We start from the raw sequence: 112,332 nt of genomic DNA, 5'->3' as shown, positions 1-112,332 counted from the left end.
GGCGTGGCTCGCGCAGGGCGTCCACGTCGTCACCGCGTGCAAGCTGGGGCAGGGCACGTCATTGCAGCGCTGGCGCGAGATCCGCAGCGCCTGCCGCGAGGGCGGCACCCGCTACGGCGACAGCGCCACCGTCGGCGCCGGTTTGCCGCTGTTGCGTTCGCTGCGCGAACTGCAGGAAGGAGGCGACCGCATCCACGCCATCGCCGGCGTGTTGTCGGGGTCGCTGGCGTGGCTGTTCAACCATTACGACGGCATGCGGCCATTCTCCGCACTGGTGCGGCAGGCCCGCGATGCGGGCTACACCGAGCCGGACCCGCGCGACGATCTGTCCGGCGAGGACGTGCGCCGCAAGCTGGTGATCCTCGCGCGCGCGGCCGGCGTCGAGCTGGAGCCGCACGAGGTCGAGGTGGCCTCGCTCGTTCCGCCGGAACTGGCGACGGCGGGTCCGGATGCGGTCGATGCCGCGTTGCCCGCGCTGGACGCCGCACTGCGGCAGCGCTTCGCCGCCGCGTACAGGAGCGGCGCGAAACTGCGCTTCATCGCACGCCTGGAAAGCGACGCAAACGGATCGCCGCGCGCGCGGGTCGGACTGGAGGCGCTGCCGGAAGACCACGCGCTCGCCGGCGGTGCGGGCACCGACAACAAGGTCGCGATCTGGTCGGATCGCTACCGCGGCCAGCCGCTGGTGATCCAGGGCCCCGGCGCGGGTGCGGAAGTCACGGCCGCCGGCCTGCTCGACGACGCGTTGCGGATCGTTCGCGGGAGTTGAGCGGCTCGTGCGGGATCACGACGCGCCGGACCCCGGTGCCGTTGGATCAGGCCACCGCCGGCGCGGCGAAGAACGTCTCGATCGACTGCGGCCGACCGAACAGGTAGCCCTGCGCGTAGTCCACCTGCATTTCCTGCAGGAGGCGATGCTCGGCTTCGGTCTCGACCTGCTCGGCGATAGTGCTCTTGCCGATCACGTGCGCGATGTCGCCGATCGAGCGCACCACCGCCTGCGAGAGCTGCGAACCCTCCAGGCCGCGGATGAAGCTGCCGTCGATCTTGATGTAGTCCACGTCGAGATCGCTGAGGTAACCGAACGAGCAGAAGCCGGTGCCGAAGTCGTCCAGGGCGAAGCGGCAGCCCAGGTCGCGCATCTGGCCGATGAAGCGCTGCGCGCGCTGGCGATCGCGCACGACGCTCGTTTCGGTGATTTCCAGACACAGGTTTTCGGCCGGAAAACTGCTGCGGCGCAGGCGTGCGGCCAGGTAGTCGGCGAAGTGCTCGTCGGTGAGCGTGGCCCCACTGAGGTTGATGCCGCAGCTGGCGACGCGCTTGGCGGCCTGCGGGTTGCGTTCGAGCCAGCGCAGGGCCGCGTCGATGACATAGCGGTCGATGCGCGGGCCCATGCGGAAGCGTTCCGCGGCGGAAATGAATTCGGCGGGCACGTGGATGCGGCCGCCGGGTTCCTGCCACCGCAGCAGGACCTCGAAATGGACGCCTTCGCCATTGGCCTGGTGCGTCGGCACGATCGGCTGGACGTAAAGCAGGAACTGCTCGCGCTCGAGCACTTCGCGGATGCGCAGCGCCGAGCGCATCACCGCGCTGTGCGCCTGGGCCTCGTCGCTGCTCGGATAGGAGACATGGAAGCGGTTGCCGCCGAGTTCCTTGGCCGCGAAGCATGCGGCGTCGGCGTGCGAGAACAGCGTGTCGTAGTCGCGCCCGTCGACCTGCGGCGTCGCCGACACCAGGCCGATGCTCGCGGTGGTGGTCAGCACCTGGTCGCCCCAGGGCACGCGCATCGCCTCGATCTCGTTGAGCAGGCGCCGCGCTTCCACGATCGCACCGGCTTCCGCACGCGGCAGCAGGATCGCGAACTCGTCGCCGCCGGTGCGCGACACCAGCGCTTCGTCGCCGACGGCCGCCGCGATCGCGCCGCCGATCGCGTGGATCATGTCGTCACCGGCGACGTGACTGGTGCTGTCGTTGATGATCTTGAGGTTGTCCAGATCGAGGTACAGCAGCGTCGCAGGGACCTCGGTGGTCGCCAGGCGCTTGCGCGCTTCCTCCTCGAAGGCGGTGCGGTTGAGCAGGCCGGTGAGGGTGTCGCGGGTGGCGCGCTGGTACAGGGCGTACGACGTCGTGCGCTGCTCGAGTCCGGCCAGGGCCATCATCACCGGGATCACGGCGACCAGGCACAGGAGCAGCAGCAGGACAGCGGTTTCCAGCAGCGTGCGCGGCGCGGTGAAGCCGCCCAGGCCCATGCCCGTGGCGGCGCCGAGGTAGATCACGGTGATGCCGGTCGACGCCGCGGTCCACACCGGCGAGAAGCGCAGGGCCGACCACAGCAGCAGCACCAGCGGCAGGCTGATCAGGCCCAGCACGTAGATGCCGCGGCCGCCGAGCGAGTGGATGGCGATGAAGCTGGTCGCCAGCAGTGCGATCCAGAAGATGCGCTCGCGCAGCGTCGCGGGCTCGTGGAACGGCGACAGCTTGTGCACCGGGTTGCGCGTCGTGGTGCACAACAGGATGGTGGGAGCCGCCACGGCGATGCCGAGCATGTCGCCGAGCGTCCAGCGCACGAAGGCTTCGGGAATCTGGGCCGCATCCAGGCGTCCGGTCTGCTGCAGGGCGAAGATGCCGAACGCGGCGCTCAGCAAGCTTTGCAGCACGCCGCCGCCGAGCAGGCGCATGCCGTCCTCGATACGCAGGTGCAGGGCGCGGCCACGCAGGACGTACCACGCCGCGATCGCGGTCGCCGCGGTCTTGCCGGCGACGGCCAGCACCATGTAGAGCGCACTCGGCGCGCTGAGTGCGGTGAACAGCAGGGAGGAGACCAGGACCACGGCGGTCCAGCGCAGGCCATAACGCACGGCGACGGCGAAGCCGATGCCAGCGCTCGGCCACAGCATGGAGGTGCCGCCGGGACCGCTCAGGTAACGCGATGCGAGCACCGCGCTGGCGAAACAGAGCGCAGTCCATAGCAGGAAGCGTTGAATGTCCCGGGCCTTACCTTGCATGGCTCCAGTCTACAGGGCATTGCCGGACGCGTGGCCCGGCCGGTCCGATGCCGCGTCCGTTCCTCGGCCGCGCGCGCAGCGGCCGGCGGGCATGGATTCCATGGCTCAGCACTCGATGACGTTGACGGCCAGCCCGCCGCGCGAGGTTTCCTTGTACTTGTCCTGCATGTCGCGACCGGTGTCGCGCATGGTCTTGATGACCTTGTCGAGCGACACCTTGTGCTTGCCGTCGCCGCGCATGGCCATGCGCGAGGCGTTGATCGCCTTCACCGAGCCCATCGCGTTGCGCTCGATGCAGGGGATCTGCACCAGGCCGCCGATGGGATCGCAGGTGAGGCCGAGGTTGTGCTCCATGCCGATCTCGGCCGCGTTCTCGATCTGGCCGGGCGTGCCGCCGATTGCGGCGGTCAGGCCGGCCGCGGCCATCGAGCAGGCCACGCCGACTTCGCCCTGGCAGCCGACTTCGGCGCCGCTGATCGACGCGTTTTCCTTGTAGAGGATGCCGACCGCCGCCGCGGTGAGCAGGAAATCGAAGATGCCCTGCTCGTTGGCGCCGGGGCAGAAGCGATCGTAGTAGTGCAGCACCGCCGGGATGATGCCAGCTGCGCCATTGGTCGGCGCGGTGACGACGCGCCCGCCGGCGGCGTTCTCCTCGTTGACGGCCAGCGCGTAGAGGTTGACCCAGTCGAGCACGGTGAGCGGATCGCGCATCGCCGCCTCGGGTCGCGCCGACAGTTCGTTGTGCAGCGACGGCGCGCGCCGCGCGACGTGCAGGCCGCCCGGCAGCGTGCCTTCCTCGCGGATGCCGCGCGTCACGCAGTTCTGCATCGCCTGCCAGATCTCGCGCAGGCCGTCGCGGATCTCCGTTCCCGAGCGCCAGGCGTGTTCGTTGGCGAACATCAGCTGGGCGATGGTCAGGCCGTGCGTCTCGCATTGCCGCAGCAGCTCGGCGCCGCTGTGGAACGGGTAGGGCAACTCGGTGGTGTCGGCGACGATGCGGTCCTCCGCTGCCTCGTCCTGGTTGACGACGAAGCCACCGCCGACGGAGTAGTAATCGCGGGTCGCCAGCACTTCGCCGCCGGCGTCGTACGCGGTGAAGCGCATGCCGTTGGTGTGGAAGGGCAGCTTCTGCCGCTTGTTCATGATCAGATCGTTCTTCTCGTCGAAGGCGATCTCGTGCCGGCCCAGCAGCCGGATCTTCCTTTCGCCGCGGATCCGTGCCAGCGCGTCCGGAATGACGTCCGGATCGATCAGGTTGGGCATGTGCCCTTCCAGGCCCATCAGTACGGCCTTGTCGGTGCCGTGCCCGCGACCGGTGAGCGCGAGCGAGCCGAACACTTCCGCGCGTACGCGCGCCGTGCGTTCGAGGTTGCCGTTTTCCGCGAGCCACTTCTGCGCGAAGCGGCAGGCGGCGCGCATGGGACCGACGGTGTGCGAGGAACTCGGACCCACGCCGATCTTGAAGAGGTCGAAGGTGCTGACGGCCATGGGGATTCCGGATCGGGAGGGACGCGCCGGACGGCTGCGTGAATGGCCCTATTCTATGCCTCCTGCGCAAGTGCGCCCCTTGCGCATTCACACAATCCGCTGCCGTATCGAAAGCCCATGACGCCGCTCGTCCTGTTCCAGCGCGATGACTGCCATCTGTGCGACCTCGCCCTGGAGGTGCTGGCGCAGGCGCGCACGCCCGAATTCGACAGCGTGTTCATCGATGGCGACGAGGCGCTGGAAGCGCGTTACGGCACGCGCGTGCCGGTGCTGTGCGATGCGGCCACCGGCAACGAACTGGAGTGGCCCTTCGATGCGGAACAGCTGCGGGCGTGGCTCGCGGCGGGTTCCCGGAGCGATGCGCGCTCCGGGGCCTAGCGTGCGGATATCGGCGGGCGCCGTTACTTGCGGGCAGCGGTGGCCGCCTTCGGCACGAAGAACACCTTGGTGCTGACCGCGATCTCGTTGGGGATCAGCGAGGTATCGGCCCAGTCGCCTTCGCCCACGCCGAAGTCCAGGCGCTTCACCGTCGCCTTGCCGGCGAGCACCGGCTTCGCGCCCGGTGTCCAGGTGAAAGTCAGCGTGACCGGCCGGCTGACCCCGTGCAGGCTCAGCGTGCCGTCGGCCGCGTAGGAGTTGCCGCCGAGCGCGCGGAACCTCGTCGCGGTGTAGCGCGCCTGCGGGAACTTCGCCGAGTCGAAGAAGGAGCTGCCGCGCATCTCGCCGTCGTAGTCGCTGTTGCCGGTGCTGGCGGTGGCAAGCGGAATGGTGACGTCGAGCTTCGCTGCGGACAGTTGCGCCGGGTCGAAGGAGAAGCTCGTGACGAAACCGGGGAAGCGGCCGGTGAACGCTTCGCCCTGGTAGGTGCCCGCGAACGCGAGGACGGACCCGGGGGCCTGCGCGTAATCGGCGGCGGCGGCAACGACGGGCGCCGCAAGCAGGGCGGCGAGCAGCAGGGATTTAGACGACATCGCGATGTTCCTCGGCGACAGGGGGAAGGGGGGAGGCAGGCGTAGCGGACGTCGCGCCGGGTGCGCGCAGCCAGCCGCGCGGCAGCATCCGGGCCAGCGTGGCGTCGTGCTGGAAGAGGTGGTGGTAGAGCGCGGCCGCGGCATGCATCAGGGCGAGCGCGATCAGCGTCCAGAACAGGAATTCGTGCACCTGCACGGCGGTGTCGTGCAGCGATTCGCTCTTGGCCGCGATCGACGGCAGGTTGAACAGGTTGAACCAGCGCAGCGGGAAACCCGCCGCCGAATTGAGCAGCCAGCCGCTGAGCGGCATGGCGAACACCAGCACGTACAGGGCCGCATGGGTCAGCGATGCGATGCGCTCCTGCCAGTGCGGCGTGCCCTCCACGGGCCGCGGCGCGCCGGCATAGAGGCGCCATAGCAGGCGCAGCGTCATCAGCGCCAGCACGGTGAGGCCGAACGATTTGTGCAGCAGGTAGACCTGGATCTTGTCCGGGCTGTTGCGCATTTCGGTCATGACCAGGCCGACCGTGCCCAGGCCCAGGATCATCAGCACGATCAGCCAGTGCAGCAGCTGGCTCACGGCGCCCCAGCGGTCGGTGGTGTTCTTCCAGAGCATGTCGGGTCTCGTCGGTGGTCGGGCGATTACTGAGAGGGCGGCGGAGGCAGTTCGGATTCGCGCTCCGGCGGAATTTCTTCTTCGGCCGGTTCGGCAGGGAGAGGCGCGTCCTCGGCCGGCGTCGCGTCGGCTTCGGGCAGTTCCTCCGCTCTCGTCGCATCCGGCGGGGTATCGGCGGCCGGTTCTTCGCGCCCCCGGCTGCGCACCGCCTCGGCTTCGATCAGCAACCGGACCTCGTCGCCGATCACGCCGGGCCAGGCGGTGATCCCGAAGGCCTTGCGGCTCAGCGTGGCCGTCGCGGAAAACCCCGCGGTGCGGTGGAACGGCGGCAGCGGATGCCGCTTGAGCGCATTGAACGCGACATCCAGGCACACCGGTCCGGTCACGCCGCGCAACGTCAGGTCGCCGCAGACCCGCGCATGGTCGCCGTCCACGCCCTCCACCTGGCGGGAAACGAAGCGGGCTTCGGGATGATGCTTGCCGTCGAGCAGGTTCGAGGCCAGCACGGCCGTGTTCCACTTCGCATCGCCCAGGTCCAGGCGGGTGACCGGGACGGTAACGTCGAGCTGTGCGGTGCGCCAGTCGTCGCGGTCGAAACGGAGCGTGCCGGTACTGCCCGAGATCGCACCCATCGCATGCGAAAAGCCGGCGTGGCTGACCAGGAAGACGACGCGGGTGTGGACCGGGTCGATCGCGTAGTTGTCCGGTCCCGCGGCCCTCACCGCGCCCGCGGACAGGGCCGTGGTGAGCAGTGCGGTGCCGGCCAGCAAACGACGGAAGCGATGCGCCATGGTGTTCTCGCTGAATGCGCGGTCCCGGGACCATCGATTCTAGGGCCGTCCATACCAACGGGTGCCTAACCCGCCGGAGCGCTTGCAGTCCGCCGTGGCTTGGTCGAGCCTAGCGGCGGGGAATCCTGGGGGGAGACTCGCATGGCAAGAGCCAGGAAGGCGCTGGCGGCGCTCGCGAACGCGTGCCGTTCGCGCTGCGTCCGATCTGCAGGGATGTGGTGTGTGGCCGTGCTTGCGGCGTGCTTCGCGACGATGGCGCAGGCGGGTTTTCCGGAAACACCGCGATTGCGCCAGTTCACCGTCGTCGATGGCCTGCCGTCCAACCACATCAACGGCATGGCCGAAGACCGTTCGGGCTACCTGTGGATCGCCACCAGCGACGGCCTGGTGCGCTACGACGGCGTCGACTTCCGCACCTGGCGCGTCGAACAGGGGCTGCACGACAACTTCGTCTGGTCCGTGCATGTCGATGCGCGCAATCGCGTGTGGTTCGGCACGCACCAGGGCGGCCTGGGCGTGATCGATCCGCAGCGGCGCGGATTCCGCTATTACGACCGCCGCAACACGCCGGCGATGGCGAGCGACGACGTGTGGGCGGTGACATCGACGCCGGACGGCGCGGTCTGGTTCGGCACCGCGGATGCCGGGCTGTACCGCATCGACGCGGACGGCAGCCAGGTCGCGCGTTTCATGCCGCGGGCGAACGATCCGCGCAGCCTGCCGCACGTGAGCGTCGTGCGGCTCGTCGTCGCCCCGGACGGCACGCTGTGGGTCGGTACGCAGGGCGGTGTCGCGCGCTGGACCGGCCGGGATTTCGAGCGCGTGCCGGCCGAGGCGCTGAATTCGCCCGTGGTCAGCGGACTGACGATGGAGCGCGACGGCACGCTGTGGATCGGCACGCCCGAAGGCGTCAGCGTGCGTCGCCGGGACGGCACGTATGCGAAGTCGCCGTGGTCGCAGCGCGCCGGCGAGGGCAAGGTACTGCACGTGCTCGCGCACGATCGCAGCGGGCTGTCGTGGCTGGACGTGCCGGCCGGCCTCGGCATGAACGGCAACGGCCGCATCGAATCCGTGCCGCTGTACAGCACCACGGCCAACGGCCCGGTGCGACCGTCGTGGGTCGGCGCGCACGAGGACCGCGAGGGCGGTCTGTGGTTCCTCAGCTACAACAACGGCCTGTGGTACCTGCCGGCGAACTGGCGGCGCTTCCCGGTGTTGTCGCGCCGCGCCGATGCGACCGATTCGATCGCCAACGCGCATGTGCGCGGCATCGCAGCGTCCGCCGACGGCAGCATGTGGCTGGTGGGAAGCGGCGGCGCCCTCGACCGGCTCGATCCGGAGACCGGCGCCGTGGTCCACGTCGCGCGCGACGCCGGCAACGGCTACGTGCTCGCCGGCGTGCTGGAGGACCGGAAGGGTCGCGTGTGGACGAGTTCGCAACTCGGCATCGCGCGCATCGATCCGCGCACCGGCGAGACCGTGCGCTGGAACAGCAGCGATGCCGTCGATGCCGCGCTGTTCGGCGAAGCGCGTTTCGCGCAGACCGACGACGGCACCGTGTGGATCGCCACCGACCGCGACGTGCAACTGCGCGACGAGGACGGCCACGTGCAGCAGTCGCTGCGTGCGGGCCAGGGCGGCCTGCCGGCCGACGTCTACATCGAACAGATCGGTCGCGGCCCGGATGGCGCGGTGTGGCTGGCCACGTCCGGCGGTCTGCTGATGTGGAACGCGGGCGCGCGGCGTTTCGAACCCGTGCCGGGTGCGGAGCGCCGGCACGTCTACGGATTTGCGATCGGCGAAGGCGAACGCGTGTGGCTCGCGCGCTTCGGTGGCGTCGAGGCGCAACACTGGGACGGCGCCGCGTTGCGTCTCGAAACTACCGTCGACACCCGCAACGGCTTTCCCGCGCTCGAACCCGCCGGCCTGGTCGTGGATCTCACCGGGCGCATCTGGCTGACAAGCGCGCGCGGCCTGATCCGCGTCGATCCCGCCGATCGCTTGGTGCGCATCTTCGGCGTGCGCGACGGTCTGCCCGGGCAGGAATTCGAGGAAGCGCCGGTGGTGCGTCCCGGCGATGGACGCATCCTCGCCGGTCTCAGCGAAGGTCTGGTCATCTTCGATCCGGCGGTGGTCAAGGGCCGCGGTCCGACGCCCACGCTGGTCGTCGAATCCGTCGATGTCGTGCGCGGGGACCGGCGGATGTCGCTGGAACCCGACGGCGTGCGGATTGCGCACGACGACCGCGACGTGCGCTTCGTCGCGCGGCTGCTCTCGTTCAACGACGCGCGCAACCACGTCTACCGGTTCCGGCTGGATGGCTACGACACGGACTGGGTGGAGACCGGCAGTTCCGGCGAGCGCGTCTTCTCGCGCCTGAAGCCGGGCCGTTACCGCCTGGAAGTGCAGGCCCGCGCCGCGGACAACCTGTGGTCGCCGGTGCAGGCGATCCATTTCGAGGTATTGCCGCCGTGGTGGCGCAGCGCCTGGGCAACCGCGCTGTTCTGTCTCGCAGGCGCTGCGCTGACCTGGCTGGTGGCGGCGCTGTACCGGCAGAAACTCAGGCGTCGCCACTCCTGGCAGCTCGCACAGCAGAAGCGCGAGCTAGCCGAGCAGGCCTCCCACGCCAAGACGCGGTTCCTCGCCACGCTCGGCCACGAAGTGCGCACGCCGATGACCGGCGTGCTGGGCATGAGCGAACTGTTGCTGGGCACCTCACTGAACCCGCAGCAGCGCGGTTACGTCGGCGCGATCCGTGGTGCGGGCGAACACCTGCTGCGGCTGGTGAACGATGCGCTGGACCTGGCGCGCATCGAATCGGGCAAGCTGGAACTGGCCGACGAGGCCTTCGACCTGCACGCGCTGATGGAGGAACTCGCGGCCCTGGTGGCACCGCTGGCGAAGCAGCGCGGCCTCGCGTTCGCGATGTCGATCGCGCCGGACACGCCGCGGCACCTGCGCGGCGACGTGGCGCGCGTGCGCCAGATCCTGCTCAACCTGCTCGGCAATGCGGTGAAATTCACCGAGCACGGTCGCGTCACGCTGGGCGTGTCGAAGCAGGCACCGGACGGAATGTGCTTCGAAGTCGCCGATACCGGCCCCGGCCTCAACGCTGAGCAGAAATCGCGCCTGTTCCGCCGCTTCGAACAGGCCGAAGGCGCACGCACCAGCGCGCGCTACGGTGGCAGCGGACTGGGGCTGGCGATCAGCCAGGAACTTGCCGCGGCGATGGGCGGCCGCATCGACATCGACAGCGCGCCCGGCGAAGGCACGCGCTTCAGCGTGCGCCTGCCGCTGCCGGCGGCGGTGTTGCCGGCGATCATCCGCGAGGAGGAGAGCGCCCAGCCCTCGTCGCCCGGCAGCCTGTCGTTGCTGCTGGTCGAGGACGATCCCACGGTCGCCGACGTGCTGGTCGGGATGCTGCGCCTGCTGGGCCATCACGTCGTGCACGTGCCGCACGGACTGTCGGCGCTGGCCGCCGTCGCCACCACACCATTCGATGCGGCCCTGCTCGACCTCGACCTGCCCGGCATGGACGGTCTGGCGCTGGCGCGGCAGTTGCGCATCCAGGGCTTCGCGGCGCCGCTGGCCGCAGTGACCGCGCGCGCCGATGTCGGGGCCGAGCCGGAAGCCGTGGACGCCGGCTTCGACCGCTTCATCCGCAAACCGATGACGCTGAAGATGCTCGCGGCGCTGCTGCAGGAGCTGGTCCCGCCGGGATCGCGTGGCGCAGCCTATGGCGATGCGGAGGCGCGCATCATCGACGAAGCCGGCGCCTGAGGCCGCGGTGGCATCGCGCCACCGCGGCGGGGTCGCACCGGCTCAGCGCTTGCTGAGGGTGTGCACGGCTTCGACGAGCGAGGCGACATGCTCGGGCTGCATGTCCGGCGACAACCCGTGGCCGAGGTTGAAGACGTGGCCCTCGCGCGAGCCGTTGCCGTCGCGGTAGCTGTCGAGGGCGCGACCGACTTCGCGGCGGATTGCGTCGGGCTGCGCGTACAGCGTGACCGGATCGAGATTGCCCTGCAGCGCGACCTTGCCGCCGGCGCGGCGCGCGGCGTCGCCCAGTTCGATCGTCCAGTCCACGCCCACGGCTTCGGCGCCGCTGGCCGCGAGTTCTTCGACGTAGGGCGCGTTGCCCTTGCCGAACAGGATCAGCGGTGCACGCTCGATGCCTTGCCCGCGCGGCAGTTCCCGCGCGATGCGCTGCAGGTAGCGCAGCGAGAACTCGCGGTACATCGACGGCGACAGCACGCCGCCCCAGGTGTCGAACACCTGCAGCGCCTGCGCGCCGGCCTGGTGCTGTGCGGAGAGGTAGGCGATCACCGCGTCGGTGGCGACGTCGAGCAGTTTGTGCATCGCCGCCGGATCGTTGAGCGCGAGCGACTTCACCTTCGAATAGTTGTCGCTGCCGCCGCCTTCGACCATGTAGCAGGCGAGCGTCCACGGCGAACCGGAGAAGCCGATCAGCGGCACCGAACCATCGAGCTCGCGACGGATCGTGCGCACCGCGTCCATCACGTAGCGCAGGTCGGTTTCCATGTCCGGCACACCCAGACGCGCGATGTCGGCGGTCGAGCGGATCGGGCGTTCGAACTTCGGACCTTCGCCTTCCGCGAAGTACAGGCCCAGGCCCATCGCGTCGGGCACGGTGAGGATGTCGGAGAACAGGATCGCCGCGTCGAGCGGGAAGCGGCGCAGCGGTTGCAGCGTGACTTCGCATGCGAGGTCGGGGTTCTTCGCCATCGCCAGGAAACTACCGGCCTGCGCGCGCGTGACGCGGTATTCGGGCAGGTAGCGGCCGGCCTGGCGCATCAGCCAGACGGGCGTGCAGTCGACGGGTTCGCGGCGAAGGGCGCGGAGGAAGCGGTCGTTCTTGAGGGGGGAGGACAAGTTCGGATTCCTTGCGGGTGGTTTTTCGAGCCGTTCGTCCTGCGTAGTGCCGCAGGCGCGGAGTCGAAGGAAATGCAGCGCGTGACGTCGCGAGAGTCCTTCGACTTCGGCGCTGCGCGCCTACGCTTCCTTCGACTTCGGCGCTTCGCGCCTACGCTCAGGACGAACGGTTGTCGGGTCGGCGGCGTTCACTTCGGCGCTTCCACGCCTTGCGCGAACATCAACTGGAAGCCGCGCTTGAGCTGCTGGTCGCGCGCATGCTCGAGCGCCGCCAACGCGGCCGCCTGGTCGAGGAAGACTTCGCGACGCACCGTGCTGCGGCCGCCGATCTGCCCGGTCTCGCGCAGCAGTTCCCAGCCGCCGAGCAGGTCGGGTTGCAGCATCAGCTGCACGAAGCGTGGCGCTTCGTGGCCCTGGGGACGTTGTTGCAGGAGCAGGCGCATGGGACGCGCATTGTACCGGCACGCATGGCCCGCCCGGCGCCGGGTACGCTGGCGTCAGGCGCCGGCCGCGGCGTCGAACACGGCACGGACCGCTTCCTCGCCGACGCCCGACACGACGTGCGCCGACCCGGGTCGCTCCCACAGGACGAAGCGCAGGCCGTGGGCATCGGCCTTCTTGTCCAGGCGCATCCGGGCGATCAGCGCGCGCGCATCGAGACCGCCCGGCAGCCGGGTCGGCAGGCCGAAGCGCAGCAACAGGTCCTGCAGCCGGTCGCCGTGATCGGCCGGCGCCAGGTCCAGCAGCGTCGACAGCCGAGCGGCCAGCACCATGCCGATCGCGACGGCCTCGCCGTGGTTGAGCGCATCGCGGCCCACGCCCGCATAGCCCTGCTCGGCCTCGATCGCATGGCCGAAGGTGTGACCGAAATTGAGCAGGGCGCGCTGCCCGTGCTCGTAGGGATCGCGCGCGACCACGTCCGCCTTGAATTCGCAGCAACGGGCGATGGCCTCGGCCAGCGCGGCGTCGTCGCGCGCGAGCAGGGCATCGGCGTGCGCTTCCAGCCATACCAGGAAATGCGCATCGAAGAGGGCGCCGTACTTCACCACCTCGGCCAGGCCCGCGCGCAGTTCGCGATCGGGCAGGGTGCGCAGCACCGTGGTGTCGGCGATCACTGCGCGCGGCGGGTGGAAGGCGCCCACCAGGTTCTTGCCCTGCGGCAGGTCGACCGCGGTCTTGCCGCCGACCGAGGAGTCGACCATCGCCAGGAGTGTCGTCGGCACCTGCACGCAGTCTATGCCGCGCATCCAGCAGGCCGCTGCGAATCCGGCCAGGTCGCCCACGACGCCGCCGCCCAGCGCGAGCACCGTGGCGTCGCGCGTGGCGCCGAGCGCCGCCAGCGCATCGAGACATTCGGCGAAGCGGGCGAGGGTCTTCTCCTGTTCCCCTGCCGGCATCACCCAGCGGGACAACGTCAGTTGCGGCTTGGCGGCATGCAGGAGCGCGGCTGCGCGTTCCGCGTACAGCGGCGCGACATGGCTGTCGCTGACGATGAGCGCGTGGCGGCCGCGCAGCACCGTGGCGAGTCGCTTCACGTTGTCCGGATGGGCCGCGTCGAGCAGGCCCGGGCCGATGGTGATGGCGTACGGCACGTCGCCGGCGACGTCGACGGTGCGGTGCGTCGGGTGATGCAGGAGGTTCATGCGGCGGCTCCGGTGCGCTGCCAGTGCTGCGCCAGCCGTGCGGCCAGTTGCAGCGCAGCGGCCTGTGCGTCCAGATCGCCGGGGGCGTAGGTCAGGTCGGCGACTTCGGCGTACAGCGGCGTGCGGGCGTCGGCGAGTTCGCGCAGCACGCGCTCGCGGTCCGGGCGCGCCAGCAGCGGGCGCGACCGGTCGCCGGCCAGGCGGCGCAGTTGCTGGTCGACCTCCGCCTGCAGGTGCACGACGAAGCCGCGCTGGCGCAGCAGCGCGCGGTTGCCGGCATCGAGCACGCAGCCGCCCCCGGTCGCCAGGACCAGGCCGTCGCGGCGCAGCAGGGCGGCGAGCATCGCGCGCTCGCGGGCACGGAAGCCGGCTTCGCCTTCGCGCTCGAACAGTTGCGCGACCGTCGCCCCGGCGTCGCGTTCGATCTCGTGGTCGGCGTCCACCAGCGGCAGGCCGAGCAATCCGGCCAGGTGGCGGCCGACCGAAGTCTTTCCGGCTCCCATCGGGCCCACGAGGATCAGGTTGCTGGCGGGGTTCATCCCGGGATTCTAGCCGTCGGCTTAACAGGCCGCGGCGTAGCGTCGCGCTTTCGTCATTGCCGCTTCGCATTTGCTCGCCGGCCCGACCGGCCTAATCGGAGAAGTCGCCATGTCCGTCGCCAAGATCATCGAGCTCAATGCCGCCTCCAAGACCAGCATGGAGGACGCGGTGAGGGCCGGGCTGAAGAAGTGCGCCGAGTCGGTAAAGAACATCAAGGGCGCGTGGGTCAACGAGATCAAGGTCGTCACCGACGACAACGGCACCGTGGTCGAATGGCGCGTCAACCTGCGGGTGACCTTCGTGGTGGAGTGAGCGGAGCGCGCGCACGCGGGTGACAGCCCCGGCAGCGCCCGCGACAATGGCCGCATGACTGCCCATCCCCTGTACGCGGAAGCCCTCGCCACCTTCGACCAGCTCTTCGACGAGGCCCTGGCGGCGGGCGAGCCCGATCGCACCGCCATGATCGTGGCGACAGCCGGACTAGACGCCCGGCCGTCGGCGCGCACCGTGTTGCTGAAAGCCCACGATGCGCGCGGCTTCGTGTTCTACACGCACCTGGACGGGCGCAAGGGCCGCGAGCTGCAGGCCAATCCGCATGCCGCGCTGCTGTTCCACTGGCCGCGGGTGCGCAACGGCGTGCAGGTGCGCATCGAGGGTGGCGTGGAAATCGTCGCCGACGCGGAAGCGGACGCGTACTTCGCCACGCGTCCGCGCGGCAGCCAGCTCGGTGCCTGGGCGTCGAAGCAGTCGGAGACACTGGACTCCCGCGAGACGTTCGAACAGCGCCTGGCCAAGGCAGAAGCCGAGTTCGAAGGTCGCGACGTGCCGCGCCCGCCGCGCTGGGGCGGTTTGCGAATCAAGCCGGAGAAGGTCGAATTCTGGTTCGGCGCCGACTTCCGCCTGCACGAGCGCTGGCTGTACGAACGCAACCGCGCCGGCGACTGGACCAAGCGGATGCTGTATCCGTGAGCCGCGGTCCGCAGCGCATCGTCTGCCTCACCGAGGAACCCACCGAAGTCCTGTACGCGCTCGGCGAGCAGCAACGCATCGTCGGCATCAGCGGCTTCACGGTGCGCCCGGCCACCGCGCGCCGCGAGAAGCCCAAGGTCAGCGCGTTCACCTCGGCGAAGATCGGCGAAATCCTGAAACTGCGGCCCGACTTCGTCATCGGCTTCTCCGACATCCAGGCCGACATCGCCGCCGAACTGATCCGGCACGGCGTGGAGGTGTGGATCAGCAATCACCGCAGCGTCGACGGCATCCTCGACTACGTGCGCCGCCTGGGCGCGCTGGTCGGTGCCGGCGATCGCGCCCAGGCGTATGCGGACACGCTGCAGCAGGGACTGGCCGCGATCGAACGCGAAGCCGCGCGGTTGCCGCGTCGCCCGCGGGTGTATTTCGAGGAGTGGGACGAACCCTTGATCACCGGCATCCGCTGGGTGGCAGAACTCGTCCGCATCGCCGGCGGCGACGACATCTTTCCCGAGCGCGCCGCGGAACCGCTGGCGAAGCAGCGCATCCTCGAGGATCCGCATGAGGTCGTGCGTCGCGCGCCGGACATCATCTTCGGTTCGTGGTGCGGCAAGCGGTTCCGGCCGGAAAAGGTCGCGGCGCGCGAAGGGTGGGCCTCGATCCCCGCGGTCCGCGACGGCGAACTGCACGAGATCAAGTCGCCCGTCATCCTCCAGCCCGGTCCCGCGGCACTGACCGATGGCATGCGCGAGATGGCCGAACGCATTCGCCGATGGGCGGAGAAGGCGTAATCCGGCTGGACATCCTCCGTGATCGCGCTGTCCCCGACGGCGGCTATTGCCGGTAGAACTCGCGGCTGAACTGCAGCGGCGTGGCCGTCCCGCCTTCGGGGACAACCATCAGCTCGAAGCGCAGCGTATCGGGCAGGTCGGTGTCCAGGGTGCCGATGTAGTCGAGCAGCTCTGCGCCGGAACCCGACGTCGGATCGCCGCTGCGCAGTTCGCGCAGGGCGATCGCCTGGCGCTGCCCGCTCAGGTTGGTGGCCGTGGCGGTGATCTTCGCCGGCACGGCGACTTCCTGCCCGGCCTCGCCCCGGCGCACGCCGACCAGCAGCAGGACGGTCCTGTCGCCGCGGGCGATGCCGTAGCGATCGGCCACCGCGGCGGCGAGCGTCGAAGTCGGCACGGCGGTCGCACGGATGGTGAGGTCGCCGCTGCGGGCGACGGCCTCTTCGGGCGCGGCGGTCGCGGGCCGCGGTGCATTCCCGCCGCCGCAGGCGGACAGGGCCAGGGCGAGCAACAGCACGAAGGCAAGGCGGCGCATGGCGCTACTCCCGTCAGTCGTTGGCGGCGGACAGCTGGCGTCCGCGTTCGGTCGCGGCGCGGATCGCGCGCGAAACCAGTTCGCGGAATCCGCCGGCTTCGAACGTCTCGATCGCCGCCTGGGTGGTGCCGCCGGGCGAGGTCACGCGGCGGCGCAGTTCGGACGGCATTTCGTCGTTCTCGAGCAGCATGCGCGCCGCACCGAGGATGGTCTGCTGGACCAGCGTGCGCGCGGCCTCGCCCGACAGGCCCTCGGCCTCGCCGGCGGCCTGCATGGCCTCCGCCAGCAGGAACACGTAGGCCGGCCCGCTGCCCGACACGGCGGTCACCGCGTCCATCAGGGCTTCGTCCTCGATCCACACGTTCCGGCCCGCGGCTTCCAGCAGATCCGCGGCGCGCGTGCGCTGTGCCGCGTCCACCCGGTCGTTGGCGAACAGGCCGGTCACGCCTGCGCCCAGGAGCGAGGGCGTATTGGGCATTGCCCGCACCACGGCGATGTCGCCGCCGAGCCAGCGCTCGAGCTGGGCGGCGGTGATGCCGGCGGCGATCGACACCACCAGCGGCCGCGTCGCCCGGGCCACAGGCGCGAGGGCCTCGCACACTTCGCGCATCACCTGCGGTTTCACCGCAAGGACCCACGTAGTCGCATCGGCCGTTGCCGTCGCGTTGTCGGTGAAGCTGTGGATGCCGAAATCGCGGGCCAGTGCATCGCGCAACCCGGCGACCGGCTCCGCAACGCGAATGGCCGAGGCGGAGACGCCACGGGCGACCAGCCCGCCGATCAGGCTGCGGGCCATGTTGCCGCCGCCGATGAAGGCAACCGTGCCGGAGGCGAAGGAGTGCGATGGAGTCGACACGGGTGAACCGTTCAGTGGAGGGCGTGGCATCGTAGCCCGGGCGCCGTGGCGCGCGAAGTCCGCGCATTGCCGGAGCGGATGAATCGCGGCTTCAACCCTTGTGCGGTCGCGCCCCGAACAGGGCCGTGCCCACCCGCACCATCGTCGCGCCTTCGGCGATGGCGACTTCGAGATCGTCGCTCATGCCCATCGACAGGGTATCGATCTCGCGATGGCGCGCGGCGAGCGTGTCGAACAGTTGCCGCGCGCTGCGGAACGCCGGCCGGCGCGCCTCGACGTCGTCATGCGGGGTCGGAATCACCATCAGGCCGCGCAGGCGCAGGCGGGGCAACGCGACGATCGCGTCGGCGAGCGCCGCGACCTGGTCGGGACGGCAGCCATGCTTGCTGGCCTCGTCATCGATGTTCACCTGCACGAGGGCATCGAGTGGCGCCTGTTCAGGCGGGCGGTGCCGGTCCAGCGCCCGCGCAAGACGTTCGGAGTCGACGGTCTGGATCCAGTCGAAGGTCCGGGCGGCTTCCCTGGCCTTGTTCGACTGCAGGTGGCCGATCAGGTGCCACTCCAGCCCCAGCGGCTGCAACGCGGCGTGCTTGAGCATGGCTTCCTGTACGTAGTTCTCGCCGAAGGCGCGCTGGCCCTGGCCTGCCAGTTCGGCAATCGCATCGGCCGGCTGGGTTTTGCCGACTGCCAGCAGTCGCGGCACTGGCCGTCCGGCGGCGCGGGCCGCGTTTTCTATCCGGTGTAGGGTGTCGTGCAGGGCGTGCGTGAGCACGTTCGCAGTTCTCGCTCGGGGCCCGAAAAGGGGCTGGTTTTACGGCAGGGGGAGGGGGCTATACTGCCTCGCGGGGTATAACCGTTCCAGCATTCCGCCGGTACGTTGCAACAACCCATTCCGTTGGCTGTGCAGGGGAGCACGCATGGATATCGCCGAACTACTGGCGTTCTCGGTCAAGAACAAGGCTTCCGACCTGCACCTGTCGGCCGGCCTCCCGCCGATGATCCGCGTGGACGGCGACGTCCGCCGCATCAACATTCCCGCGCTGGACCACAAGCAGGTCCACGCGCTCGTCTACGACATCATGTCGGACAAGCAGCGGCGCGATTACGAAGAATTCCTCGAGGTCGACTTCTCGTTCGAGATCCCGGGCCTGGCGCGCTTCCGCGTCAATGCGTTCAACCAGAACCGCGGCGCCGGTGCGGTGTTCCGTACCATTCCGTCCGAAGTCCTGACGCTGGACGACCTGGGCTGCCCGCGCATCTTCCGCGAACTGATCGACCAGCCGCAGGGCCTGATCCTGGTGACCGGCCCGACCGGTTCGGGCAAGTCGACCACGCTGGCGGCGATGCTCGACCACATCAACAAGAACGAATACGCGCACATCCTCTCGGTCGAGGACCCGATCGAATTCGTCCACACCTCGCAGAAGTGCCTGATCAACCAGCGCGAGGTGCACCGCGACACGCACGGCTTCAACGAAGCGCTGCGCTCGGCGCTGCGCGAAGACCCCGACTACATCCTGGTCGGCGAATTGCGCGACCTGGAAACCATCCGCCTGGCGCTGACTGCCGCGGAAACCGGCCACCTGGTGTTCGCCACGCTGCACACCTCGTCCGCCGCCAAGACGGTCGACCGCATCATCGACGTGTTCCCGGCCGGCGAAAAGCCGATGGTCCGCTCGATGCTGTCCGAGTCGCTGCGCGCGGTGATCTCGCAGGCGCTGCTGAAGAAGGTCGGCGGCGGCCGTACCGCGGCCTGGGAAATCATGGTGGGCATCCCCGCCATCCGTAACCTGATCCGCGAGGACAAGGTCGCGCAGATGTACTCGGCGATCCAGACCGGCCAGCAGTACGGAATGATGACCCTCGACCAGCACCTGCAGGACCTGGTCAAGCGCGGCCTGATCCTGAAGCCGCAGGCGCGCATGTATGCGAAGGACAAGCGGTTGTTCGATTAAGGCCGGGAATCGGGAATCGGGAATCGGGAATCGGCAATAGTTAACAGCAGGAGAGCCGGAAGTCGGAAATATCGCGAATCGGAATCCGTTAGCCCCAGAGCTCGTGCTTTGCTCCTAACGATTCCCGATTGCCGAATCCCGATTCCCGGGCTCCGCAGGAGCCCAAACATGAGCACCATCGACTTCACCTCCTTCCTCAAGCTGATGGCGCACCAGAAGGCGTCGGACCTGTTCATCACGGCCGGCATGCCGCCTTCGATGAAAGTCCACGGCAAGATCTCGCCCATCACGCAGAACCCGCTCACGCCGCAGCAGAGCCGCGACCTCGTCCTCAACGTGATGACGCCGCAGCAGCGCGAGGAGTTCGAAAAGACCCACGAGTGCAACTTCGCGATCGGCGTGACCGGCGTGGGCCGCTTCCGTGTCTCGTGCTTCTACCAGCGCAACCAGGTCGGCATGGTGCTGCGCCGCATCGAGACCAAGATCCCGACCGTCGAAGAGCTGAACCTGCCGGCGATCATCAAGACACTGGCGATGACCAAGCGCGGCATCATCATCTTCGTCGGCGCGACCGGTACCGGTAAGTCGACCTCGCTTGCGGCGATGATCGGCTACCGCAACATGAATTCGACCGGCCACATCATCACCATCGAGGACCCGATCGAATTCGTGCACAAGCACGAAGGCTGCATCGTCACCCAGCGCGAGGTCGGCATCGACACCGACAGCTGGGATGCGGCGCTGAAGAACACCCTGCGCCAGGCGCCCGACGTGATCATGATCGGCGAGGTGCGCACCCGCGAAGGCATGGACCACGCGATCGCTTTCGCGGAAACCGGCCACCTGGTGCTGTGCACCCTGCACGCGAACAACGCCAACCAGGCGATGGATCGCATCATCAACTTCTTCCCGGAAGACCGTCGCCAGCAACTGCTGATGGACCTCTCGCTCAACCTCAAGGGCGTGGTCGCGCAGCAGCTGATCCCGACGCCGGACGGCAAGGGCCGCCGCGTGGCGATGGAAATCCTGCTCGGCACCCCGCTGGTGCAGGACTACATCCGCGACGGCGAGATCCACAAGCTCAAGGAAGTGATGAAGGAATCCGTGCAGCTGGGCATGAAGACCTTCGATCAGAGCCTGTTCGAGCTGTACCAGGCCGGCGAGATCTCGTACGAGGACGCGCTGCGCTACGCCGACTCGCAGAACGAAGTGCGCCTGCGCATCAAGCTCGCGCAGGGCGGCGACGCCAAGACCCTCTCCCAGGGACTGGACGGCGTCGAAGTGGCGGAAGTGCGCTAGGCGATCGACGACGCCGGAAGGAACGGAAAGCCGGGCCCCGCCCGGCTTTTTGTTGCCTGCAACTTGTCGCCGGGAGCGAGGTAAGGCCCACCCATCCGGAGCCTCGAGCCATCGCGCGATGTAGCAACTGCCGCTGCCAAGCGCTCAGGTCGTCGGCCGTCCGGGCGGCTCGGACAGGAGCCCCCGTTCCCGCAGGATGGCATTGATGCGATTGACGACATATTCGTCGTCGTCCGCGCCGGTCACCGACAGGATCGTGTCGGCGTAGCCGTTGCAGTAGGCGACCAGTTCGTCGAATCGTGTGAGCAGGTCCTGTTCGAAGCCGTCGATCAGGGCATCGAGCTCATCGCGTCGCTTGAAAGCGAATTTCCCCGCGCTGGAAACGCCCATGTGCACCTCCCTGTATCGCGGCTGCCCTGAATCCTCCCGGAAAGTCGCGCCGCCTGCGTTAAGAGAACGTCACGGCGCCTCCGGCACCACCAGACGCGCCTCGTCGGCCAGGACCGCCGCCAGATCCCGTGCGTCGAAGGGGGCATGCACCTTGGCGTCGTTGTCGAAATAGCAGTAGACGTCGCGAAACCCCCGCCTGCGCGGCTGCAGATCGCTGGCCTTGCGCGCGTCCCGCGGTTCGCCGCCCGCGGACCAGGCGCGGACCCGACCCGCCCACTTTTCCAGCGCCGCGGACGTGTATCCGCTGACGTACAGTTCCCTGTCGCCGTGCAGTCGGATGTAGACGAAATCGGCGGTGACGTCTTCGAGCAGCGGCCAGCGGCCGGCGGTGTCGGCAATGACCAGGGCGATGCGGTGGCGACGCAGCAGCCGGATGAAGGCCGGATCGCGGAAGCTCTCATGGCGTATTTCGACGGCGTGACGCAGGTGGCGATTGCGCTGCCGCGGCAGGGCGGTGCGTCCGCGCATGCGCGAGCGTTCCCGGCGTCGCGCCAATGCAAGCGCCGCATCCGTGTCCTTCGGCAGGGCGGCGAAGAACGGCTCCAGGCGTTCCTCGTCGAAGCGGAAGTTGGGTGGAAACTGCCACAGGATCGGTCCCAGTTTCGCGCCCAGCGACAGCACGCCGGACGCCAGGAAGTTGGCGAGCGCCGGCTCGAACCCGCGCAACCGCAGCAGGTGCGTGATGTAGCGCGGTCCCTTGACCGCGAACACGAAGTCGTCGGGCGTCTGCTCGCGCCATGTCCGCCAGCTGTCGGGCGATTGCAGCGAATAGAACGAGCCGTTGATTTCAATGCTGGGAAATGCACGCGACGCGTATTCCAGCTCGCGGCGCTGGGCCAGCCCGCGGGGATAGAACACGCCGCGCCACGGCGCGTAGCGCCAGCCGGAAATGCCGATGCGGATGGCCACGCGGAATGGTCGGCGGCGGGTCAGTGGCGCTTGAAGTACTGCACTTCGCGCTCGTGCTTCTCGGCGGCTGCGCGCGTCTGGAACGTGCCGAGGTTGCGGCGCTTGCCGGTCCTGGGATCCTTTTTGCGCGAGTAGAGGCGATAGCCGCCGGACGGGAGCTTGCGGATCACGATGCGTCTCCGGACGGGAAGACCATCAACGCACGCGTACGGTGACCGCCGCGTGCAAGCCGCCTGCTCAGCCGGCGCGTGCGCGCCGCCAGGGCGGATCCAGTGCGGCGATCACGGCGAACACCGGGCAATCCGGACGATGCGTGCCGGCGAGATATCCCAGGCTCATCAGGAATTCGTTGGTGATTTCGCCGCCGGTGAAACGGAAGGTCTTCCTGAAGAGCTTCACCCAATCCGCCTTGTCGCGCACGGCCGCACCATCGGCGACGTGCGCATCGAGCCACGCGGCGAAGCTGCCGTGCGACGCACGCAGTTGCTGGATCACCCGCGCGTTGTGGATGGCCGCGTCGATCTTCAGACGGTTGCGGATGATGCCGGCATCGGCCAGCAGCCGCTCGCGATCGCGCTCGCCGTAGGCGGCGACCTTGTCGACGTCGAAGCCGTCGTAGGCGCGGCGGAATCCGTCGCGCTTGCGCAGCATCGTCTCCCAGCTCAGTCCCGCCTGATTGATCTCGAGGATCAGGCGCTCGAACAGCACCGCTTCGTCGCGGCTCGGGAAGCCGTATTCGGTGTCGTGGTAGGGGCCATGCAGCGGATGGCCCCGCGCGAAGTCGCAGTAACCCGACATCAGCGGGTCGCGGGCGTGGCGTACTGCGTCAGGCCGAGCACGTCCAAGCCCTGTTCGAAGCGGATGTCCACGGGGATCTTCGCTTCCTTCAGCTTCGCCAGGTCGGCGGCGAGCTCCGGCTTGATCACGCCCAGCGTATCGGTCATGCGCTTGGCCTCGGCATAGTCGCCGTCGCCCTGCACCGTGAGGAGTTTGCCGCTGAGCGAATTCATCGCGGCGCGCATCTTGTCGAAGTCGACGCGGTAGCGGCCATTCGCATCGCGGCTGAAGGCGCCCGCGTCGGCGAAATAGTTGAAGCGCAGCATGTTGGCCTTGCCGTGCGCGTCGGCGGCGCCGAAGCGCACCGAACGCAGGATGCCGGCGAGGAAGGTGACGTAGTTGTCCATCAGCTTCGCCTTGTCCAGTTCGCCCTTTTCGGCGAGCGCGTCGATCATGTACAGGCCGAGGATGTCCGCCTTGCCTTCCTCGAAGCTGGATGCGTAATCCTTCAGCGCCTCGTCGACCGTGCCCTTGCCGTCGATCGTCTTCTTGATCCCCAGGCCATGGGCCACTTCATGGAACATCACGTCCTCGAAGAAGGCGTCAAAGGTGACGTGCGGGAGCTGGTCTTCGGCGATCAGCTGCTTCGCGATCGGCACGAGGATGGCGTCGAACTTCGCCCGCATGACGTTTTCCAGTTGCAGGCGTCGCGTGCCCTTGGCCAGCTGCACCTCCTCGTCATTGGGAAGGTTGATGGCGATCGTCTTCGCACCGACGTTGGCGTCGCCGGCGTAGTACACGGCCTCGTACGCGTTCAGATCGGCCTTCGCGCCGGGCTTTTCCGCCTTGTATTTCGCATCGACCGGCAGTCCGCGCTGCAGTGCGGGCAGGTAGCCGGCGTAGCGGGCGAGCTTCTTGCTCCATTCGGCGTCCTTGATGAGCACCAGGCCTTCGTATGCGGCCTTGTAACCGAACAACTGGTCCTCGTAGGTCTCGATCGGACCGATCACGATGTCGACCGGATTGGTCTTCATGTCCATCCAGGCCATGTCGCTCGGGCGGAAGTCGTCGCTCAACAGGGCGTCGGCGCGCATGCGCAGGTAGTCGGCGAAGCTCTGATCGCCGCTGAGCTCGGCCGCTTCGCGCAGCAGCGCTGCGGTGCGTTCCAGTTCGGCCTTGTATTCGACGTGGTACGGCACCGTGACCAGCTTGCCCGTCGCGTCGCGGCGCAGCAGCGTGTAGTTGGAGGTCTTGTCGGGCAATGCGGCGGCCTCGAATTCCTCCTTGGTCATGCCGACCGGATAGAAGGCGGCGCCCGGCGGACGCGGCTTGATGCCGGGGATGAGGGGCGTGTCTTCGTTCAGGCGATCCCAGGGGCCGAAATTGAGGGTCACCAGTTCGCGCGTGGCTTCGTCCGGCGCCTGGGCGAGCAGGGCGGCGCGGTCGCCGCCCCAGTTCTGCTTCCAGGCGAGCTCGTTCATGAGGTCCGCCGCCTGGATCAGTTTGGCGACCATGCGCTGCGTGCGTTCGTCGAGATGCGAGAGATCGGCCTTGAGCGGCACCGTCGCATAATCGCCGGCATGGGCCTGCGCATACGATCCGGTGGCCGGCGCGGCGGGCGCGGACGGTTCCTGCGGCGCTGAAGGCTTGCAGGCGGACAAGGCCAGTGCGGCGAGGCAGCCGAGGACGAGCGGGCGGAGATCCGGTGCGGTCATGGCGATGTCATTCGAAGGGAAAGCCGCCATCGTACGCCCTGCGCGGTCCCGCCCGTCAGCTGGCACGCAGGGGCCCGCGCGCTAGAATGCGGGCATGCCCGTGATGCCCGAGCCCCTGACGAACCAGTTGCTGATCGCATTGCCGGCGCTGGCGGAAACGAATTTCTCGCGCAGCGTTGCGCTGATCTGCCAGCACGACGACGACGGCGCGATGGGGATCGTGGTCAACCGGCGTTCCGAATACACGCTGGGCGAAGTGCTCGGCCAGATGGGCGTCGAGGGCGGTACCGAATCGCTGCGCTCGCAGCCTGTGCTCGCCGGCGGCCCGGTGCATCCCGAGCGGGGCTTCGTGCTGCACGATGGCGGCCCGCGTTGGGATTCCACACTGGCGATCACCGACAGCCTGTTCCTGACGACCTCGCGCGACATCCTCGAAGCGATGGCGCGCGGCGACGGGCCCGACAACGCGATCGTTGCGCTGGGCTGTGCGGGATGGGGATCGGGCCAGCTCGAGCACGAACTCACCGAGAACGACTGGCTGACCGCGCCCGCCGATGCCGAACTGCTGTTCGCGCTGCCGCTGGAAGCGCGCTGGGAAGCCGCGGCCGGCCGCATCGGCGTCGACTTCGCGCATCTCGCCGATTATTCCGGGCACGCATGAGCATCCGCAGCGATGGCACCGTGCTCGGCTTCGACGTCGGTGCACGTCGGATCGGTGTCGCCGTGGGCAGCGCCTTCGGCTCGGGCGCGCGTGCGCTGGCCGTGATCGACGTGCACGCGCATGGCCCGGACTGGCCGTCGATCGAGCGCCTGTGCCGCGAGTGGCGGCCGGACGGCTTCATCGTCGGCGATCCGATGACGCTCGAAGGCGGCGATCAGCCGGCGCGCGTGCGCGCGCACCGTTTCGCCCGCGAACTGGTGGCGCGCTTCAAGCTGCCGGTCCTGCTCGTCGACGAGCGCGCCAGTTCGATCGAGGCGGCGCAGCGTTTCGCCAGCGAGCGGGCCGAAGGCCGCAAGCGACGTCGCGATGCCGAAGCGCTCGATGCGGTCGCGGCGGCGGTCATTGTCGAACGCTGGCTGGCCGCGCCGCAGGACGCGACGGAAATTTCCGCTGGTTGATCCGCCATTCCCGACTTCCCCATTACACCAAGCACCGATGAAGCATCTGCTCACGCTGGACAAGCTGCCGCGCGCCGACCTGGAAACCCTGCTCGATCGCGCGCAGGCCTTCGCCGACGGCGCGCAGGCGCCGCAGGCGCTGTCCGGCATCGCGGTGTGCACGCTGTTCTTCGAGCCCTCGACGCGCACGCGCTTGAGCTTCCAGCTGGCAGCGCAGCGCCTGGGGGCGCACGTGCTCGGCTTCGACGCGTCGACGTCGTCGGCGACCAAGGGCGAGACCGACCTCGACACGTTCAGGACGATCGAAGCCATGGGCGTGCGCGGCTTCGTGGTGCGCCACAAGGTCGACGGCGCGGTGGAGGCGCTGGCGGAAGCGGCAAAGCCCGGCGTCGCCTTGCTCAATGCCGGCGATGGCCGCAGTGCGCATCCCACCCAGGGATTGTTGGACATGCTGACGCTGCGTCAGGCCAAGGGGCGTGACTTCTCGAAGCTGAAAGTGCTGATCGTCGGCGACGTGAAGCATTCGCGTGTCGCGCGTTCCGACCTGCATGCATTGCGTACGCTCGGTGCGGGTGAGATCCGGGTGTGCGGACCGCAGTCGCTGCTACCGGACGACGGCACGTTGCAGGGCTGCACGGTGACGCAGGACTTCGATGCGGCGCTGGACGGCGTCGACGCGGTGATGATGCTGCGCATCCAGCGCGAGCGGATGGAGGACGGCCTGATCGCCTCGCTCGACGAGTATCACCGCGATTACGGTCTCACCGCTGCGCGCCTGCGTCGTGCCGCCCCCGATGCCGTGGTCATGCATCCGGGGCCGATGAACCGCGGCGTGGAAATCACCGACGAAGTCGCCGACGGACCGCAGTCGCTGGTGCTGCGCCAGGTCGCCAATGGCGTGAGCGTGCGCATGGCGGCACTCGAGGCCTTGCTGGCACGTTAGGCGAGCAAGGCTGCACGGCCAAATGCAGCAGCGGATCTGTCGGTTGGGCTACGGCACTGCGCCGCGCTGCGGGCGGCGCTGCGCAAACAGCCAGGGCCACAACTCCGGCGTCGCATACGCCGGGTCCCAGGCGTTGTGGTTCGCGTCGGGAAACTCGGTGTAGCGCACGTCGGCTCCGGCGGCTTTCAGCGCGGCGTAGGTGCGACGGTCGTCGTCGGGCGGCACGAGGTCGTCCTTCGCGCCGTGGAAGATCCAGACCGGAACGTGCCGAAGGTTTTTCGCCAACGTCGCGTAAGGATCGGCCGAGCCCGCCAGCGGCGTGACGAACAACTGGCGTTCGTCGCGCGGCGGCACCAGTCCGCCGCAGATCGGCACGAGCGCCGCGAAACGATGCGGCTGCAGCATGGCCAGTTCCCAGGTGCCGTAGCCGCCCATCGACAGACCGGTCAGGTAGGTGCGGTCGCGGTCGCCGTGGAATTCCTCGGTCGCCTGATCGAGTGCGGCCAGCGCCAGTGCGGCGGCGTCGCCGTTCCAGTCGTGATCGTCCGGCGCCTGCGGAAACACCACGATCGCCGGGAAGTCGGCGCGGTGCGCGAGTACGTGCGGTCCCAGCCCGACGCGGACCGGCTTTTCGCCGTCGCTGCCGCGTTCGCCGGTGCCGTGCAGGAAGAGGATGACCGGCGGCGAGGGACCGGCGGCGGAAGGCGCTGGAACGAACACCTGGTAGCGGTGCGTCGCGCCTTCGACGACGAGTTCGCGCTGGACGAATGTACCCATGGCCGGTTCCGTCACTGGTGTCGCGCAGGCGCCTGCCAGCAGGGCGGTGCAGGCCAGGAACATCCGCAGAACGCGCATGGGAAGGCCTCCTTCAGCGCAACAGGATCAACGTCGCCAGACCGAGGAAGCTCAGGAAGCCCATCACGTCGGTCACCGTGGTCAGGATCACACCGCCGGCCAGCGCCGGATCGAAGCCCATGCGCTTGAGCGTGACCGGCACGAGTACGCCCGCCAATGCGGCCATGAGCAGATTGATCGTCAGTGCGCTCGCGATCACCACGGCCAGCGGCCACTCGCGGAACCATAGAAAGACGATCGCACCGAGAATCAGCCCCAGCGCGAGGCCGTTGAGCAGCGCGACGCGGATTTCCTTCCAGATCAGCACCTGCACGTTGGTCGCGCCGAGTTGACCCAGCGCAAGGCCGCGCACGCACAGCGCTAGCACCTGCGTGCCGGCATTGCCGCCCATGCCCGCAACGATGGGCATCAACACGGCCAGCGCGACGATGTGCGCGATGGTGCCCTGGAACAGGCCCACCACCGACGCCGCGAGGAAGGCCGTGCCCAGGTTGATGCCCAGCCATACCAGGCGGCGCTTGGTGGCGCGCGGCACCGGCGAGAACAGGTCCTCGTCCTCGTTCAGGCCCGCAGCGCCGAGGGCCTGGTGCTCGGCCTGCTCGCGGATGATGTCGACGACGTCGTCGATGGTGATGCGGCCGAGCAGGATGTTGTTGTCGTCGACGACCGGCGCGGAGATCCAGTCGTGGTCGGAGAACTGGCGCGCGACTTCGTCGGCGGATTCCTCCACGCCGATCGCGGGTTGCTCGTCGTCGATCAGCTGGTTGATCGGCGTGTTCGGCTCGTGCGTGAGCAGTGCCTGCAACGCGATGCGGCCGAGGTACTGGTGGCGACGGCTGACGACGTACAGGTGGTCGGTGTGCTCGGGGAGCTCGCCGCGCAGGCGCAGATAGCGCAGCACGACGTCGACGGTGGTGTCGGCACGCACCGTCACCACGTCCGGGTTCATCAGGCGGCCGGCGGTGTCCTCGTCGTAGGACAGCACCTGTTCCAGGCGCTCGCGGTTCTCGCGGTCCATCGACTTGAGCACTTCGTCGATGACCGTGTCGGGCAGGTCTTCGACGAGATCCGCGAGATCGTCGATGTCGAGGTCCTCGACCGCGGCGACGATTTCCTCAGGATCCATTTCGGCCAGGAGGCTCTCGCGCACGTCCTCGCCGACGTGGACCAGCACCTCGCCGTCGTCTTCGGCATCGACCAAGCCCCAGACCACGGTGCGCTTGGCCGGCGGCAGCGATTCGAGGAGGTTGCCGATCTCGGCCGGCGAGAGCGTGTTGACCAGCCGGCGCACCGGGCCGAGGCGGCCGGAATCGAGTGCGTCCGAAAGCAGGCGCAGCTGGCGCGCGGTCTTGTCGTGGCGGACGGCTTCGGCCATGCGTACTTCCAATGGCGAGGTCGGGCCACGAGGGCGCGACGCAGTGTGCTGATCAGAGCGGGGCGTTCATGTGCGCATTATGACGGCGCCGGCCGGTGCTGCCCACCCCGGGCCGCATCGTCCGGTGGGCGACGGCTCAGGCGGTCGCGTGCGATGCCACCCAGGCTTCGATCCCGGCCCGGTCGCGCGCGCGCATCAGCAGCGGCAGGCGCTTGCGCAGCGCACCCAGGTCGCAACCGCGGATGACGCGCCGCAGTTCCAGCAGCGTGTTCGGATGCAGGCTGAATTCGGTGAGACCCAGCGCCAGCAGCAACGGCGCATACAACGGGTCGCCGGCCATTTCGCCGCAGACCGCGACCGGCTTCTGTCGCATGCGCGACAGCCGGATCACGTCGCGCAGCAGCCGCAGCACGGCCGGGTGCAAGGGGGTGTACAGGTCGGCCAGCGCTTCGTTGTTGCGATCGACGGCCAGCAGGTACTGCACCAGGTCGTTGGTGCCGATCGAAAGGAAATCGATGCTGCCGATGAAGCCGGGCAGGGCCAGTGCGGCCGCGGGCACTTCGATCATCGCGCCCAGCGGCACGTGATCGGCGATCTCGTGTCCCTGCGTGCGCAGGTCGCGGGCGATACGCTTGAGCTGAGCGCGGATTTCGCGGACCTCCTCGCGCGAACTCACCATCGGGATGAGGATGCGCAACGGCCCGTAGCCCGACGCGCGCAGCAACGCGCGCAGTTGCGTTTCCAGCAGCGAGGTGCGGGCCAGCGAGAGGCGCACCCCACGCAGGCCCAGCGCCGGGTTGGGTTCGTCGCGCAGGGCCAGGCCCGTGCGGTCGGCCTTGTCGGCGCCGAGGTCCAGCGTGCGGATGGTGACCGGTCGCCCGCTCATCCCCAGCACCACGTCGCGATAGGCGCGGAATTGTTCTTCCTCGTCGGGCAGTTCGTGGCGCTGCAGGAACAGGAACTCGGTGCGGTACAGGCCGATGCCCGTGGCGCCCAGCGCGTGCGCTTCGGCCACGTCTTCGCGCGATTCCGCGTTGGCGTAAAGATTGATGTCCACGCCGTCGAGCGTCCGGGTTGGCTCACGCCGCAGCCGGTGCAGTTCCTTGCGTTCGCGGATGTATTCGCGCTCGCGCGCGCGGTGCGCACGCAGGTCCTGCGGGCCGGGTTCGACCACCACCTGGCCGCTGCCGCCGTCCACGACCAGCGCATCGCCGTCGTTGATCTTGAGCAGGGCGCCGGGCACGCCGACCACGAGCGGCAGGTGCAGGCTGCGCGCGAGGATGGCGCTGTGCGACAGCGAGCTGCCTGCGGCGGTGACGATCGCGACGACGCCCTGTGCCTGCAGCTGCGCCAGTTCGGCCGGTGCGACGTTGTCGGTGATCAGGATCTCGCCGGCCACGCCTTCGGTGCCGTTCTCGCGGCTGTGCAGCGCGGCATGGATGCGGCCGACGACCTGGTCGATGTCGTCGATGCGGCTGCGCAGGTACGGATCGTCCATGCCGGCGAACACCGACGCGATGCGGTCGCGTTGCAGTCGCAGTGCGTAGTCGGCGGTGTAGCGGCCGGTGCGGATCAGGGAATCCAGACCCTGCAGCAGTTCCGGATCGTCGAGCAGCAGCGCATGCAGGTCGAGGAATTCGCCGATCTCGTGCGCGAGCGCACCGTGCAGGCGCTGGCGCAGGAGGTGCATTTCGGCGCGGACCGAGTCGATCGCGCGCTGCAGGCGCGAGCGCTCCGCCTCGACCTGCGATTCGGGGATGTGCTCCTCGGCGACCTCCAGCGCGTGTGGCAGACGCACGCGGGCACGGCCCAGCGCGCTGCCGCGCGATGCGCCCAGGCCCTTGAATTCCTGCCGCATGCCGCGCCGATCCTCAGGCGTCTTCGTCGAAGCGGCGTTCGAACAGCGCGCACACGGCGTCGGCCGTAGCGGCTTCGTCATCGCCCTCGCAGCGCAACCTGACCTGGGTGCCTTGCCCTGCGGCGAGCAGCATCACGCCCATGATGCTCTTGGCGTTCACCTCGCGCCCCTTGGCCATGAGCGTGGTGGTGCTCCGGTAACCCGACAGCAACTGCACGAGCTTGGCGGTGGCGCGTGCGTGCAGGCCCAGGCGATTGCTGACGGTGAGTTCGCGTTCGATCATCGTCTCAGGCCCTATCCCATGTTTCGTCTTTCATTCCCGCTTGCGCGTCCTTCCCGCCGGTCCGTGTTCCGTCATGCCTCGTCGATGATCACGCCGTTGCGCGCGCCGGCAGCGGCCACGGCGGGAAGCTCGTCCAGATCCTGTTCGGCGTAGTTCATCACCCGCAGCAGCATCGGCAGGCTCAGGGCGGACACGCGGTGCACGGGTGTTCCGAGCCTGGCGACCTTGGCCGCGAGGTTGCTGGGCGTTGCGCCGTACAGGTCGGTCAGCACCAGTACGCCTTGCCCTCCGTCAACGCGCCGTAGTGCGGCGCTGGCGAGGGGCAGCAGCGCATCCGGGTCCCCGTCGAACGGCACCTCCAGCACCTCGGTGGCGAGGGGCAGGGTGCGCAACAGGCGCGTCGCCACGGCCAGGACGGCCGAGCCGATGCCTTCGTGAGTGATGAGCAGGACGCCGACGGACATGCCCTGCAACTTAACAGAGCCGGGTTACGGTCAGGAAGCGCCCGGATGGACGGCAGCGTCCCGGGGACGGAGCGACCGTCAGTCGAGTTCGCGGTGGTGCACGGCGACTTCCTCCCAGCCCTGCTGCCGCGCATGCTCGGCCAGCCGTTCGGCCAGGTAGACGGAACGATGCCGGCCGCCGGTGCAGCCGAAGGCGACCGTGACATAGCTGCGCGTGCCTTCCGACTTGAGCTTGGGCAACCAGGTGTCCAGAAAGGCGGATACCTGCGCGACGAACAGCGCGACGTCCGGATCCGCTTCCAGGTACTCGCGCACGCCCGCGTCGCGGCCGGACAGCGGACGCAGGCTGGGATCCCAATGCGGATTCGGCAACGCGCGCGCATCGAGGACGAAGTCGGCATCGCTCGGCACGCCGCGGCGATACGCGAACGACTCGAACAGCAGCGAAACCGTTGCGTCGCCACCGATGCCGAATTCGGTGATCACGTGACGACGCAGCTTGTGCACGTTCATGTCGCTGGTGTCGACGATCACGTCCGCGACCTGGCGCAGCGGACGCAGTGCCTGGCGCTCAAGTGCGATGGCATCGACCAGCGGCAATCCCAGCGTGCTCAGGGGATGCCGGCGGCGCGTGTCGGCGTAGCGCTTCAGCAGCACCTCGTCGCTCGCGTCGAAGAACACGAGCTTGGGATCCAGCCCCAGTGCGCCCACGGCCGAGAGCCATTCGGGCAGGCTGGAGAGGTCGCGCCGGTTGCGCACGTCGATGCCGACGGCGAGCTTGCCCGGCGAGCTGACGTCGCCGGTGACGCTCCTCACGAACTGCGGCAGCAGTTCGGCCGGCAGGTTGTCCACGCAGTAGAAATCCAGGTCCTCGAACGTGTTCAGCGCCACCGACTTGCCCGAACCGGACATGCCGCTGACGATGATGAGGGTGGGTGTGGTCGGGGTGTTCACGGCGGCTCGTCGCGGTTTTCTGGGTTTCGGCGCGCTTATTCGGCGCGTTCCAGGAAGTGGCTGTGGCGCGCCATGAAGGCGGCCGCCGGGTCGACGCCTTTCGCGCGCAGGATGTGCGTGCGGGTGGCGGCTTCGGTCAGTACGGCGAGGTTGCGGCCGGGCATGACGGGCAGCGTGATGATGGGCACGTCGAGATCGAGCACGCGGCGCGAGCCCAGGTCGCCGGTGAGGCGCTCGAGGCCGCCGGGCTGCGGTTCCAGCGCCGGTTTGGTGAGATGCACGATCAGGCGCAGGTACTTGTTCTTCTTCACCGACGTGTCGCCGAACATCTGGCGCACGTTGAGCACGCCCAGGCCGCGGACTTCCAGCAGGTCCTGCAGCAGGTCGGGACAGGTGCCGTCGAGCACGTCCGGTGCGATCTGGGTGAATTCAGGCGCGTCGTCGGCGACCAGGCGATGGCCGCGCGTGACCAGTTCGAGCGCGAGCTCGCTCTTGCCTGCGCCCGACTCGCCGGTGATCAGCACGCCAATGGAATAGATCTCCATGAACACGCCGTGCAGCGTCACGCGCGGCGCGAGCTTGCGCGCGAGGTGGTACTGCAGGTGGTTGAGCAGTTCGTGCCCGCGCCGCGGCGATACCCACAGCGGGGTGTCGCTTTCCTCGGCAAGGCGACGCAGGTCTTCCGGGCAGGTCTGGTTCTTGCTGATGACCAGCGCCAGCGGCTTGAAGTCGATCATCTTGACGATCGTGTCCCAGCGCTGGCGCGAATCGAGGGCGTCGAGCCAGGCGAGTTCCTCGCTGCCGAGGATCTGCACCTTGTTCGGATAGATCGTGTTGAGGTAGCCGGCCAGCGACGGGCGGCGCGCCACGGTGTCGACGGCTTCGAGCACGCGCTGGCCGCCGACGCGTTCGCCCGCGAGCCAGCGCAGGCCCAGTTTCTCGCGTTGTTGTTCGAAAAGCTGCGCTGCGCTGATGCTCAGGTTCATGCCGCCGCTCCGCGTCTCCCCGGCCAATGGTAACTGGCTGGGGCGATCGATGCGGAAGCCGCAAAACAGACGGGGGACGGTTTGCTCCGTCCCCCGTACTCGATGCTGGCGAAAACGACCGGCGCGTCCCTGGGGACGTTTCGCCCGATCGGTTACGCGAAGTCGCCGTTCCTGGCGAGGCTTTCGCCACGATGGTGATCGACGATCTTTTCCTTGTGCTTCATCAGCAGGCGATCGAGCTTGTCGGCAAGCAGGTCGATCGCCGCGTACATGTCGATCGCGGCAGCGTCCGCATGCAGCACGCGGCCGGAGAACGTAACCGTCGCCTCGGCCTTGTGATCGGGCTTGTCCAGGCTGAGCTGGGTGCGTACGTCGAACGGCTGGTCGAAGTGCCGCTTCAGTCGCGACAGCTTGGTTTCGACGTAATCCCGCAGCGCATTGGTGACCTCGATCTGCTGGCCATAGGTTTCGATACGCATTCTTGACCTCCTTACGTCACTGGCTACGGGTGACCCCATTCAACGCCTCTTTCGCGCCGATGGCAATGCAACGTAAGGGTGGGAAAAAGAAGGTCGAAGGATTCCGTTAGCCCGCCAAAATAGGCATGCCCGGACGCGTGTTCAAGCTTGTCGTTGCCGGGCCGACCGGCGGCGGGACGAATCGTGAAACCGGTCCCGGATCGCGCGCGTGCCGCCTAGATGCGGACGCGATCCTGCGAGGACGGGATGCTCATGGCTTCGCGGTACTTGGCGACCGTTCGTCGGGCGACCGGGACGCCGGTGGCCTTGAGTGTCTCGGCCAGGCGGGCATCGGAAAGCGGCTTGCGCGGATTTTCCGCTTCGATCAGCTGGCGGATCATGGCCTGGATCGCGGTGCTGGACGCCTCGCCACCGGTCCCCGTCTCGATGCCGGAGGCGAAGAACGAACGCAGCGGAATGGTGCCGCGCGGCGTGCGCGCGTACTTGCGCGCGACGGCACGCGAGACGGTGGATTCGTGCAGACCGATTTCGGCGGCCACTTCGCGCAGGGTCAACGGACGCAGGGCGCTGTCGCCGAATTCCAGGAACGCGGCCTGCTGCCGCAGCAGGCAACGCATCACCTTCAGCAGGGTTTCGCCGCGCGCTTCCAGGCTCTTGAGCAGCCAGCGGGCTTCCTGCAGGTGGCCGCGCAGGTAGTGCGCGTCGGATGCGCTGGCCCGGCGGATCATGCTTTCGTAGCCGCGATGGATGTTGATCCGCGGACGCATGCTGTCGGCGAGCGACACGCGCCACAGCCCGTGCTGTCGCCAGATCACCACGTCGGGTGCGACGTAGGTATCGCTGGTGATGCCGCCGACCTGCAGGCCCGGCTTGGGATCCAGCGAGCGCAGCAACTGCACCGCGGTTTCGACTTCGCCGACTTCCAGCTTGAGTTCGGCGGCGATGCCGGCGGCGCCGACCTTGGGCAGCCGCTCCAGTGGACCGTTGGCAAGCTGATGGGCCAGGGCTTTGCCCGGCGTGTCGTCGGGCAGGGTCGACAGCTGCAGGCGCAGGCATTCGCCCAGCGTGCGCGCGCCAACGCCAACCGGATCGAACCGCTGCACCTGGTGCAGGACGGTGAGGATCTCGTCCTGTTGCGCGTGGAACTCGGAGCCCAGGGTTTCCGCGATCGAGTCCAGGGATTCGCGCAGGTACCCGTCGTCTTCGATCGCCTCGATGAGGGTCACCGCGATGATGCGATCGCGCGGCGACAGCGGGCTCAGGTGAAGCTGCCAGAGCAGGTGGTCCTGCAACGTTTCGGCCTCGGCGACCTGTTCCGCGCCGGGCGCATCGTCGTCGGCGTCGGCCGGTCCCGTGCGTTCGTACCAGGCTTCGCCGTCGCCCGGGCCCCAATCCATTTCGCCGGGCGCGAGGGTTTCGGTTTCGTAGCTTTCCTCGGTCGCCGATCCGTCGTGGACGCCATCGGCGTGGTCGCCGCCATCGCCCGCAGCGACGGCCGATTCCGTCCAGTCGAGCAGCGGATTGCTTTCCACTGCCTCGGCAATTTCCACCTCGAGTTCGGCCGCCGACAACTGCAGCAGGCGGATGGCCTGCCGCAATTGCGGGGTCATCACCAGCTGCTGTCCGAGTGTTGCCTGAAGGCGGGGCTTCATAAGGTATTCAAACGGGATCTGACGGGACCGACGGCCGGTCCGTCAGGAAGCCACGTCATCATGCACATGACGGGGGAGGGCGTCGATCCTGCCTGTTCAGCGCTGCGGCGTGGGGCACTGCATTTCCGGAACCGCTGTCACACGCGGACCGGTTACAGGCGGAACGTGTCGCCCAGGTAGACGCGGCGGACGTCCGGATTCGACAGCAATGCGTCGGGCGATCCCTGGGCGAGGACCGCGCCTTCGTTGAGGATGTAGGCGCGGTCGCAAATGCCGAGGGTTTCGCGGACGTTGTGGTCGGTGATCAGCACGCCGATGCCGCGGTTCTTGAGGTGGCGGACGATGCGCTGGATCTCGCCGACCGAAATCGGATCCACGCCGGCGAAGGGTTCGTCGAGCAGCATCAGGCGCGGCTTGGCCGCCAGGGCCCGGGCGATCTCCACGCGGCGACGTTCGCCGCCGGACAGGCTGGCGCCGATCTGGTCGGCGACATGGGCGATCTGCAACTCGTCCATCAGGCTGGCGAGTTCCTTCTCTATGCCGGCCTTGTCGAGGTCTTCGCGCAGTTCGAGCACCAGCCGGATGTTGTCGGCCACGCTGAGCTTGCGGAACACCGAGGGCTCCTGCGGCAGATAGCCGACGCCGTGCTTGGCGCGCGCGTACATCGGATCGCCGGTGATGTCCTTGCCGTCCAGGACGATCTGTCCTGCGTCGGCGGGAACCAGGCCGACGATCATGTAGAAGCAGGTGGTCTTGCCCGCGCCGTTGGGCCCGAGCAGGCCCACGACTTCACCGGCATCCAGGGTGAGGGCGAAATCGCGGACGACTTCCCGGGAGCGATAGGCCTTGCGCAGGCCCTTGGCCGCCAGCATCAGTTGGTCCCCTTCTTGGGAGCCGGCTTGGTCGGCGCCGGATCCGGTGCGGACTGGCGCGGCTGGATGGTCATCCTGACGCGGCCGCTGCCGTCCGAGCTGCTGTTCACCATCCCGGTCTTCATGTTGTAGACCACCCGCGGACCCGACAGGCTGCCGCGCGGCTGCTGGATGTTGACCTTGTCGGTGAAGACCACGACTTCGCTGGTGAGGTCGTAATCGACCTTGCCCGCCGTGGCACTCATCGGGGTGCCGTCGTCGAGCTGCTGGCGGAGCTTCACCGGGCTGCCGGTAAGCACGGCGCGCACCGGCTCGCCGCCGCGCGTGGTGATCGTGGCCGACGCGGCTTCGATTTCCAGCGAGCCCTGGGTAATGGTCACGCCGTTGGACAGCACCGTCGGGTGGCGGTCGTCGAGCGCGCCGCTGGTGTTGCCGGCTTCGATGTTCATCAGCTGGGCGCGATCGGCCGTCCTGGCCCACGACGCAGGCGATACCAGTCCAGCGGCCAGGACGGCCGCCACGAGGACGGGCTGGAACGGCTTAGCGTGCGGTGCGGGCATATTGGTAATGAACCTCGGACTTGAACGAGTACCGCTTGCTGGCCAGATCCAGCTCCAGACCGCGGCCGCTGAGTATAGAACCCGGGCGATTGATCACGACCCGCGATGGCGAGCGGGCGCGCCGGGCATCCGGGTAAACATTCAGTTGGTTGGTGACCAGCGTCGTCGGTGGGCCGGTCTCGCCGGAACTGATGCCCTTCACATCGCCACGCAGGCGCAACTCGTTGCCATCGGCACTCACCCAGCCGTTCTGCGCGCGGACTTCCCAGGCATCGTTGCCCGCGCCCTCGCCGGGTGGAATGAGAAACAGCGGCGTGGCCACATCCATCGTCTTCTGCCGGGGGTCGCGGGCCAGCCGCGGCGCGCGCAGGGTGAACGACTCCTTGCCCTGCGCGTTCAGCGCGGTCAGTTCGAAACCGATCAGGACGTAATCCGATCGCGCGGTGGGGCCGGTGGCGGCGAGTTCGCGGCTGCGCTGGTTCCAGACCGACCAGCCGCTCACGAGGGCACCGATCAGCAGCAGCGTGGTGACGATCGCGCGCCAGTTCATGCCTTGCCCTCGATGCGCTCGCCTTCGAGTCGGGTGACTTCCTCGAGCAGGGTTTCGGCGCGGCCCTGGGCCGCCAGCAACAGGTCGCAGAATTCGCGTGCCGCGCCATGCCCGGCGCGCGCGGTGGTGCGCCAGTGCACGCGTTCGCGCACCCACGCGTGCGCATTCGCCGGCGCGACCGAAAATCCGACCTGCGACATCACGCGCAGGTCGGGCAGGTCGTCGCCCATGAACGCGACTTCGTCCAATCCGACGCCGATGCGCGACGCGATGCCGCGCACGCACGCAAGCTTGTCCTGCACGCCGGTATGCGCCTCCAGCCCGAGTTCGGCGGCGCGCTGTTCGGCGATCGCACTGGGGCGGGCGGTGACGAAGGCGACCGCGATGCCCGACTTGCGCAGCAGCACCAGGCCCTGGCCGTCGTGCACGTGGAACGCCTTGAGTTCGACGCCCTCGCTGTCGAAGAACAGCCGGCCGTCGGTGAGCGTGCCGTCGACGTCGAAGCACGCCAGCCGCACGCGCGCCGCGCGGTTGCGGATATCGGCAGGGTAGTCGTTGAGATGGCTGTAAGGCATGGCGCCCGGTCGGAGGGTCGAGGACAACGGCAGGTTGGGGACAGCGGCAGTGCGTTGGCCGCGGCGTGGCGCGGCGCGATCCGTCGGCTCTTAGACCACCCGGGCCCGCAACAGGTCATGAATGTTGAGGGCGCCGACCACGCGGCGATTGGCATCGATCACCAGCAGGCCGCCGATCTTGTGGGTTTCCATCAGCTGCGCGGCTTCGACGGCGAGCGCGTCCGAGCCGATGGTCTTGGGCGAGCGGGTCATCACGTCGGCGATGCGCGTGGTGCGCACGTCCACGCGGTGGTCGTCCAGCGCGCGACGCAGGTCGCCGTCGGTGAACAGCCCCAGCAATCGGCCGCCGGCGTCGACGATCGCGGTCATGCCCAGGCGCTTGCGGCTCATCTCGACCAGCGCCTCGCTCAGTGTGGCGTCGGCATCCACGCGCGGCACGTCGTCGCCGGCGTGCATCACGTCGGCGATGTGCAGCAGCAGACGGCGGCCGAGCGCGCCGGCGGGATGCGAGCGGGCGAAGTCGTCCGCGGTGAAGCCGCGCGCCTCCAGCAAGGCCACCGCCAGCGCATCGCCCATGGCCAGCGAGGCGGTGGTGCTCGATGTCGGCGCCAGGTCGAGCGGGCAGGCTTCGGCCGGCACGCTGACGTCGAGGTGGACGTCGGCTTCGCGCGCGAGCGAGGAGTTCGCGCGGCCCGTCATCGCGATCAGCCGGTTGCCCTGGCGACGCAGGACCGGGAGCAGCAGCAGGATTTCGTCGCTTTCGCCGGAATAGGAGAGGGCCAGGACGACATCGGCGTCGGTGATCATGCCCAGGTCGCCATGCGCGGCTTCGCCCGGGTGCACGTAGAAGGCCGGGGTTCCGGTCGAGGCCAGCGTGGCCGCGATCTTGCGTGCGATATGGCCGGACTTGCCCATGCCGGTGCACACCACTCGGCCGCGGGTTTCCAGCATCAGCCGGCAGGCGGCGCTGAAGTCGCCGTCCAGGCGTGCGGCGACGGCCGTCAGGGCGTCGGCTTCGATGGCGAACACCCGGCGGCCGCTGTCGGCAAGGGCCGGGGCGGACGGATCGGGCGCGGGGGAGGTGGGCGAGGTCGCCATTTCGGACATTGCCATTTAAGGCCGGGGGGCTTTCCGCTAGGCTAATCCGTTCATTTTATGCGCAAAGCGCCGCGCGATGCCCGCCGGCCCGCCGCGTGCCTCCGGAACCCACCGACTTGAACGCAGACACCATCCGCCAACTGATCGAACAGGGCCTCCCCGGCGCCCGCGCCGACGTGCGCGGCGACGACGGCGTCCACTTCGAGGCCACCGTCGTCGCCGAAGCCTTTCGCGGCAAGCTCCCGCTGGCGCGCCATCGCATGGTCTACGCGACGCTGGGCGACCGCATGGGCGGCGAGATCCACGCCCTCGCGCTGAAGACCGTCACACCGGACGAGGCGGCCTGAGATGGACAAGATCGTGGTCGAAGGCGGCCTGCCGCTGAACGGCGAGGTCCGGATTTCCGGCGCCAAGAACGCCGTGTTGCCGATCCTGTGCGCCACGCTGCTCGCCGACGAGCCGGTCGAGATCAGCAATGTCCCGCATCTGCACGACGTGGTGACCACGGCCAAGCTGCTTGCCGGGCTGGGCGCGGGCATCACCATCGACCAGGGCACCATCGGACGCGGCAGCGAGAGCGGCGTGATCGTCGATCCGCGCAGCGTCAACAGCCATGTCGCCCCGTACGAACTGGTGAAGACGATGCGTGCCTCGGTGCTCGTGCTGGGTCCGCTGCTGGCGCGCTACGGCCATGCCGAGGTTTCGCTGCCGGGCGGCTGCGCGATCGGCTCGCGCCCGGTCGACCTGCACATCAAGGGCCTGCAGGCACTGGGTGCCGAGATCAGCGTCGATCACGGCTTCATCAAGGCGAGTGCACAGCGGCTCAAGGGCGCTCGCCACGTGTTCGAAATGGTCAGCGTCGGCGCCACCGAGAACGTGCTGATGGCCGCGGCGCTCGCGCAGGGCACGACGGTGCTCGAGAACGCGGCGATGGAACCGGAGATCGTCGACCTGGCCGAGTGCCTCAAGGCCATGGGCGCGAAGATCGAAGGCGCCGGCACCGGCCGCATCGTCATCGAGGGCGTGGAGCGGTTGCATGGCGGCAAGCATTCGGTGGTCGCCGACCGCATCGAAACCGGAACCTTCCTCGTCGCCGCGGCGATGACCGGCGGGCGCGTGACCGCACGCCGGGCGCGCCCCGACACGCTCGACGCCGTGCTCGACAAGCTGACCGAGGCCGGCGCGGACATCGTCGTCGATGGCGACCGGATCACCCTGGACATGCACGGCCGGCGCCCCAAGGCGGTGAACATCACCACGGCGCCGCATCCGGCGTTCCCGACCGACATGCAGGCGCAGTTCATGGCGATGAACTGCATCGCCGACGGCGTCGGTGTGATCAACGAAACGATCTTCGAAAACCGCTTCATGCACGTCAACGAACTGCTGCGCCTCGGCGCCGACATCCGCGTCGACGGCCATACCGCCGTGGTGCGCGGCGTGCAGCAGCTGAGCGGCGCGCCGGTGATGGCGACCGACCTGCGCGCGTCGGCATCGCTGATCCTGGCGGGACTGGTCGCGGACGGGGAAACCGTCATCGACCGCATCTACCACCTCGACCGCGGCTACGAAAACATCGAGGAGAAGCTGTCGGGGCTGGGCGCGAAGATCCGCCGCACCAGCTGACGCGGCAGCCGTGCCGGCGATGTCAGGCAACAAAAAAAGCCCCGCATCGCGGGGCTTTTCCGTTGCGCCATCCGGCGTCAGTGCAGCGTCTGCAGGCGCAGGTCCATTTCGTCCTGCCCGTCCTTGCGACGCAGGATGCGTGCCGGCACCGGCATGCCATCGACGATCCACAGCACTTCCTGCTTGTCGCCGTCCACGCGCGTGACCCTGGTGGCCTGGCGCGGTTTGCCGGCGACGGTGATCGTTTCCTTGCCGGCCACCTGGTAGTTCAACTGCTTGACGCGGCCGTCGTCGACCATCCGGTAATGCAAGGGCTTGCCCGCGGCGACGTCGCGCGCGATGGCGAGATTGATCAGCATCGCGTCGAGGTCGCCGTTCTGCAGCTTCACCGGACCGGCGCGCTCGGGCTTCACGTCGCCGCTCCAGCGCGCTTCGCCGCGCGACCAGTCGTAGGTGGCATTCTTCTGCCTGCGCTTCACCAGCAGCTCGGAACTGTCGCTGTTCGAGATCGGACGCCACTGGCCGTTGCTGTCCTCGAACACGGTGGTCTGGTTGAGGTTGGCCATCGACCCGCCGATGTTCAGGCTGTAGCGCCAGCGGTTGCCGCCGGCCTGCGCCAGTTCCATGCGGCCCACGCCCTGGATGCCCATGTAGTTCGCGAGGTAGTCCGCGCTGAAGGGCTTCATTTCGCCCGCGTACGCGGCCGCACTGGCCAGCAGCAACGCGGCTGCGGCCAGCAGGGGTTTGAACGACAGGGTGTTCATCGACTTCATCATTGGGCTCCCTTGTACTCCACCAGGCGCAGGTCGTATTTGTCCTTGCCGTCCTCGCGCTGCAGGATCCGGACCGGCGTGGGCACGCCGTCGACGACCCAGATCACGGTTTCCTCGTTGCCGCCCTGGGCGCGCGCCACTCGCATGGCGGTGTAGTCCAGTTCGCCGATTTTCACGTCTTCGAGGTTGGTGGAAACGTCGTAGCGATGGTCGCGGACGCGACCGTCGTCGACGAAGCGGTAATGCAGCGACGTGCCGGGTTGCGCGTCGCGGATCACCGCGAGGTTGATCAGCAGCCCGCTCTGGTCGCCATCCTGCAGTGCGACCGGTGCGCGCCGGGTTTCCTTCACGTCGCCCGTCCAGCGTGCGACGTGCGAGCGCCAATCGTAGACGCCCACGGTCTGCTTCTTCGTGAACGCGCTCCTGCGCACCGTGCTCTGTGCCAGCGGTCGGTACCGGCTGCCTGCGACATCGAAAACGGTGCTCTGTTCCGCGGCGATGCCCGCCAGCCCGATCAGGCCGCGCGTTCCGCGGATGTTGAGATCGACGCGCCAGCGGCGGCCGTCGTTCTTCACCACCTGCATGACGGCGTCGCCGAGCACGTCGCCGTCCTTGAACACCTGGTACTGGGCGATGAACGGCTCCAGGGGGCGGGGCGCGCCGGTCGCGACGGCGGGCGTCGCGTCGCCGGCCATCGCCGGCAGGGCCAGCAGTGCGGCCAGGGCGGCCAGGCCGCGGAAAAACATCATGCGAAGGATTCCTCTACGAGACGGTTGTCCGCGGTCAACTGCAGCGGCGCGGCGAGCGCGCGGCCATTGAAATGGACGCGATGGTCGATCAGTGCCACCCGTCCGGCCGCCAGTTCCCGCAGCGTGGCCACGAGCAGGGGATGCTCGCGCTGCAGTACCCGCGCGGCGAGCTGCGCGGCGTCGTCATCGGCTTCGACGGGGACGCGCGCCTGCGCGATCACCGGCCCGCCATCCAGTTCCGCGGTGACGAAATGGACGCTGGCGCCGTGCCGGCGCGCACCCGCGTCCAGCGCCTGCTGGTGCGTATGCAGGCCCTTGAAGTCGGGCAGCAGCGAAGGATGGATGTTGATCATGCGACCGGTCCGTGCAGCGACGGCGCTGTCGCTGATCAGGCGCATGTATCCGGCACAGACGATGAGATCGGGCTGAACTGCATCGACCAGGCTGAACAGGCGTTCATCGAATTCCGCGCGCGAAGCAAAATCGCGCGGCGATACGTGACGGGCTTCGATGCCGCAGTTGCGCGCATGCGCCAGCGCCGGTGCCTGCGCCTTGTCCGAAAACACGCCGACGACCTGCGCAGCGAGTTCGCCGCGCGCAATGGCGTCGAGGATCGCCAGCAGATTGCTGCCGCGGCCCGAGGCGAGTACGGCAACGCGCATCGCGGTGTTCAGGAGATGCGCAGGCGCTCGCCGTCGCCAGCTGCCGTGACCTGGCCGATCTGCCAATGCGCGAGCCCCAGCCGGTCGAGGTCCGCGTTGATCGCGGCGACCGCGTCGGGCGCGACCATCAGCACGAAGCCCACGCCGCAGTTGAAGGTGCGCCACATCTCTTCGCGCGGCACGTTGCCCTCGCGCTGCAGCCAATCGAAGACCGCCGGCAGCGGCCACGCGGAGGTGTCGATTTCCAGGCCGAGCGGCTTGGGCACGACGCGGATGATCTTCTCGACCAGCGCGCCGCCGGTGACGTGCGCCATCGCGCGGATGTCGTGCTTCTGCAGCAGCTCCAGCACCGGCTTGACGTAGATCCGCGTGGGTTCCATCAGCGCATCGGCCAGCTTCACGCCGCCGACGTCGAGGTCCAACGGGTTGCCGGCACGCGCCAGCACCTTGCGGATCAGCGAATAGCCGTTGGAATGCGGCCCGCTCGACGCGATGCCGATCAGCACGTCGCCGCGCTGCACGCGGCTGCCGTCGATCAGCTTCGCCTTTTCGACCGCGCCGACGGTGAAGCCGGCCAGGTCGTATTCGCCCGGCGGGTACATGTCGGGCATTTCCGCGGTTTCGCCGCCGATCAGCGCGCAACCGGCGATCTCGCAGCCCCTGGCGATGCCGCCGACCACGTCCACGGTGGTCGCGACGTCGAGCTTGCCGGTGGCGAAATAGTCGAGGAAGAACAGCGGCTCGGCGCCCTGCACGAGCACGTCGTTGACGCACATCGCGACCAGGTCGATGCCGATGGTGTCGTGGCGGTTGAGCTGCTTGGCGAGGATCAGCTTGGTGCCCACGCCGTCGGTGCCGGAGACCATGACCGGCTCGCGGTACTTGCCCGACAGGTCGAACAGGCCACCGAAGCCGCCGATGCCGCCACCCAGCACTTCCGGGCGCAACGTCCGCCGGATCGCGGGCTTGATGCGTTCGACGACCTCATTGCCCGCGTCGATGTCGACGCCGGCGTCACGATAGGTGAGCGGGGTGGGCTTGTTCACGGAAGGTGGGGTCACGAGGGCATCGCGGGGCGGAAGAACGGCGATTTTACCAGCCGTGACCGGTCCGAATGGACGTCTTGGGGTCCGTGCGGCACCATTTCCACGGATTCTGGCGACCAGGGACAGCGATGGTGCGTGCATTTCGAGGGTTCTGGCTGGCCGCGCTGCTGCTGGCGAGCTTCGGCGCCGTGGCGCAGCGCGTCGAAGGCGATCGCGCGGGCGCACAGGGCCCTTACGAGACCGAAGTCAGCGTCAACGGGCAGGGCGAGACCGAGCGCAACACCGGTTTCGCGCGCGCGCTGTCGGCGGTGCTGGCCCGGTTGTCGGGCATTCGCGCGGTCGCCGCGCAGCCGGGCGTCGGCCAGGAGCTGCGCCGGGCCAAGGACTATGTGAAGAGCTACGACTACCGGCAGGACGAAGGCGTCGGCCCGACCGGCGCGCCGACCTTCGGCACCACGCTGATCGTCCGCTTCGACCAGGAACAGGTCGACGAGCTCATCGAAACCGTCGGACTGCCCGTGTGGCCGATGCCCCGTCCCAAGCCGGTGCTGTGGCTCGGCATCGACGACGGCAAGGGGCCGCGGCTGGTCGGACTGTCGCAGTCGAACGTCGCGCGGACGATCCTGAACCGGGCGAAGGAGCGCGGTTACGCGCTCGGCCTGCCGACGGGCAATGCCGCCGAACAGGCGACGGTCGGTGCCATCTGGCGCGGCGACAGCGCCGCCGTCGCGCGCGCCTCGTTGCGCTATTCGCCGCCGATGCAGCTGATCGGCAAGGTCTACCGCAGCGAGGGCGGCTGGAAGGCCGACTGGACCTTCGTCGACAACGGCAAGGTGCTCGCCAGCTGGAGCGCCACCGACAGCGATGCCCGCCGCCTCATCGCCACTGGTGCCGACGGCGCCGCCGACGCACTGACCAAGCGTTACGCCAGGCGCAGTCCGGTCGGCCCGCCGGGCAGCTATCCCGTCACCTTCGCCGGCATCCGCAGCAGCAACGACTACATGCGCCTTGCGGGGTATCTCGACAACCTCGCGATCGTCCGCAAGATCACCCCGCTGCGCGCGACGCCGGACAGCGTCACGTTCACGCTCGACCTCGCATCGGGGCTGGAAGGCTTCCGGCGCATGGCCGATCGCGACGACGTGATCGTGTCGACCGAAGACGACTCCTCGCTGTACCGGCTGCGCTGATGGATTCGCACACCCCCCTGTTCGAGATCGCGCGCTTCCTCAAGCGCCTGCAATGGACCGCGCTGGCGCTGGGCGCGCTGTGGCTGCTGTGGTTGCTGGCGCCGGTGCTGACGCCTTTCGTGCTCGCCGCGATGCTGGGCTGGCTGGGCGATCCCCTGGTCGACCGGCTCGAACGCACCGGCCGCTCGCGCAACGCCTCGGTCACGCTGGTATTCACTGCGATGGCGCTGGTGATGCTCATCGTGCTGGTGCTGCTGGTGCCGCTGATCGAGCGCCAGATCGCCACGCTGATCGCGTCCATGCCGCATTACCGCGACTGGCTGCTGCAGACGGCGGTTCCCTGGCTGGAGGCACGCACGCGGATGGACATCTCCGCGTGGCTGGACTTCAACCGCCTCGCCGAACTCATCCGCACCAACTGGGAACGCGCCGGCGGCGTCGCGACGACGCTGCTCGGTTACCTGTCGCGCTCGGGCTTCGCGATCCTCGGCCTGGTCGCAAACATCGTGCTGCTACCGGTGCTGACGTTCTTTTTCCTGCGCGACTGGGACCTGATGGTGGCGCGCGTGCAGTCGCTGATTCCGCGCGCGCACCTGGCGACGGTCTCGAAGCTGGCGCGCGAGTCCAGCGACGTGCTCGGCGCATTCCTGCGCGGGCAGTTCCTGGTGATGATCATCCTCGGCGTGATGTACGGCCTGGGACTGTGGGGCGTCGGGCTCGACCTCGGCATCCTGATCGGCATCATCGCCGGCCTGCTCACGTTCGTGCCGTACCTGGGACCCGCGAGCGGCATCATCCTCGGCTGCATCGCGGCGCTGGTGCAGTACGGCGACTGGGAGCACGTCGCCGGTGTGCTGGTGGTATTCGGCATCGGCCAGGTGATCGAGAGCTACTGGCTCACGCCCAAGCTGGTCGGCGACCGCATCGGCCTGCATCCGGCGGCGGTGATCTTCGCGGTGCTGGCGGGCGGGCAGTTGTTCGGCTTCCTCGGCATGCTGCTCGCGCTGCCGGTGGCCGCCGTGGCGAACGTGCTGCTGCGCTACGCGGAAGAGCGCTACACGCACAGCCGCCTGTATGCCGGCGAACAACCGCTGCCGGCGACGGTTGCTGCGGCGGACCAGCCGGCGCCGTCGCAAGCGGCTGTGCCGGAACCTGCGGAGCACGAATCGAAGTGAGTGGCGGCGTGCACGGAATACCGCAGCTGCCGCTGGCGTTGCGCTATCCGCCCGACCAGCGTCTGGAGGCGTTCGTGCGTGCGCCGTCGGGCGCGATCGAGTTGCTGCGCACGCTGGCGGGCGAGGGCGCGCGGGCGTCCGTGAGTCGCGATGCCACGTATCTCGCCGGCCCGGCCGGCGTGGGCAAGACCCATCTGCTGCTGGCGACCTGCGCCGCGGCCGAAGCCGCGGGTCAACGCGCGGCTTATCTGCCTCTGGCGGCCGCAGCCGGACGCGTGCGCGATGCGCTGCAGGCGCTGGAAGGCAACGACCTCATCGCGCTGGATGGCCTCGACGCCATCGCCAGCAATCGCGAGGACGAGATCGCCCTGTTCGATGCCCACAACCGCGCGCGCGCGGCCGGCGTCGCGTTGCTGTATGCCGCGCGCGACATTCCCGACGCCATCGGCCTGTCCCTGCCGGACCTGCGTTCGCGCCTGGGCCAGTGCACGCGCATCACGCTGTCGCCGCTCGACGACGACGGCCGCCGCGAAGTCCTGCAGCAACGCGCGCAACGGCGCGGACTGGTGCTGGAAGAGGCCGCGCTCGAATGGCTGCTCAAGCGCGTGGGCCGCGACCTCGGCGGCCTGACGTCGTTGCTCGACCAACTCGATCGCGCATCGCTCGCGGCGCAGCGGCGCCTCACCGTGCCGTTCCTGCGGCAGACGCTGGATCTGTAGAACGGGTCAGCGCACCAGCGATGCGAGTTCCGCATCCAGCTGCGCCAGACGCTGCGGCGTGCCGACGTCGGTCCAGCGACCACGGTGGTGCTCGCCGGTCACGCGCGCCTGCGCCATCGCCGCGCGCAGCAACGGCGCGAGCTTGAAGCGCGGCGGTCTCGCGTCGGCGCCGGGTGCATCGCCGATGATCTCGCGCCAATGCGCGAACAGCGCCGGGCGATAGACGCCGATGCCGGAGAACGTCAGCCGTTGCGCGCCGTCGCCGTGCACGCCGCCCTCGCCGGCCAGCGCGAAGTCGCCCTGCGGATGCTGCGGCGGGTTGTCGACCAGGACCAGGTGCGCGTCGCCGTCGGGATCGCGCGGCAGGCGGCCAAAGTCGTAATCGCTCCAGATGTCGCCGTTGACCGCGAGGAACGGCTCGTCGGCGCCCGACAGCAACCGCAGTGCATTCCACATGCCGCCGCCGGTCTCCAGCGGCGTCGGGCCTTCGTAGGAGAAATGCAGGCGCAAACCCCAGCGTTCGCCATCACCGAGCGCGGCGGGAAACTGCTCCGCGAGCCAGCTGGTGTTGATGACGACTTCACGCACGCCGCTGGCCGCCAACTTTTCCAGGTGCCAGACGATCAGCGGCTTTCCGCCCGCGGACAGCAACGGCTTGGGCGTGTGGTCGGTCAGCGGCCGCATGCGTTCGCCGAGGCCGGCGGCGAAGATCAGCGCCTTCATGCGGTCACCCGCGACATCGCCGGACGAATGCGCTGGTCGAGCAGATCGCGCAACGGGGCCAGTTCCGGATAACGCGACAGCACTTCGTCCAGATACACGATGAAGCGCGGCAGGTCGGCGATGTACTTCGACTTGCCGTCGCGGTAATGCAGGCGGCAGAAGATCCCGAGAATCTTCAGGTGGCGCTGCACGCCCAGCCAGTCGGCATCGCGCAGGAAGCCCTCGCGCGGCGGCACCGGCAACCCGGCTTCGAGCGCACGTGCGTGGTAGTGCGCGAGCCAGCCGTCGACGCGCGCCAGCGGCCAGCCCAGGAACGCATCCTTGAACAGGCTGACCGGATCGTAGGCGATCGGACCGATCACGCAATCCTGGAAGTCGAGGACCGCGGGCCCATCGGCGACCGGCATCAGGTTGCGCGGCATGAAGTCGCGATGGGTAAGCACGCGCGGTTGGGCAAGTGCGTTGTCCATCAGGCGGCGTTGCACCAGTTGCAATTGCTCGGCTCCGGCGCAGTCGAGATCGATGCCGAGGTGGCGACGCAGGAACCATTCCTCGAACAGGCCGGCGTCGCGTTGCAGCAGCGCCTCGCCGAATTCGCCCATGCCCGCGGGCGGCGTGATTGCCTGCAGTTTCAGCAGTTGTCCGATGGCGCTGTCGAAATGCGCATCCGCGTTGTCGGCATCGAGGATCTGCGCGAGCGTGGGGCCCCCAAGATCTTCCATCAGCAGGAAGCCCGCCTCGATGTCCTGCACCAGCACCTGCGGTACGCGCACGCCACCGCCTTCGAGCAGTTCGCGGATGCGCAGCCACGGACGCACGTCCTCGAGGTCGGGCGGCGAATCCATCACGATGCAGCTGCCGTCGCGCGTTTGCGCGCGCCAGTAACTGCGGAACCCGGCGTCGACCGACGCGCGTTCCAGCTGCAGATCGGCGTCGCCGGTGGCGGCGCGTGCCCAGGCGAGGCGGGTGATGTCGCGATCGGAGATTGCAGTGATGCCCATGCGGTGCGTCTTCAGGTCCGACGCAAAGAGTAACCGCAGGGCCACCGGCTTGCTGCTTTCCCTCTCTCCGCTTGCGGGGAGAGGGTCGAAGCGGCGTCGGCCTGCCGAGGGCAGGGCGGGTGAGGGGGAGCGAGTGTAGCGAGCTGCTTTTGCCTTTGCCCCGTGCTTGCGAGGAAAGCAAGGCAACTCGCTGCGCTCGCTCCCCCTCATCTGCCCCCCGATTAAAGCATTCGGGGGCAGGCTCTCCGGGCATCTTCTCCCCGCAGGCGGGGAGAAGGGTGGGTTACAGCATCCGTATCGCCGGTGCCGTCAGGCAGCGACCGGAGCCTTTTCCAGCGACGCCAGCCATTCGTCGTCGGAACCCTCGTTCACGCCTTCGAACAGGAACGTCGACAGATAACGCTCGCCGGTATCCGGCAGCATCGCCAGCAGCACCGAACCTTCCGGCGCGCGCTCGGCGACCTGCAGCGCCGCGGCGATGGTCGCCCCGGCGGAGATGCCGACGAACACGCCTTCCTCGACGGCGAGACGGCGCGCGGTGTCGCGGGCCACGACTTCGTCGACCGGCAGGATCTCGTCGGCGATCGTGCGGCTCAGCACCGCGGGCAGGAAATCCGGCGTCCAGCCCTGGATCTTGTGCGGGGCCCATTCCTTGCCCGACAGCAGCGCGGCGCCCGCCGGCTCGCTGGCGATCACCTTGAGGCCCGGGCGCGCGAGCTTGAGCACTTCGCCGGCGCCGGTGATCGTGCCGCCGGTGCCCCAGCCGCTGACGAAATAGTCCAGGCGCTGGCCGGCGAAATCGCGCAGGATTTCCGGGCCCGTCGTGTTGCGGTGATACGCAGGATTGGCTTCGTTCTCGAACTGCCGCGCGAGGAACCAGCCATGCCGCTCCGCAAGCTCCTGCGCGCGCCGCACCATGCCGCTGCCGCGTTCCGCCGCAGGGGTGAGGATCACCTTCGCGCCGTACGCGCGCATCAGTTTGCGACGTTCGATCGAGAACGAGTCCGACATTACCGCCACGAAGGGATAGCCGCGTGCGGCCGCCACCATCGCCAGCGCGACGCCGGTGTTGCCCGATGTCGCTTCGATGATCGTCTGGCCCGGTTTCAGAAGGCCCTTCTGTTCCGCGTCGAGCACGATGGCGAGGGCGAGACGGTCCTTCACCGATCCGCCGGGATTGAAGGCTTCGTTCTTCGCGTAGAGCGTGACGTGCTTCGGCGCGATGCGATGCAGTTTGACGATGGGCGTGGAGCCGATGGTGTCGAGGATGCTGTTGTAAATAGTCATGTTGGGGGATGTGCTCAGAAGGGACGGAATTACGCGGCCTGCGCGAATGTGGCGAGCGGACCGCATCCTGCGCCCGCTGCTGTTAAGGGTTCGCTACCGAACCAGTGCAGGTCCGCGGCGAGCGCGGCGACTTCGCCGATGAACAGCAAGGCCGGCGCGCCCACGCAGTGGAAACGCGCTAGTTCGGGCAGAGCGGCCAGTGTTCCCGTGACGACCCGCTGTTCAGGTCGCGTGCCGTTCTCGACGATCGCGAAAGGCGTGGTTGCGGCGCGGCCGTGCGCGACCAGCCGGTCGCGGATTCCTTCGAGTGCCGACACGCCCATGTAGAAGGCGAGCGTCTGCTTTTCCTGCGCGAGGGCGGCCCAGTCGAGCGTCTCGTCTTCGTCCTTCGTGTGCGCGGTGACGAAGCGAACCGACTGCGCGAGCTCGCGGTGCGTGAGCGGGATGCCCGCATACGCACCGCATGCGATCGCCGCGGTGATGCCGGGCACCACTTCGAAGGCGATGCCGTGCTCGCGCAACACTTGCAGTTCTTCGCCGCCGCGACCGAACACGAACGGATCGCCGCCCTTGAGCCGCACCACGCGTTTGCCCAGCCGCGCGTGCTCGATCATGAGCGCGTGGATGCGCGCCTGCGTGGCGTGGTGGTCGCCGCCGACCTGCTTGCCGACTTCGATGAATTCTGCGTCGCGGCGCGCCAGCGCGAGCACCTCGCCGCTGACCAGGCGGTCGTGCAGGATCACGTCGGCTTCGTTGAGCACGCGCAGGGCGCGCAGCGTGAGCAGGCCGGGATCGCCGGGGCCGGCGCCGACGAGCGCCACGCTGCCGGTTTGCACGGCTTGCGGTTGTTCCAGCGTCGCAGTGAATTCGCGGCGCGCGCCGGCGACATCGCCCTTGCGCAAAAGCCCCGGAATCGGCCCGCGCAGGACGCGCTCGAAGAAGCGACGCCGCGCCGGCAGATCGGGCAGGCGATCGCGGATGCGTTGCCGCGCCTGCGTCAGCAGTTCGGCCAGCGCGCCCAGCGATTCGTCCAGTTGCCGTTCCAGCTGCTCGCGCAGGTGCCGCGCCAGCATCGGCGCGCCGCCACCGCTGGAGATGGCGATCTGCACGGAGCCGCGTTCGACCCGCGCCGGCAGGTGCACGCTCGACAGTTCGGCATCGTCGACCACGTTGGCCCAGATCCGGCGGGCTTCCGCGGCTTCGGCGACGGCCCGGTTGACGGCGGGATCGTCGGTGGCGGCCACCACGAGCCAGATCTCGTCCAGCCATTCGGGCTCAAAGGCACCGCGGATCGCTTCGATCCGTCCCTGCGCGGTCCACTCGGCCATTTCCGGCTCCAGCTCCGGTGCCCCGACCCGCACCCGCGCCCCGGTCGCCAGCAACGCCAGCACCTTGCGCCGCGCCACGGCGCCACCGCCGACGACCAGCACGCCGCGACCGGCGAGCTGGGCGAAGAACGGGAAGAGGGGAGGCGCGGACATGGGCGGGCAGGGCGATCGGGGACGTTTCCGCAACCTAGCGTTGCCAGCCGGGGGGGCGGAAATGACCCCCTGCTGTGGCTTCATGCCTTTCCGGCATGAGCGGCGCTGGACACGGCCCCGCTCATGACGTTATGGTCTATCCGTTCATCCGCATAAAGAGATGCAATCATGAAATGTCATCCGATGTCCGCCTGGCGCCGCTCGCACACCTGCACCGCAGCCACCTCCGCCGCTCCCGCCCCGCAACCCGATCGACCCCAGACGCCGCCATGACCCTGACGCAACTCCGTTATTTCGTCGCGATCGCCGATTCCGGCCTCAACATCACCCTCGCCGCCGAACGCGTGCACGCCACGCAGCCCGGCCTCTCCAAGCAACTCAAGCAACTCGAGGAAGAACTCGGTTTCCTGCTGTTCGCACGCAAGGGCCGCAGCCTCGAAAGCATCACCCCCGCCGGTACCCAGGTGCTTGCCCACGCGCGCCGCCTGCTCACCGAAGCGGCCAACATCCGCTCCTACGCCGCCAACCAGCGCCGCGATGGCCAGGGTCGCCTCGTGCTCGCCACCACGCACACGCAGGCCCGCTTCGTCCTGCCGCCGGCCGTGGCGCAACTGCGCAAGACCTATCCGCGCGTCAGCGTGCACCTGCTGCCCAGTTCCGAAGGCGACGTGCTCGACCTGCTGGCGCGCGGCGAATCCGATTTCGCCCTGATCAGCAGCGCCGGCGAAGCGCCCGCGGGCGGCATCGCCGTGCCCTTGTTCCGATGGAAGCGCGTAGTGCTCGTGCAGCGCTCGCATCCGCTGGCGCGCCATGGCAATGGCCCGACGCTCGCGCAGCTGGCCGCGCAGCCGCTGGTGAGTTACGAATCCTCGACGCGCCCGGAGTCCTCGCTGCGCCGTGCCTTCGCCACCGCCGGCCTGGAGCCGCAATTGTCGATGACCGCGCGCGACGCCGACTTGATCAAGACCTACGTGCGTTCGGGTCTCGGCGTCGGCCTGCTCGCCGAGATGGCGGTGGATGTGCGCGAGGACACCGATCTCGTCGCGCTGCCCGCACCGGCGGCGATACCCGAATGCATCGCATGGGCCGTGCTGCCGCGCGAACGCGTGCTGCGCGACTACACGCTCGAACTGCTGCACGCGCTCGCGCCGCAGATCGACCCGCGCGATCTGCAGCGCGTCCTCGCCGGCAATCAGGAAGCCGACTGGCCGGAGCCGCCGAACTGGTCCGAACTGAGCGAGACGCTCAGCCAGGCGGCTTGAGCGGAGCCAGGAAATAGCCCGGTTCGCCGGGCTTTTCCTTGGTGGCACCGGAAGACAAGCGACCGGATTCCAGAGGCGGCCGACCGGACTTCGGATACAGCCGGCTGCATCCGGGCGTGCAGTTGACTGGACACGACGGTGTAGTCGACTGGACTTCGAGGGGAGTCGACTGGACCCGATGGTGTAGTCGACCGGACTTCGAGCGGAGTCGACTGGACGCGGTGGTGTAGTCGACTGGACTTCGAGGGGAGTCGACTGGACGCGATGGTGTAGTCGACTGGACTTCGAGCGGAGTCGACTGGACGCGAAGGTGTAGTCGACTGGACTTTGAGCGGAGTCGACTGGACCCGGCGGTGTACTCGACTGGACTTCGAACGGAGTCGACTGGACCTGGTGGTGTAGTCGACTGGACGTAGCCCGGGTAAGGCCGCAGGCCGCACCCGGGTTGACCACGGCATGCGGAGGGCCCGGGTGGGGCTGCGCTGGCTGACAGCTTCCGGCCAGGTGTCGCCACTCACTCCAGCACAGTCGCAGTCGTAGGCGCATTAGCCGAAGGGTAATGCGCCGGAATCCACGCCGCTGGAACTCGGCGCAATTTCATTGCGCCTAGGGTCTGGCCAAGCGCTTCGAAGGCCAAGGCCGCCGCAACCAACCCGAACTCGGCACGGCCTGGCGCGCCGACGCGACCAGATACTTCCGATGCGCAACAAGAGAAAACCCGCAGATGGGGGGTTCTTTTTCACGAGGATGTTGGCCGCTAACGACCACCCGAAGCATTTGCGGAACTGGGTCCCAGTGCGAGCAACTGATGCAGCATGTTTTCCTCGCCCTTCTGCGTTCGCGGAACACAGTCGAAGCCGCCGCCTTCTGTTTCCCCCATTTCCGTGTCCAGCGTTTGCACGCGACCATATGGCATGTTGGAATCGACCTCAGGCGCGCGGTCCCAGCATGACCGGTAGCGGTGCCAGAAGGATCAGGCTTCATGCAGACATCGTCGTATGACGCTGTGTGCTTCGGTGGAGGAGGGATGACCCCGATGAGCAACGCACGGAATGTCCTGCTGGTAGAAGACGACAACATCGATGCCCAGCTCATTGAAGTGCATTTGAGCAAGGCTGCTCCGGTTCGCGAACAAACTTTCCAAATAGACAGGGTGGCCAGCTTTACGGCCGCAATGAGGCGGCTTGCCGAACCTGACCGCCACTACGATGTTGTGCTGCTGGATCGTGGGTTGCCCGACACCGACCGCGCCAGCGCCATCGAAACCTTGCGGGAGCGTTTTCCGGCGCTGCCTATCGTGGTGCTCACCGGCTTGGACGATGCGGCAACCGCAATGGAAGCGGTAGAGCACGGCGCCCAGGACTATCTCGTCAAAGGACGCGTTACAGCCGAGTCGCTATCCCGCGTGCTCCACTATGCGATCACTCGCCAGAAGATGGAGCAACAGCTGCGCGAGCGTGAGGCGGAGCACCGTGCCCTGTTCGACCAGAATCCTGTGCCGATCTGGGTCTACGACCTCGAAACGCTGCAGATCCTGGAGGCCAACGGGGCCGCGGAGCGTAACTACGGCTGGACGCGTGAGGAATTCCGCGCCATGCGCATCACCGACCTGGGTATGCCGGCCGGCGCAGATGCCGAGTCCGGAGACATGGTCCTCGACGGCGTGGTGCAACGCCATCGCACCCGGCACGGCGACGAGATCCTGGCGGACGTCAGCGTGCACACCATGGAATTCCGCGGCCGGAACGCTTGCCTGGTACTGGCCCTGGACGTGACCGAAACACAGCGCTTGGTCGAAGAGCAGGCCTTCACGGTGAAGGCGCTTACCACCAGCGAACAGCGCTATCGCGAACTGTTCGAACACGGCCTGGGCCTGATCTGCGAACACAGCCTTGACGGCACGGTATTGGCCGCCAATCCGGCTGCGGCCCAGGCATTAGGGTACGAATCTCATGAGCTGGCCGGGATATCGCTTGCCGAGTTGGTGCCCGAGCGCTTCCGCGACCAAGTGCGTCTCTATCTGGAGACGGTCGCTCGTCAAGGCAGCTTTACCGGAATGATGACCGTGCAGCGGCGCGATGGCCAATGGCGCGCTTGGCGCTTCCACAACCGGCTGTACGCGGATGGCAATGCGACGCCCGTGGTGATCGGGCATGCGCAAGACCTGACCGACGAAATTCGGCGCCAGCAAGAGGTGGAGGATGCCAGCCTGACCGACCCGCTCACCGGTGCCCGCAACCGTCGCTACCTCGACTACCTGCAGCGGGGCGGGGAACTGAAGCATTGGGGATGCGTGTTGGTGGATTTGGACCACTTCAAACAGATCAATGACACCTACGGCCACGAACGCGGCGACGAGGTGCTGGTCGGTGTCGTCGTGTTCCTCAAGTCGCAAACGCGTTCGGATGACGTTGTAGTGCGTATGGGTGGCGACGAGTTCATGGTGTTGCTGTTCAACGAGGCAGCTGCCAATGCACCAGCGCTGGTGGAGCGCATCACGGAAGCGGCCGCGCAAGGAAAGTCTCCGTGCGGGCTCTCGCTCGGTTGGGCCATTCGGGCGGACAGCGAGACGCTGGACCGCACCATGGCACGGGCAGACCAGCAGCTGTATGAAAAGCGCCGGCATCGACGCGGCGAGCACGCTGAATAACGGAAGACGCTCATTCGCGATAGGCCCCACAGCATGATCAGCGCGTGGGCGTGGTTGAAACCTCGCGCTGCCGTGGCGTGCTGCCACTCCGGAGTGGCAGCCAACTGACCGCGGACTGGCGGTGTTCGCCCCTAAGCGGACATGGGACATACGACCCAGAGTGATAGTCGTTCCGATGCGAAGGGCAGCTCTGCCAATGGAGCGGTCACTCCAAGCTCAATATGCGTCACAGCGTCGGGTGGCGGCGATGGATGCACTGGCGAGACAGCGCGAGAGCGCAATCAGCGTTACGCGGGCTATAGAGCTTACAAGTTTGATCAGGAAATCAGGCTGACCCCTGAGCAAGAGGCAGCGGTGAAGGGGAGTCGAAGCTACGTTTCAGGCACCAACGAAAACCTGGTTTCACTCATGCCGTCAGGAGAGATAGCGCAGCCGGAGGTGGAGAAGAGTACTGAGCACTGCGTATCGATTCGAATGCCGCAAGGGGGACAAGCCACAATACATGGCCATCTCCTCATTGAAGGCGAAGTTGCAGAAAAAATGAATCAGCAGGGCTGGGATGTCCCATTAACAAATCTGGCAAGGGAGTTCCCGGGTCCAGGGGATCTCCAAGTATTGGTTCAGCAGAAAATTCCGAGTGTGATATGGACCCCGACCGGCGCTCAAACGGTAATCGAGGTGATAAGGGTTGGAGATCGTTACGAGCCCCGGTATCGAGTCTTGCAGCAGGGAACATTCGGCGGAGAGCGAAACATGAAGATTTACGAATCATGGCGCCAGCGATGGACAGACTCATCAAATGCGACAGCCGGAAGGAGGTTCCGCAATGAAGATTAGTTGTGTACTCCTGGTTGGTTTTTTCTTGACAGGTTGTGTCTCGGTTACGAGAAATGACGTTCAACTAACAGGCCGGCTCTATGTAGAGAATGCTCAAGCCGAGCTGCTTCACGGTGGTGCAACGGTGGAGTTGAGTAGCCCCGTCAATGCGATAAGGGAAGTTCGCTTAGTTGACGCCCCGAAGTACATCTATGCTCAGTTTGAAGAATTCGATGGTGCTACTGTCGAGGTAACTGGCGACTTCATAGATTCAGAACTCGATGGGCCAAAGCCTTTTAGGGTCAACAAATGGCGGGTGATCACGCCAGCTCCTAACGATTGGTCCCGCCGTCTTCTTAATGAAGACGGGGACATCTTAGTTACGAAATACTCGAGTGAGATCACAGGGTTCCTAACTACGCTTCGTGAGCATGTTGCCAACGATGCTGTGAATACCCTGCTTTGTAAGAATAATGAAGGAGAGTTGTCTCAAGCTTCAGGCCTCATGCGCGAGCGAACTCAATGGCTTCTCATTACTGGTCGCAATTCACTGAGGAGCAAGATAGCTGTTAATGGGGATGTCGCTGTATTCCAGCGGCGAGACTCAGTCGATGCGTATTTACAAGAATACGTAATATGCATGGGCGCTGGAGCTGGCGCGCTAAACAATGAAAGCCCCCTTTTTCCTCTTGCTGCTCCAGAAAAATATGGCTGCTTCGTCGTTTGGAAAGAAAAGGACAGAGTCTGCCCGGTACTCTGAAATCCTTTCTTCTGGCGGGAAGGAGTCGAAGCGAAGTCGCCGCCCCCGGGATCCGCGGGAGTGGCCGGTAGATTCGCTTCGATGAGTGGCGAGAAATGGCCGCAGCAAGACCCGGAGAAAAGCCACTGGATTCCCGCTTTCGCGGGAATGACGAGCAAGAGTGAGGGCGCTCCGGCGAGTGGCAAGAACTGGCCGATAGTGGGCAATGCTTCTTTCACCGTACAACAGGACTATCTATGAGTGGCGACGAGCGACGCGAAAGGGAGGAGCAACTCGCGCGATGCGCGGCCGAAGATCCTCGTCCGCTTTATCAGATGATCTACGACCTCGCCGCGACCTTTGCGGATATTGGTGCTGGTGCTGTGCAGTCGATTGTCCAAAAGCAGAACGGAGATTTTTTCGTCCCGGCCGCGGTCAATACAGCATTCGCTGTCGAGTTGCTGCTGAAATTTTTCATCGTGGCAGCCAATCCGGATCTGACCTACGCCGAACTGAAGGCTGCTGGGCTACACCCTCATGGGCACAAGTACTCACAGCTCTGGGCCGGCCTGCACCCAAAGTTTCGGGCGGCCATCCTCGCGGAATATTCGATGCTCACTCAAGCCGGATCGGTTCTTCCTGACATTCCAGCCGTGCTCGCGGAACTGGGAGACGCACCATTCATAGATTGGCGATATCCGTTCGAGGACACCGCTTACCGCGAACTTGATTACGGAAAGCTGGAGCACGTTGCCGGGGCGATGCTTAGGGTGGGGCGAGGCGCCTGCCGTCGTCTAGCCAAAGGCGAACGACAACATATTGTCTAGGACGAAGCTGCTAAATCTCTGGCCCCTTTCGCCCGGAAGCTGCCAGTAGAAAGGAGCCCCGTGCTCGCGGAGCCTTCTATTGATTTGAGCCAGCGCCGAAGCCCACTCACGCCGCCTGGTCACTACCCCACTCCTCATGCAACCCGCACTCCCGCTTCAGGCCAAAGAAGCGTGTGTCTTCCTCGTTCATGCCCGCTTCGAGGCGGCGCGTGGTGTGCACGTCGCCGATCGACACGTAGCCCTGGTGCCACAGCGGGTGGTAGGGCAGGTCGTGCTTCTGCAGGTACAGCCACACGTCGCGGTCGCTCCAGTCGGCGAGCGGGTGCAGCTTCCAGCGGCCGTCGTGCAGCTGCAGGAACGGGGTGCTGGCACGGCTGCGCGACTGCGTGCGGCGGATGCCGGAGATCCAGGTGCGCGCGCCGAGTTCGCGCAGCGCGCGCTGCATCGGTTCGACCTTGCGCAGGCGGTTGTAGCGCTCGATGCCGTCGACGCCCTGTTCCCACAGCTTGCCGAGGCGGGCTTCCATCCACGCGACGCCGATCTGCGGGCGATACACCTTGAGGTTCAGGGCGAGGCGTTCGCTGAGTTCGTCGACGAAGCGGTAGGTTTCCGGGAACAGGTACCCGGTGTCGACCAGGACCACCGGGATGTCCGGCTTCTGCCGCGTGACCATGTGCAGCGACACTGCCGCCTGCGCGCCGAAGCTGGACGACAGCGCGTGTTCGCCGGCGAGGTTCGCCAGGCCCCAGGCGACGCGCTGCTCGGCCGACTGTGTCGCCAGCCATTGGTTGAGTTCGTCCAGCGAGCGCGGGGACTCGGCGGCGGTGACGGGATCGGGCGGGCTCATGCGACCAGTTCCAGTGGCAATGCCTTGGTGGCGACGATGCCCGTGCGGACGAGGCCGCTCCTGACCAGGAAATCGCCGAAGTATTCGCCGCTTGCGCGGCCGGCGGCGTACTGCGCGAACAGCGGATCGAGCGCTTTGATGATCTCGGGCTCGTCGATGTTTTCGCGGTACAGAGTGTTGAGGCGTTCGCCCTTGTGCGACGCGCCGAGCATCAGGTTGTAGCGGCCGGGCGCCTTGCCCACGAGCGCGATCTCGCCCAGGTACGGCCGCGAGCAGCCGTTGGGGCAGCCGCTGATGCGGATGTTGATCGGCTGCTCGCGCAGGCCGTGCCTGTCGAGCAGCGTTTCGATGTGGGTGAGGAAGTCGGGCAGGTAGCGCTCCGCCTCGGCCATCGCCAGGCCGCAGGTCGGCAGCGCCACGCAGGCGATCGCGTTGCGGCGCACCGGCGAGGCATGCGCGTGTTCTCCCAGGCCGTGCGAAGCGACGAGTGCATCGATCCGCGCGCGGAGTGCGGCCGGGACGTTGGCGATCACGAGGTTCTGGTTCGCCGTCATCCGGAACTCGGGCGGGCGCGTTGCATCGCCCGCATCCAGCAACGCCTGCGCGATCGCGCGCAGCCCGGTGAGGTGCGGCTGCGAGCGATCCTGGATGCGGCCGGCGACGATGCGCAGGGTCAGGTGCCAGAGGCCGTCGTCGCCTCCGCTGTCATCGGATTCGATCCAGCCGAAGCGGTCGCCGTTGTGCACGAAATCGAAGCGCCGCGCCGGGGGGAGGGGGAATCCGGCGCGACGCTCGACTTCCTGCGTGAACGCGTCGAGTCCACGATCGTCGATGGTGTACTTCAGCCGCGCGCGCTTGCGCAGCACGCGGTTGCCCCAGTCGCGCTGGGTGGTGATGACGGCCTCGGCGATCGCCGTGACCTGGTCGGGCGTGATGAAGCCGATGACGTCGGCGAGGCGCGGATACGTTTCCGGATCGCCGTGCGTCGCGCCCATGCCGCCGCCGACGCTGACGTTGTAGCCGGCGACGACGCCGTCTTCAACGATCGCGATGAAGCCGAGATCCTGCGCGAACACGTCGACGTCGTTGTACGGCGGGATCGCGAAGCCGATCTTGAACTTGCGCGGCAGGTAGGCCGCGCCGTAAATGCGCTCTTCTTCCTCGCCGCTGCCGGCGACGCGTTCCTCGTCGAGCCAGATTTCGTAGTACGCGCGGGTGTTCGGCAGCAGGTGCGCGGACAGCGCCGCCGCCTGCGCGTGCACGAAGGCGTGCGCGGCGGACTCGTGCGGATTGGCCGCGACCGCGATGTTGCGGTTGACGTCGCCGCAGGCGGCGAGGGTGTCGATCAGCGCGGCGTTGATGGCCTGCATCGTCGCCTTGAGTTCACGCTTGATCACGCCGTGGAACTGGAACGCCTGGCGGGTGGTGATGCGCAGGCCGCGTTCGGCGTAGGTCGTGGCGATGCGGTCCAGCTTCAGCCACTGCTCCGGCGTGACCACGCCGCCGGGCGTGCGCGTGCGGATCATGAACTGGTACGCCGGCTCCAGCTTCTGCCGGCGGCGCTCCTCGCGCAGGTCGCGGTCGTCCTGCTGGTAGCTGCCGTGGTACTTGATCAGCGTCTGGTCGTCCTCGGCCAATGCACCGGTGATCGGGTTGGCGAGCGACTCCAGCAGCGTACCGCGCAGGCGGGCGCTGGATTTCTTGATGTCTTCGACGGAGTGGGTGGTCATGGGGGCATCGATCCTGCGTGGCTCTTGCGCTCGTCATTCCCGCGAGGCGCTTCATCGCAGCCGAAGGCTGGTCAAGCGGGAATCCAGCGACTTTGCTTTTCCGGTGCAACAGGCCCGTAGCCCGGGTAAGCGCAGCGCACCCGGGGGGGCGAGGCGGTGCGTTATCCCGGGTGCGGCCTGCGGTTTTACCCGGGCTACGCAGGATTTTTTGCTCGTCATTCCCGCGGAAGCGGGAATCCAGTGTCTTGGCTATTGGCACAGCGCATTGAGAAAGCAAAGTCGCTGGATTCCCGCTTCCGCGGGAATGACGAGCAAAGGCATAGGCAAAGGCACCCGCACCCGCACCCGCAAAGGCAACCGCAAAGTCGGGAGCAATGGCCATCAGTACACATCCCGCGCGTAGCGGCCCTGGGCCTGCAGCTCGTTGAGGTAATCGGCCGCGTCCTCGGAGGACTTGCCGCCATGCGTGGCGATGATGTCCAGCAGCGTGGCGTGAACATCGCGCGCCATCCGCGTCGCGTCGCCGCAGACGTACAGGTGCGCGCCGCCTTCGAGCCAGGCGAAGACTTCGGCGCCGTGCTCGCGCAGGCGGTCCTGCACGTACACCTTGTGCGCCTGGTCGCGCGAGAAGGCGAGGTCGAGGCGATGCAGCACGCCGCGCTTCAGCGCGTCCTGCCATTCCAGCTGGTAGAGGAAATCGCTGCGCGCATGCGGATTGCCAAAAAACAGCCAGTTGCGGCCGCTCGCGCTGATCGCCGCACGCTCCTGCACGAAACCACGGAACGGCGCGATGCCCGTGCCCGGACCGACCAGGATGACGTCGCGCGTTCCGTCCTTCGGCAGGCGGAAGCGTTCGTTGCGTTCGATGAACACCGGCAGCTTCTCGCCCTCGCTGGCGCGTGCGAGAAAATTGGAGGCGGCGCCCCAACGCAGGCGGTCTTCCGAGTGATCGCCGGCCGCCGCGTATTCGATATGCGCGATGGTGAGATGGACTTCTTCGCCCACGGCCTTGGTGCTGGAGGCGATCGAGTACAGACGCGGAGCCAGCGGGCGCAATGCGGCGACCAGTTCTTCGGCGGTCCAGGCGGCGGGATACGTCTGGAGGAGGTCGATGATCTGTTGCTCCGCCAGCAGGCGGGCGAAGTCGGCGGCGCGATCGGGGGCGAGGAGCGCATCGAGCCCCGCATCCCCGGCGCGCGCCGCGTGCGCCGCGACGAACGGGCGCGACAGGCGTGTCAGTTCGCGCCGCTGCGACAGCCAGTCGCGCAGGGGCAGGGTCTGGTCGCCGTGGGTTACGGCGTGCCCGCCGTCGAGTTCGAGCGTGCGCAGCACGGCTTCGACCAGGCGCGGCGGATTGACCGGCCACACGCCGAGCGCGTCGCCGGCTTCGTACTGCAGACCCGAGCCTTCCAGCGACAGTTCGAAGTGGCGGATGTCCTTGTCGCTGCCGCGCCCGGTGATGCGCTGGTTGACCAGCAACTCGGCAGGGAAGGGGTTGTCGCGCGTGTACGCGCTCACCGCAGCGGCGAGCGGACGCAGTGGCGTGACCGTCGCCAGCGGCAACGGTGTTTGCGGCTTAAACGCCTCCTTCGCCGCGGCGAGGGCGTTCGCCAGCCAGGGCGTGGCGACGGTGTCGATGTCGAGGTCGGCTTCGCCACGGGCGAACCAGCGTTTCGCACCGAGCTCGCTCAAGCGTTCATCGAGGCGTCGACCGATCGCGCAGAACTGCGGATAGCTGGAATCGCCGAGCGCAAGCACGGCGTAATGCAGTTCCGGCAACTGCGGCGCGCGCTTGCCGGTGATGAAGTCGAACAAGCCGCGCGCATCGTCCGGCGGATCGCCGTCGCCCTGCGTGCTGATGACGATGGCGAGGTGGCGCTCGTTCTTCAGCTCGCGCGTCGCATACGCGTCGGCGCGCACCAGGCGTGCGGGCAGTCCCGCCGCTTCAATCTGTTGCGCGAGCCTTTCGGCCACGCGCTTCGCGTTGCCGGTCTGGCTGCCGTAGACAATGGTCAGCCGCGTCGCGGGCTGCGGTTCCGTGGCGGGCACCGCGGCCGGCCGCACCACGGGCACGGCCTGGGAACGCGCCAGTCCGGCGGCATAGCCGGATAGCCACCACAGGCCCGAACCGTCGAGGGTCCCGGTCAGCTGCTCCAGCAGCGTCGCCTGCTCGGGCGAGAACAGCGGCGGCGCGATTGCGGCCGGCGTGCCGTTCGGCATGCTGCCTGGACCGGTGACGGTAGCGGGCGAGGCGGACATCCTGCGGCTCGACAAAGAGGTGATGCGGCGAGGCTAGTGATGCGCCGGCGCGGGGAGAAAGGACTTCGCGCTATGCGCTTATGCCCAGCCCGCATCTCGCGCGCCGCCGGGCGGGCGATACTGCCCCCCCCAAGCCCGACCGGGCGTTCCAGCCCGATTTGCGTCACGATTGGGCCTCGCAAGCGCCTGCTTTCGCCGCCCCGTTTTTCGTTGACAGCCTGCCGATGTCCCTGCCTTCACCGAACCCCTCCGTTCTGAACGCTCCCTCCCTGAGCCCGCTCGCCGACAGCAGGGCCACTCTCAGCCATCTCGATCGCCTGGAGGCCGAGAGCATCCACGTCCTGCGCGAAGTCGCGGCCAGCTTCCGCAATCCGGTGATGCTGTATTCGATCGGCAAGGACAGTTCGGTGCTGCTGCACCTGCTGGGCAAGGCCTTCGCGCCTGGCAAGCCGCCGATTCCGCTGCTGCACGTCGATACCGGCTGGAAGTTCCGCGAGATGATCGCGTTCCGCGATCGCCGCGCCGCGGAAATGGGCATCACGCTGCACGTGCACACCAACCCCGAGGGCATCGCCCAGGGCATCGGCCCGATCACCCACGGTGCGACCGTGCACACCGACGTGATGAAGACGCAGGGGCTGAAGCAGGCGCTGGACCGGTTCGGCTTCGATGCGGCGATCGGCGGCGCGCGTCGCGACGAGGAGAAGTCGCGCGCCAAGGAGCGCATCTTTTCGTTCCGTACCGCGCAGCATCGCTGGGATCCCAAGCACCAGCGCCCGGAGCTGTGGCAGCTCTACAACACCCGCATCCACAAGGGCGAGTCGGTCCGCGTGTTCCCGATCTCGAACTGGACCGAGCTCGACGTGTGGCTCTACATCTACCGCGAGAAGATCCCGGTGCCGTCGCTGTATTTCGCCGCGCCGCGCCCGGTGGTCGAGCGCGACGGCGCGCTGATCATGGTCGACGACGAACGCCTGCCGCTGCGCGAAGGCGAACGGCCGGCGCTGAAGCAGGTGCGCTTCCGCACGCTGGGCTGCTATCCGCTGACGGGCGCGATCGAATCCGATGCGGACACGCTGGAGAAGATCATCGCCGAGATGCTGGTGGCGACCACGTCCGAGCGCCAGGGTCGCGTGATCGACCACGATCCGTCCGCGTCGATGGAGAAGAAGAAGCAGGAGGGGTATTTCTGATGAGGCCGGCAGCCTGCATGCATTTCAGCTTTTGTTTTTGCCCGTCATTCCCGCGGCTTTTCACGGACGAATGTCTGGTCAAGCAGGAATCCGGTGTCTTTCGTTCCGCGCCGGGTGACGCAAAAGCAAAGTCATTGGATTCCCGCTTACGCGGGAATGACGGGCAACAAGCATGACCGCCGTGAACGACACCGCCGCCGCGGCCGTCGCCGCGTACCTGCACCAGCACGAAACCAAGGGCCTGCTGCGCTTCATCACCTGCGGCAGCGTCGACGACGGCAAGAGCACGCTGATCGGCCGCCTGCTGCACGACACCCGCGGGCTGTTCGACGACCAGCTCGCGGCGCTCGATCGCGACAGCCGGCGCCACGGCACGCAGGGCGCTGACATCGACTACGCGCTGCTGCTCGACGGCCTGGCCGCCGAGCGCGAGCAGGGCATCACCATCGACGTCGCCTACCGCTTCTTCAGCACGGAGAAGCGCAAGTTCATCGTCGCCGATTGTCCCGGTCACGAGCAGTACACACGCAACATGGCCACCGGCGCCTCCACCGCGGACGTCGCCGTGGTGCTGGTGGATGCGCGCAAGGGGTTGCTGGCGCAGACGCGACGCCACAGCTACATCGTCTCGCTGCTGGGCATCCGCGATGTCGTGCTGGCGGTGAACAAGATGGACCTGGTCGGCTACGACCAGGCCGTGTTCGACGACATCGTGGCCGGTTACCGCGAACTCGCCGCGCAGCTGGGCATCGACCGCGTCACCGCGATCCCGCTGTCGGCGCTCAAGGGCGACAACCTGCTGGCGCCGTCCGCGAATACGCCGTGGTACCGCGGCGAGAGCCTGCTGCAGTACCTGGAAACCGTCGTGCCGGCAGGACGCGGCGCCGACATCGGCTTCCGCCTGCCGGTGCAGTGGGTGAATCGTCCCAACCAGGATTTCCGCGGGTTCGCCGGCACGATCGCGGCCGGAGCGGTGCAGCCCGGCGACGAAGTCGTCGCGCTGCCCTCGGGACGCCGTTCGCGCATCGCGCGCGTGATCGCCCCGCACGGCGATGTCGAAATCGCCGTCGCCGGGCAGGCCGTCACGCTCACGCTCGCCGACGAACTCGACATCAGCCGCGGCGACGTGATCGCCGCCGCGCAACAGCCGCCGCAGGTCGCCGACCAGTTCGCCGCGCACGTGCTGTGGATGGACGAGCAGCGCCTGCTGCCGGGGCGGCCGTACTGGCTCAAGATCGGCACGCGCACGGTCAGTGCCAGCGTCACCGAGATCAAGCACAAGGTCGACGTCAACACGCAGGAGCAGCTCGCCGCCAAGCACCTGGAGCTCAACGAGGTCGGCTACTGCAACCTCTACCTGGACCATGCGATCGCGTTCGAGTCGTATGCCGACAACCGCGAGCTCGGCGGCTTCATCCTCATCGATCGCCAGACCAACGCCACGGTGGCGGCCGGCGCCATCGACTTCGCGCTGCGCCGCGCCGGCAACATCCACTGGCAGCACGTCGACGTCGACAAGGCCGCGCGCGCGCGCAGCAAGGCGCAGATGCCGCGCTGCGTGTGGTTCACCGGCCTGTCCGGCTCGGGCAAGTCGACGGTCGCCAACCTGGTGGAGAAGCGCCTGCACGCGATGGGCCACCACTGCTACATCCTCGACGGCGACAACGTGCGCCACGGACTCAACAAGGACCTGGGCTTCACCGACGAGGACCGCGTGGAGAACATCCGCCGCGTGGCCGAAGTGGCGAAACTGATGGTGGACGCGGGCCTGATCGTGCTGGTGAGCTTCATCTCGCCGTTCCGCGCGGAGCGGCGCATGGCGCGCGAGCTGTTCGAGCCGGGCGAGTTCGTGGAAGTCTTCGTCGACACGCCGCTGGCGGTCGCCGAATCGCGCGACGTCAAGGGTCTGTATGCGAAGGCGCGCGCGGGCAAGATCCCGAACTTCACCGGCATCGATTCGCCTTACGAAGCTCCCGAACACGCCGAACTGGTGCTCGATACCCTGGGCGAATCGCCCGAGGCGCTCGCGCAGCAGGTGATCGCGCGCCTGCTCGACTGAACTGCGGCAGGAACGTCCAACAAAAAACCCCGGCGATCGCCGGGGTTTTTCGTTCCGATCCGCGTCGTCAGGCGGTCTTGACCGTCTTCTTGCGGATGGCTTCGTAGATGAAGAGCAGGATGATCGCGGCAACGATCGCGCAGACCCAGACCATGACCGGGCCGGTCAGGTTGAGCATGGCCGCAAGGCGGCTGCCCACCAGAGCGCCGGCGATGCCGAGCAGGATGGTGAGGATCCAGCCCATCGGGTCGGCGCCGGGCTTGAAGAAACGGGCCAGGATGCCGATGACCGCGCCGCCGATGATGTAACCAATGACGCCTTCGAACATGGAGGTGCTCCTGTTGAAATCGCTGGTTGGTGTGGGGCGCGGCCATCCTATTCAGCGGCCGGGGGCGCGGCACGCTGCGGTGCAACGCGGCTGCGCACGCGCCCCGGAACGAAAAAGCCCGGCCGGAGCCGGGCTTTTTCGCGATGCACGCGGTCGATCAGCAGCAACCGTGGTCGCCGTGGTGTTCGCCGCCGGCCACGGCCGCCACGCCGCGGGTCTCGCCGCGCTGGCTCGCCAGGTGGTGTTCGGCGATGACGCGCGACACGCACGATGTGACGCGCTTGCCCATCGGGATGTGCAGGAACTCGTTCGGGCCATGCGCGTTCGAGTGCGGGCCGAGCACGCCGGTGATCATGAACTGCGCGCCGGGGAACTTCTCGCCGAGCATGCCCATGAAGGGAATCGTGCCGCCTTCGCCCATGTACATCGCGGGCTGGCCGAAGAACTCGCGGCTCGCGGTGTCGATGGCATTCGACAGCCAGGATGACATCGCCGGCGCATTCCAGCCGGTGCTGGCCTTTTCCAGTTCGAGCGTGACCGTCGCGCCGTTGGGCGGGTTGGCTTCCAGCGCCTGCTTCAGCAGCTCGCCGGCCTTCTTGCCGTCGAGCGTGGGCGGCAGGCGCAGCGACAGCTTCACCGAGGTGAAAGGACGCAGCACGTTGCCGGCCGACGACAACGGCGGCATGCCGTCCACGCCGGTCACCGACAGCGCCGGGCGCCAGGTGCGGTTGAGCACCAGCTCGTTCAACTCGTCCGCCATCGGCTTCAGGCCAGGCAGCAGCGGGAACTTGTCGAACACCGCGGTATCGAGCACGCGCGCGGCTTCCTTTGCCTGCTCCAGGCGTTCGGCCGGGATTTCCACGTGCAGGCCGTCGAGAGTGATGCGGCCGGTCTTCTCGTCTTCGATGCGCGAGAGCAGCTGGCGCAGCAGGCGGAAGCTCGACGGCACGATGCCCGAGGCATCGCCCGAATGCACGCCTTCCTCCAGCACCTTCACGGTGAAGTTGCCGCCGGCGAGGCCGCGCAGCGAGGTGGTGCACCACAGTTGTTCGTAATTGCCGCAACCCGAGTCCAGGCACACGACCAGCGACGGCTTGCCGATGCGGTCGGCGAGATGATCGACGTAGGCGGGCAGGTCGTAGCTGCCGGATTCCTCGCAGGCTTCGATCAGCACCACGCAGCGCGAGTGCGGCACGCCCTGCTGCTGCAGCGCCATGATCGCGGCGAGCGAGCCGAAGATCGCGTAACCGTCGTCGGCGCCGCCGCGACCGTACAGGCGGTCGCCCTTGATCACCGGCTTCCAGGGGCCCAGGTCCTCGTCCCAGCCCGTCATCTCGGGCTGCTTGTCGAGGTGGCCGTACAGGATCACGCAGTCCTCGTCGCTGCCGCCGTTCGCGGCGGGAATCTCGATGAAGATCAGCGGCGTGCGGCCTTCCAGGCGCACGACCTCGAGCACCATGCCGGGGATGTCCTGCGCGCGGGCCCACTTCTCCATCAGCGCGACCGCGGCGTCCATGTAGCCGTTCTTCACCCAGTCGGCGTCGAACATCGGCGACTTGTTGGGGATGCGGATGTATTCGACGAGTTGCGGAACGATTTCATCGTCCCACTTGGCGGACACGAACTGCTCGATCTTGCGGATATCCATCGGGGCTTTCCGGCTTGCGGACCTTTCGCGGGAAAAGCCCGGGTGGGTTTGGAGGGGCGGGCAGTTTAGCGCAGGTGGGATTTTTCCCACTTACACGGCGGGATTTCCCTACCGCCGGCCGCGTTTTGCGCCGATAGGCCGGGGCCGGGTCGATCGGGAGACTGTGCCCACCGGTCGCCACCGGCCGGATCACGGATTGCCCAACACGGACCGCACACACCAAAGGAGCACCACATGAGCAAGTTCGTCACCCTGCTGCAGGCCCTCGTCCTCTCGCTGCTGCTGGCCGGCAGCGCCTACGCCGCCGAGAAGGTCAACATCAACACCGCCGATGCCGCCACCATCGACCGCGTGCTGCTCAACATCGGCAAGAGCAAGGCCGAGGCGATCGTGGCCTACCGCAAGGCCAACGGGGCCTTCCGGAGCGCCGAGCAGCTGACCCTGGTCAAGGGCATCGGCCTGAAGACCGTGGAAAAGAACCGCGATCGCATCGTCATCACCGGCGGCGCACCGGCACCCGCGCGCAAGCCCGCCACGCCGGCCGCCCGCCCCGCGACGGCGAAGCGCTGAAGCCCCCGAGACTGGGCAGGGAACGCCCCGAGGACGTCAGACCCGCTCTGGACATGGATGTGTCGCCCGGCCACGAACGGAATCGTGGCCGGGCGAATTCCGCTCACGTCGGCTTGCCGCCGCGCATCGCTCGCGAAGGCCGCGTGGCCGACAGGCCGGATCACGACCGTTAGACTGGGGCATGGTCGAGTCCGCCCTTATCCGCCGCTCCTGGGTCATCCCCGCGAACGAATACCGCCGCGAACGCTGGCGCAACCAGATGGGCTGGACGCGCGAGATCTACAAGGCGCCCGAAGAGGGCGAATGGGACTGGCGGCTGTCGATCGCCGAGATCGAACGCGATTCGGCGTTCTCGTCGTTCCCGGGCATCGACCGGGAACTGGTGCTGCTGTCGGGCAATGGCCTGCGCCTGCGCTTCGACGAGGGCGAAGTCCATGAGCTGGCGCCGCCGCATTCCCGCCTGCGCTTTGCCGGCGAACGCGCCGTGACCGGGGAACTGGTCGACGGGCCGACGCACGATTTCAACCTGATGTGGCGGCGCGATCGCGTCCAGGCCGAACTCTGGCACCGCCCGCTGGTGGGGCCGATGGTGCTGTTCGCCGAAGCCGGCCATACCTGGGCCGCGCACCTGCTGGCCGGGCGCGCGCGTTTCGCCGACGACTCCGGGCTGCCCGCGCTGGAGGCGGGCGATACCGCGATCCTGCAGGCCGGCGCCGAGCGCCTGCGCCATGTGATCGAAGGCGGTGGGGAGTTGTTGCTGGTCCGCGTCAATCCGCTGGTACCCGCCGCGCAGTAACGTGCCGCATCGGGTTACAGAGGCGGCGACAGATGCGACGGAATGCAGTCGCGTCGTTTACAGCAGTGCCGGCCCCAGCACGAGCGCGAGCACGGCCACCGAGACGCCGAGCACGCTGACCAGCATCTGTCGCGGCGTGCGGCCGCGCGCCCACATCCAGACGCCCGACAGGCCCAGCAGCAGCATGCCGATGGCGAAACTGTCGGCCAGCACGCTCCAGGCCCAGCCGCCGCCGACGCCCTTGTGCAGCCGGTTGACCGCCGCGAGCAGCGTATGCGAACTGCGCTTGAGTTCCGCGGTCTCGCTGCCCGGGGTGTACTCGAGCGACCACGATTCGCTGGCGGTGCCGCCGCTCAGATTCCACCTGGGCTGCTGCCCTTCCTTGCCCGCCTTGCCTTCCTTGCCGCCGGGAGATCCCTTGCGGATCACCTGCGCATCGAGACCCCGCGACTGGCGCAGCCACAGCGACAGTTCTTCCGGCGAGCGACGCGCCGTTGCGGGAATCTGCAGCGATGCGCGACCGGCTTCCCTGCTGTCGCCCTGGTGCCAGGCGCTGTCGCCGAAGCGGTGGTTCATCACCAGTCCGGAGAAGCCGTAGAGGATCGCGGCCAGTGCGCCCCAGGCGCCGATCCACAGGTGGATCTGGCGCACGAAGCGATAGGTCACATTGCTGCGGCGGCGCGCGGCGACGTCGTTGAGGGTGGTGGTGTTCATGTGTCCGGAGGTGCTCAGGTATCGGCCCAACGCCGCAGGAGGTTGTGATAGACGCCGGTGAGTTGCACGGCGGCCGGGGAGTCCGGCAGGTCGCGGTGGACCTGCTGCACGGCGCGATCGAGGTCGTAGAGCAGGGTGCGCTGTCCGTCATCGCGGACCATGCTCTGGATCCAGAAGAACGATGCCACGCGCGCACCGCGCGTCACCGGCCGCACCAGGTGCAGGCTCGAGGCCGGATAGAGCACGAGGTGACCCGCGGGCAACTTGACCTGGTGCAGGCCGTAGGTGTCCTCGATCACCAGTTCGCCGCCGTCGTATTCGTCCGGCGCGCTGAGGAACAACGTCGCCGAAAGATCCGTGCGGATCCGGTGCGGCGTGCCGCGCACGTGGCGGATCGCGTTGTCGACATGGCTGCCGAACGATTCGCCGCCTTCGTAGCGGTTGAACAGCGGCGGAAACACCTTGAGTGGCAGCGCCGCCGAAACGAACAACGGACTGCGCTGCAGCGCCGCCAGGATCATCTCGCCCAGTTGCTGCGCCACCGGCGAATCTTCCGGCAACTGCTGGTTGTGTTTGGCCTGCGCGGACTGGTAGCCGGCGGTGATGCGCCCGTCCGCCCAGTCCGCCCGGTCCAGCGCCTGGCGGAACTGCGACACCTGTTCGGCGCTGAGGACATCGGGTACTTGCAGCAGCATGGAACCTCCAGAAAGACGGGCAGCCCGGCGTTGCGCGGACTGCCCGAGACGTTCAAGGCTTCGCTCAGAAGCTGAAGTCGGCGCTGAGCATGAAGGTGCGTTCGGCGCCCGGCAGGTAATGGCCGCCGCCGACGCGGTCGACGTATTCCCTGTTGGCCAGGTTGTAGCCGTTCAACCGCAGCGCGAGCATGTTGTTGACGCGGTAGCCGATCATCGCATCGACCGTGGTGTAGCCGTCGGCCTTGCGCTCCTCGCGGTTGTTGGTCCAGCGCTCGCCGACGTACTGCACGCCGAGTCCGGCTTCCAGCGCTTCGGTGAAGGCATAGGTCGTCCACAGGCTCGCGCTGTGGCGCGGCGTGTTGCCCAGCTCGTTGCCCGGCGCTTCGCGGCTGTCGCTGGTTTTCACCAGTTCGCCGTCGAGCCACGCGTAGCCGCCGGTCACCGTCCATTTCCGGGTAATGCGGCCGGCAAAGCCGACCTCGAAACCGTCGACGCGCTGCTCGCCGGTCAGCGTCATCACATCCGGATTGTCCGGATCCGGCGTGCGCGCATTGGTCTTCTCGGTGCGGAAGACGGCGGAGGTCAGGGTGAGGTGGTTGTCGAAGAGGTTCCACTTGGTGCCCAGTTCGAGGGTGCGGCTCTTCTCGGGCTCGAGATCGACCAGCGCGGCACTGAGGCTCAGGCCTTCGGCAGACGGATTGAACGAGGTGCCGTAAGCGGCATAGACGCTGCCGTTCTCGACCGGCTTGAACACGGCGCCGATGCGGCCGCTAAGCACTTCGTCGGTGCGCGAACGCGTCACCCAGGCGGCGGTGTCGTCGTCGTAGTCGAGCGCGTCCACCGCAAAACGATCCCAGCGCAGCCCGCCCGAGAGTTCCCAGTGGTCGCCGAGCGTCAGCGTGTCGAACACATAGGCCGCGGCCGAATCGGCCTCGGTCATGACCGTGCCCAGCGGATCGCGGATCAGGAGCACGAACGTGCCGTGCGGATCGGGATCGAACAGATCGGCCGGCGACGTGGGAGTCACGGCCGCGATCGCCGGATCTTCGATGCGCGCGTGGTTCTTCGACTTCTCGTGGCTCAGCTCCACGCCGGCCACGAGGTCATGCTTCACCGCGCCCGTGGTGAAGCCGGCCGTCAGGTTGGTCGCGTTGGCGAGGATGCTGTCGCGGCTGTCGCGGGTCTTCGGAGCGGAGCGATTGATGCTGGTGCCGTCGTTGCTCGCGAAGCGCGGCGCGGTGATGACCGAGTCGCGCGTGGCGACGCCCCAGCGGGTGGTGTTCTGCAGCTTCAGCGAATCGCTGAAGGCATGCTCGATCGACACCGTGGCCATATCGGTGCGGGTTTTCTCGTAGTCGCGCTCGAGGATGCCGTACCAGTTGCCGCGATCCACGGGCGCCACGTCGTTGCGACTGTCCGGCAACGCGTTGTTGGTGCCGGGCACCCACGGCTGGCCGTAGTCGGGCACGTTGTCCTGCTCGAGGTGGAACAGGCTGAAGTTGACGACGGTGTCGGTGCCCAGGCCGTAGGCGAGCGTGGGCGCGATGCCCCAGCGCTGGTTCTCGACGTGGTCGCGTCCGTTGACGTCGCTGTCGTGGCCCATCAGGTTGACGCGGAAGGCGCTCGTTTCGCCGAGTGCATGGTTGAAGTCGCCGGTGACGCGGCTCAGGCTGTCGTCGCCGACGCTCACGCCGACGTTGTTGAAGCTGTCCAGGCGCGCGGTCTTGCTCGCCAGGTTGATCGAACCGCCGGTGGAGCCGCGACCGGTCTGCGTGGAAGCGGGCCCCTTCACCACTTCGATCTGCTCGAGGTTGAACGGATCGCGCGAGTAGCCACCGAAGTCGCGGATGCCGTCGACGAACAGATCGGTGCGTGCGCTGAAGCCGCGCAGGCTCAGGTTGTCGCCGGCGGGAACGCCGCCTTCGCCCGCCTGCATGCTGATGCCGGGCACGTTGCGGAGCGCGTCACGCAGCGTGGCGACGCCCTGTTCCTGCATCAGCTCGGCCGGAACGATGGTCACCGTCTGCGGAGTGTCGAGCAGCGGTTGGGTGAACTTGGGGGAGGAGGGTTTCTGGGTGCGTTCGCCCCGGACGTGCACGGCGTCCAGGTCAGTGGCGCCCGCGGAAGCCTCGTAAGCCTGCGCGGGCTGCGCGACGGCGAGGGCAAGGGCGGCGGCCAGCGGAGCGGTGGCCGGAATCTTCCTGTTGATCATGGTTCTCGCAGATGGGCGTGCGGCATCGCGCCGCGGCGGCACGCATCTTAGTGAGAACGGCTCGCAAATGCAAATGATTCGCGTTTGGAGGATGACTCAGTCGCGGTCGTCGCGCGTCCAGATGCCGGTTTCGTCGACCCGCACCGGGAACTTCACCACCGGCTCGTAGGCCGGTGCGCACAGCGGTCGCCCGTCGCGCACGTCGAACTTGGCGCCGTGCAGGGCGCATTCGATCGTGGCTTCCTCGCCATCGAAATGGCCCGCCGACAGTTCGAAGTCCTCGTGCGAGCACTTGTCTTCCATGGCGTAGAAGTCGCCGTCGTAGTTCACCACCAGGATTGCGGTGTCGCCGTCCCAGGCCACCGTGGTTTCCCCGGGCAGCAGTTGCGAAGTCGCGCAGACGAAAACCCAGTCACCCATGTCAGAGCGCCTTTTCCAGGACTTCGAAGCGCAGGTCGTCGCGCTTGGGAATGCCGAAGCGCTCGTCGCCATAGGGAAATGCCTTCTTGATCCCGGTGCGGCGATAGCCGCGGCGCTCGTAGAAGGCGATCAGCTCGTCGCGGATGTCGATCACGGTCATGCGCATGGCCGGCACCTTCCATTCGTCGCGTGCGACGCGCTCGGCCTCGGCGAGCACGGCCTTGCCGATGCCCGCACCCTGCAGGTTGGGACGCACCGAGAACATGCCGAAGTAGCCGGCGCCGTCTTCCACGGCCACGTGGGCGCAGGCGAGCAGTTCGACCGGGCCATTCTCTGACGCGCGCTCGGCGACCAGGATCCGGCTCTCCGGACGGGCGATGCAGGCCTGGATGTCGTCGGCGCCGGTGCGGCGGCCGTCGAGCATGTCGGCTTCCGTGGTCCAGCCCTGCTTGCTGGCATCGCCGCGATAGGCGGATTCGACCAGCGCGATCAGCGCGTCGGTGTCGGCGTGGGTGGCGCTGCGGAATTTCAATGCGGTCTCGTGGTTCATGCGAACAGTCGGGAGAAGTAGGGGAGCAGCATCAGCACCAGCAGCAGGCACATCAGCGGGATGGCGATCAGGAGGATGAACCGTACCGCCTTGCCTGCGCGTCCCTGCAGGGCTTCGGCGCGGTCATTGATGCGCTCGATGCGGCCCAGCTGTTGCTGGTACATCGCCTGGTATTCCCGCTGCAGCGCGATGGCTTCGCGCTGGTTGTCGCGGATCTCGCGCAGGAGGGCGAGCAGTTCGGATTCGTCGGCCATGTCGCGGTGCGGGGCTGGTTGGGTGAAGCAAGCGTAGGGCGGGCCCCGGCCCGCCACAATGGCCGCCACCAGACCACGGCCGCATCGCCGCGACGATCGCCGCCGCAACAATGGGCCATGGCCCACCCTACGCCAGCAGCTTGCGCACCTTGCGCAACGCCGCGACGAAGGCTTCGACTTCCTCGTGCGTGTTGTAGAACGCGAACGAGGCCCGGCAGGTGGCCGGAACGCCCAGGTGATGCATCAACGGATGGGCGCAATGGTGGCCGGAGCGGATCGCGACGCCTTCCAGATCGAGCAACGTGGCCAGGTCATGCGCATGCGCGCCTTCGACCAGGAAGCTGATCACCGCCGCCTTCTCCTTCGCGCGGCCGAAGATGCGCAGGCCCTCGACCTTGTCCAGTTCCTCGGTCGCATGGCGCAGCAGTTCCTGCTCGCGCGCCTCCACGTGGGCCATGCCCAGCGACGACAGGTAGTCGACCGCGGCGCCGAGTCCGATGAAGCCGGCGATGTTGGGCGTGCCGGCCTCGAACTTGTGTGGCGCATCGTTGAACACGGTGCCCTCGAAGCGCACCTCCTTGATCATCTCGCCGCCGCCGATGAAGGGCGGCATCGCGACCAGGTGCTCGCGGCGCGCCCACAACGCGCCGGTGCCGGTCGGTCCGCACATCTTGTGGCCGGTGAAGGCGTAGAAGTCGCAGCCGATCGCCGCGATGTCGACCGGACGGTGCGGCGCGGCCTGCGAGCCGTCGACCGCGGTGACGATGCCGCGCCGGCGCGCCTCGCGGCAGATCTCACGCACCGGATTGACCGTGCCGAGCACGTTGGACACGTGCGCCAGCGAGAGGATCTTCACGTCGGGCGTGAGTTGCGCGTACAGCGATTCCAGGTCGAGTTCGCCGGCCGCATCGATGTCGGCGACCTTGATCCTCGCACCCGTGCGCTCGGCGACCAGCTGCCACGGCACGATGTTGGCGTGGTGTTCCATGCGGGTGAGCAGGATCGCATCGCCGGGTTGCAGGCGCGGCAGCGCCCACGAATACGCGACCAGGTTCAGCGCGAAGGTGGTACCGCTGCACAACACCAGTTCGTCTGCGCGCACGTTGAAGAACGATGCCAGTTTGCGACGCGCCCCTTCGTAGGCATCGGTGGCCTCGGTGCCCAGCGTGTGCACGGCGCGGCTGACGTTGGCGTTGTGGTGGCGGTAGAAGTCGTCGACCGAGTCGATCACGCTCGCCGGCTTCTGCCCGGTATTGGCCGAGTCGAGGTAGACCAGCGGCTTGCCGTGCACTTCGCGCGTGAGCAGCGGGAAGTCGGCGCGGACGCGGGCCCAGTCGAGGGTGGATTGCGGCGATGCGTTCATGCGGCCTCCAGGCCGGCCAGTGCGGCATCGAGCCGCGCGGTGAGCGATGCCCGCAGCGGCGCGTCTTCGATCAGATCGAGCGTCTCGCGGCAGAACGCCGCCGTCAGCAGCGCGCGCGCCTGCGCTTCGGGAATGCCGCGGCTGCGCAGATAGAACAGCGCGGTCGCGTCGAGCTGGCCGACCGCGGCGCCGTGCGCGGCCTGCACCTCGTCGGCGTGGATCTCCAGCACGGGTTGCGTGTCGATTTCCGCGCCCGCCGACAGCAGCAGGTTCTTGTTCGACAGCGAGGCGATGCTGCCGTCGGCACCTTCGCGGATGGTGATGCCGCCGTGGAAGGCGGCCTTCGCACGTCCGGCGCCCAGGCCGCGCCACAGCAGTTCGCAACGCGTGTCGCGGGCGACGTGGTCGATGCCCAGGCGCGTGTCGAGATGGCGCTTGCCGTCGGCGAGCAGCACGCCGTTGGCGAGCACCTGCGCGCCTTCGCCCTGCAATTCGGCGTTGAGTTCATGGCGCGACAGCGCACCGCCGAGTTCGAGGTCGAGCCGCCGGTAGGCCGCGCTGCGTGCCAGCACGGCATCGGTGCGCGCGACCAGCGAGGCGCCCGCCGCTTCGTCCTGGACGCGCACATGCGTCAGTCGCGAACGCCTGGCCAGGTGCACGTGCGTGAAGTGGTTGGCGAAGTGCGTGTTGGCGTCGGCGGCGAGGTGGTGCTCGACCACTGTCAGTTCCGCATCGCCGCGCAGTTCGATCAGGTGGCGCGAATGCGAAGCCAGGTCGCGTTCGGCGGCCGCACCGACGAAGACCAGATGGATGGGCAGCGGCGCCGCCGCGCCTTCCTGCGCGCGCAGGATCACGCCGTCGTCGGCCAGCGCGGCATTGAGGCGGGCGAAGACTTCGTCGGCGCGATCGAAACGGCGCGCCAGGAAGTTCACTTCGCGCACGGTGCCGGTCAGCAGCGCCTGCGACAACGGTTGCAGGGTCACGCCGGTCGGGAGACCGGCCAGGTCGCTGTGTGCGGCGTCGAAGCGGCCGTTGACGAACACGATCCGCGGCGCGGGGATGCCGGCCAGCAGCGTCGGATCCAGCACCGCCGGCACCGCGGCGGCCGGCGTGAAGCTGCGACGCTCGAACGCGCGCAGCGGGGTGTACTTCCAGCGCTCGCTGCGCGGCCCGGGCAGGCCGTCCTGCAACGCGGCGGCGAGGGCATCGCGGCGGGCATCGCCGAGGCCTGCGGCATCGCGCGCCGGCAGCGCGTCGAAGGCGGAGGCGAAGGAGTCGAGAAGGGCGCTCATGGCTGCCCTCCGTGCTGCTCCAGCCCCCGCATCGGCCCGTGTTGCTTGAGCCCCCACATCGTCATCCCCGCGAAAGCGGGGATCCAGCGCCTTTGCTGTTGTGTTCGGAGGTGGAAGCGCAACGTCACTGGGTTCCCGCTTTCGCGGGAACGACGAGCAAAAGCGACGGGCGCCGCGCTCCCGCCTTCGCGGGAACGAAGAGCAAAAGCGAAAGGCGCCGCGCTCCCGCCTTCGCGGGAACGAAAGGCAAGGGCGGAAGGCACGCCCCGGGGTGGCATCAGCCCCCGCGTCGTCATCCCCGCGAAAGCGGGGATCCAGCGCCTTTGCTGTTGTGTTCGCGGGCGGAAGAACAAAGTCACTGGGTTCCCGCTTTCGCGGGAACGACGAGCAAAAGCGACGGGCGCCGCGCTCGCGCCTTCGCGGGAAGGACGAGCAAAGGCGAAAGGCGCCGCGCTCCCGCCTTCGCGGGAACGAAGAGCAAAGGCGAAAGGCGCCGCGCTCCCGCCTTCGCGGGAACGAAAGGCAAGGGCGGAAGGCACGCCCCGGGGTGGCATCAGCCCCCGCGTCGTCATCCCCGCGAAAGCGGGGATCCAGCGCCTTTGCTGTTGTGTTCGCGGGCGGAAGAACAAAGTCACTGGGTTCCCGCTTTCGCGGGCGCGGGAACGACGAGCAAAGCCGACGGGCGCCGCGCTCCCGCCTTCGCGGGAACGACGGCCAAAAGCCGTGCGTGCGCTGGCCATCACGCCGACGCCTCCGGCGCGATCCGCTCCCGGATCCACGCATAGCCATGCTCTTCCAGCTGCAGCGCCAGTTCCGGTCCACCCGTCTCGACGATGCGGCCGTCAGCGAGCACATGCACCACGTCCGGCTTGATGTAGTCGAGCAGGCGCTGGTAGTGGGTGACCACGAGGAACGCGCGTTCGGCCGAACGCAGCGCGTTGACGCCTTCGGCGACGTTCTTCAGCGCGTCGATGTCGAGGCCGCTGTCGGTCTCGTCGAGGATCGCGAGCCTGGGTTCGAGCAGGGCCAGCTGGAAGATCTCGTTGCGCTTCTTCTCGCCGCCGCTGAAGCCCTCGTTGACCGCGCGCTGCAGCAGATCGTCCTTGAGGTGCAGCACCGCCAGCTTCTCGCGCACCTTCTTCAGGAACTGCATCGAGTCCAGCTCGCTTTCGCCGCGCGCCTTGCGCTGCGCGTTGAGCGCGGCGCGCAGGAAGTAGGTGTTGTTCACGCCGGGGATCTCGACCGGGTACTGGAAGGCGAGGAACACGCCGGTGACGGCGCGTTCTTCCGGCTCGAGCGCCAGGAGGTCCTTGCCTTCGAAGGTCACCGAGCCTTCGGTCACCTCGTAACCCTCGCGACCGGCGAGCACGTTGCCCAGCGTGGACTTGCCCGCACCGTTGGGACCCATGATCGCGTGCACTTCGCCCGCGCGGACTTCGAGCGAGAGGCCCTTGAGGATGTCCTTGCCGGCGACGCGGACGTGGAGGTTTTCGATCTTCAGCATGTGGGTTCTCTGTGAAATTCTGTTGCCGTCCATGGCGGGACATATGGGCTTCGGAGAGCCCGGCCCGGCCATCCATTGGCCGGGCGTTCGCAGGCGCAGCCGATGCCGATAGGGCATCGGCCAAGCGCGCCTGCTCACCCGACGGATCCTTCCAGGCTCACTTCCAGCAACTTCTTCGCTTCCACCGCGAACTCCATCGGCAGCTCGCGGAACACGCTCTTGCAGAAGCCGTCGACGATCATCGACACCGCGTCTTCCTCGCTGATGCCGCGCGAGCGGCAATAGAACAGCTGGTCGTCGCTGATCTTCGACGTGGTCGCCTCGTGCTCCACCGTTGCCGTCGGGTGCTTCACCTCGATGTACGGGAAGGTGTGCGCGCCGCACTTCTTGCCGATCAGCAGCGAGTCGCACTGGGTGTGGTTGCGCGCGCCCTCGGCGTTCTTCTCCACGCGCACCAGGCCGCGATACGAGTTCTGCCCGCGGCCGGCGCTGATGCCCTTGCTGACGATCTTCGACTTGGTGCGCTTGCCGATGTGGATCATCTTGGTGCCGGTGTCGGCCTGCTGGCGGTGGTGGGTCAGCGCGACGGAGTGGAATTCGCCCACCGAGTCGTCGCCCAGCAGCACGCAGGACGGGTATTTCCAGGTGATCGCCGAACCCGTTTCCACCTGCGTCCAGGTGATCTTTGAGCGCGCGCCGCGGCACTCGCCGCGCTTGGTCACGAAGTTGTAGATGCCGCCGACGCCGTTCTCGTCGCCCGGATACCAGTTCTGCACCGTCGAATACTTGATCTCGGCGTCTTCCAGCGCGACCAGCTCGACCACCGCCGCGTGCAGCTGGTTCTCGTCGCGCATCGGCGCGGTGCAGCCTTCCAGGTAGGAGACGTAGGCCTTCTCCTCGCACACGATCAGGGTGCGCTCGAACTGGCCGGTCTCGCTGGCGTTGATGCGGAAGTAGGTGCTCAGCTCCATCGGGCAGCGCACGCCCTTGGGGATGAACACGAACGAACCGTCGGAGAACACCGCCGAATTCAGCGCGGCGAAGTAGTTGTCGCCGGTCGGCACGACGCTGCCGAGGTACTTCTGCACGAGCTCGGGATACTCGCGGATCGCTTCCGACATCGAGCAGAAGATCACGCCCTTCTCGGCCAGTTCCTTGCGGAAGGTGGTGCCGACCGAAACGGAGTCGAACACCGCGTCCACCGCGACGCCGGCCAGCTTGGCGCGCTCGTGCAGCGGCACGCCGAGTTTTTCGTAGGTGTCGAGCAGTTCCTTGGGCACTTCGTCCAGCGACTTGTACTTCGGGCCCTTCGGCGCGGAGTAGTAGCTGATCGCCTGGAAGTCGATCGGCGCGATGTCGAGCTTCGCCCAGTGCGGCGGGGTCATGGTCAGCCAGTGGCGATAGGCCTTCAGGCGCCAGTCCGTCATCCACTCGGGCTCGTTCTTGCGCGCGGAAATGGCGCGGATCACGTCCTCGTCGAGGCCCGGCGGCAACGATTCGGATTCGATCGCGGTGACGAAGCCGGCTTCGTACTTGCGGCCGAGCTGCTCGCGGATTTCGCGATTGGCTTCTTCGGTCGGGACGGCCTGGTTGTCGATGAGTTCGGTGGCCATGGGGGCTGCCTGGTTGGAGCGAGGAGTGAGTGGGAAGGAGTGAGAAAAGAGGGGTTGGCCCTAACTCGTTTCTCGCTCCTCTTCACTCTCCACTGCCGTCAGGCGCAGGTCGATGCGCCTGGCGGGATTGGGGGAGGGCGGGGGCGGAGCCAGCATCTGCGCGAGGGTGATGCCGCGCAGGGCGTCGATGACCACGTCGTTGATGCGGTTCCAGTTGGCGCGCACGCCGCAGGACTGCTCGATGCCGCAGTTGCCGGCGTGGACGCTGCACTCGGTCATGCCCAGCGGACCTTCCAGGGCTTCCACGATTTCGATCAGGCCGATCGCCTCGGCCGCCCGGGCCAGCCGGTAGCCACCGTTGGCGCCCCGGGTGGCGGCGACCAGTCCGGCCTGGGCCAGCGGCTTGAGCACCTTGGCGACGGTTGGCGTCTCCAGTCCCGCCCGTTCAGCCAGCTCCGACGCGCTCAGCACGGCCTCGGACGCGCCCCTCTGGTGGGCGGCGAGCACGGTCATGACCACGGTGGCGTAGTCGGTGAGCTTGGCGACGCGGAGCATGCGGGGGATACGGGTGAATTCGTACTGGAATTGTACGGATTTGCGCCCCTCGGGTCGAGCGGCGGCAGGGAAGGCGTGGGGCGGGCTCAAGCCCGCCACCCATCGCCCGGATCCCGCCCCCAGCCCATCGGGTCACGACGACCGCCGGAATCCCGATCCGAAACCACCGCCGACCCGGCCGCGAGCCCCCGCGGGCCGACCGCGCTACGCCCACGACCCGACAGCGGTCCCCGCAAGGCCGACCGCGAAGCACCTACGACCCGACTGCGAGACACCGCAGACCCGACTGCGAGACACCGCAGACCCGACCGCGGTACACGCGAAGCCGACCGCGACCCACCGCAGGCCGACCGCAGTACCCCGAAGCCCCGACCGCGCGGCACCAGCAGGCCGACTGCAGTACCTGCAGCACCCGACCGAGGTACACCCGGCCCCCGACCGCGGTACCCCGCAAGCCGATCGCGAGGCACCGCGGGCCGACTGCGGTACACCGCAGCCCCTACTGCGCAGCACCAAAGCCCCAACCGCGAAAGACCGCAGCCCCACCGCGAAACACCACCGCCTGCGCCGCGGGCGCCACATTCCGGTCGCAAGAATTGGCCCGGCGCGCGCGTCCGATCTTCGCGCGCCCATGCCAACCATGACGGCATCCTCGCTTTTCGCGCACAATCGCCGCCTTTCGCCATTCCCTTCGCACCGGACCCTGCATGCCACGCAAGATCGCCACCCGCCGTTCCACCATCCACGGCAACGGCATGTTCGCCGTCGCTCCGATCAAGAAGGGCGAACGCCTCATCGAATACAAGGGCCTGCGCCGCACCCACCAGGAGGTGGACGAAGGCGACACCGGCGACGTGGAGTCGGGCCACACCTTCCTGTTCACGCTCAACGACGACTACGTGATCGACGCGAATTACGAGGGCAACTCGGCGCGCTGGATCAACCACAGCTGCGATCCCAACTGCGAAGCGGTGCTGGAGGAGTACGAAGGCGACGACCGCCGCAAGGATCGCGTGTTCATCGAGGCGATCCGCAACATCAAGCCGGGCGAGGAGCTGTCGTACAACTACGGCATCCGCCTGGACGAACCGCACACCGCCAAGCTGAAGAAGATCTGGGAATGCCGCTGCGGCTCGCCCAAGTGCACGGGCACCATGCTCCAGCCAAAGAACGACAAGTCGGAAAAGAAGCAGAAAAACGACAAGAAGAAAAAGAAGAGCACGGCGAAGAAGGGCTGATCGCGCCCTTCACCTGCCGGCGCCGGGTTCGCCCCGGCGCTTCTTTTTTGCGGCTTTTGCGCGCCCGGGCCGCTTTCCGCCGTCGTCGTCAGGTGGGCGCGCGCATTCAATCGCCGCGCGTGAACGACGCGCCGATGCGCGACATAGGCAATTGGTTGGCATGACTTCCGTCAGTCGGTAACGACCGGGGGCGGCCATACCCTGCCGGCCAGCCGGGCACGATCCGGCCCCGCGGCCGCCGAATGCGCCCGTGCCTCCCCACACCGGATCCCCCATGCGTGCAACGCTGACCACCGCCATCCTGGCCGCGCTCGCCGCGCCTCCCGCTTTCGCCGCCGTCGAGATCGACGGCCGCATCGACCCCGCCGAATGGCAGGGCGCGCAACACGTCACCGACTTCCGCCTGACCCAGCCGCTCTCGCGCGCGCCGGCGCCGCAGCCGACCGAGGCCTGGATCCTCGCTACCGAGAAGGGCCTGGCGATCGCCTTCCGCAACACGCAGGCCCCCGGCATCCCGCGCACACGCCAGCGCGCGCAGCGCGACCAGGGCGCGCAGGCCGACCGCGTCAATCTCTACGTCGACTTCGATGGCGATGGCCGCACCGGCTACAACTTCACCGTGCTGCTGTCGAACAGCATCATCGACACGACCATCACCAACGAGAACCAGTTCAACCCCGACTGGGACGGCGACTGGCGCCACGCGACCAGCGAGGACGAAGCCGGCTGGTCGGTGGAGATGCTGATTCCGTGGCATATCGCGCCGATGCGCGATGTCGACAACGGCACGCGCACGCTGGGCATCCAGCTCGATCGCGTGATCGGCGCGACCGGTGAGCGCGCCTCGTGGCCGGCGATAAGTTTCCAGGACACGCGCTTCCTCACCGCGCTCAACCGGGTGCAGGTGCCGGCGTACAGCCAGTCGCTGCTGGCGATCACGCCCTACGTCTCGGGCGTGTTCGACAACGTCGCCGGCAAGAGCGACTTCGACACCGGCGCGGACATCTTCTGGAAGCCCAACGGCAAGTTCCAGCTCAGTGCCACGCTCAATCCCGACTTCGGCCAGGTCGAGAGCGACCAGCTGGTGGTGAACTTCAGCGCGCAGGAGAGCTTCTTCAGCGACAAGCGGCCGTTCTTCACCGAGAACCAGAACTACTTCGACGTGCCGTTCGGCTCGACCAACAACAACAACCGCCTGATCTACACGCGCCGTGTCGGCGCGAACGCCGACGACGGCAGCGGCGCGGGCGACGTGACCGCGGCGGTGAAGGTCAACGGCAGCATGGGGCCGATGAACTACGGCGTGTTCGCTGCGACGGAGGCCGACGAGGCCGGTCGCGACTTCTACGCCGTGCGTACCTCGCACGATGCGGCGACGCACGGCATCGGCGCGATGGTCACGCGCGTGGACCGGCCCTGCTACGCGCAGGACGACCTCGGCGCGTGCCTGGAACGGCAGGCGAACGTGTACGAAGTCGACCATCGCTGGACGCCCACGCCGCAGTGGTCGATCCGCACCACGCTGGTGGGATCGGACGTAGACGGCATCGGCACCGACGCGTTCGGCCGCCCGGATGCGAACGAGTCCGGCAGCGACATGGGCGGACAGATGCGCATCGACTGGGACATGGGCGAAGGCTGGCGCCAGCAGCTGTACCTGCTGCACCTGGGCGACAAGCTGCAGCTCAACGACTTCGGCTTCCTCGAGCGCAACAACTTCAACTACGCGCGTTACGACCTGGGCAAGCGTTTCACCAACCTGCCCGAGACCTCGCAGTACAACGCGGCCGACTGGCACTGGGCGGTGTCGCGCCGCGTCAACGACCACGGCCTGCACATCGCCGATGCGTGGGCGGTCAACCGCAACGGCCAGCTGCGCGACGGCGGCAACGATTTCGGCGAGGTCGCGATGTGGACCTCGGGCCATGACGACCGCATCCTGCGCGGCAACGGCGTGGTCAACCTGCCGGCCAAGTACTTCCTGTTCTACGAGCGCAACCGTCCGCGCCAGGGCGACGGCCACTGGGAGTTCTACGGCAACGCGCGCTGGACCTCCGAAGGCCTGGACACGCCGGCCAAGAGCCAGCTGCAGCTCGACCTGGAGCCGACCTACCACGTCAACGACCGGCTGCGGTTCTTCACCGCGTGGTACTTCGAGCACAACCAGGACTGGCTGCTGTGGCGCGGCGGCAACCTGCTGGGCAGCTACGAAGAGAACATGATCCTGCTCAACGCCGGCAGCGTGTTCCTGATCAACGACAAACAGGAACTGCGCGTGCGCCTGGAAGCGATCGGCCTGGACGCGAAGCAGGGCCGGGCGTATCGCGTGGCCGCCAATGGCGAACCGGTGCCGTCCGCCGAAGCCATTCCCGACGTCGGCCTGCGCAACCTCGGTTTCCAGGTGCGTTACCGCTACGAACTGGCGCCACTGTCGTATCTCTACATCGCTTACGTGCGCGGCGGTTCGTTCTTCGAGGAACTCGAAGGCGGAGGCTTCCGCGCCCGCGACGAATTCACCGATGCCTTCAGCCTGCGCGACAGCGAGCAGTTGCTGGTGAAGCTGTCCTACCGCTTCGAGCTGTGATCACGCGCTGGCGGATCGGGCCGCCAGCCAGGCTTCGGGGGGCAGAATTTCGAACAACCCGTCGCGACGCGTGCGCCGCGCCAGCGACAGCAGGTGCGCGTCGCGGCTGAGCAGCCAGCGCGCACCGGCGCGCAGGGCGAGGTCAAGGAACTTCTGGTCGTCGGGATCGCGGCAACGCGGTGCCTGCAGCGCGTTGGCGGGCAGTTCTGCATCGGGCGCGAGCCGCTGCAGCACCGCGTCGTAACGCGCCAGCGCGGCGGCGCGTGCGGCTTCGTCCAGCCGCAGCACCGGATACGGCAGCACGCGGCGCCATTCCTCGCGACACGCGTCGTCGGTGACGGCGATGACTGCGCCGTCGCGCAGCGCCATGTGCAGCGATGTGCAGCGTGGATCGTCGAAGACGAACAGATCGAGGCAGACGTTGGTATCCAGCACGAGCCGCGGCGGCCCGGGCAACGGAACTTCGCCGGGGTCGGACACGGGCGCGGTCACAGATCGTCTTCGCCCGGGAAGCTCACCCACAGTTCGCCGACCGCGAGCGTCTCGCCCTGTCGCGGCCAGCGCGGGTCGTCGCTGCGGAAGCTCCCGTCGCCGATCGGGTAGTCGTCGTCTGCGCTCGCGGCCTCGGGATCGCGCGGGACCAGGCGCCAGCTGCGCATCACCGGCCCTTCGCGTTGCGCGGCCAGCGCGCCGCCGTGCAGGTCCTGCACGATGCCGCCGTAATCCCAGCCCAGTCCGCTGAAGGTGATCGGTTGTCCGTTGCGCCGGACCAGTTCCGCGAGCGGGGTGCCGATCGCGATGCCGTCGTCCATGCGCCACTGCGACGTCGTTTCCGCGATGCGCACCTGGGCCAGGCCGCGCAACGCGCTGGCGTCCTGGAAGTACAGGTAGGCGCGCCGCTCCGGATCGTCGGGGAAGAGGATCACGCCGCGCGCGGTTTCGCCCTCGGCGCCGGGGACCTCGCCGATCTGCACGTTGGCATCGCCGAATTGCCGGCGCAGCGTGTCGGGCGTGCTGTCGGGCGCGAAGACGCCGGGCAGGATCAGGGCAGCGGAGGGCGCGGCGGTTCTGTCCGCGGGCGCGGGTGTAGTGGTCGGTGCCGGGCCTGATTGCGGCGCCGACGATGCCACCGGGGCCGGCGACGGAGACGCCGGCGCCGCCGTGCGCTCGCGATTGCAGCCCGCCAGCAGCAGGCAGGCGATTAGCACGGTGGCGATGGGCCTGCCGGCAACCGGCATGAAGTGGCGTGCGATGCGACTGCGCACGCGTGGCAGGGGACGCAGCGATCCCGATGCCGTCGCCGCACTCACGGCGTGACTTCGCGCAGGTCCGCCGAGCCGATGCGCCACTGGCGCTGCTCGGGCGTGGCGCCGTCGACCACGGCGCGGCGCAGGGTGTAGCGGCCGCTGAAACGCTGCTGGCTGCCGTCGCGATGCGTAGCCGTAATCGTCACCGGGATATCGAGGTAGCGCGAACCCGCGGCGGCGCCGATGGTTCCGGGTGCCTGCATTTCCACCGACACGCCGGTGGTATCGGCGAAGCCGGCTGCGAACTGCTGCGGCGTCTGCCCGCTGGCGCGGCCGCCGTCCGACCACAGCGCATACGCGCGGGCGAAATCGCCGCTGTTGATCGCCGCGTAGTAGTCGCGCACCACGGCGATGGCGTCTTCGACGCCGGGTTCGCCGGCGACCGCGGTACTGGCGTCAGGCGTTTCCGGCAGCAGCGGATTGCCGTCTTCGTCCACCGGCACCTCCGGCGCTGCGGTCTCGGGCGGCCCGACGGGACCCGGGCCCGGCCGGTCCGGCATGCCGGTCACGCCACCGCTCGTGCCCGCGGGCGCGGGGAGCTGTTCGACCTGGCCCTGGTCGGTGGCCGCGTGCCGGGCTTCCTTGTCGCCGCAGGCGCCGAGCAGGAGGGTGGAGAGCAGCAGCGTGGCGGTGAGGAGCTTGCGCATGGATGGCCTGTCAGTTGTCGCCGAGGTGCACCACGACCTGGCCGTCCTCGATGTCGGTGCGGCCGATGCGGCGCGCGCCCAGGCGGTCGAGGAGGCTGTTGTCGAAGCGGTAGATGGGTTCGTCGCGCGCGTAATCCGCCAGCCAGAGGTTGAGCAGGCCGCGCGCCGAGGTGTTCATCATGCCGCCGAGCGCGGGCACGTTCACCTGTTCGATCGCCGGATCCTGCAGGTGCAGGCCGCGCGTGGTCGGGTCGTAGCGCACCGCGCTGGTCAGCGCGAAGTGGCCATTGGGCCGGCTGCTGTCGCTGCCGAGCGCGCCCAGACCGAGATCGAAGTCCAGGCGCAGGCGGTTGCTGCCCGATGGGATCGACAGGCGCGGATTGATCAGCGTCATCGACACCAGTCCGCCGAGCCGGTCGTAGTGCTTCGGAAAATTGCGGTCCAGCGCGTGCTGCAGTTGCGGCTGGGTGAAGTTCAGCTGGTTGCCGAGCAGGGCGCTGACGGCGCCGAGCGTCGAGCAGCCGGCGAGGGCGAAAGTCGTGCCGAGCAGGAAGGCGGCAGCGAGGAAGCGGCGGCGCGGGTTCATCGTTCGTATCCGTGTGTTGCGGTCGATGGCCGGACGATACCCGCGCCGCTTTGCATTGCGGGTGAACTGCGCGGCGTCAGGCCCGACGCGGATTGAGGTATGCCACCAGCACGCCGAGCAGGATCATGCGCACGCTGTCGAACAGCAGCTGCTTGTGCACGATGGCGGCGGGCATGTTGGTGACGACCCAGTAGATGAGGAACTGCGGGATAACCGTGAGGAAGGCGACGGCGATGCCGAAGCGGATGCCCTGTGCGAGAGTCGCGCCGGTGCCGATGCCCTGGCGGTAGATCCAGGTCATCGCGAAGCCGGTGCAGACGTCGGCCACCAGCATCCAGTGCATCATGCCGTTGGCTTCTTCCTGCGATCGCATGACCGAGCCGACCAGCGTGTTGTAGTCGTCGGCCAGCAGCAGGCCGTGGACGAAGAAGCCGAGCAGCGCGGTGGCGATGGTCATCACCACGCCGGAAATCCAGAAACGCTTGTCCATGACTGACCCCCTTGGGTGTGCGGACGGTTCGTGACGAAGTTCGGGAGGAACCGGGTCGGCAGGTGGGGGCTGGCGACGGCGGGATGCTAGCGCGATGGGGTGGGGAAAGGAGCAGCTCGCTGCGCTCGCCCCCTCATCCGCCTTCGGCACCTTCTCCCCGCGGGGCGGGGAGAAGGGGGCGTAGCGCGATTGCGTTTGTGGCCGCGGGAGCAGCAGCCGCTCTTCTCCCCGCTTGCGGGGAGAAGATGCCCGCAGGGCAGATGAGGGGGAGCGAGCGCAGCGAGCTGCCGTTGCTCTTGTCCTTTCGCGACCAAAAGCGAGAAGCAGCTCGCTCCGCTCGCCCCCTCATCCGCCTTCGGCACATGCATCCCGCCCGCAGCGAATCCGGAAATCACCCGCGCTGCTGCAGCGCCAGACGCAGACCCAGGCCGATGAAGAACGTACCCAGCGCGCGCTGGCGCCACAGGGCGAAACGACCGCCGCCGCGCAGTCGGCGGCCGAAGCGGCCGATCATGACGCTCAGGAACGCGCTGTTGCTGAAGCCGATCACCGACAGCAGCGCGCCCAGGACGAGGAACTGCAGCCACACCAGGCCGCGTTCGGGATGCACGAACTGCGGCAGGAAGGCGAGGAAGAACAGCGCGACTTTCGGATTGAGCACGCCGGTCACCACCGAGCGCCAGTACACGGGCTCGTTCGCGGCCGATGCCGGTGCGGGCGCGGGATGCAGTTCGTCGCCGGGCGATGCGCTGCCGCTGCGCCAGGCCTTGATGCCCAGCCAGACCAGGTAGAAGGCGCCGGCGTACTTGAGCACCTCGAAGGCCAGCGCCGATGTCGCCAGCACCGCCGAGAGCCCCAGTCCGGCCGCGAGTGCATGGATCAGCGTCGCGGTCTCCAGCCCCAGTCCCGCCCGCAATCCGCGCGCGGTACCGCCGGCCACGGTCTGCGCCACGATCCAGGCCGTACCCGGGCCCGGAATGATCACCAGCACCACCGCGGCGGCGAGGTAGGCAAGCAGGGTCGGAAGGTCGAAGAGGTGCATGCGCGGATTATCGGTCCGCGATGCGGTGACGGTGCCAAGTGCGGTCCGGAACGGTGCGTGCGCCGGCCGGAACGGCGTGGCCGGTGGGGCGAACTACGTACCCGCGCCGGTCGGGCGGCGCGGGTACTCCCCGTGGACAGTGGCGCGAAGGTTCTGGGGCGGGGCCTTACCCGAGCAGGCCCAGGCTGTTGCCCATCACCGCCCAGACGACCGCCGCGAGCAGGGCGGCGCCGAGCATGCTGCGCGCCAGGCGTTCGGCGCGATCGTTGGAGCGGGTTGGCTTTCCGGCGTTCATCGAGATAACCCCCCTGTGGGCGGGGCGATGAAACGCCTGTCGTGCAGTGGCTTCTGCGATCCGGATCACAGGCCCGCGCGGGCCGCCCGGCGACTTTCGTGCTTGGTGGAAGCCGTCGCACTTTCACGGCTTGCCTTGTCGCAGTCAGCAAGGCAGGACGCGCGCGGGCGGGTCGCGGAACGGCATCCGGACCTGTGACGCAGGCCCGGATGCGCGCGGCTGTTCGGTCCCCTTCAGTCCTCTTCGGGCCTGGGCTTGTAGGCCTCGACCAGCTTCTGCTGCACCTGCGGCGGGACCGGCTCGTAATGGCTGAAGTCCAGCGAATAACGGCCACGGCCCGCCGTCACCGACTTCAGTTCCGCCGCGTAACCCTCCAGTTCCGACAGCGGCACCTGCGCTTTCACCACGATCTCGTTGCCGCGCAGCGAGTCGGTGCCGTTGATGCGTGCGCGCTTGCTGGCCAGCCCGCCGCTGATGTCGCCCATGTGCTGCTCGGGCGCGCTGACTTCGAGGTCGACGATGGGTTCGAGCACCTGCGGCCGCGCCTTGCTGATCGCATCGAGGAAGGCCTTCTTGCCCGCCGCGACGAACGCGACTTCCTTGCTGTCGACGCTGTGGTGCTTGCCGTCATAGACGATCACGCGCACGTCCTGCATCGGATAACCCGCCACCGCGCCGTGGCTGAGCACCTGGCGCACGCCTTTCTCCACCGCGGGCATGAACTGCCCCGGGATCGTGCCGCCCTTCACCTCGTCGACGAACTCGAAGCCGCCGCCGCGCGGCAGGGGTTCGATGCGCAGGAACACCTCGCCGAACTGGCCCGCGCCGCCGGTCTGTTTCTTGTGGCGGTGGTGGCCTTCGGCCTTGCCGCTGACCGTCTCGCGGTAGGCGATGCGCGGCGGGCGCGATTTCACTTCCACGCCGTGCTTTTCCTTGAGGCGATCGAGGTTGACGCGCAGGTGCAGGTCGGAGAGCCCGCGGATCACGGTCTCGTTGGTTTCGGCCTCGTGCTCGACGGTGAAGCAGGGATCTTCCTCGGCGAGCTTGTGCAACGCGGTCGACAGTTTCTGCTCCTGGCCCTTGTGCGCGGCTTCCACCGCGAGGCCGAACATCGGCCTGGGGAATTCCAGCGGTTCCAGATGGATCTGGTCCTCGTCGTGGCTGTCGTGCAGCACCGCATCGAAATGCAGTTCTTCGACCTTGGCGACCGCGGCGATGTCGCCCGGCACGGCCTGGTCGATCTCGATGTGGTCCTTGCCCTTGAGCTTGAACAGGTGGCCGACCTTGAACGGCTTCTTGCCGTCGTCGACGAACAGCTGCGTGTCCTTCTTCACCGTGCCCTGGTAGACGCGGAAGATGCCGAGCTTGCCGACGAAGGGATCGTTGACGACCTTGAAGACGTCGGCGATGACGTGTTTGCCGGGATCCGGCGCGGCCTCGATCGGTTCCGCGCCGTGGCCGTTGAGCTTGTGGAACGGCGGCGGGTTCGCCTCGGCCGGATTGGGGAACAGGCGCTCGGCGATGTCGAGCAGCTCGGTGATGCCCACGCCGCTGCGCGCGGAGCAGAACAGCACGGGGACGAGGTGGCCTTCGCGCAGGCATTGCTCGAAGGCGTCGTGCAGCTCCTGCCCGGACAGTCCGCCTTCGCCGAGGTCGAGGTAGTGCTCCATCACCGTCTCGTTGATCTCGACCACCTGGTCGATGATCTTCTGGTGCCAGTCGGCGACGGGTCCGAGGTCGCTGTCGCCGCTCGTGCTGGTGAAGCAGTCGATGACCGCCTTGCCGCCGTCGGTGGGCAGGTTCAGCGGCAGGCATTCGTTGCCGAAGGTGTCGCGCAGTTCCTCGAGCACGCGCGCGCTGTCCGCGTCGGCGTGGTCGATCTTGTTGACGACGAGCACGCGGCACAGGTTGCGCGTCCTGGCGTACTCCATCATCCGGCGCGTGCCGTATTCGACGCCGCTGTCGGCGTCCACGACTATCGCGACGGTTTCCACGGCCGCGAGCGCGGACAGCGCAGGGCCGCGGAAGTCGGGGTAACCGGGGGTGTCGATCAGGTTGACGTGGATGCCCCCGTGATCCGTGCTGGCGATGCCGACGTCGAGGGAATGGCCGCGTTGCTTTTCGATGGGGTCGAAGTCGGAGACGGTGCTGCCGCGTTCGACGGTGCCTGCTGTCTGGATGGCGCCGCCGGCGTGCAGCAGGGCTTCGAAAAGCGTCGTCTTGCCGGCGGCGGGGTGGCCTGCCAGGGCCACGTTGCGGATGTCATGTGTGCTGTAGGACATGAGGCCGTTTCTCCCAGTCTCGGGTTGGGCGTGTTGCCCAATAGAAAGGCCGTCATGGCTGTCCGCGTCGGAAGCGCAGCCTTCCGAGCGAGCGCTCGGCGGGGGCGGTCATGGCGGGGTGCCGGCGGAAGCCGGGAGGCAACCTTCCCGCCGTTTGGGGGGGCGGGTCAAGCGGTGGGGTGTGAGGGAATGTCTTGTTCTTGATTCTCCCCGGGGCGGACCAGGTTCCGTGCAGTGCAGAACTCACATGCGTCGGGGCTTTTGCTGTTGCTCTTGTTTTTTTGCGGGGCCCCGTTGCGTAGCGGCAGGCGGGACGGATCAGACCCCGCAGGGGCGCGCGACAGGACGTCGCGCGCTTTTCGACACGACAGGGATGTCGTGTCGAAAAGTCCCGGCCCGCCTGCGGACCCGTTGCGCGCAGCGCGACGGGCGCGTAGCTCCGGGGTGCCCTTTCTTTTGGTTAGCTTTTCTTTGGGCAAGCAAAGAAAAGTAACTCGCCCCGCAGGGGCGAAAGCCTTTGCTCTTCTTGCTGTTGCTGTTGCTTTGTTCGCTCCTGTCGAAGCCAGATCCAAAGCCCAAAACAGCCAGGGCCAGGAGCAAAGGCTTCCGCCCTTGCGGGCGGGTCACTTTCTCTTGCTTGCCCAAGAGAAAGTAACCAAAGAGAAGGGCACCCGGGGCTCCGCGCCCGTCGCGCTCCGCGCGCCGGGTCCGTGGACGGGCCGGGGTTTTTCGACAGGACATCCCTGTCCTGTCGAAAAACGCGCGGCATCCATGCCGCGCGCCCTGCGGGCCTGATCCGTCCCGTCCACCGCTGCGCCACGGGACCCGGAACGGCAACAGCAACGTCAACAGCAACGTCAACAGCAACGTCAACAGCAACGGCAAACACAACGGAAACGGAAACGGAAACGGCAACGGCAACGGCAACGGCAACGGCCAGAGCCGATGCCACCAGAAACCTAACGCCCCCGGCGCTACCCTGTCCGCCCCTCACGACGGAGCAACGGACATGGCCTTCAAGCGCTACGCGGATGCGGTCTGGCAAGGCGACCTGCAAGCCGGCAAGGGCAGCATGAGCACGCCGCAGAGCGGTCTGTTCGCCAACCAGAACTACTCGTTCAAGACCCGCTTCGGCGACGAGAAGGGCACCAATCCCGAAGAACTGCTCGCCGCGGCCCACGCCGGCTGCTTCTCGATGGCGCTGTCGTCCGTGCTCGGCAAGTCCGGCTTCACTCCGGAAAAGATCGAAACCCGCGCCGAAGTGACGATGGATCCCGGCATGGATCCGGGACCCACGGTCACCGGCGTCAACCTCATCGTCAATGCGAAGGTGCCCGGCATCAGTGCGGAACAGTTCCAGCAGATCGCCGATGCGGCGAAAGCCGGGTGCGTGATCTCGCGTGCGCTGGCCGTGCCGGTGACGCTGTCGGCGACGCTGCAGGGCTGAGCGACGCGTGCCGGTGCGGATTCGGCACGCGCTCCTGCTGCATGGCGCAGGAGGCGGCGGCTGGGAATGGAACCTCTGGCGCGAAGTGCTGCAGGCCGCCGGCATTGGCGTCACGGCACCGGACCTGGCGCCGTGCAACGCCGGACTGGCGACCACCACGCTGGCGGATTATCAGCAGCAGGCACGCGCGGCGTTGCTCGCGCTGCCACGACCGCGAGTCCTCATCGGCGCAAGTCTCGGTGGCCTGCTCGCGATGCGCTGCGCCGACGACGCAGATGCGCTGGTGCTGGTGAATCCGCTGCCGCCGCTGCCCTGGGCGGCGCAACTCGCCGCGCGTGAATGGCCGCCGGTGGTGCCCTGGCATCGCGATGCGCGGCTGGCCTCGACGCGGCGCGCCTTGCCGGATGCGGATGACGCGACCGCCTGGTTCGCCTTCGCGCGCTGGCGCGACGAATCCGGCGAAGTGCTGCGCGCCGCGCACGCGGGCATCGAAGTGACGCGGCCGGCGTGCCCGGTGCTGTGCATCGTGTCGCGGGAGGACGAAGACGTGCCGCCCGAACTCACACAGGCGCTCGCCGCCGACTGGCGCGTCGACCTGTTGCATGCCGATACGCCCAGTCACGTCGGCCCCTTGCTGGGACGCGGCGCGGCGGCGCTGGCGGAACGGGTCGCGGCCTGGCTGTCGGCCAGGTAAACCGTCGCGTCGGAGACGGCTGGATTCAGGCTGTATTGCCGGCGCCGTACCCACGATCCGCCACGCCATTCCGGCGTTGCGGAGTCCCGACCATGAAGCGTCTGTTCGTTTCCACCCTGGCCCTGTGCATGGCGGCCACGTCCGGGTTCGCCTCCGCGCAGACGTACCGCAACTCGCCGGACTACAACGGTGACCACCGCCCGTACTACGGCCAGGACGCGAACGTGCGCTACGACTATGCGCGCGTGGTTCGCGTCGATCCGGTGTTCGACTCGCGGTATGGCTCGTCGTATCCGACCTCGCAGTCGCAGCGCTGCTACCAGCGCGACACCTACGTGCGCGGCGACGACTACAACAACGACGGCTACCGCGACGACGGCTATTACCGCAACGATCGCGACGGCTACTACGACCAGTACGGCAACTACCACCGCCGCAGCGGCGGCACGCAGGCCGGTGCGACGGTCGCGACCGTGGTGGGCGGCATCATCGGCGCGGCCGTCGGCAGCCAGGTCGGCGGCGGCAGCGCGCGCTACGCCACGTCCGCCATCGGTTCGATGGTCGGCGGCATGGCCGGCCGGCAGGTCTACGAACAGAACCAGCGCCAGCGCGACCGCGTCGGCCGCGTGACCGTATGCGATCCGGTGCCGGCGAACGGCGGCTACTACAGCAGCGATCGTTACGACGACCGCTCCGTGAACGCGTACGACGTGACCTACGAATACGCCGGTCACCAGTACACCACGCGCACGAACTATCACCCCGGCGACCGCATCCGCGTGCGGGTGGATGTGCGGGCGGAGTGATCGGACAGGGGGTTGGGAAGGGGCCTTCGGGCCCCTTCTTTTTTCCCTCGCCCCGCTAGCCGGGGAGAGGGACCGCGTCGCGAAGCGACGCAGGGTGAGGGGACGTGTCGCGAAAGCAGCGGCAAAGCCAAAAGACGCCCCTCATCTGCCCCCCGATTAAAGCATTCGGGGGCAGGCTCTTCGGGCATCTTCTCCCCGCAAGCGGGGAGAAGAGGAGATCAACGGGTTCCGTGCAGGGCGAAGAAAAAGCCCGGAACGACGTCGCGCGCTCGAAGCGATCAATTGACCTTCAACCGCCGAGCAAACGCCGTATACCAGCGCAACGGCAGGAAGCGCTTGAACAGCACCGCGACGCGCTCGATCCCGGCGATGGTCACCTCGTAGCGATCGGCTTCCACCGCGCGCCAGATCTTCTCCGCGCACACCATCGGATCCATGCCGCCGTCGATGTCGTGGTCCGACTTGCCGTAGGGCCGGCCATCGGGACCCAGCGCGTTCACCGACACGTTGGTGCGGACGAAGCCCGGGCAGGCGAGGGTGAACTTCACGCCCCGGTGGCCCAGTTCGATGCGCGCGCTGTCGAAGAAGCCATGCAGCGCATGCTTCGCCGCGGCATAGCCGGTGCGCCGCGCCATCGCGATGGTGCCGAACACCGAGCTCACCACCACGACGTGGCCGCTGCCGCGCTCCACCCACGCCGGCGCCAGCGCCTTGGTCAGCGCGATCGGTGCGAACAGGTCGATCTCCATCAGCTGACGGTAGGCCGCCATGCCCGTATCCAGCATCGAAGTGCGCTGGGAAATGCCGGCGTTGTTGACCAGCACGTCGATGGGGCCGAAGAACGCCGCCGCCTGTGCGGCCAGCGCGTCGGCATCGCCGAAGTCGGAGAGGTCCACGGGCAGGATGGCGACGTCCTGCGGGCGCGGGCAGGCCTGGCGCACGCGTTCGAGTTCGGCTTCGCGCCGGGAGGACAGCACCAGCCGGGCGCCGCGACGGGCGGCGAGTTTCGCCAGCGCTTCGCCGATGCCGCTGGAGGCGCCGGTGATCCAGACGACTTTCCGGGCGAGGTGGGTCATGGAGGATGTCGCTCTGAAAGCATCGTTGTTTGCCATCGTCGGCCGCTGATGCGGCAAGGAGCGCGCGGCTGCTTCCTGTTATTCGCGGGCGGACCAGTCGATCTCGCCCTTCACCACGTCGCACACGCGACCGCCGGACCAGACCTCGCCGTCGGCATCGACATGCAGGTCGATGATCGCGTCGTGGCCGACCTCGCGGCCCTGGCTGATGCGGTAGCGGCCGTCGCGGCTAGGCAGGGCATCGCGCGACGCGAGCCAGGCGGCCAGCGTCGCGTTGGCGGCGCCCGAAGCGGCGTCCTCGAACCGCGCCGGCGCACCGACGAAGGCGCGCACGGCGTAGTAGTAGACGGGGTCGGCGCTGCGTGCATACACGAACAGCCCCATCGTCTCGGTCGCCTGGGCCAGGGCCTCGATCGCGTCCCAGCGGGGCGTGGCGGCGCGCAGCGCGGCTTCGTCGGCGACTTCGGCCAGCCACCAGCGGCGGCCGCCGTCCATCAGCACGGGCGGCAGTGCGCCCAGGGGGAGGCCCTGCAGGGCAGGCGCCAGCCGGGGATCCTCGGCCGACGCCACTTCCACGACCCGCGCCCGCGGCGTGCGGACGGCGATCGTGCGCTTGCGGCCTTCGCCGACGACCTGCAGCGGCAGCACGCCGGCAATGCCCTCCTGGTAGAGGAAACCGTCCCGCGGCGTGGCCAGGCCGGCTTCCAGCACGGCGTGCGCGGTGCCGACGCTGGGGTGGCCGGCGAAGGGCACTTCGCGGCGCGGGCTGAACATGCGGATGCGATAGCTGGCGCCCGGCTGCGTGGGCGGGAAGACGAAGGTCGTTTCCGGCAGGCGCGTCCATCTGGCGATCGCCTGCATGTCGGCGTCGTCCAGGCCGTCGGCATCGAGTACCACCGCCAACGGGTTGCCGTCGCCGGGATGGCCGGCGAAGACGTCGAGCTGCAGATAACGACGTTTCATTTGTGGGATTTTTCGCTGGATCGGGCGGGGGAGGGGCGGGTCGCTTCGACTAGAATTGCGCCTTCCGTGCGCGCGCTTCCGGTTTGCGACCAGCCCCTGGATTCTAGTGGGCCGCGGCGTGGCGCGGACATTTCCCTTCCTCATCACCTCGTTCGAAGGACACACATCAGTGACAGCGGGAGCGCATCCCTGGGTAGTACTCAAGTTCGGCGGAACCTCCGTGTCGCGCCGCAACCGTTGGGACACCATCGGACGCCTCGCTTCCAAACGCATGGCCGAGGACGGCGCGCGCGTGCTGGTGGTGGTCTCCGCGCTGTCGGGGGTGACCAACGAGCTGCAGGCGATCGCGAATGGTGACGATGTCGTCGCGCGCATCGCCGCCCTGGTCGAGCGTCATCGTGCTTTCTGCGCCGAACTCGATCTCGACGCCGACGCCGTGCTCGGCGAACGCCTCGCGACGCTGCAGGCGCTGGGCACCGATCCGCGCGCGGCGCAGCGCACGCTGGACTGGCAGGCCGACGTGCTTGCGCAGGGCGAACTGCTGTCGTCGACGCTGGGCGCGGCTTACCTGCGCACGCAGGGCCACGACTTCGGCTGGTGCGATGCGCGGCAGTGGCTCGATGCGGTGTCGCTGCCGAACGCCAGCGCGTGGGCGCAGCGGCTGTCGGTGAACTGCCGCCACAACGGCGATACGGGTTTCGCCGAGCGCTTCGCGCAGCAGGCCGCGCCGATGCTGCTGACGCAGGGGTTCATCGCGCGCCACGGCGACGGCGGCACGGCGATCCTCGGCCGCGGCGGTTCCGATACTTCGGCCGCCTACTTCGGCGCGCTGCTCAAGGCGAAGCGGGTCGAGATCTGGACCGACGTGCCCGGCATGTTCACCGCGAACCCGCGCGACGTGCCAGACGCGCGCCTGCTGACGCGCCTGGATTACGCCGAGGCGCAGGAAATCGCCACGACGGGCGCGAAGGTGTTGCATCCGCGTTCCATTGCGCCGTGCCGCGATGCGGGCGTGCCGATGGCCATCCTCGACACCGAGCGCTTCGACCTGCCCGGCACGCGCATCGACGCGTCGGCGGCGACGGTGCCGGGCGTGAAGGCGATCAGCCGCCGCAACGGCATCGTCCTGGTGTCGATGGAAAGCATCGGCATGTGGCAGCAGGTGGGCTTCCTCGCCGACGTGTTCGAGCGCTTCAAGCGCCACGGTCTGTCGGTCGACCTGATCGGTTCGTCGGAGACCAACGTCACGGTGTCGCTGGATCCCAGCGAGAACCTGGTGAATTCCAACGTGCTCGAAGCGCTGAGCGCGGACCTGGCGGAAGTGTGCCGGGTGAAGGTGATCGCGCCGTGTGCGGCCATCACCCTGGTCGGGCGCGGCATGCGCTCGCTGCTGCACAAGCTGTCGGACATCTGGGCGACCTTCGGCCGCGAACGCGTGCACCTGATTTCGCAGTCGTCGAACGATCTCAACCTCACCTTCGTCATCGACGAAGCCGATGCCGACGGCATGCTGCCGCAATTGCACGCGGAGCTGATCCGCAGCGGTGCCATGCCGGTACTCGATGCGGCGGTGTTCGGCCCGAGCTGGCGCGAGATCGCACACGGCAAGGCGGTGCGCGCGACGCAGTGGTGGGAAGGCGCGCGCGATGTCTTGCTGCAGTACGCGCAGGCGGGCACGCCGCGCTACGTATACGATCTGGCTACCGTGCGCGACCGCGCGCGCAACCTGCTGGCGGTGCCGGCGATCGACCGCTGCTTCTACGCGATCAAGGCGAACCCGCATCCGGCGATCCTGCGCACGCTCGTGCAGGAAGGCCTCGGCTTGGAATGCGTGTCGCAGGCCGAGCTCGACCACGTCTTCGCCACGCTGCCGGAGCTGTCGCCGCAGCGCGTGCTGTTCACGCCCAGCTTCGCGCCGCGCCGCGAGTACGAGGCGGCGTTCGCGCGCGGCGTCACCGTCACGCTGGACAACGTGGAGGCGCTGCAGCGCTGGCCGGAGACGTTCCGCGGCCGCACGCTGTGGCTGCGCCTGGATCTCGGCCACGGCGAAGGTCACCACGAGAAGGTGAAGACCGGCGGTGTCGCGGCGAAGTTCGGCCTGCCGATCGCGCGCTTCGATGCCTTCGTCGACGAGGCGCGCAGGCTCGATGTCCGCATCAGCGGCCTGCATGCGCACCTGGGCAGCGGCATCGAGGATCCGCGCCACTGGCGCGGCGTGTACGCGGAACTGGCCGGGCTCGCCGACAACGTCGGCACCATCGAGACCATCGATATCGGCGGTGGCTTGCCGATTCCGTACACGCCCGATGCGCAGGACTTCGATCTGGCGGCCTGGCGCACGGGGCTGGACGAGATCAAGTCGGCCTATCCGCGCTACGGGCTGGTGATCGAGCCGGGCCGCTATCTCGTCGCCGAGGCCGGCGTGCTGCTGCTTGCCGTCACCCAGGTGGTGGAAAAGGACGGCGTGCGCCGCATCGGTTGCGACGCCGGCATGAACGCACTGGTGCGCCCGGCGATGTACGAGGCGTACCACGGCATCCACAACCTCACGCGCTTCGGCGACGGCGCGACGGCCGCGTTCGATGTGGTGGGCCCGATCTGCGAAAGCGGCGACGTGCTCGGACGCAGCCGCCTGCTGCCGGAGGCGACGGGCGAGGGCGACGTGCTCCTGGTGGCCGATGCCGGCGCCTACGGCATGGCGATGGCGAATACGTACAACCTGCGGGCGTTGCCTGCGGAAGCAGTCATCGCGTAGGGCGGGTCTCGACCCGCCGTGACGCAACCGGAATAACGAAATGGCGGAGAGACCCGCCCTACGGATTCAAAAATGAGTGAGTGGAAATTCCAACGCGACGCCATCAATGCCTTCCGCTTCGTGCGCTGCACGTTCGATGCGGATACCGGCGTCGCGCAGCTGGTGTATGCCTTCGACGACGGTCCCGAGCTGATCGAGACGATCACGGTGCCGGGTGCGCCGTTCGTGCTCGAAGGCGAGCGCGCGGGCGCCGCGCAGCAGGCCCTGCGCCTGCTGCACCTGATCGCCGGCGTGAGTTACTACAAGGCCGCGGTGCCCCCGGAAATCCGCATCGATTCGTACGCGATCGACGCGGATACCGCCGCGATGCTGGAAACGATCTACGTCAACGGCCTGGGCGAGTTCGCCTACCGCAACGGGCTGAACCTGCACGGCAGGATTCGCTTCCCGCACGAAGCCGTGAACCGTCCCGCCGCGCCGGCGCTGGGCCTGCGCGAGCACGCGCTGGTCGCCATCGGCGGCGGCAAGGATTCGCTGGTCAGCATCGAGGCGCTGCGCGCGGCCGGCATAGGGCAGACGGTCACCTGGATCGGCGGTTCGCAGCTGATCCGCGCCTGCGCCGAGCGCACCGACCTGCCGACGCTGAACCTCGGCCGCGCGCTGGCGCCGCAGCTGTTCGACTTCAACCGGGAAGGCGCCTGGAACGGCCACATCCCGGTGACCGTGCTCAATTCCGCGATCATGGTGTTCGCGGCGGTGCTGCTGGGCGTGGACCAGGTGGTGTTCTCCAACGAGCGTTCGGCCAGCTACGGCAGCTTCATCGAGGGCACCGGCGAGGTGAACCACCAGTGGTCGAAGGGCTGGGAGTGCGAGCGGCTGTTCGGCGACTACGTGCAGCGCGAGATCGCCGCCGACCTGCATTACTACTCACTGCTGCGTCCGTTGAGCGAACTGGCCGTCGCGCGGCAGTTCGCGAAGACCGATCGCTACGACGCGCACTTCTCCAGCTGCAACCGCAACTTCCACATCCTCGGCGAGCGTCCGGCCAACCGCTGGTGCGGCGTGTGCCCGAAGTGCCACTTCGTGTTCCTCGCGCTGGCGCCGTTCATGCCCAAGCCGCGGCTGGTCGGCATCTTCGGCCGCAACCTGCTCGACGATCCGGGGCAGACCGCCGGTTACGACGCGTTGCTCGAATACCAGGACCACAAGCCGTTCGAATGCGTCGGCGAAGGCCGCGAATCGCGCGCGGCGATGGCGGCGCTGGGCGACCGGCCGGAGTGGCGCGAGGACGCGCTGGTCGAACGCTTCGCGCGCGAGATCCGTCCGCAACTGGACGAGGCGGAACTGCGCATCGAGCCGCTGCTGGTGATCGACGACGAGCACCGCATTCCGGCCGGACTCTGGGAGCGCCTGCGTGCCCGGTTCGCGGCTTGATATCGCGCGCCTGCAGGGCCGCCGTGTCGCGCTCTGGGGCTGGGGCCGCGAAGGCCGCGCGGCCTATCGCGCGATCCGCGAACACCTGCCGCACCTGCCGCTGACGCTGTTCTGCAGCGACGGCGAAGCCGCGGAGGTGCGGGCGGCGGGCGATCCCTTGCTCGAGGTGGAAACCGCGGCCGACGCCGTGCGCCTGGGCGCCTTCGATGTCGTGGTGAAGTCGCCGGGCATCAGTCCGTACAAGCCCGAAGCGATGGCGGCCGCGCGGCAGGGCACGCGTTTCGTCGGCGGCACGGCGTTGTGGTTCGCGGCGCACGCCGATGCGGCGGGCGTTGCCGGCAACGTGGTGTGCGTGACCGGCACCAAGGGCAAGAGCACGACGACGTCGTTGCTTGCGCATCTGTTGCGCGCGGGCGGGCACGCGACGGCGCTGGCCGGCAACATCGGCCTGCCGCTGCTGGAAGTGCTCGATCCGCAACCCGCGCCCGAGTACTGGGCCATCGAACTGTCGAGCTACCAGACCGGCGACGTCGCCGCGAGCGGGGTGCGACCGCAGGTCGCCGTCGCGCTGAACGTGTTTCCCGAGCACCTGGACTGGCACGGCTCGCACGAACGTTACGTCGCCGACAAGCTGCGCCTGCTGGGCGAAGGCCGGCCGCGCATCGCCGTGCTCAATGCCAACGATCCGATCCTGTCCGCGCTGCACCTGCCCGAGAGCGAGGTGCGCTGGTTTGGCGGCCGCGACGGCTGGCACCTGCGCGAGGACGCGCTGTACCGCGGCGACCGTTTCGTGATGGACACCCTGGCCCTGCCGCTGCCCGGCAGGCACAACCGCGGCAACCTGTGCGCGGTGCTCACGGCAATCGAAGCGCTCGGTCTCGACGCGGCCGCGCTGGCGCCGCATGCCGCCACGTTCCGGCCGCTGCCCAATCGCCTGCAGACCCTCGGCGCGCGCGGCGGCCTCACCTACGTCAACGATTCGATCAGCACGACACCGCACGCGAGCCTCGCGGCGCTGGACGTGTTCCGCGGGCGCCGCGTGGCGCTGCTCGTGGGCGGACATGATCGCGGCCTGCCGTGGGACGAGTTCGCCGCCGCGATGCGCACCTGCGCGCCGCTGGCGATCATCACCATGGGCCAGAACGGCCCGTGCATCCACGCGCTGCTCGCGCCGCTCGCCGCCGAATGCGGCTTCGTGCTGGGCGCCGCGGCCGATCTTGCCGACGCGATGCGGCAGGCGTCGGACGCGCTGGCCGGCGACGGCGTGGTGCTGCTTTCGCCCGGGGCGCCGAGCTTCGGCGCGTACCGCGATTACGTCGCGCGGGGACGCCACTTCGCCGAACTCGCCGGCTTCGATCCCGACAGCATCAGCGCCATTCCGGGGCTCGGCGTCGGCTGATCGCGGGATCGCGTGGCCCGGGTAAGCGCGGCGCGCTCCGGGGCGCTTCTCCGATCCCGCATCGCCGGAAATCGCATCGCATCGCGCCAACGTTCGTCATGGGGGGAGTGGCCTGCGGTGGCACCATCGCGGCTTCACGCCGCAGCAACCCGTGCGGCCTACGCTTTCGCGACACTCCGGAGAAAACGCCATGCGCCGTCTCGCCGCTGCAGCCGTGTTGATGCTGTCCGCCATGCCCGCATTCGCCGCCATGCAGGCCAAGCCGGTGGAATGGAAGATCGGCACGCAGGCCTTCGCCGGCTACGTCGTCTACGACGATGCGGCGAAGGCGAAGTTGCCGGGGCTGGTGATGGTCCCCAACTGGATGGGCGTCAATGCCGGAGCCATCGCAAAGGCCAAGCGCATCGCCGGCAGCAAGTACGTGATCCTGCTGACGGACGTGTACGGAAAGGGCGTCAACCCGAAGGACCACCAGGAGGCGATGAAGGCGCTGCAATCCGCGTATGCCGCGCCGGAAGGCCTGGCTGCGCGCGTCGCCAGGGCGGTGGAGGTGCTGAAACAGCAGGACAAGGTGCCGCTGGATACGGGACGGATCGGCGCGATCGGCTTCTGCTTCGGCGGCGGCGCGGTGCTCGATCTCGCGCGCAGCGGCGCGGACGTGGCCGGCGTGGTCAGCTTCCACGGCAGCCTCAAGGCGTCGGCGAAGCCGGGGCCCGAGGGCATCCGGGCCAGCGTGCTCGTCCTCAACGGTGCCGACGACGCCAACGTGTCAGCGGACGATCGCAGCAACTTCGTGAAGCAGATGAACGAGGCGAAGGCGGACTGGCAGTTCGTCGACTTCGGCGGCACGGTGCACTGCTTCACCGAGCCGGAAGAAGCCAGCGACAACTGCCGCTACAACGAACGCTCGGCGACGCGCGCGTTCCGCATGATGGATGACTTCTTTGCGGAGAGGTTCGCGGCGGAGTAGTCGTCGTCATCGCGACACGTCCCCTCACCCTGCGTCGCTGTCGCGACGCTGTTCCCACTCGCTCTGCCCCCGGCCCTTGCGCACGGCGCAAGGGCGTTCAGTCGGACATGCGCCAGTGGCGCATAGGCGTCCGCCTTCACCCCGCAAGCGGGGCGAGGGAGGTGCGCCGAGCTCCTGGGTTCTCTTCTCCCCGCTTGCGGGGAGAAGAGGCCCGGAGGGCAGATGAGGGGCGGCGAGCGCAAGCGAGTTGCTTTAGCTTTCCTGGCAATCAGGGGTAAAAGCACCGCCAGCTTCTCTGGTGGCACTGTCCTTCCCATAACGGCCTGTCGGCCTGCTTTGACCTCTTCCCAAAACGGAAAGAGGCGGCTCAGTGATCCCGACTGACCGCGTACCGCGCCAGCCCGCGCAATGCGGCGGTGTAGTCGTTGTCGGCAAGTCCGTCGAGCGCGCGCTCGGCGGCGTCCGCGTAATCGAAGGCGCGACGGCGGCTGTATTCCAGGCCACCGGTGTTGTGGATCGCCTGCAGCACGTCGGGCAACGCATCGGTATCGCCGTGCTCGATCGCATGACGCAAACGCCCGCGCGTATCCGCATCGCCGTGCAGCATCGCGTGGATCAGCGGCAGTGTCGCCTTGCCTTCGGCGAGGTCGTCGCCAAGGTTCTTGCCCAGCGTTTCCGCGTCGGAGGCGTAATCGAGTACGTCGTCGGCGATCTGGAAGGCGTAGCCCAGGTTCATGCCGTAGTCGTGCAGCGCGTCGCAGGTCGCGGCGTCGGCGCCCGCCAGCAACGCGCCCAGGCGCGTTGCCGCCGCGAACAGCACCGCGGTCTTGCGCTCGATCACGCGCAGGTAGGCCGCTTCGTCCGTGTCCGGGTTGCGCACGTGCAGCAGTTGCAGCACTTCGCCCTCGGCGATGCGGTTGGTGGTGTCGGCGAGGATGCGCATGACTTCCATGCGGTCGAGTTCGACCATCAGCTGGAAGCTGCGCGAATACAGGAAGTCGCCGACCAGCACGCTGGCGGCGTTGCCCCACACCGCATTGGCGGTCCTGCGGCCACGGCGCAGATCGGATTCGTCGACGACGTCGTCGTGGAGCAGGGTGGCGGTGTGGATGAACTCGACCACCGCGGCGAGCTGGTGCGCATCGGCGCCACGATGTCCAAGCGCACCCGCGGCGAGCAGCAGCAGCATCGGCCGCAGACGCTTGCCGCCGGCGCCGACGATGTACTCGGCGACCTGGTTGATCAGCACCACGTCGGACGCGAGGCGGCGGCGTATCAGCGCATCGACCGCCGCCATGTCCTCGCGGGCGAGGGCCTGGATGGTGGCGAGGTCGGGAAGCGGCAGGGGGGCGGGGCGCGGGGCGGAATCGGCGTGCATAGCCGGCGATTATACGGGCCGCTCCACGGGCCGCTGCCGCGCGGCCGCCGCGGATTCAGCGCCAGCGCCGCGCGTTGACGAGCTTGAGCACGGTTTCGACGTAGTTGGGGCCGATCGCGTAGTCGGCACCGGAGGCCAGCGTCAGCGACAGCCCCTTCGGGCCGCGCCGATGCAGGCTCGCGACCTGGCGCAGGTTGACGATGGTCGAACGGTGCACGCGCAGGTGCACGGCGGGATCCAGGCGCGCCGCCAGCGAGCTGATGGTTTCCTTGAGCAGGTGCGACTTGCCGCCGGCGTGCAGCAGCACGTAATCGCCTTCGGCGGTGATCGCCTCGATGTTCTCCGCGGCGATGCGGACGATGCCGTCGCGCGTGCGCACCCAGAACTCGCGTTCGTACACCAGCCCGCTCTCGGGCGTGCCGGAGGCGCGCAGGCTCGCGATCAGCTGCTGCAGTTCGGCGAAGCGGACTTCGGCAGCGCGCGCTTCCAGCCGGCTGCGCGCCAGGCGCACCGCTTCGCGGAAGCGCTCGAACGACACCGGCTTGAGCAGGTAGTCCACCGCATGCACTTCGAACGCGCGCACCGCGTGCTCCTGGTAGGCGGTGACGAAGATGATCTCGGGCAGGTGCTCGCCGGGCTTGAGCTCGGCGATCGCGGCGAAGCCGTCCTTGACCGGCATCTGGATGTCGAGCACCGCGATGTCGGGCTTGAGTTCGCGGATGAGCGCCAGTGCTTCCTTGCCGTTGCGCGCCTTGGCGACGAGTTCCGCGTCGGGAATGCCCGCAACGGCGAGTTCGAGGCGATCCAGCGCGATGGGCTCGTCGTCGGCGAGGAGGATCCGGATCACGCAGCGGGTTCCAGCACCATGTCTTCCTGCCACGGCACGCGGATCACGCTGCGCCAGCCGTGCTCGAGCGGAGCGCTCTCGAGCCGCCCTTCGTCGCCGTACAGCGCGGCCAGCCGCTGGCGTGCATTGGACAGGCCGATGCCGAGTCCGCTCCCGGCGCTGCCGTGTGCGCTGCCACCGTCGTCCTCCACGCTCAACACCAGCTGGCCGTGTTCCTCGCGCGCGGCGATCGCGATCTCGACGGGGCGATCGGAGCCACCCAGCCCGTATTTCAGCGCGTTCTCGACCAGCGGCAGCAGGATCAGGCTCGGGACCATCGCCTGCATGCACGACGACGGCACGTCCCAGGTGACCTTCAGCCGGTCGGAGAAGCGCGCGGCTTCGATCTCCAGGTACTGCCGCAGCATGCCGATCTCGTCGGCGAGCGTGGTCAGCTGCGAGGGCGTGCGCGAGAGCGTGTAACGCAGGAAGCGCGACAGGCTCAGCACCATCTTCTCGGACTCGCTGGTGCGGCCGAGGACGATCAGGCCGGCCAGCGTGTTGAGCGTGTTGAACAGGAAATGCGGATTGACCTGCAGCCGCAGCGCGAGCAGCTGCGCCTGCTGCGCGGCGTTGGTCGCGGCAGCGAGCTGCTGGTCGCGCCGGCGCACTTCGGCGTTGTTGCGCGCGGCGGCGTACAGCGCGCACCAGGCGAAGAAGTTCCACTGGTAGGCCTTGTAGGTCTCGCCCAGTTCCATGCCCGACATCCAGCGATCCGGGTACATCGCGTAGTAGTCGGTGAAGTAGCGGAACACGTATTCCCCCGACCAGGTGAGCAGCAGGGATGCGGGGAAGCTCAATGCGAGCGCATAGCCCAGCAGGCGCCACGGATGGTTGCTGCCGGCCTTCTTCAGCACCACGTGGATCGCGAGGCACAGGACGATGCCGATCGTGCTGGCGACCGTGCGCGCGACCAGGCTGCCCGGCTCGATCCAGGTATCGCCCGGCATCAGGCTGAGGAAGGTGCGCATGGCGTAGTGCATCGCCCAGACCGCCAGGGTCAGCGCGAACATCGTGCGGTCGAGCGGATCGAGCCGGCGCAACACGGGGACCGCCTGCAGGAAGTTGCGTGAACTGGTCATTGCGGCCGATGTGCTCCGCGATCGCGTCGTTGCGATCGTGTCGGGCGTGTGGTGTACCCGTCGCGGACGCGCGATGCAAGCGGGGCGGCGGCCGTCGCAGCGGCAGTGGTGGTGCAGCGGGCATGGCCCGCGCGGCAGGTCTCCGCGCGGTGCCGGCTGCGGACAGGCGCCCGGTCGGAGGACGCCGGCCATTTCGTCGCCGCAAAAGGCGGTTTCGTCGATTTTTTCGCGGCTCGTCGCCACTGCCGGGCAACTGGACGAATACCTCGCGCATCCGGATCGGAGTGGCGCTACAACGAACCTCGCCAGTCCCGTCCATGCGTATCGCCAGCGATCGTCAGGTCCGCCCGCCCCAGGAGCTCGCCATGCCCGACACCTTCGTCACCATGCACGACGCCCCCCGACTCTCCCCCTACGCGACGGGGCTCGTGACCTTGCCGGTGCGCTACGCGGCCGTCTGCCGCTCCGAGCGGGTGCGCGCGCCCGCGCCGATGCTGTCGTTCTGGTTGCAGGTGCGCGGCACGGCCCAGGTCAATGCCGCCGAAGGCGCCTTCACCCTCCGCCCGGGCGAGTGGATCGCACTGGAACGCGGCTCGATGCCCGAGGTGCAGGCGGACGAGCACGGGCTCACGCTCGGCGTGATGCTGACCGCGGACGTGATGCACGGCGCGCTCGATCCGACCGATCGCGGTTTGCTGGTCGGGCGCGGCTGCGTGTCCCCGCATGACCGCCGCATCGCCCTGCGGCTGTGGCGGCAGGGCGCGTCGGTGCCGCAGGACGCCGGAGCGGGGGCGACGATGCGCGCGCTGAAGCCGTTGCTGAAGCACTGGCAGGCGGCGCAGGACTCGCTTGCCGAAATGATCGAGCGCTGCCCGGGGCGGTCGTTCCACCGCAAGACGCGGATCTTCTCGCGCGTGCAGAAGGCGCGGCTGTGCCTGGAAGGCAACCCGCAACGCATGCTCCGGATCGAGGACCTGATGGAGCTCACCCGCTTCTCCAGCTGGTGGCTGTCCAAGACCTTCCATGCGGTCTATCAGGAAACGCTGCAGAAGGCCTCGATGCGGCTGCGGATGCAGCGGGCCAGGCAGTTGCTGCAGGACAGCCAGCTGTCGATCACGGAACTGGCGGAGGCCTGCGGCTTCCACGATCCGTGCAGCTTCGCCCGCCAGTTCAAGGCCTGGCATGGCGAGACCGCCTCGTCCTGGCGGGCCCGCCACCAGCCGGGCGCGATGGCGACGGAGTCCGGCGACTCCGGGCCGATGAGCGCGGCCCGCTAGGGCCTGCCGACCCTCGAATTTCGCGGTGATCCGCTGCCGGCCCCTGCGGCCGGCGGCCCGGTTGCGCGTGCCGGTTCAGGCAAAGTCTGACCGACGGGAGCGCCGTGCCCTGATGGTTCCGGGGCCGCGGATATACTGTGATCGCATCTGTCGCCGCGACGGCCGTCCGGCCGGGCGATCGACCCGTCTTCCTCCCGCCGGGCCTCCGCGCGGGATTCCCATTTCAAAAAGGACCACACACTCCATGGCTCGTGGCATCAACAAGGTCATCCTGGTCGGCAACCTGGGCAACGACCCCGAAACCAAGTACACCCAGGGTGGCATGGCCATCACCACGCTGAGCCTGGCGACCACCTCGGTCCGCAAGGACCGCGACGGCAACACGCAGGAAAAGACCGAATGGCACCGCGTCAAGCTGTTCGGCAAGCTGGGCGAGATCGCCGGCGAATACCTGCGCAAGGGCCGGCAGGTCTACATCGAAGGCCGCATCGAATACGGCTCGTACGAGAAGGACGGGGTCAAGCACTACACCACCGACATCGTTGCCGACGACATGCAGATGCTGGGCGGCGGCGGTGCCGAAGGCGGCGCCCCGCGTCGTGAATTCGGGGGCGAATCCCAGCGCTCGCAGCGGCCCTCGCAATCCCAGGGCGGCGCGCCGCGGCGCGAACCGGCGCCGGCCAAGTCGAACGATTTCGGCGCCGACTTCGCGGACGACGACATCCCGTTCTGACGGCCCGGTGCCGCGGGCACCCGGCCGAACCTGATGGCGGAAGAGAGAAGGCGGTTTCGCGTGGCAACCTGGCTTGTGACCGGTGGCGCCGGTTTCATCGGCGGCAATTTCGTGCTCGACGCGGTGCGGCGCGGGATTCGCGTCGTCAATCTCGACGCGCTGACCTACGCCGGCAATCCGGACACGCTCGCGGCGCTGCGCGGCCATCCCGACCATGTCTTCGTGCACGGCGACATCGGCGATGCTGCGCTGGTCGAACGCGTGCTGCGCGAGCATCGTCCTGAGGCGGTGCTCAACTTCGCCGCCGAAAGCCACGTCGACCGTTCCATCGACGGACCGGCGGCGTTCGTGCAGACCAACGTCGTGGGCACGCTCAACCTGCTCGAACGCACGCGCGACTACTGGCAATCCCTGGATGCGCCGGCGCGGACGGCGTTCCGTTTCCTGCACGTTTCCACCGACGAGGTCTACGGCTCGCTGGGCGAAACCGGCCGGTTCACCGAAGCCACGCCGTATGCGCCGAATTCGCCCTATTCGGCCTCGAAGGCGGCGTCCGACCACCTCGTGCGCGCCTTCCACCACACCTACGGCCTTCCCGTCCTCACCACGAACTGCTCGAACAACTACGGTCCGTACCAGTTCCCGGAGAAGCTCATCCCGCTGGTCATCGCCCGTGCCCTCGCCGGCGTATCCTTGCCGGTCTACGGCGACGGCGCGAACGTGCGCGACTGGCTGTACGTGGGCGATCACTGTGCTGCGATCCGGCGCGTGCTGGAAGCGGGGCGGGTCGGCGAGTGCTACAACGTCGGCGGCGACGCCGAGCGCCGGAACATCGACGTGGTGAAGGCGATCTGCGCATTGCTCGACCAGCGCCGGCCGCTTGCGGATGGACGTGCGCACGAGTCGCTGATCACCTACGTCGCGGATCGCCCGGGTCACGACCGTCGTTACGCGATCGATGCCGGCAAGCTGCGTGGCGAACTGGGTTGGGCGCCCGCGGTGACCTTCGAACAGGGCCTGGAACGCACGGTGCAGTGGTACCTCGACAACCAGCCCTGGGTGCAGCGGGTGCTGGATGGCAGTTATCGTCTCGAACGCATCGGGGCCGCGGCCTGATGCCGGCAGCCCCACGCAGGACGCGATCCTCCAGGTGAATTCCATGACCCGACGCAAAGGCATCATCCTCGCCGGTGGCACCGGATCGCGCCTCCATCCGGTGACGCTGGCGGTGAGCAAACAGCTGCTGCCGGTCTACGACAAGCCGATGATCTATTACCCGCTGAGCGTGCTGATGCTCGCGGGCATCCGTGAAGTGCTGATCATCAACACGCCGCACGAGCAGGCGCTGTTCCGCAACCTGCTGGGCGACGGTTCGCAATGGGGGATGAAGATCGAGTACGCGGTGCAGCCCAGCCCCGACGGACTCGCGCAGGCGCTGCTGATCGGGCGCGAATTCCTCGCCGGCGCGCCCAGCTGCCTCGTCCTGGGCGACAACATCTTCTACGGGCACGGTTTCACCGACCTGCTGCGCAATGCCAACGCCCGCGAACGCGGCGCCACCGTGTTCGGCTACTGGGTCAAGGATCCCCAGCGATACGGCGTCGCCGAGTTCGACGCCGGCGGCGCTGTCGTCGGCATCGAGGAAAAGCCGCTCAAGCCGAAGTCCAGCTACGCGATCACCGGCCTGTACTTCTACGACGGACGTGCTCCGGATTTCGCGTCGGGACTCAAGCCCTCCGAGCGCGGTGAGCTCGAGATCACCGACCTCAACCGCTGTTACCTGCAGGATGGATCGCTGCAGCTCGAGTTGATGGGGCGGGGCTATGCCTGGCTGGACACCGGCACGCACGAGTCCCTGGTCGAGGCCTCCCTGTACGTCGAAACGATCGAGAAGCGACAGGGGCTGCGGATGTGCTGTCCGGAAGAGATCGCCTACCTCAACGGCTGGATCGATGCGGCGCAGCTGGGCGAACTCGCGCGGCCGCTGGCGCGCAGCGGTTACGGCCAGTACCTGCTGGGCCTGCTGGAAAATCGCCCCCTCGCATGAAGATCATCGAGACCGGACTTCAGGGCTGCGTCGTCGTCGAGCCGAAAGTGTTCGACGACGCGCGCGGCTTCTTCTACGAATCGTTCAACCGGGACAGGCTTGCCGCGCGCGGCCTGGAAATCGCGGTCGCCCAGGCCAACGTCTCGTCGTCGGCGCGCGGCGTGCTGCGCGGGCTGCATTACCAGTGGCCCGATCCGCAGGGGAAATACCTGTCCGTCGTCGATGGCGAAGTGTGGGATGTCGCCGTGGATATCCGCCGCGGCTCTCCGACGTTCGCACGCTGGACCGCCGTGGTGCTGTCTTCGGAGAACCGGCGGCATTTCTGGATACCGGAAGGCTTCGCCCACGGCTTCGTGGCCCTGAGCGAACGGGCGGTGCTGTCCTACCTGTGCACGGCCACCTACGACGCCACCGCCGATGCCGCGATCCGCTGGGACGATCCGGACCTGGCGATCGACTGGCCCGTAGCCAGCCCGCAGCTGTCGGAAAAGGACGCGCGCGCGCCGTTCCTGGCGGACATTGCCGCGGAGCGATTGCCGGTCTATCGCGGGTGAGCGCATGAGGATCCTGCTGCTCGGAGCCAATGGCCAGGTGGGGCACGAATTGCGTCGCAGCCTGGCGCCGCTGGGCGAAGTGGTGGCAACCACCCGCACTGGCCTGCTGGCCGATGGCGGTCAATGCGAAGCGTTGGACGTGGGTGCACCGGAAACGTTCGCCACCCTGTTCGATCGCGTGGCGCCGGATGTCGTGGTGAATGCCACGGCGTACACGTCGGTGGATCGCGCCGAAGCGGAACCGGAACTGGCCTGGCGCATCAACGCCGAAGCTCCGGCCGAGCTGGCCCGGCACTGCGCGGCGCGCGGCGCGCGGCTCGTGCATTACTCCACCGATTACGTCTTCGACGGAAACTCCAGCGTGCCTTACCGCGAGGACGATCCGGCGTGCCCGATCAACGTGTACGGCGCCAGCAAACTGGAGGGCGAACGTCGCATCCAGGCCTGCGGCGCCTCGAGCCTGATCCTGCGGATCGCCTGGGTCTACGCCACGCGCGGCCACAACTTTCTGCGCACGATGCTCGGCCTGGCCCGGGATCACGACGAAGTGCGGGTCGTCGCCGATCATTGCGGCTGCCCGACCCCGGCCTGGCTGGTGGCGGATGTCACTGCGCGGATCCTCTCGCTAGGAGACGCGGCCTCGGGCTTGCAACATCTGGTAGCCGGTGGTGCGACCAGCTGGCACGGATTCGCCGAACGCATTTTCGCCATCGCGAGGGCACAGGGACTGGTCGAGCACGTACCCCGGGTGGTTCCGATCGCCGCGAAAGATTATCCGGCGCGCGCCCGGCGGCCGCACTATTCGGTGCTGGACACCGCGCGCCTGCGAACGACGTACGACCTGTCACTGCCGGGGTGGGACGACGCGCTGGCGACGACCTTGCAGCATGCGCGCGCGGCCGCCGGACGGGACGCCTCGCGACGCGGATGCTAGGCTTGCCGCGGGGATGCCGGCGCGACGCGCCCGCACGTTGATCGCAATCAGGGAAGCAAGACATGAAGCACTTGGCGCTGTTTCTGGCCCTCGTGGCCGGCGGGCTGGCCGCTCCTGCGAAGGCGGCCGTCGATGTCGACGCATATGTCAGGAAGGACCGGTTCGAGGACATCAAGCTCTCGCCGACCGGCGAGTACTACGCCGCCACCGTCCCGCTAGAGGACCGCACGGTTCTGGTCGTCCTGCGACGCGCGGACAACAAGATCACCGCAAACGTTTCCGGCGGCCGCAACACGGCCATCGCCGACTTCGACTGGGTCAGTCCCGATCGCGTGATCGTGAGCCTGGCCGAAAAGTTCGGCGCCCTGGACCGACCGCAGTTGACCGGCGAACTGTACGGTGTCGACGCGGAGACAGGCTCGGGCGAGATGCTCGTCGGGCAGCGCATGATGGGCAACGGACTGGGCACCAAGATCCAGCCCAGGAAGGTGGAACAGGTCGCCGCCTTCCTGTCCGACGACCTGCCGGGCGACGACAAGAACGTCATCATCGCGGTCATGCCGTTCTCGGGCGATCCCTTCACCCGCGCGGAACGCATGGATGCCTACACCGGTCGCCGCCATCGCGTCGCCAGCTCCCCGGTGCGCAATGCCAGCTTCGCCACCGACAACAACGGCGTGGTGCGCTTCGCGTCCGGCTACGGCACCGACAACGTACGTAAGGTCTATTACCGCAAGGGCGAAGGCGCGGAGTGGGAACTGGTCTCGGAAGAGGGCGCTACGCAGCGGATCGAATCACCGATCGGCTTCTCCGCGGACAACCAGACCGCCTACCTGCAGTCGGAGCAGCCCGAGGGACCCGATGCGATCGTTGCACTCGACCTCGCGACGATGACGCGCAAGATCGTGTTGCGGGACGACGATACCGATCCCTATCGCATCATCTATCGCAATGGCACGCAGATTCCGGTCGGCGCGTTCTTCATGGATCCGAAGCCACGCACGCTGTTCTTCGACAGCAAGACGCCCGAGGCCGTGCTGTATCGCAGCCTGGAAGCCGCGTTCGGCGGTGATGCGGTGCGCATCACGTCGCAGACCAGCGATGGTCGCCTGGCGCTGGTGCAGGTCTGGAGCGACCGCAATCCGGGCGACTTCTACGTGTTCGATACGGTCGGCAAGAAGGCCTCGCATCTGCTGAGCCGCAGCGACTGGTTCGACCCCGACCAGATGGCCACCATGCAGCCGATGCAGGTGAAAGCCCGCGACGGAATGG

The 112,332-nt window shown here is 67.9% G+C and carries 106 protein-coding genes and 2 pseudogenes (2 of these 108 cut by a window edge); 40 read left to right on the top strand and 68 right to left on the bottom strand.

Translation table 11 applies throughout. The features are described from left to right. Positions 1-769: the 3' portion of a homoserine dehydrogenase family protein gene (locus ACFPN1_RS06680; protein WP_386753973.1), read on the top strand. The gene continues 401 nt to the left of window position 1, outside the view; only the last 769 of its 1,170 coding nucleotides appear in the window; its start codon lies off the left edge, out of view; it ends in the stop codon at positions 767-769. 46 nt (positions 770-815) lie between these two features. Here the strand turns inward: ACFPN1_RS06680 and ACFPN1_RS06675 are convergent, their stop codons facing one another. Together ACFPN1_RS06675 and ACFPN1_RS06670 are read right to left on the bottom strand one after the other, a co-directional pair. After that, positions 816-3,005 carry a putative bifunctional diguanylate cyclase/phosphodiesterase gene (locus ACFPN1_RS06675; protein ID WP_386753972.1) on the bottom strand — a complete coding sequence of 730 codons (2,190 nt, stop codon included), beginning with the start codon at positions 3,003-3,005 and terminating at the stop codon, positions 816-818. Positions 3,006-3,110: 105 nt separating this feature from the next. After that, a complete protein-coding gene (locus ACFPN1_RS06670; RefSeq protein WP_386753971.1) occupies positions 3,111-4,493 on the bottom strand; it encodes an L-serine ammonia-lyase in 1,383 nt (460 codons plus the stop codon). Positions 4,494-4,610: 117 nt separating this feature from the next. On the opposite strand from ACFPN1_RS06670, the gene ACFPN1_RS06665 reads away from it, so the two are divergent. Further along, positions 4,611-4,871: a glutaredoxin family protein gene (locus ACFPN1_RS06665; RefSeq protein ID WP_386753970.1), complete on the top strand. Its 261-nt coding sequence runs from the start codon at positions 4,611-4,613 to the stop codon at positions 4,869-4,871. Between the two features lie 23 nt (positions 4,872-4,894). Here the strand turns inward: ACFPN1_RS06665 and ACFPN1_RS06660 are convergent, their stop codons facing one another. From ACFPN1_RS06660 to ACFPN1_RS06650, 3 genes and pseudogenes are all read right to left on the bottom strand, one after another. Continuing rightward, a complete protein-coding gene (locus tag ACFPN1_RS06660) occupies positions 4,895-5,464 on the bottom strand; it encodes a YceI family protein (RefSeq protein ID WP_386753969.1) in 570 nt (189 codons plus the stop codon). 67 nt (positions 5,465-5,531) lie between these two features. Then, a pseudogene (locus tag ACFPN1_RS06655) lies at positions 5,532-6,080 on the bottom strand (cytochrome b); the annotation flags it as partial. A 26-nt stretch (positions 6,081-6,106) separates the two neighbouring features. Beyond that, positions 6,107-6,871 carry a YceI family protein gene (locus ACFPN1_RS06650; protein ID WP_386753967.1) on the bottom strand — a complete coding sequence of 255 codons (765 nt, stop codon included), beginning with the start codon at positions 6,869-6,871 and terminating at the stop codon, positions 6,107-6,109. A gap of 213 nt (positions 6,872-7,084) precedes the next feature. Here ACFPN1_RS06650 and ACFPN1_RS06645 point away from each other — a divergent pair, with 213 nt between their 5' ends. Further along, the gene (locus ACFPN1_RS06645; RefSeq protein WP_386754064.1) at positions 7,085-10,651 is read left to right on the top strand and encodes a ligand-binding sensor domain-containing protein; all 3,567 of its coding nucleotides are present in this window, start codon (positions 7,085-7,087) and stop codon (positions 10,649-10,651) included. 42 nt (positions 10,652-10,693) lie between these two features. On the opposite strand, the gene hemE is transcribed toward ACFPN1_RS06645, so the two are convergent. The 4 genes from hemE to ACFPN1_RS06625 all read right to left on the bottom strand — a co-directional run bounded on the left by hemE (position 10,694) and on the right by ACFPN1_RS06625 (position 13,946). Then, positions 10,694-11,764, bottom strand: coding sequence for a uroporphyrinogen decarboxylase (gene hemE, locus ACFPN1_RS06640; RefSeq protein ID WP_386753966.1), 1,071 nt, complete (start codon positions 11,762-11,764; stop codon positions 10,694-10,696). Positions 11,765-11,952: 188 nt separating this feature from the next. Beyond that, a complete protein-coding gene (locus tag ACFPN1_RS06635) occupies positions 11,953-12,207 on the bottom strand; it encodes a hypothetical protein (protein ID WP_386753965.1) in 255 nt (84 codons plus the stop codon). 54 nt (positions 12,208-12,261) lie between these two features. Next, positions 12,262-13,398 carry a 3-dehydroquinate synthase gene (aroB, locus tag ACFPN1_RS06630; RefSeq protein WP_386754063.1) on the bottom strand — a complete coding sequence of 379 codons (1,137 nt, stop codon included), beginning with the start codon at positions 13,396-13,398 and terminating at the stop codon, positions 12,262-12,264. A 5-nt stretch (positions 13,399-13,403) separates the two neighbouring features. Next, complete coding sequence (locus ACFPN1_RS06625; protein ID WP_386753963.1) at positions 13,404-13,946, bottom strand: shikimate kinase; 543 nt, start codon at positions 13,944-13,946, stop codon at positions 13,404-13,406. 109 nt (positions 13,947-14,055) lie between these two features. Here ACFPN1_RS06625 and ACFPN1_RS06620 point away from each other — a divergent pair, with 109 nt between their 5' ends. Genes ACFPN1_RS06620 through ACFPN1_RS06610 form a run of 3 tightly spaced genes read left to right on the top strand, consistent with a single transcriptional unit; the run spans position 14,056 to position 15,710 of the window. Then, a complete protein-coding gene (locus ACFPN1_RS06620; protein ID WP_386753962.1) occupies positions 14,056-14,259 on the top strand; it encodes a dodecin family protein in 204 nt (67 codons plus the stop codon). Positions 14,260-14,313: 54 nt separating this feature from the next. Continuing rightward, on the top strand, positions 14,314-14,916 hold the full coding sequence (gene pdxH / locus ACFPN1_RS06615; protein ID WP_386753961.1) for a pyridoxamine 5'-phosphate oxidase: 603 nt from the start codon (positions 14,314-14,316) through the stop codon (positions 14,914-14,916). Next, entirely contained in the window at positions 14,913-15,710 is a 798-nt protein-coding gene (locus ACFPN1_RS06610; RefSeq protein WP_386753960.1) for a cobalamin-binding protein, read from the top strand. The genes pdxH and ACFPN1_RS06610 overlap by 4 nt, the downstream gene beginning before the upstream one ends. Positions 15,711-15,753: 43 nt before the next feature. Here ACFPN1_RS06610 and ACFPN1_RS06605 read toward each other — a convergent pair whose 3' ends face one another. From ACFPN1_RS06605 to ACFPN1_RS06595, 3 genes are all read right to left on the bottom strand, one after another. Further along, the gene (locus ACFPN1_RS06605; protein WP_386753959.1) at positions 15,754-16,242 is read right to left on the bottom strand and encodes a DUF4426 domain-containing protein; all 489 of its coding nucleotides are present in this window, start codon (positions 16,240-16,242) and stop codon (positions 15,754-15,756) included. Positions 16,243-16,255: 13 nt separating this feature from the next. Continuing rightward, on the bottom strand, positions 16,256-17,128 hold the full coding sequence (gene proC, locus ACFPN1_RS06600; RefSeq protein WP_386753958.1) for a pyrroline-5-carboxylate reductase: 873 nt from the start codon (positions 17,126-17,128) through the stop codon (positions 16,256-16,258). A 61-nt stretch (positions 17,129-17,189) separates the two neighbouring features. Further along, the gene (locus tag ACFPN1_RS06595) at positions 17,190-17,870 is read right to left on the bottom strand and encodes a YggS family pyridoxal phosphate-dependent enzyme (RefSeq protein WP_386753957.1); all 681 of its coding nucleotides are present in this window, start codon (positions 17,868-17,870) and stop codon (positions 17,190-17,192) included. 145 nt (positions 17,871-18,015) lie between these two features. Between ACFPN1_RS06595 and ACFPN1_RS06590 the strand changes: the two genes are divergently transcribed. Next, complete coding sequence (locus tag ACFPN1_RS06590) at positions 18,016-19,053, top strand: type IV pilus twitching motility protein PilT (protein WP_386753956.1); 1,038 nt, start codon at positions 18,016-18,018, stop codon at positions 19,051-19,053. Between the two features lie 168 nt (positions 19,054-19,221). Further along, a complete protein-coding gene (locus ACFPN1_RS06585) occupies positions 19,222-20,352 on the top strand; it encodes a PilT/PilU family type 4a pilus ATPase (protein ID WP_386753955.1) in 1,131 nt (376 codons plus the stop codon). A gap of 144 nt (positions 20,353-20,496) precedes the next feature. Here the strand turns inward: ACFPN1_RS06585 and ACFPN1_RS06580 are convergent, their stop codons facing one another. From ACFPN1_RS06580 to ACFPN1_RS06560, 5 genes are all read right to left on the bottom strand, one after another. Beyond that, entirely contained in the window at positions 20,497-20,742 is a 246-nt protein-coding gene (locus tag ACFPN1_RS06580) for a hypothetical protein (protein WP_386753954.1), read from the bottom strand. A 69-nt stretch (positions 20,743-20,811) separates the two neighbouring features. Beyond that, a complete protein-coding gene (locus ACFPN1_RS06575; RefSeq protein WP_386753953.1) occupies positions 20,812-21,711 on the bottom strand; it encodes a DUF72 domain-containing protein in 900 nt (299 codons plus the stop codon). Between the two features lie 20 nt (positions 21,712-21,731). Beyond that, positions 21,732-21,881, bottom strand: coding sequence for a hypothetical protein (locus tag ACFPN1_RS06570; RefSeq protein ID WP_386753952.1), 150 nt, complete (start codon positions 21,879-21,881; stop codon positions 21,732-21,734). A gap of 67 nt (positions 21,882-21,948) precedes the next feature. Then, complete coding sequence (locus tag ACFPN1_RS06565) at positions 21,949-22,509, bottom strand: DNA-3-methyladenine glycosylase I (protein WP_386753951.1); 561 nt, start codon at positions 22,507-22,509, stop codon at positions 21,949-21,951. After that, positions 22,509-24,203, bottom strand: coding sequence for a dipeptidyl-peptidase 3 family protein (locus ACFPN1_RS06560; protein WP_386753950.1), 1,695 nt, complete (start codon positions 24,201-24,203; stop codon positions 22,509-22,511). The genes ACFPN1_RS06565 and ACFPN1_RS06560 overlap by 1 nt, the downstream gene beginning before the upstream one ends. Before the next feature lie 94 nt (positions 24,204-24,297). Here ACFPN1_RS06560 and ACFPN1_RS06555 point away from each other — a divergent pair, with 94 nt between their 5' ends. Genes ACFPN1_RS06555 through ACFPN1_RS06545 form a run of 3 tightly spaced genes read left to right on the top strand, consistent with a single transcriptional unit; the run spans position 24,298 to position 26,265 of the window. Continuing rightward, positions 24,298-24,864 carry a YqgE/AlgH family protein gene (locus tag ACFPN1_RS06555; RefSeq protein ID WP_386753949.1) on the top strand — a complete coding sequence of 189 codons (567 nt, stop codon included), beginning with the start codon at positions 24,298-24,300 and terminating at the stop codon, positions 24,862-24,864. Then, complete coding sequence (gene ruvX, locus ACFPN1_RS06550; RefSeq protein ID WP_386753948.1) at positions 24,861-25,322, top strand: Holliday junction resolvase RuvX; 462 nt, start codon at positions 24,861-24,863, stop codon at positions 25,320-25,322. Before ACFPN1_RS06555 ends, ruvX begins: the two co-directional genes overlap by 4 nt. Positions 25,323-25,359: 37 nt before the next feature. Continuing rightward, positions 25,360-26,265 (top strand): aspartate carbamoyltransferase catalytic subunit, encoded by a 906-nt coding sequence (locus ACFPN1_RS06545; protein WP_386753946.1) that lies wholly within the window; start codon positions 25,360-25,362, stop codon positions 26,263-26,265. Between the two features lie 48 nt (positions 26,266-26,313). Here ACFPN1_RS06545 and ACFPN1_RS06540 read toward each other — a convergent pair whose 3' ends face one another. The 14 genes from ACFPN1_RS06540 to ACFPN1_RS06475 form a co-directional block, all read right to left on the bottom strand. Next, complete coding sequence (locus tag ACFPN1_RS06540; RefSeq protein WP_386753945.1) at positions 26,314-27,120, bottom strand: carboxylesterase family protein; 807 nt, start codon at positions 27,118-27,120, stop codon at positions 26,314-26,316. A 13-nt stretch (positions 27,121-27,133) separates the two neighbouring features. Further along, positions 27,134-28,495, bottom strand: coding sequence for a magnesium transporter (gene mgtE / locus ACFPN1_RS06535; RefSeq protein WP_386753944.1), 1,362 nt, complete (start codon positions 28,493-28,495; stop codon positions 27,134-27,136). Between the two features lie 136 nt (positions 28,496-28,631). Then, positions 28,632-30,353, bottom strand: a complete 1,722-nt coding sequence (ptsP, locus tag ACFPN1_RS06530) for a phosphoenolpyruvate--protein phosphotransferase (RefSeq protein ID WP_386753943.1) — start codon at positions 30,351-30,353, stop codon at positions 28,632-28,634. A gap of 13 nt (positions 30,354-30,366) precedes the next feature. After that, positions 30,367-30,636: an HPr family phosphocarrier protein gene (locus ACFPN1_RS06525; RefSeq protein WP_386753942.1), complete on the bottom strand. Its 270-nt coding sequence runs from the start codon at positions 30,634-30,636 to the stop codon at positions 30,367-30,369. 71 nt (positions 30,637-30,707) lie between these two features. Further along, positions 30,708-31,100 (bottom strand): PTS sugar transporter subunit IIA, encoded by a 393-nt coding sequence (locus ACFPN1_RS06520; protein ID WP_386753940.1) that lies wholly within the window; start codon positions 31,098-31,100, stop codon positions 30,708-30,710. Between the two features lie 78 nt (positions 31,101-31,178). After that, positions 31,179-32,054, bottom strand: a complete 876-nt coding sequence (rapZ, locus tag ACFPN1_RS06515) for an RNase adapter RapZ (protein WP_386753939.1) — start codon at positions 32,052-32,054, stop codon at positions 31,179-31,181. Positions 32,055-32,089: 35 nt separating this feature from the next. After that, positions 32,090-33,040: an HPr(Ser) kinase/phosphatase gene (gene hprK / locus ACFPN1_RS06510; protein ID WP_386753937.1), complete on the bottom strand. Its 951-nt coding sequence runs from the start codon at positions 33,038-33,040 to the stop codon at positions 32,090-32,092. A gap of 152 nt (positions 33,041-33,192) precedes the next feature. Next, positions 33,193-33,519, bottom strand: coding sequence for a ribosome hibernation-promoting factor, HPF/YfiA family (gene hpf / locus ACFPN1_RS06505; protein WP_386753935.1), 327 nt, complete (start codon positions 33,517-33,519; stop codon positions 33,193-33,195). Between the two features lie 215 nt (positions 33,520-33,734). Then, complete coding sequence (locus tag ACFPN1_RS06500; protein ID WP_386753934.1) at positions 33,735-35,171, bottom strand: RNA polymerase factor sigma-54; 1,437 nt, start codon at positions 35,169-35,171, stop codon at positions 33,735-33,737. Between the two features lie 152 nt (positions 35,172-35,323). After that, positions 35,324-36,043 carry an LPS export ABC transporter ATP-binding protein gene (gene lptB, locus ACFPN1_RS06495; RefSeq protein ID WP_386753932.1) on the bottom strand — a complete coding sequence of 240 codons (720 nt, stop codon included), beginning with the start codon at positions 36,041-36,043 and terminating at the stop codon, positions 35,324-35,326. Beyond that, on the bottom strand, positions 36,043-36,603 hold the full coding sequence (gene lptA / locus ACFPN1_RS06490) for a lipopolysaccharide transport periplasmic protein LptA (RefSeq protein ID WP_386753930.1): 561 nt from the start codon (positions 36,601-36,603) through the stop codon (positions 36,043-36,045). Before lptA ends, lptB begins: the two co-directional genes overlap by 1 nt. After that, a complete protein-coding gene (gene lptC, locus ACFPN1_RS06485; protein WP_386753929.1) occupies positions 36,584-37,153 on the bottom strand; it encodes an LPS export ABC transporter periplasmic protein LptC in 570 nt (189 codons plus the stop codon). The genes lptA and lptC overlap by 20 nt, the downstream gene beginning before the upstream one ends. After that, on the bottom strand, positions 37,150-37,728 hold the full coding sequence (locus tag ACFPN1_RS06480; protein ID WP_386753927.1) for a KdsC family phosphatase: 579 nt from the start codon (positions 37,726-37,728) through the stop codon (positions 37,150-37,152). Before ACFPN1_RS06480 ends, lptC begins: the two co-directional genes overlap by 4 nt. A gap of 90 nt (positions 37,729-37,818) precedes the next feature. Then, positions 37,819-38,841 carry a KpsF/GutQ family sugar-phosphate isomerase gene (locus ACFPN1_RS06475; RefSeq protein ID WP_386753925.1) on the bottom strand — a complete coding sequence of 341 codons (1,023 nt, stop codon included), beginning with the start codon at positions 38,839-38,841 and terminating at the stop codon, positions 37,819-37,821. Positions 38,842-38,942: 101 nt separating this feature from the next. On the opposite strand from ACFPN1_RS06475, the gene ACFPN1_RS06470 reads away from it, so the two are divergent. Then, complete coding sequence (locus ACFPN1_RS06470) at positions 38,943-39,173, top strand: BolA family protein (protein WP_386753923.1); 231 nt, start codon at positions 38,943-38,945, stop codon at positions 39,171-39,173. A gap of 1 nt (position 39,174) precedes the next feature. Next, positions 39,175-40,452 carry a UDP-N-acetylglucosamine 1-carboxyvinyltransferase gene (gene murA, locus ACFPN1_RS06465; RefSeq protein WP_386753921.1) on the top strand — a complete coding sequence of 426 codons (1,278 nt, stop codon included), beginning with the start codon at positions 39,175-39,177 and terminating at the stop codon, positions 40,450-40,452. A 77-nt stretch (positions 40,453-40,529) separates the two neighbouring features. Here the strand turns inward: murA and ACFPN1_RS06460 are convergent, their stop codons facing one another. The 4 genes from ACFPN1_RS06460 to purM are packed head-to-tail and all read right to left on the bottom strand — an operon-like array spanning position 40,530 to position 43,697. Beyond that, on the bottom strand, positions 40,530-41,216 hold the full coding sequence (locus tag ACFPN1_RS06460) for a DUF3108 domain-containing protein (protein WP_386754061.1): 687 nt from the start codon (positions 41,214-41,216) through the stop codon (positions 40,530-40,532). Between the two features lie 8 nt (positions 41,217-41,224). Beyond that, the gene (locus ACFPN1_RS06455; RefSeq protein ID WP_386753919.1) at positions 41,225-41,974 is read right to left on the bottom strand and encodes a DUF3108 domain-containing protein; all 750 of its coding nucleotides are present in this window, start codon (positions 41,972-41,974) and stop codon (positions 41,225-41,227) included. Continuing rightward, a complete protein-coding gene (gene purN, locus ACFPN1_RS06450) occupies positions 41,971-42,636 on the bottom strand; it encodes a phosphoribosylglycinamide formyltransferase (RefSeq protein WP_386753918.1) in 666 nt (221 codons plus the stop codon). The genes ACFPN1_RS06455 and purN overlap by 4 nt, the downstream gene beginning before the upstream one ends. An 8-nt stretch (positions 42,637-42,644) precedes the next feature. Continuing rightward, a complete protein-coding gene (gene purM, locus ACFPN1_RS06445; RefSeq protein WP_386753917.1) occupies positions 42,645-43,697 on the bottom strand; it encodes a phosphoribosylformylglycinamidine cyclo-ligase in 1,053 nt (350 codons plus the stop codon). A 116-nt stretch (positions 43,698-43,813) separates the two neighbouring features. On the opposite strand from purM, the gene ACFPN1_RS06440 reads away from it, so the two are divergent. The 3 genes from ACFPN1_RS06440 to hda are packed head-to-tail and all read left to right on the top strand — an operon-like array spanning position 43,814 to position 46,766. Continuing rightward, positions 43,814-44,872 carry a DUF2066 domain-containing protein gene (locus tag ACFPN1_RS06440; protein ID WP_386753915.1) on the top strand — a complete coding sequence of 353 codons (1,059 nt, stop codon included), beginning with the start codon at positions 43,814-43,816 and terminating at the stop codon, positions 44,870-44,872. Further along, complete coding sequence (locus ACFPN1_RS06435; protein ID WP_386753914.1) at positions 44,872-46,047, top strand: AI-2E family transporter; 1,176 nt, start codon at positions 44,872-44,874, stop codon at positions 46,045-46,047. Before ACFPN1_RS06440 ends, ACFPN1_RS06435 begins: the two co-directional genes overlap by 1 nt. An 8-nt stretch (positions 46,048-46,055) precedes the next feature. Continuing rightward, a complete protein-coding gene (gene hda / locus ACFPN1_RS06430; RefSeq protein WP_386753912.1) occupies positions 46,056-46,766 on the top strand; it encodes a DnaA regulatory inactivator Hda in 711 nt (236 codons plus the stop codon). A 6-nt stretch (positions 46,767-46,772) separates the two neighbouring features. Here the strand turns inward: hda and murU are convergent, their stop codons facing one another. The 4 genes from murU to cysG all read right to left on the bottom strand — a co-directional run bounded on the left by murU (position 46,773) and on the right by cysG (position 51,258). Beyond that, a complete protein-coding gene (gene murU, locus ACFPN1_RS06425; RefSeq protein ID WP_386753911.1) occupies positions 46,773-47,489 on the bottom strand; it encodes an N-acetylmuramate alpha-1-phosphate uridylyltransferase MurU in 717 nt (238 codons plus the stop codon). Beyond that, positions 47,486-48,490, bottom strand: coding sequence for an aminoglycoside phosphotransferase family protein (locus ACFPN1_RS06420; RefSeq protein WP_386753909.1), 1,005 nt, complete (start codon positions 48,488-48,490; stop codon positions 47,486-47,488). The genes murU and ACFPN1_RS06420 overlap by 4 nt, the downstream gene beginning before the upstream one ends. Positions 48,491-48,799: 309 nt before the next feature. Beyond that, positions 48,800-49,777: a cysteine synthase A gene (gene cysK / locus ACFPN1_RS06415; RefSeq protein WP_386753907.1), complete on the bottom strand. Its 978-nt coding sequence runs from the start codon at positions 49,775-49,777 to the stop codon at positions 48,800-48,802. 29 nt (positions 49,778-49,806) lie between these two features. After that, the gene (gene cysG, locus ACFPN1_RS06410) at positions 49,807-51,258 is read right to left on the bottom strand and encodes a siroheme synthase CysG (protein ID WP_386753905.1); all 1,452 of its coding nucleotides are present in this window, start codon (positions 51,256-51,258) and stop codon (positions 49,807-49,809) included. 269 nt (positions 51,259-51,527) lie between these two features. Here cysG and ACFPN1_RS06405 point away from each other — a divergent pair, with 269 nt between their 5' ends. From ACFPN1_RS06405 to ACFPN1_RS06390, 4 genes are all read left to right on the top strand, one after another. After that, a complete protein-coding gene (locus ACFPN1_RS06405; RefSeq protein WP_386753903.1) occupies positions 51,528-52,520 on the top strand; it encodes a LysR family transcriptional regulator in 993 nt (330 codons plus the stop codon). 1,036 nt (positions 52,521-53,556) lie between these two features. Continuing rightward, positions 53,557-55,170: a PAS domain S-box protein gene (locus tag ACFPN1_RS06400; RefSeq protein ID WP_386753902.1), complete on the top strand. Its 1,614-nt coding sequence runs from the start codon at positions 53,557-53,559 to the stop codon at positions 55,168-55,170. 826 nt (positions 55,171-55,996) lie between these two features. Further along, on the top strand, positions 55,997-56,746 hold the full coding sequence (locus ACFPN1_RS06395; protein WP_386753900.1) for a hypothetical protein: 750 nt from the start codon (positions 55,997-55,999) through the stop codon (positions 56,744-56,746). Between the two features lie 314 nt (positions 56,747-57,060). Further along, entirely contained in the window at positions 57,061-57,552 is a 492-nt protein-coding gene (locus ACFPN1_RS06390; protein WP_386753898.1) for a hypothetical protein, read from the top strand. 106 nt (positions 57,553-57,658) lie between these two features. On the opposite strand, the gene ACFPN1_RS06385 is transcribed toward ACFPN1_RS06390, so the two are convergent. The 3 genes from ACFPN1_RS06385 to ACFPN1_RS06375 all read right to left on the bottom strand — a co-directional run bounded on the left by ACFPN1_RS06385 (position 57,659) and on the right by ACFPN1_RS06375 (position 62,349). Continuing rightward, positions 57,659-58,399, bottom strand: a complete 741-nt coding sequence (locus ACFPN1_RS06385; RefSeq protein WP_386753896.1) for a phosphoadenylyl-sulfate reductase — start codon at positions 58,397-58,399, stop codon at positions 57,659-57,661. After that, positions 58,396-60,129 carry an assimilatory sulfite reductase (NADPH) hemoprotein subunit gene (gene cysI, locus ACFPN1_RS06380; protein ID WP_386753894.1) on the bottom strand — a complete coding sequence of 578 codons (1,734 nt, stop codon included), beginning with the start codon at positions 60,127-60,129 and terminating at the stop codon, positions 58,396-58,398. Before cysI ends, ACFPN1_RS06385 begins: the two co-directional genes overlap by 4 nt. Before the next feature lie 381 nt (positions 60,130-60,510). Continuing rightward, entirely contained in the window at positions 60,511-62,349 is a 1,839-nt protein-coding gene (locus ACFPN1_RS06375; protein WP_386754060.1) for an assimilatory sulfite reductase (NADPH) flavoprotein subunit, read from the bottom strand. A gap of 263 nt (positions 62,350-62,612) precedes the next feature. Between ACFPN1_RS06375 and cysD the strand changes: the two genes are divergently transcribed. Further along, on the top strand, positions 62,613-63,581 hold the full coding sequence (gene cysD / locus ACFPN1_RS06370) for a sulfate adenylyltransferase subunit CysD (RefSeq protein WP_386753892.1): 969 nt from the start codon (positions 62,613-62,615) through the stop codon (positions 63,579-63,581). A gap of 172 nt (positions 63,582-63,753) precedes the next feature. After that, positions 63,754-65,640: a sulfate adenylyltransferase subunit CysN gene (gene cysN, locus ACFPN1_RS06365; RefSeq protein ID WP_386753890.1), complete on the top strand. Its 1,887-nt coding sequence runs from the start codon at positions 63,754-63,756 to the stop codon at positions 65,638-65,640. Positions 65,641-65,707: 67 nt separating this feature from the next. Here cysN and ACFPN1_RS06360 read toward each other — a convergent pair whose 3' ends face one another. Together ACFPN1_RS06360 and ACFPN1_RS06355 are read right to left on the bottom strand one after the other, a co-directional pair. Further along, entirely contained in the window at positions 65,708-65,968 is a 261-nt protein-coding gene (locus ACFPN1_RS06360) for a GlsB/YeaQ/YmgE family stress response membrane protein (RefSeq protein ID WP_386753889.1), read from the bottom strand. A 157-nt stretch (positions 65,969-66,125) separates the two neighbouring features. Next, positions 66,126-67,616, bottom strand: coding sequence for a M20 family metallopeptidase (locus tag ACFPN1_RS06355; RefSeq protein ID WP_386753888.1), 1,491 nt, complete (start codon positions 67,614-67,616; stop codon positions 66,126-66,128). 234 nt (positions 67,617-67,850) lie between these two features. Here ACFPN1_RS06355 and ACFPN1_RS06350 point away from each other — a divergent pair, with 234 nt between their 5' ends. After that, complete coding sequence (locus ACFPN1_RS06350) at positions 67,851-68,186, top strand: ComEA family DNA-binding protein (protein ID WP_386753886.1); 336 nt, start codon at positions 67,851-67,853, stop codon at positions 68,184-68,186. Positions 68,187-68,367: 181 nt separating this feature from the next. Next, positions 68,368-68,982 carry a HutD/Ves family protein gene (locus ACFPN1_RS06345; RefSeq protein ID WP_386753884.1) on the top strand — a complete coding sequence of 205 codons (615 nt, stop codon included), beginning with the start codon at positions 68,368-68,370 and terminating at the stop codon, positions 68,980-68,982. Between the two features lie 57 nt (positions 68,983-69,039). On the opposite strand, the gene ACFPN1_RS06340 is transcribed toward ACFPN1_RS06345, so the two are convergent. The 11 genes from ACFPN1_RS06340 to ACFPN1_RS06290 all read right to left on the bottom strand — a co-directional run bounded on the left by ACFPN1_RS06340 (position 69,040) and on the right by ACFPN1_RS06290 (position 80,154). Continuing rightward, the gene (locus tag ACFPN1_RS06340; RefSeq protein ID WP_386753882.1) at positions 69,040-69,696 is read right to left on the bottom strand and encodes a PepSY-associated TM helix domain-containing protein; all 657 of its coding nucleotides are present in this window, start codon (positions 69,694-69,696) and stop codon (positions 69,040-69,042) included. A 14-nt stretch (positions 69,697-69,710) separates the two neighbouring features. Next, on the bottom strand, positions 69,711-70,391 hold the full coding sequence (locus ACFPN1_RS06335; RefSeq protein WP_386753880.1) for a Fe2+-dependent dioxygenase: 681 nt from the start codon (positions 70,389-70,391) through the stop codon (positions 69,711-69,713). A 64-nt stretch (positions 70,392-70,455) separates the two neighbouring features. After that, a complete protein-coding gene (locus ACFPN1_RS06330) occupies positions 70,456-72,603 on the bottom strand; it encodes a TonB-dependent receptor (RefSeq protein ID WP_386753879.1) in 2,148 nt (715 codons plus the stop codon). Between the two features lie 96 nt (positions 72,604-72,699). Beyond that, the gene (locus ACFPN1_RS06325) at positions 72,700-73,023 is read right to left on the bottom strand and encodes a non-heme iron oxygenase ferredoxin subunit (protein ID WP_386753877.1); all 324 of its coding nucleotides are present in this window, start codon (positions 73,021-73,023) and stop codon (positions 72,700-72,702) included. A gap of 1 nt (position 73,024) precedes the next feature. Next, positions 73,025-73,573 carry a GNAT family N-acetyltransferase gene (locus ACFPN1_RS06320; protein WP_386753875.1) on the bottom strand — a complete coding sequence of 183 codons (549 nt, stop codon included), beginning with the start codon at positions 73,571-73,573 and terminating at the stop codon, positions 73,025-73,027. Then, the gene (locus ACFPN1_RS06315) at positions 73,570-73,827 is read right to left on the bottom strand and encodes a hypothetical protein (RefSeq protein ID WP_386753873.1); all 258 of its coding nucleotides are present in this window, start codon (positions 73,825-73,827) and stop codon (positions 73,570-73,572) included. Before ACFPN1_RS06315 ends, ACFPN1_RS06320 begins: the two co-directional genes overlap by 4 nt. Before the next feature lie 127 nt (positions 73,828-73,954). After that, positions 73,955-75,190 carry a cysteine desulfurase gene (locus ACFPN1_RS06310; protein ID WP_386753871.1) on the bottom strand — a complete coding sequence of 412 codons (1,236 nt, stop codon included), beginning with the start codon at positions 75,188-75,190 and terminating at the stop codon, positions 73,955-73,957. After that, positions 75,187-76,482: a Fe-S cluster assembly protein SufD gene (sufD, locus tag ACFPN1_RS06305; protein WP_386753869.1), complete on the bottom strand. Its 1,296-nt coding sequence runs from the start codon at positions 76,480-76,482 to the stop codon at positions 75,187-75,189. The genes ACFPN1_RS06310 and sufD overlap by 4 nt, the downstream gene beginning before the upstream one ends. Positions 76,483-77,221: 739 nt before the next feature. Continuing rightward, a complete protein-coding gene (gene sufC / locus ACFPN1_RS06300) occupies positions 77,222-77,986 on the bottom strand; it encodes a Fe-S cluster assembly ATPase SufC (RefSeq protein WP_386753867.1) in 765 nt (254 codons plus the stop codon). A 134-nt stretch (positions 77,987-78,120) separates the two neighbouring features. After that, entirely contained in the window at positions 78,121-79,599 is a 1,479-nt protein-coding gene (gene sufB, locus ACFPN1_RS06295; protein ID WP_386753866.1) for a Fe-S cluster assembly protein SufB, read from the bottom strand. A gap of 60 nt (positions 79,600-79,659) precedes the next feature. Then, complete coding sequence (locus tag ACFPN1_RS06290) at positions 79,660-80,154, bottom strand: SUF system Fe-S cluster assembly regulator (RefSeq protein ID WP_386753865.1); 495 nt, start codon at positions 80,152-80,154, stop codon at positions 79,660-79,662. A gap of 707 nt (positions 80,155-80,861) precedes the next feature. On the opposite strand from ACFPN1_RS06290, the pseudogene ACFPN1_RS06285 reads away from it, so the two are divergent. Both ACFPN1_RS06285 and ACFPN1_RS06280 read left to right on the top strand, forming a co-directional pair. Further along, positions 80,862-81,323, top strand: a pseudogene (locus ACFPN1_RS06285) (SET domain-containing protein); the annotation flags it as partial. A gap of 343 nt (positions 81,324-81,666) precedes the next feature. Beyond that, on the top strand, positions 81,667-83,976 hold the full coding sequence (locus tag ACFPN1_RS06280; protein WP_386753864.1) for a DUF5916 domain-containing protein: 2,310 nt from the start codon (positions 81,667-81,669) through the stop codon (positions 83,974-83,976). On the opposite strand, the gene ACFPN1_RS06275 is transcribed toward ACFPN1_RS06280, so the two are convergent. The 8 genes from ACFPN1_RS06275 to fusA all read right to left on the bottom strand — a co-directional run bounded on the left by ACFPN1_RS06275 (position 83,977) and on the right by fusA (position 90,625). After that, a complete protein-coding gene (locus tag ACFPN1_RS06275; RefSeq protein ID WP_386753863.1) occupies positions 83,977-84,468 on the bottom strand; it encodes a putative toxin-antitoxin system toxin component, PIN family in 492 nt (163 codons plus the stop codon). Then, positions 84,465-85,286, bottom strand: a complete 822-nt coding sequence (locus tag ACFPN1_RS06270) for a hypothetical protein (RefSeq protein WP_386753862.1) — start codon at positions 85,284-85,286, stop codon at positions 84,465-84,467. The genes ACFPN1_RS06275 and ACFPN1_RS06270 overlap by 4 nt, the downstream gene beginning before the upstream one ends. Continuing rightward, entirely contained in the window at positions 85,283-85,930 is a 648-nt protein-coding gene (locus ACFPN1_RS06265; protein ID WP_386753861.1) for a Cif family virulence factor, read from the bottom strand. Before ACFPN1_RS06265 ends, ACFPN1_RS06270 begins: the two co-directional genes overlap by 4 nt. A gap of 10 nt (positions 85,931-85,940) precedes the next feature. Further along, on the bottom strand, positions 85,941-86,516 hold the full coding sequence (locus ACFPN1_RS06260; protein WP_386753859.1) for a DUF1439 domain-containing protein: 576 nt from the start codon (positions 86,514-86,516) through the stop codon (positions 85,941-85,943). A 76-nt stretch (positions 86,517-86,592) separates the two neighbouring features. Continuing rightward, positions 86,593-87,006, bottom strand: a complete 414-nt coding sequence (locus ACFPN1_RS06255; RefSeq protein ID WP_386753858.1) for a hypothetical protein — start codon at positions 87,004-87,006, stop codon at positions 86,593-86,595. A gap of 391 nt (positions 87,007-87,397) precedes the next feature. Further along, positions 87,398-88,048 carry a LysE family translocator gene (locus tag ACFPN1_RS06250; protein ID WP_386753857.1) on the bottom strand — a complete coding sequence of 217 codons (651 nt, stop codon included), beginning with the start codon at positions 88,046-88,048 and terminating at the stop codon, positions 87,398-87,400. A 166-nt stretch (positions 88,049-88,214) separates the two neighbouring features. Continuing rightward, positions 88,215-88,343, bottom strand: coding sequence for a hypothetical protein (locus tag ACFPN1_RS06245; protein ID WP_386753856.1), 129 nt, complete (start codon positions 88,341-88,343; stop codon positions 88,215-88,217). A gap of 233 nt (positions 88,344-88,576) precedes the next feature. Next, a complete protein-coding gene (gene fusA / locus ACFPN1_RS06240; RefSeq protein ID WP_386753855.1) occupies positions 88,577-90,625 on the bottom strand; it encodes an elongation factor G in 2,049 nt (682 codons plus the stop codon). Positions 90,626-91,634: 1,009 nt separating this feature from the next. Here fusA and ACFPN1_RS06235 point away from each other — a divergent pair. From ACFPN1_RS06235 to ACFPN1_RS06225, 3 genes are all read left to right on the top strand, one after another. Next, positions 91,635-92,072: an OsmC family protein gene (locus ACFPN1_RS06235; protein WP_386753854.1), complete on the top strand. Its 438-nt coding sequence runs from the start codon at positions 91,635-91,637 to the stop codon at positions 92,070-92,072. A 7-nt stretch (positions 92,073-92,079) separates the two neighbouring features. Beyond that, entirely contained in the window at positions 92,080-92,766 is a 687-nt protein-coding gene (locus ACFPN1_RS06230) for an alpha/beta fold hydrolase (protein ID WP_386753853.1), read from the top strand. Positions 92,767-92,858: 92 nt separating this feature from the next. After that, on the top strand, positions 92,859-93,572 hold the full coding sequence (locus ACFPN1_RS06225) for a glycine zipper 2TM domain-containing protein (RefSeq protein ID WP_386753851.1): 714 nt from the start codon (positions 92,859-92,861) through the stop codon (positions 93,570-93,572). Between the two features lie 278 nt (positions 93,573-93,850). On the opposite strand, the gene ACFPN1_RS06220 is transcribed toward ACFPN1_RS06225, so the two are convergent. Together ACFPN1_RS06220 and ACFPN1_RS06215 are read right to left on the bottom strand one after the other, a co-directional pair. Then, positions 93,851-94,648, bottom strand: a complete 798-nt coding sequence (locus ACFPN1_RS06220; RefSeq protein ID WP_386753850.1) for an SDR family oxidoreductase — start codon at positions 94,646-94,648, stop codon at positions 93,851-93,853. Between the two features lie 78 nt (positions 94,649-94,726). Further along, entirely contained in the window at positions 94,727-95,611 is an 885-nt protein-coding gene (locus tag ACFPN1_RS06215) for a PhzF family phenazine biosynthesis protein (RefSeq protein WP_386753848.1), read from the bottom strand. 169 nt (positions 95,612-95,780) lie between these two features. Between ACFPN1_RS06215 and ACFPN1_RS06210 the strand changes: the two genes are divergently transcribed. The 4 genes from ACFPN1_RS06210 to ACFPN1_RS06195 all read left to right on the top strand — a co-directional run bounded on the left by ACFPN1_RS06210 (position 95,781) and on the right by ACFPN1_RS06195 (position 102,169). Further along, entirely contained in the window at positions 95,781-98,366 is a 2,586-nt protein-coding gene (locus ACFPN1_RS06210) for a bifunctional aspartate kinase/diaminopimelate decarboxylase (RefSeq protein WP_386753846.1), read from the top strand. 72 nt (positions 98,367-98,438) lie between these two features. Continuing rightward, positions 98,439-99,800, top strand: coding sequence for a UDP-N-acetyl-alpha-D-muramoyl-L-alanyl-L-glutamate epimerase (gene murL, locus ACFPN1_RS06205; protein ID WP_386753845.1), 1,362 nt, complete (start codon positions 98,439-98,441; stop codon positions 99,798-99,800). Position 99,801: 1 nt separating this feature from the next. Further along, positions 99,802-101,199, top strand: a complete 1,398-nt coding sequence (gene murD / locus ACFPN1_RS06200; protein ID WP_386754059.1) for a UDP-N-acetylmuramoyl-L-alanine--D-glutamate ligase — start codon at positions 99,802-99,804, stop codon at positions 101,197-101,199. A gap of 190 nt (positions 101,200-101,389) precedes the next feature. Then, positions 101,390-102,169, top strand: coding sequence for a dienelactone hydrolase family protein (locus tag ACFPN1_RS06195; protein WP_386753843.1), 780 nt, complete (start codon positions 101,390-101,392; stop codon positions 102,167-102,169). A gap of 367 nt (positions 102,170-102,536) precedes the next feature. Here the strand turns inward: ACFPN1_RS06195 and ACFPN1_RS06190 are convergent, their stop codons facing one another. Genes ACFPN1_RS06190 through ACFPN1_RS06180 form a run of 3 tightly spaced genes read right to left on the bottom strand, consistent with a single transcriptional unit; the run spans position 102,537 to position 105,515 of the window. Next, positions 102,537-103,547, bottom strand: a complete 1,011-nt coding sequence (locus tag ACFPN1_RS06190) for a polyprenyl synthetase family protein (RefSeq protein ID WP_386753841.1) — start codon at positions 103,545-103,547, stop codon at positions 102,537-102,539. A 55-nt stretch (positions 103,548-103,602) separates the two neighbouring features. Then, positions 103,603-104,394, bottom strand: a complete 792-nt coding sequence (locus ACFPN1_RS06185) for a LytR/AlgR family response regulator transcription factor (protein WP_386753839.1) — start codon at positions 104,392-104,394, stop codon at positions 103,603-103,605. Next, positions 104,391-105,515, bottom strand: coding sequence for a sensor histidine kinase (locus ACFPN1_RS06180; protein ID WP_386753837.1), 1,125 nt, complete (start codon positions 105,513-105,515; stop codon positions 104,391-104,393). Before ACFPN1_RS06180 ends, ACFPN1_RS06185 begins: the two co-directional genes overlap by 4 nt. A 365-nt stretch (positions 105,516-105,880) precedes the next feature. Here ACFPN1_RS06180 and ACFPN1_RS06175 point away from each other — a divergent pair, with 365 nt between their 5' ends. The 7 genes from ACFPN1_RS06175 to ACFPN1_RS06145 all read left to right on the top strand — a co-directional run. Continuing rightward, entirely contained in the window at positions 105,881-106,792 is a 912-nt protein-coding gene (locus ACFPN1_RS06175) for a helix-turn-helix transcriptional regulator (protein WP_386753835.1), read from the top strand. A gap of 244 nt (positions 106,793-107,036) precedes the next feature. Further along, the gene (gene ssb / locus ACFPN1_RS06170) at positions 107,037-107,525 is read left to right on the top strand and encodes a single-stranded DNA-binding protein (RefSeq protein WP_386753833.1); all 489 of its coding nucleotides are present in this window, start codon (positions 107,037-107,039) and stop codon (positions 107,523-107,525) included. 60 nt (positions 107,526-107,585) lie between these two features. Next, positions 107,586-108,641 carry a dTDP-glucose 4,6-dehydratase gene (gene rfbB / locus ACFPN1_RS06165; protein WP_386753831.1) on the top strand — a complete coding sequence of 352 codons (1,056 nt, stop codon included), beginning with the start codon at positions 107,586-107,588 and terminating at the stop codon, positions 108,639-108,641. A gap of 43 nt (positions 108,642-108,684) precedes the next feature. Next, complete coding sequence (gene rfbA, locus ACFPN1_RS06160; protein ID WP_386753829.1) at positions 108,685-109,572, top strand: glucose-1-phosphate thymidylyltransferase RfbA; 888 nt, start codon at positions 108,685-108,687, stop codon at positions 109,570-109,572. Continuing rightward, entirely contained in the window at positions 109,569-110,126 is a 558-nt protein-coding gene (rfbC, locus tag ACFPN1_RS06155; RefSeq protein WP_386753827.1) for a dTDP-4-dehydrorhamnose 3,5-epimerase, read from the top strand. Before rfbA ends, rfbC begins: the two co-directional genes overlap by 4 nt. Before the next feature lie 4 nt (positions 110,127-110,130). Next, a complete protein-coding gene (gene rfbD, locus ACFPN1_RS06150) occupies positions 110,131-111,060 on the top strand; it encodes a dTDP-4-dehydrorhamnose reductase (protein WP_386753826.1) in 930 nt (309 codons plus the stop codon). Between the two features lie 62 nt (positions 111,061-111,122). Continuing rightward, positions 111,123-112,332: the 5' portion of an alpha/beta hydrolase family protein gene (locus tag ACFPN1_RS06145; protein WP_386753824.1), read on the top strand. 785 nt of this gene lie beyond the right edge of the window; the window shows 1,210 of its 1,995 coding nt (coding positions 1-1,210); it begins with the start codon at positions 111,123-111,125; the stop codon falls past the right edge of the window.

The organism is Lysobacter yangpyeongensis (genome assembly GCF_042655745.1).
In the GTDB taxonomy this organism is placed as follows: domain Bacteria; phylum Pseudomonadota; class Gammaproteobacteria; order Xanthomonadales; family Xanthomonadaceae; genus Agrilutibacter; species Agrilutibacter yangpyeongensis.
Note: the sequence above shows the minus strand (reverse complement) of the source record. Positions and strands in the feature narration are given on the sequence as shown.

Bases quoted from the DNA above. Each gene is read 5' to 3' on its own strand.
- ACFPN1_RS06675 (WP_386753972.1), bottom strand. From the start codon at position 3,005: ATGCAAGGTAAGGCCCGGGACATTCAACGCTTCCTGCTATGGACTGCG.
- ACFPN1_RS06670 (WP_386753971.1), bottom strand. From the start codon at position 4,493: ATGGCCGTCAGCACCTTCGACCTCTTCAAGATCGGCGTGGGTCCGAGT.
- ACFPN1_RS06665 (WP_386753970.1), top strand. From the start codon at position 4,611: ATGACGCCGCTCGTCCTGTTCCAGCGCGATGACTGCCATCTGTGCGAC.
- ACFPN1_RS06660 (WP_386753969.1), bottom strand. From the start codon at position 5,464: ATGTCGTCTAAATCCCTGCTGCTCGCCGCCCTGCTTGCGGCGCCCGTC.
- ACFPN1_RS06650 (WP_386753967.1), bottom strand. From the start codon at position 6,871: ATGGCGCATCGCTTCCGTCGTTTGCTGGCCGGCACCGCACTGCTCACC.
- ACFPN1_RS06645 (WP_386754064.1), top strand. From the start codon at position 7,085: ATGTGGTGTGTGGCCGTGCTTGCGGCGTGCTTCGCGACGATGGCGCAG.
- ACFPN1_RS06635 (WP_386753965.1), bottom strand. From the start codon at position 12,207: ATGCGCCTGCTCCTGCAACAACGTCCCCAGGGCCACGAAGCGCCACGC.
- ACFPN1_RS06625 (WP_386753963.1), bottom strand. From the start codon at position 13,946: ATGAACCCCGCCAGCAACCTGATCCTCGTGGGCCCGATGGGAGCCGGA.
- ACFPN1_RS06620 (WP_386753962.1), top strand. From the start codon at position 14,056: ATGTCCGTCGCCAAGATCATCGAGCTCAATGCCGCCTCCAAGACCAGC.
- pdxH (WP_386753961.1), top strand. From the start codon at position 14,314: ATGACTGCCCATCCCCTGTACGCGGAAGCCCTCGCCACCTTCGACCAG.
- ACFPN1_RS06605 (WP_386753959.1), bottom strand. From the start codon at position 16,242: ATGCGCCGCCTTGCCTTCGTGCTGTTGCTCGCCCTGGCCCTGTCCGCC.
- proC (WP_386753958.1), bottom strand. From the start codon at position 17,128: ATGCCACGCCCTCCACTGAACGGTTCACCCGTGTCGACTCCATCGCAC.
- ACFPN1_RS06590 (WP_386753956.1), top strand. From the start codon at position 18,016: ATGGATATCGCCGAACTACTGGCGTTCTCGGTCAAGAACAAGGCTTCC.
- ACFPN1_RS06585 (WP_386753955.1), top strand. From the start codon at position 19,222: ATGAGCACCATCGACTTCACCTCCTTCCTCAAGCTGATGGCGCACCAG.
- ACFPN1_RS06580 (WP_386753954.1), bottom strand. From the start codon at position 20,742: ATGGGCGTTTCCAGCGCGGGGAAATTCGCTTTCAAGCGACGCGATGAG.
- ACFPN1_RS06565 (WP_386753951.1), bottom strand. From the start codon at position 22,509: ATGTCGGGTTACTGCGACTTCGCGCGGGGCCATCCGCTGCATGGCCCC.
- ACFPN1_RS06560 (WP_386753950.1), bottom strand. From the start codon at position 24,203: ATGACCGCACCGGATCTCCGCCCGCTCGTCCTCGGCTGCCTCGCCGCA.
- ACFPN1_RS06555 (WP_386753949.1), top strand. From the start codon at position 24,298: ATGCCCGTGATGCCCGAGCCCCTGACGAACCAGTTGCTGATCGCATTG.
- ruvX (WP_386753948.1), top strand. From the start codon at position 24,861: ATGAGCATCCGCAGCGATGGCACCGTGCTCGGCTTCGACGTCGGTGCA.
- ACFPN1_RS06545 (WP_386753946.1), top strand. From the start codon at position 25,360: ATGAAGCATCTGCTCACGCTGGACAAGCTGCCGCGCGCCGACCTGGAA.
- ACFPN1_RS06540 (WP_386753945.1), bottom strand. From the start codon at position 27,120: ATGCGCGTTCTGCGGATGTTCCTGGCCTGCACCGCCCTGCTGGCAGGC.
- mgtE (WP_386753944.1), bottom strand. From the start codon at position 28,495: ATGGCCGAAGCCGTCCGCCACGACAAGACCGCGCGCCAGCTGCGCCTG.
- ptsP (WP_386753943.1), bottom strand. From the start codon at position 30,353: ATGCGGCAGGAATTCAAGGGCCTGGGCGCATCGCGCGGCAGCGCGCTG.
- ACFPN1_RS06525 (WP_386753942.1), bottom strand. From the start codon at position 30,636: ATGATCGAACGCGAACTCACCGTCAGCAATCGCCTGGGCCTGCACGCA.
- ACFPN1_RS06520 (WP_386753940.1), bottom strand. From the start codon at position 31,100: ATGTCCGTCGGCGTCCTGCTCATCACTCACGAAGGCATCGGCTCGGCC.
- hprK (WP_386753937.1), bottom strand. From the start codon at position 33,040: ATGAACCTGAGCATCAGCGCAGCGCAGCTTTTCGAACAACAACGCGAG.
- hpf (WP_386753935.1), bottom strand. From the start codon at position 33,519: ATGCGTATCGAAACCTATGGCCAGCAGATCGAGGTCACCAATGCGCTG.
- ACFPN1_RS06500 (WP_386753934.1), bottom strand. From the start codon at position 35,171: ATGAAGCCCCGCCTTCAGGCAACACTCGGACAGCAGCTGGTGATGACC.
- lptB (WP_386753932.1), bottom strand. From the start codon at position 36,043: ATGCTGGCGGCCAAGGGCCTGCGCAAGGCCTATCGCTCCCGGGAAGTC.
- lptA (WP_386753930.1), bottom strand. From the start codon at position 36,603: ATGCCCGCACCGCACGCTAAGCCGTTCCAGCCCGTCCTCGTGGCGGCC.
- lptC (WP_386753929.1), bottom strand. From the start codon at position 37,153: ATGAACTGGCGCGCGATCGTCACCACGCTGCTGCTGATCGGTGCCCTC.
- ACFPN1_RS06480 (WP_386753927.1), bottom strand. From the start codon at position 37,728: ATGCCTTACAGCCATCTCAACGACTACCCTGCCGATATCCGCAACCGC.
- ACFPN1_RS06475 (WP_386753925.1), bottom strand. From the start codon at position 38,841: ATGGCAATGTCCGAAATGGCGACCTCGCCCACCTCCCCCGCGCCCGAT.
- murA (WP_386753921.1), top strand. From the start codon at position 39,175: ATGGACAAGATCGTGGTCGAAGGCGGCCTGCCGCTGAACGGCGAGGTC.
- ACFPN1_RS06460 (WP_386754061.1), bottom strand. From the start codon at position 41,216: ATGAACACCCTGTCGTTCAAACCCCTGCTGGCCGCAGCCGCGTTGCTG.
- ACFPN1_RS06455 (WP_386753919.1), bottom strand. From the start codon at position 41,974: ATGATGTTTTTCCGCGGCCTGGCCGCCCTGGCCGCACTGCTGGCCCTG.
- purN (WP_386753918.1), bottom strand. From the start codon at position 42,636: ATGCGCGTTGCCGTACTCGCCTCGGGCCGCGGCAGCAATCTGCTGGCG.
- ACFPN1_RS06435 (WP_386753914.1), top strand. From the start codon at position 44,872: ATGGATTCGCACACCCCCCTGTTCGAGATCGCGCGCTTCCTCAAGCGC.
- murU (WP_386753911.1), bottom strand. From the start codon at position 47,489: ATGAAGGCGCTGATCTTCGCCGCCGGCCTCGGCGAACGCATGCGGCCG.
- ACFPN1_RS06420 (WP_386753909.1), bottom strand. From the start codon at position 48,490: ATGGGCATCACTGCAATCTCCGATCGCGACATCACCCGCCTCGCCTGG.
- cysK (WP_386753907.1), bottom strand. From the start codon at position 49,777: ATGACTATTTACAACAGCATCCTCGACACCATCGGCTCCACGCCCATC.
- cysG (WP_386753905.1), bottom strand. From the start codon at position 51,258: ATGTCCGCGCCTCCCCTCTTCCCGTTCTTCGCCCAGCTCGCCGGTCGC.
- ACFPN1_RS06405 (WP_386753903.1), top strand. From the start codon at position 51,528: ATGACCCTGACGCAACTCCGTTATTTCGTCGCGATCGCCGATTCCGGC.
- ACFPN1_RS06400 (WP_386753902.1), top strand. From the start codon at position 53,557: ATGAGCAACGCACGGAATGTCCTGCTGGTAGAAGACGACAACATCGAT.
- ACFPN1_RS06395 (WP_386753900.1), top strand. From the start codon at position 55,997: ATGAAGATTAGTTGTGTACTCCTGGTTGGTTTTTTCTTGACAGGTTGT.
- ACFPN1_RS06390 (WP_386753898.1), top strand. From the start codon at position 57,061: ATGATCTACGACCTCGCCGCGACCTTTGCGGATATTGGTGCTGGTGCT.
- ACFPN1_RS06385 (WP_386753896.1), bottom strand. From the start codon at position 58,399: ATGAGCCCGCCCGATCCCGTCACCGCCGCCGAGTCCCCGCGCTCGCTG.
- cysI (WP_386753894.1), bottom strand. From the start codon at position 60,129: ATGACCACCCACTCCGTCGAAGACATCAAGAAATCCAGCGCCCGCCTG.
- ACFPN1_RS06375 (WP_386754060.1), bottom strand. From the start codon at position 62,349: ATGCCGAACGGCACGCCGGCCGCAATCGCGCCGCCGCTGTTCTCGCCC.
- cysD (WP_386753892.1), top strand. From the start codon at position 62,613: ATGTCCCTGCCTTCACCGAACCCCTCCGTTCTGAACGCTCCCTCCCTG.
- cysN (WP_386753890.1), top strand. From the start codon at position 63,754: ATGACCGCCGTGAACGACACCGCCGCCGCGGCCGTCGCCGCGTACCTG.
- ACFPN1_RS06360 (WP_386753889.1), bottom strand. From the start codon at position 65,968: ATGTTCGAAGGCGTCATTGGTTACATCATCGGCGGCGCGGTCATCGGC.
- ACFPN1_RS06355 (WP_386753888.1), bottom strand. From the start codon at position 67,616: ATGGATATCCGCAAGATCGAGCAGTTCGTGTCCGCCAAGTGGGACGAT.
- ACFPN1_RS06350 (WP_386753886.1), top strand. From the start codon at position 67,851: ATGAGCAAGTTCGTCACCCTGCTGCAGGCCCTCGTCCTCTCGCTGCTG.
- ACFPN1_RS06345 (WP_386753884.1), top strand. From the start codon at position 68,368: ATGGTCGAGTCCGCCCTTATCCGCCGCTCCTGGGTCATCCCCGCGAAC.
- ACFPN1_RS06340 (WP_386753882.1), bottom strand. From the start codon at position 69,696: ATGAACACCACCACCCTCAACGACGTCGCCGCGCGCCGCCGCAGCAAT.
- ACFPN1_RS06335 (WP_386753880.1), bottom strand. From the start codon at position 70,391: ATGCTGCTGCAAGTACCCGATGTCCTCAGCGCCGAACAGGTGTCGCAG.
- ACFPN1_RS06330 (WP_386753879.1), bottom strand. From the start codon at position 72,603: ATGATCAACAGGAAGATTCCGGCCACCGCTCCGCTGGCCGCCGCCCTT.
- ACFPN1_RS06325 (WP_386753877.1), bottom strand. From the start codon at position 73,023: ATGGGTGACTGGGTTTTCGTCTGCGCGACTTCGCAACTGCTGCCCGGG.
- ACFPN1_RS06320 (WP_386753875.1), bottom strand. From the start codon at position 73,573: ATGAACCACGAGACCGCATTGAAATTCCGCAGCGCCACCCACGCCGAC.
- ACFPN1_RS06315 (WP_386753873.1), bottom strand. From the start codon at position 73,827: ATGGCCGACGAATCCGAACTGCTCGCCCTCCTGCGCGAGATCCGCGAC.
- ACFPN1_RS06310 (WP_386753871.1), bottom strand. From the start codon at position 75,190: ATGAACGCATCGCCGCAATCCACCCTCGACTGGGCCCGCGTCCGCGCC.
- sufD (WP_386753869.1), bottom strand. From the start codon at position 76,482: ATGAGCGCCCTTCTCGACTCCTTCGCCTCCGCCTTCGACGCGCTGCCG.
- sufC (WP_386753867.1), bottom strand. From the start codon at position 77,986: ATGCTGAAGATCGAAAACCTCCACGTCCGCGTCGCCGGCAAGGACATC.
- sufB (WP_386753866.1), bottom strand. From the start codon at position 79,599: ATGGCCACCGAACTCATCGACAACCAGGCCGTCCCGACCGAAGAAGCC.
- ACFPN1_RS06290 (WP_386753865.1), bottom strand. From the start codon at position 80,154: ATGCTCCGCGTCGCCAAGCTCACCGACTACGCCACCGTGGTCATGACC.
- ACFPN1_RS06280 (WP_386753864.1), top strand. From the start codon at position 81,667: ATGCGTGCAACGCTGACCACCGCCATCCTGGCCGCGCTCGCCGCGCCT.
- ACFPN1_RS06265 (WP_386753861.1), bottom strand. From the start codon at position 85,930: ATGCGCAAGCTCCTCACCGCCACGCTGCTGCTCTCCACCCTCCTGCTC.
- ACFPN1_RS06260 (WP_386753859.1), bottom strand. From the start codon at position 86,516: ATGAACCCGCGCCGCCGCTTCCTCGCTGCCGCCTTCCTGCTCGGCACG.
- ACFPN1_RS06255 (WP_386753858.1), bottom strand. From the start codon at position 87,006: ATGGACAAGCGTTTCTGGATTTCCGGCGTGGTGATGACCATCGCCACC.
- ACFPN1_RS06250 (WP_386753857.1), bottom strand. From the start codon at position 88,048: ATGCACCTCTTCGACCTTCCGACCCTGCTTGCCTACCTCGCCGCCGCG.
- ACFPN1_RS06245 (WP_386753856.1), bottom strand. From the start codon at position 88,343: ATGAACGCCGGAAAGCCAACCCGCTCCAACGATCGCGCCGAACGCCTG.
- fusA (WP_386753855.1), bottom strand. From the start codon at position 90,625: ATGTCCTACAGCACACATGACATCCGCAACGTGGCCCTGGCAGGCCAC.
- ACFPN1_RS06235 (WP_386753854.1), top strand. From the start codon at position 91,635: ATGGCCTTCAAGCGCTACGCGGATGCGGTCTGGCAAGGCGACCTGCAA.
- ACFPN1_RS06225 (WP_386753851.1), top strand. From the start codon at position 92,859: ATGAAGCGTCTGTTCGTTTCCACCCTGGCCCTGTGCATGGCGGCCACG.
- ACFPN1_RS06220 (WP_386753850.1), bottom strand. From the start codon at position 94,648: ATGACCCACCTCGCCCGGAAAGTCGTCTGGATCACCGGCGCCTCCAGC.
- ACFPN1_RS06215 (WP_386753848.1), bottom strand. From the start codon at position 95,611: ATGAAACGTCGTTATCTGCAGCTCGACGTCTTCGCCGGCCATCCCGGC.
- murL (WP_386753845.1), top strand. From the start codon at position 98,439: ATGAGTGAGTGGAAATTCCAACGCGACGCCATCAATGCCTTCCGCTTC.
- ACFPN1_RS06195 (WP_386753843.1), top strand. From the start codon at position 101,390: ATGCGCCGTCTCGCCGCTGCAGCCGTGTTGATGCTGTCCGCCATGCCC.
- ACFPN1_RS06190 (WP_386753841.1), bottom strand. From the start codon at position 103,547: ATGCACGCCGATTCCGCCCCGCGCCCCGCCCCCCTGCCGCTTCCCGAC.
- ACFPN1_RS06180 (WP_386753837.1), bottom strand. From the start codon at position 105,515: ATGACCAGTTCACGCAACTTCCTGCAGGCGGTCCCCGTGTTGCGCCGG.
- ACFPN1_RS06175 (WP_386753835.1), top strand. From the start codon at position 105,881: ATGCCCGACACCTTCGTCACCATGCACGACGCCCCCCGACTCTCCCCC.
- ssb (WP_386753833.1), top strand. From the start codon at position 107,037: ATGGCTCGTGGCATCAACAAGGTCATCCTGGTCGGCAACCTGGGCAAC.
- rfbA (WP_386753829.1), top strand. From the start codon at position 108,685: ATGACCCGACGCAAAGGCATCATCCTCGCCGGTGGCACCGGATCGCGC.
- rfbC (WP_386753827.1), top strand. From the start codon at position 109,569: ATGAAGATCATCGAGACCGGACTTCAGGGCTGCGTCGTCGTCGAGCCG.
- rfbD (WP_386753826.1), top strand. From the start codon at position 110,131: ATGAGGATCCTGCTGCTCGGAGCCAATGGCCAGGTGGGGCACGAATTG.